At 70.8% G+C, this 112,442-nt stretch carries 104 protein-coding genes (2 of these 104 only partly in view); 56 read left to right on the top strand and 48 right to left on the bottom strand.

The window, feature by feature from the left end; genetic code table 11:
• On the bottom strand, positions 1–431 hold the 5' portion of the coding sequence (locus tag ACWD2L_RS20710; RefSeq protein ID WP_351331017.1) for a LysR substrate-binding domain-containing protein. 349 nt of this gene lie to the left of the window's left edge; 431 of the gene's 780 nt are visible here — the first part of the coding sequence; the start codon lies at positions 429–431; its stop codon lies beyond the left edge, outside the window.
• Positions 432–489: 58 nt separating this feature from the next.
• On the opposite strand from ACWD2L_RS20710, the gene ACWD2L_RS20705 reads away from it, so the two are divergent.
• Positions 490–894, top strand: a complete 405-nt coding sequence (locus ACWD2L_RS20705; protein ID WP_351331018.1) for a DUF5997 family protein — start codon at positions 490–492, stop codon at positions 892–894.
• Between the two features lie 160 nt (positions 895–1,054).
• Here ACWD2L_RS20705 and ACWD2L_RS20700 read toward each other — a convergent pair whose 3' ends face one another.
• Positions 1,055–1,630, bottom strand: coding sequence for a helix-turn-helix domain-containing protein (locus tag ACWD2L_RS20700; protein ID WP_351331019.1), 576 nt, complete (start codon positions 1,628–1,630; stop codon positions 1,055–1,057).
• On the opposite strand from ACWD2L_RS20700, the gene ACWD2L_RS20695 reads away from it, so the two are divergent.
• Together ACWD2L_RS20695 and ACWD2L_RS20690 are read left to right on the top strand one after the other, a co-directional pair.
• Entirely contained in the window at positions 1,629–2,153 is a 525-nt protein-coding gene (locus ACWD2L_RS20695; RefSeq protein WP_351331020.1) for a GNAT family N-acetyltransferase, read from the top strand. The genes ACWD2L_RS20700 and ACWD2L_RS20695 overlap by 2 nt on opposite strands.
• Positions 2,154–2,378: 225 nt before the next feature.
• A complete protein-coding gene (locus ACWD2L_RS20690) occupies positions 2,379–4,742 on the top strand; it encodes a phosphoketolase family protein (protein ID WP_351331021.1) in 2,364 nt (787 codons plus the stop codon).
• Positions 4,743–4,766: 24 nt separating this feature from the next.
• Here ACWD2L_RS20690 and ACWD2L_RS20685 read toward each other — a convergent pair whose 3' ends face one another.
• From ACWD2L_RS20685 to ACWD2L_RS20665, 5 genes are all read right to left on the bottom strand, one after another.
• Positions 4,767–5,999 carry a Gfo/Idh/MocA family protein gene (locus tag ACWD2L_RS20685; protein WP_351331022.1) on the bottom strand — a complete coding sequence of 411 codons (1,233 nt, stop codon included), beginning with the start codon at positions 5,997–5,999 and terminating at the stop codon, positions 4,767–4,769.
• Between the two features lie 6 nt (positions 6,000–6,005).
• Positions 6,006–6,839, bottom strand: coding sequence for a carbohydrate ABC transporter permease (locus tag ACWD2L_RS20680; protein ID WP_351331023.1), 834 nt, complete (start codon positions 6,837–6,839; stop codon positions 6,006–6,008).
• On the bottom strand, positions 6,832–7,821 hold the full coding sequence (locus ACWD2L_RS20675; protein WP_351331024.1) for a carbohydrate ABC transporter permease: 990 nt from the start codon (positions 7,819–7,821) through the stop codon (positions 6,832–6,834). Before ACWD2L_RS20675 ends, ACWD2L_RS20680 begins: the two co-directional genes overlap by 8 nt.
• Entirely contained in the window at positions 7,821–9,119 is a 1,299-nt protein-coding gene (locus ACWD2L_RS20670) for an ABC transporter substrate-binding protein (RefSeq protein ID WP_351331025.1), read from the bottom strand. The genes ACWD2L_RS20675 and ACWD2L_RS20670 overlap by 1 nt, the downstream gene beginning before the upstream one ends.
• A gap of 175 nt (positions 9,120–9,294) precedes the next feature.
• Positions 9,295–10,344 (bottom strand): DUF2804 domain-containing protein, encoded by a 1,050-nt coding sequence (locus ACWD2L_RS20665; protein WP_351331026.1) that lies wholly within the window; start codon positions 10,342–10,344, stop codon positions 9,295–9,297.
• Positions 10,345–10,459: 115 nt separating this feature from the next.
• Here ACWD2L_RS20665 and ACWD2L_RS20660 point away from each other — a divergent pair, with 115 nt between their 5' ends.
• The gene (locus tag ACWD2L_RS20660; RefSeq protein ID WP_351331027.1) at positions 10,460–11,269 is read left to right on the top strand and encodes a YhjD/YihY/BrkB family envelope integrity protein; all 810 of its coding nucleotides are present in this window, start codon (positions 10,460–10,462) and stop codon (positions 11,267–11,269) included.
• Here the strand turns inward: ACWD2L_RS20660 and ACWD2L_RS20655 are convergent.
• Positions 11,261–12,673: a DUF2252 domain-containing protein gene (locus tag ACWD2L_RS20655; RefSeq protein WP_351331028.1), complete on the bottom strand. Its 1,413-nt coding sequence runs from the start codon at positions 12,671–12,673 to the stop codon at positions 11,261–11,263. The genes ACWD2L_RS20660 and ACWD2L_RS20655 overlap by 9 nt on opposite strands.
• Positions 12,674–12,797: 124 nt before the next feature.
• Between ACWD2L_RS20655 and ACWD2L_RS20650 the strand changes: the two genes are divergently transcribed.
• Positions 12,798–14,120: a diacylglycerol/lipid kinase family protein gene (locus ACWD2L_RS20650; protein WP_351331029.1), complete on the top strand. Its 1,323-nt coding sequence runs from the start codon at positions 12,798–12,800 to the stop codon at positions 14,118–14,120.
• Positions 14,121–14,125: 5 nt separating this feature from the next.
• Here the strand turns inward: ACWD2L_RS20650 and ACWD2L_RS20645 are convergent, their stop codons facing one another.
• Positions 14,126–14,548 carry a DUF7144 family membrane protein gene (locus ACWD2L_RS20645; protein WP_351331030.1) on the bottom strand — a complete coding sequence of 141 codons (423 nt, stop codon included), beginning with the start codon at positions 14,546–14,548 and terminating at the stop codon, positions 14,126–14,128.
• Positions 14,549–14,746: 198 nt separating this feature from the next.
• Here ACWD2L_RS20645 and ACWD2L_RS20640 point away from each other — a divergent pair, with 198 nt between their 5' ends.
• Together ACWD2L_RS20640 and ACWD2L_RS20635 are read left to right on the top strand one after the other, a co-directional pair.
• Entirely contained in the window at positions 14,747–15,019 is a 273-nt protein-coding gene (locus tag ACWD2L_RS20640) for a hypothetical protein (protein ID WP_351331031.1), read from the top strand.
• A gap of 123 nt (positions 15,020–15,142) precedes the next feature.
• On the top strand, positions 15,143–15,604 hold the full coding sequence (locus ACWD2L_RS20635; RefSeq protein ID WP_351331032.1) for a response regulator transcription factor: 462 nt from the start codon (positions 15,143–15,145) through the stop codon (positions 15,602–15,604).
• Positions 15,605–15,626: 22 nt separating this feature from the next.
• On the opposite strand, the gene ACWD2L_RS20630 is transcribed toward ACWD2L_RS20635, so the two are convergent.
• From ACWD2L_RS20630 to ACWD2L_RS20620, 3 genes are all read right to left on the bottom strand, one after another.
• Complete coding sequence (locus tag ACWD2L_RS20630; RefSeq protein ID WP_351331033.1) at positions 15,627–17,909, bottom strand: LuxR C-terminal-related transcriptional regulator; 2,283 nt, start codon at positions 17,907–17,909, stop codon at positions 15,627–15,629.
• A 165-nt stretch (positions 17,910–18,074) separates the two neighbouring features.
• On the bottom strand, positions 18,075–18,560 hold the full coding sequence (locus ACWD2L_RS20625) for a DUF1269 domain-containing protein (RefSeq protein WP_351331034.1): 486 nt from the start codon (positions 18,558–18,560) through the stop codon (positions 18,075–18,077).
• Entirely contained in the window at positions 18,560–19,126 is a 567-nt protein-coding gene (locus tag ACWD2L_RS20620) for a DUF1269 domain-containing protein (protein ID WP_351331035.1), read from the bottom strand. The genes ACWD2L_RS20625 and ACWD2L_RS20620 overlap by 1 nt, the downstream gene beginning before the upstream one ends.
• A gap of 155 nt (positions 19,127–19,281) precedes the next feature.
• On the opposite strand from ACWD2L_RS20620, the gene ACWD2L_RS20615 reads away from it, so the two are divergent.
• From ACWD2L_RS20615 to ACWD2L_RS20605, 3 genes are all read left to right on the top strand, one after another.
• On the top strand, positions 19,282–20,745 hold the full coding sequence (locus ACWD2L_RS20615; RefSeq protein ID WP_351331036.1) for a hypothetical protein: 1,464 nt from the start codon (positions 19,282–19,284) through the stop codon (positions 20,743–20,745).
• Between the two features lie 64 nt (positions 20,746–20,809).
• Positions 20,810–23,491, top strand: a complete 2,682-nt coding sequence (locus tag ACWD2L_RS20610) for an MGH1-like glycoside hydrolase domain-containing protein (RefSeq protein ID WP_351331037.1) — start codon at positions 20,810–20,812, stop codon at positions 23,489–23,491.
• 5 nt (positions 23,492–23,496) lie between these two features.
• On the top strand, positions 23,497–24,972 hold the full coding sequence (locus tag ACWD2L_RS20605; RefSeq protein ID WP_351331038.1) for an alpha-amylase family protein: 1,476 nt from the start codon (positions 23,497–23,499) through the stop codon (positions 24,970–24,972).
• Between the two features lie 336 nt (positions 24,973–25,308).
• On the opposite strand, the gene ACWD2L_RS20600 is transcribed toward ACWD2L_RS20605, so the two are convergent.
• Entirely contained in the window at positions 25,309–25,731 is a 423-nt protein-coding gene (locus ACWD2L_RS20600; RefSeq protein WP_351331039.1) for a DUF7144 family membrane protein, read from the bottom strand.
• 165 nt (positions 25,732–25,896) lie between these two features.
• Here ACWD2L_RS20600 and ACWD2L_RS20595 point away from each other — a divergent pair, with 165 nt between their 5' ends.
• The gene (locus ACWD2L_RS20595; RefSeq protein WP_451190433.1) at positions 25,897–27,354 is read left to right on the top strand and encodes an MFS transporter; all 1,458 of its coding nucleotides are present in this window, start codon (positions 25,897–25,899) and stop codon (positions 27,352–27,354) included.
• Here ACWD2L_RS20595 and ACWD2L_RS20590 read toward each other — a convergent pair.
• The 3 genes from ACWD2L_RS20590 to ACWD2L_RS20580 form a co-directional block, all read right to left on the bottom strand.
• Complete coding sequence (locus tag ACWD2L_RS20590) at positions 27,342–27,815, bottom strand: RDD family protein (RefSeq protein ID WP_351331040.1); 474 nt, start codon at positions 27,813–27,815, stop codon at positions 27,342–27,344. The genes ACWD2L_RS20595 and ACWD2L_RS20590 overlap by 13 nt on opposite strands.
• On the bottom strand, positions 27,812–28,621 hold the full coding sequence (locus ACWD2L_RS20585) for a hypothetical protein (RefSeq protein WP_351331041.1): 810 nt from the start codon (positions 28,619–28,621) through the stop codon (positions 27,812–27,814). The genes ACWD2L_RS20590 and ACWD2L_RS20585 overlap by 4 nt, the downstream gene beginning before the upstream one ends.
• A 104-nt stretch (positions 28,622–28,725) precedes the next feature.
• On the bottom strand, positions 28,726–29,061 hold the full coding sequence (locus ACWD2L_RS20580) for an STAS domain-containing protein (protein ID WP_351331042.1): 336 nt from the start codon (positions 29,059–29,061) through the stop codon (positions 28,726–28,728).
• Between the two features lie 219 nt (positions 29,062–29,280).
• On the opposite strand from ACWD2L_RS20580, the gene ACWD2L_RS20575 reads away from it, so the two are divergent.
• From ACWD2L_RS20575 to ACWD2L_RS20560, 4 genes are all read left to right on the top strand, one after another.
• Positions 29,281–31,539, top strand: coding sequence for a penicillin acylase family protein (locus ACWD2L_RS20575; RefSeq protein ID WP_351331043.1), 2,259 nt, complete (start codon positions 29,281–29,283; stop codon positions 31,537–31,539).
• A gap of 73 nt (positions 31,540–31,612) precedes the next feature.
• Entirely contained in the window at positions 31,613–32,356 is a 744-nt protein-coding gene (locus ACWD2L_RS20570) for a response regulator transcription factor (protein ID WP_351331044.1), read from the top strand.
• Between the two features lie 158 nt (positions 32,357–32,514).
• A complete protein-coding gene (locus tag ACWD2L_RS20565; RefSeq protein WP_351331045.1) occupies positions 32,515–33,567 on the top strand; it encodes a glycosyltransferase family 2 protein in 1,053 nt (350 codons plus the stop codon).
• Between the two features lie 52 nt (positions 33,568–33,619).
• Positions 33,620–33,814, top strand: a complete 195-nt coding sequence (locus tag ACWD2L_RS20560; protein ID WP_351331046.1) for a hypothetical protein — start codon at positions 33,620–33,622, stop codon at positions 33,812–33,814.
• Between the two features lie 7 nt (positions 33,815–33,821).
• Here ACWD2L_RS20560 and ACWD2L_RS20555 read toward each other — a convergent pair whose 3' ends face one another.
• Both ACWD2L_RS20555 and ACWD2L_RS20550 read right to left on the bottom strand, forming a co-directional pair.
• Positions 33,822–34,013, bottom strand: a complete 192-nt coding sequence (locus tag ACWD2L_RS20555) for a DUF397 domain-containing protein (RefSeq protein WP_351331047.1) — start codon at positions 34,011–34,013, stop codon at positions 33,822–33,824.
• Positions 34,010–34,873 (bottom strand): helix-turn-helix domain-containing protein, encoded by an 864-nt coding sequence (locus ACWD2L_RS20550; RefSeq protein WP_351331174.1) that lies wholly within the window; start codon positions 34,871–34,873, stop codon positions 34,010–34,012. Before ACWD2L_RS20550 ends, ACWD2L_RS20555 begins: the two co-directional genes overlap by 4 nt.
• 165 nt (positions 34,874–35,038) lie before the next feature.
• Here ACWD2L_RS20550 and ACWD2L_RS20545 point away from each other — a divergent pair, with 165 nt between their 5' ends.
• The 7 genes from ACWD2L_RS20545 (at position 35,039) to ACWD2L_RS20515 (ending at position 42,075) form a co-directional block, all read left to right on the top strand.
• Positions 35,039–35,464 (top strand): ATP-binding protein, encoded by a 426-nt coding sequence (locus tag ACWD2L_RS20545; protein ID WP_351331048.1) that lies wholly within the window; start codon positions 35,039–35,041, stop codon positions 35,462–35,464.
• Between the two features lie 82 nt (positions 35,465–35,546).
• Positions 35,547–36,947 (top strand): dihydroorotase, encoded by a 1,401-nt coding sequence (locus ACWD2L_RS20540; RefSeq protein WP_351331049.1) that lies wholly within the window; start codon positions 35,547–35,549, stop codon positions 36,945–36,947.
• An 11-nt stretch (positions 36,948–36,958) separates the two neighbouring features.
• Positions 36,959–37,771 carry an IclR family transcriptional regulator gene (locus ACWD2L_RS20535; protein ID WP_351331050.1) on the top strand — a complete coding sequence of 271 codons (813 nt, stop codon included), beginning with the start codon at positions 36,959–36,961 and terminating at the stop codon, positions 37,769–37,771.
• 89 nt (positions 37,772–37,860) lie between these two features.
• Complete coding sequence (locus tag ACWD2L_RS20530; protein WP_351331051.1) at positions 37,861–39,141, top strand: M20 family metallo-hydrolase; 1,281 nt, start codon at positions 37,861–37,863, stop codon at positions 39,139–39,141.
• Between the two features lie 61 nt (positions 39,142–39,202).
• Positions 39,203–40,555, top strand: a complete 1,353-nt coding sequence (locus tag ACWD2L_RS20525; protein ID WP_351331052.1) for an MFS transporter — start codon at positions 39,203–39,205, stop codon at positions 40,553–40,555.
• A 74-nt stretch (positions 40,556–40,629) separates the two neighbouring features.
• Positions 40,630–41,103: an aminoglycoside 6'-N-acetyltransferase gene (gene aac(6') / locus ACWD2L_RS20520; RefSeq protein ID WP_351331053.1), complete on the top strand. Its 474-nt coding sequence runs from the start codon at positions 40,630–40,632 to the stop codon at positions 41,101–41,103.
• Positions 41,104–41,241: 138 nt separating this feature from the next.
• On the top strand, positions 41,242–42,075 hold the full coding sequence (locus ACWD2L_RS20515; protein WP_351331054.1) for a PIG-L family deacetylase: 834 nt from the start codon (positions 41,242–41,244) through the stop codon (positions 42,073–42,075).
• A gap of 28 nt (positions 42,076–42,103) precedes the next feature.
• On the opposite strand, the gene ACWD2L_RS20510 is transcribed toward ACWD2L_RS20515, so the two are convergent.
• The 4 genes from ACWD2L_RS20510 to ACWD2L_RS20495 are packed head-to-tail and all read right to left on the bottom strand — an operon-like array spanning position 42,104 to position 46,866.
• Positions 42,104–43,471 carry an MFS transporter gene (locus ACWD2L_RS20510; protein ID WP_351331055.1) on the bottom strand — a complete coding sequence of 456 codons (1,368 nt, stop codon included), beginning with the start codon at positions 43,469–43,471 and terminating at the stop codon, positions 42,104–42,106.
• Entirely contained in the window at positions 43,468–45,111 is a 1,644-nt protein-coding gene (locus tag ACWD2L_RS20505; RefSeq protein ID WP_351331056.1) for an AMP-binding protein, read from the bottom strand. Before ACWD2L_RS20505 ends, ACWD2L_RS20510 begins: the two co-directional genes overlap by 4 nt.
• A gap of 10 nt (positions 45,112–45,121) precedes the next feature.
• Entirely contained in the window at positions 45,122–46,003 is an 882-nt protein-coding gene (locus tag ACWD2L_RS20500; protein ID WP_351331057.1) for an alpha/beta fold hydrolase, read from the bottom strand.
• On the bottom strand, positions 46,000–46,866 hold the full coding sequence (locus tag ACWD2L_RS20495) for a MaoC/PaaZ C-terminal domain-containing protein (RefSeq protein WP_351331058.1): 867 nt from the start codon (positions 46,864–46,866) through the stop codon (positions 46,000–46,002). The genes ACWD2L_RS20500 and ACWD2L_RS20495 overlap by 4 nt, the downstream gene beginning before the upstream one ends.
• Before the next feature lie 151 nt (positions 46,867–47,017).
• On the opposite strand from ACWD2L_RS20495, the gene ACWD2L_RS20490 reads away from it, so the two are divergent.
• Entirely contained in the window at positions 47,018–47,644 is a 627-nt protein-coding gene (locus ACWD2L_RS20490; protein WP_351331059.1) for a TetR/AcrR family transcriptional regulator, read from the top strand.
• Positions 47,645–47,657: 13 nt separating this feature from the next.
• Here ACWD2L_RS20490 and ACWD2L_RS20485 read toward each other — a convergent pair whose 3' ends face one another.
• Positions 47,658–48,983, bottom strand: a complete 1,326-nt coding sequence (locus ACWD2L_RS20485) for a deoxyguanosinetriphosphate triphosphohydrolase family protein (protein WP_351331060.1) — start codon at positions 48,981–48,983, stop codon at positions 47,658–47,660.
• A 128-nt stretch (positions 48,984–49,111) separates the two neighbouring features.
• Between ACWD2L_RS20485 and ACWD2L_RS20480 the strand changes: the two genes are divergently transcribed.
• Complete coding sequence (locus tag ACWD2L_RS20480; protein ID WP_351331061.1) at positions 49,112–50,338, top strand: metallophosphoesterase; 1,227 nt, start codon at positions 49,112–49,114, stop codon at positions 50,336–50,338.
• A 435-nt stretch (positions 50,339–50,773) separates the two neighbouring features.
• Positions 50,774–52,282: an AMP-binding protein gene (locus tag ACWD2L_RS20475; protein ID WP_351331175.1), complete on the top strand. Its 1,509-nt coding sequence runs from the start codon at positions 50,774–50,776 to the stop codon at positions 52,280–52,282.
• A 28-nt stretch (positions 52,283–52,310) separates the two neighbouring features.
• Here the strand turns inward: ACWD2L_RS20475 and ACWD2L_RS20470 are convergent, their stop codons facing one another.
• From ACWD2L_RS20470 to ACWD2L_RS20445, 6 genes are read right to left on the bottom strand one after another with little or no spacing between them, the layout of a single operon-like run.
• The gene (locus tag ACWD2L_RS20470; protein WP_351331062.1) at positions 52,311–52,643 is read right to left on the bottom strand and encodes a hypothetical protein; all 333 of its coding nucleotides are present in this window, start codon (positions 52,641–52,643) and stop codon (positions 52,311–52,313) included.
• Entirely contained in the window at positions 52,643–53,293 is a 651-nt protein-coding gene (locus ACWD2L_RS20465) for a vWA domain-containing protein (protein WP_351331063.1), read from the bottom strand. Before ACWD2L_RS20465 ends, ACWD2L_RS20470 begins: the two co-directional genes overlap by 1 nt.
• 14 nt (positions 53,294–53,307) lie before the next feature.
• Entirely contained in the window at positions 53,308–54,438 is a 1,131-nt protein-coding gene (locus ACWD2L_RS20460) for a hypothetical protein (RefSeq protein ID WP_351331064.1), read from the bottom strand.
• Positions 54,435–55,643, bottom strand: coding sequence for a protein phosphatase 2C domain-containing protein (locus ACWD2L_RS20455; protein ID WP_351331065.1), 1,209 nt, complete (start codon positions 55,641–55,643; stop codon positions 54,435–54,437). The genes ACWD2L_RS20460 and ACWD2L_RS20455 overlap by 4 nt, the downstream gene beginning before the upstream one ends.
• Positions 55,640–56,056 (bottom strand): hypothetical protein, encoded by a 417-nt coding sequence (locus tag ACWD2L_RS20450; RefSeq protein ID WP_351331066.1) that lies wholly within the window; start codon positions 56,054–56,056, stop codon positions 55,640–55,642. The genes ACWD2L_RS20455 and ACWD2L_RS20450 overlap by 4 nt, the downstream gene beginning before the upstream one ends.
• A 9-nt stretch (positions 56,057–56,065) precedes the next feature.
• Complete coding sequence (locus tag ACWD2L_RS20445; protein ID WP_351331067.1) at positions 56,066–56,854, bottom strand: hypothetical protein; 789 nt, start codon at positions 56,852–56,854, stop codon at positions 56,066–56,068.
• Between the two features lie 172 nt (positions 56,855–57,026).
• Between ACWD2L_RS20445 and ACWD2L_RS20440 the strand changes: the two genes are divergently transcribed.
• From ACWD2L_RS20440 to ACWD2L_RS20430, 3 genes are all read left to right on the top strand, one after another.
• Positions 57,027–57,734 (top strand): Crp/Fnr family transcriptional regulator, encoded by a 708-nt coding sequence (locus ACWD2L_RS20440; RefSeq protein ID WP_351331068.1) that lies wholly within the window; start codon positions 57,027–57,029, stop codon positions 57,732–57,734.
• Positions 57,735–57,896: 162 nt separating this feature from the next.
• Entirely contained in the window at positions 57,897–60,335 is a 2,439-nt protein-coding gene (locus ACWD2L_RS20435; RefSeq protein ID WP_351331069.1) for an ATP-binding protein, read from the top strand.
• Positions 60,336–60,367: 32 nt separating this feature from the next.
• Positions 60,368–60,619, top strand: coding sequence for a hypothetical protein (locus ACWD2L_RS20430; RefSeq protein ID WP_351331070.1), 252 nt, complete (start codon positions 60,368–60,370; stop codon positions 60,617–60,619).
• 61 nt (positions 60,620–60,680) lie between these two features.
• Here ACWD2L_RS20430 and ACWD2L_RS20425 read toward each other — a convergent pair whose 3' ends face one another.
• Complete coding sequence (locus ACWD2L_RS20425) at positions 60,681–61,475, bottom strand: FHA domain-containing protein (RefSeq protein ID WP_351331071.1); 795 nt, start codon at positions 61,473–61,475, stop codon at positions 60,681–60,683.
• A 172-nt stretch (positions 61,476–61,647) separates the two neighbouring features.
• On the opposite strand from ACWD2L_RS20425, the gene ACWD2L_RS20420 reads away from it, so the two are divergent.
• Together ACWD2L_RS20420 and ACWD2L_RS20415 are read left to right on the top strand one after the other, a co-directional pair.
• Positions 61,648–63,279, top strand: a complete 1,632-nt coding sequence (locus ACWD2L_RS20420) for a serine/threonine-protein kinase (protein WP_351331072.1) — start codon at positions 61,648–61,650, stop codon at positions 63,277–63,279.
• A gap of 114 nt (positions 63,280–63,393) precedes the next feature.
• Positions 63,394–64,176 (top strand): SDR family NAD(P)-dependent oxidoreductase, encoded by a 783-nt coding sequence (locus ACWD2L_RS20415; RefSeq protein WP_351331073.1) that lies wholly within the window; start codon positions 63,394–63,396, stop codon positions 64,174–64,176.
• A gap of 50 nt (positions 64,177–64,226) precedes the next feature.
• On the opposite strand, the gene ACWD2L_RS20410 is transcribed toward ACWD2L_RS20415, so the two are convergent.
• Positions 64,227–64,652 carry a YjbQ family protein gene (locus tag ACWD2L_RS20410; protein WP_351331074.1) on the bottom strand — a complete coding sequence of 142 codons (426 nt, stop codon included), beginning with the start codon at positions 64,650–64,652 and terminating at the stop codon, positions 64,227–64,229.
• 122 nt (positions 64,653–64,774) lie between these two features.
• Between ACWD2L_RS20410 and ACWD2L_RS20405 the strand changes: the two genes are divergently transcribed.
• The 5 genes from ACWD2L_RS20405 to ACWD2L_RS20385 all read left to right on the top strand — a co-directional run bounded on the left by ACWD2L_RS20405 (position 64,775) and on the right by ACWD2L_RS20385 (position 68,940).
• Positions 64,775–64,858: a putative leader peptide gene (locus ACWD2L_RS20405; RefSeq protein WP_451190507.1), complete on the top strand. Its 84-nt coding sequence runs from the start codon at positions 64,775–64,777 to the stop codon at positions 64,856–64,858.
• Positions 64,859–64,986: 128 nt separating this feature from the next.
• Entirely contained in the window at positions 64,987–65,880 is an 894-nt protein-coding gene (locus ACWD2L_RS20400) for an ABC transporter permease (protein ID WP_351331075.1), read from the top strand.
• Positions 65,853–66,620: an ABC transporter ATP-binding protein gene (locus ACWD2L_RS20395; RefSeq protein WP_351331076.1), complete on the top strand. Its 768-nt coding sequence runs from the start codon at positions 65,853–65,855 to the stop codon at positions 66,618–66,620. Before ACWD2L_RS20400 ends, ACWD2L_RS20395 begins: the two co-directional genes overlap by 28 nt.
• 84 nt (positions 66,621–66,704) lie before the next feature.
• Positions 66,705–67,754 (top strand): ABC transporter substrate-binding protein, encoded by a 1,050-nt coding sequence (locus ACWD2L_RS20390; RefSeq protein WP_351331077.1) that lies wholly within the window; start codon positions 66,705–66,707, stop codon positions 67,752–67,754.
• Between the two features lie 73 nt (positions 67,755–67,827).
• On the top strand, positions 67,828–68,940 hold the full coding sequence (locus ACWD2L_RS20385; protein WP_351331078.1) for an NAD(P)-binding domain-containing protein: 1,113 nt from the start codon (positions 67,828–67,830) through the stop codon (positions 68,938–68,940).
• A gap of 88 nt (positions 68,941–69,028) precedes the next feature.
• On the opposite strand, the gene mltG is transcribed toward ACWD2L_RS20385, so the two are convergent.
• The gene (gene mltG, locus ACWD2L_RS20380; RefSeq protein WP_351331079.1) at positions 69,029–69,862 is read right to left on the bottom strand and encodes an endolytic transglycosylase MltG; all 834 of its coding nucleotides are present in this window, start codon (positions 69,860–69,862) and stop codon (positions 69,029–69,031) included.
• A gap of 118 nt (positions 69,863–69,980) precedes the next feature.
• Positions 69,981–71,804, bottom strand: coding sequence for an ABC transporter ATP-binding protein (locus ACWD2L_RS20375; RefSeq protein WP_351331080.1), 1,824 nt, complete (start codon positions 71,802–71,804; stop codon positions 69,981–69,983).
• Positions 71,805–71,898: 94 nt separating this feature from the next.
• Here ACWD2L_RS20375 and ACWD2L_RS20370 point away from each other — a divergent pair, with 94 nt between their 5' ends.
• The 3 genes from ACWD2L_RS20370 (at position 71,899) to ACWD2L_RS20360 (ending at position 76,891) form a co-directional block, all read left to right on the top strand.
• Entirely contained in the window at positions 71,899–72,342 is a 444-nt protein-coding gene (locus ACWD2L_RS20370) for a MarR family winged helix-turn-helix transcriptional regulator (protein WP_351331081.1), read from the top strand.
• 36 nt (positions 72,343–72,378) lie between these two features.
• Positions 72,379–75,297: an FAD-binding and (Fe-S)-binding domain-containing protein gene (locus ACWD2L_RS20365; protein ID WP_351331082.1), complete on the top strand. Its 2,919-nt coding sequence runs from the start codon at positions 72,379–72,381 to the stop codon at positions 75,295–75,297.
• Between the two features lie 163 nt (positions 75,298–75,460).
• Positions 75,461–76,891 carry a Gfo/Idh/MocA family oxidoreductase gene (locus ACWD2L_RS20360; RefSeq protein ID WP_351331083.1) on the top strand — a complete coding sequence of 477 codons (1,431 nt, stop codon included), beginning with the start codon at positions 75,461–75,463 and terminating at the stop codon, positions 76,889–76,891.
• Positions 76,892–76,936: 45 nt separating this feature from the next.
• Here ACWD2L_RS20360 and ACWD2L_RS20355 read toward each other — a convergent pair whose 3' ends face one another.
• A complete protein-coding gene (locus tag ACWD2L_RS20355) occupies positions 76,937–77,698 on the bottom strand; it encodes a L,D-transpeptidase family protein (protein ID WP_351331084.1) in 762 nt (253 codons plus the stop codon).
• A gap of 181 nt (positions 77,699–77,879) precedes the next feature.
• On the opposite strand from ACWD2L_RS20355, the gene ACWD2L_RS20350 reads away from it, so the two are divergent.
• Positions 77,880–79,760, top strand: coding sequence for an ABC transporter ATP-binding protein (locus tag ACWD2L_RS20350; RefSeq protein ID WP_351331085.1), 1,881 nt, complete (start codon positions 77,880–77,882; stop codon positions 79,758–79,760).
• The gene (locus ACWD2L_RS20345; protein WP_351331086.1) at positions 79,757–81,556 is read left to right on the top strand and encodes an ABC transporter ATP-binding protein; all 1,800 of its coding nucleotides are present in this window, start codon (positions 79,757–79,759) and stop codon (positions 81,554–81,556) included. Before ACWD2L_RS20350 ends, ACWD2L_RS20345 begins: the two co-directional genes overlap by 4 nt.
• Before the next feature lie 302 nt (positions 81,557–81,858).
• Here the strand turns inward: ACWD2L_RS20345 and ACWD2L_RS20340 are convergent, their stop codons facing one another.
• Entirely contained in the window at positions 81,859–82,653 is a 795-nt protein-coding gene (locus ACWD2L_RS20340; RefSeq protein ID WP_351331087.1) for a metal-dependent hydrolase, read from the bottom strand.
• 52 nt (positions 82,654–82,705) lie between these two features.
• On the opposite strand from ACWD2L_RS20340, the gene ACWD2L_RS20335 reads away from it, so the two are divergent.
• A complete protein-coding gene (locus ACWD2L_RS20335; RefSeq protein WP_351331088.1) occupies positions 82,706–85,360 on the top strand; it encodes a DEAD/DEAH box helicase in 2,655 nt (884 codons plus the stop codon).
• Between the two features lie 82 nt (positions 85,361–85,442).
• A complete protein-coding gene (locus tag ACWD2L_RS20330) occupies positions 85,443–86,315 on the top strand; it encodes an acyl-CoA thioesterase (protein WP_351331089.1) in 873 nt (290 codons plus the stop codon).
• Positions 86,316–86,377: 62 nt separating this feature from the next.
• Here the strand turns inward: ACWD2L_RS20330 and ACWD2L_RS20325 are convergent, their stop codons facing one another.
• Together ACWD2L_RS20325 and ACWD2L_RS20320 are read right to left on the bottom strand one after the other, a co-directional pair.
• The gene (locus ACWD2L_RS20325) at positions 86,378–87,241 is read right to left on the bottom strand and encodes a DUF6397 family protein (protein ID WP_351331090.1); all 864 of its coding nucleotides are present in this window, start codon (positions 87,239–87,241) and stop codon (positions 86,378–86,380) included.
• Positions 87,242–87,384: 143 nt separating this feature from the next.
• Complete coding sequence (locus ACWD2L_RS20320; RefSeq protein ID WP_351331091.1) at positions 87,385–87,801, bottom strand: roadblock/LC7 domain-containing protein; 417 nt, start codon at positions 87,799–87,801, stop codon at positions 87,385–87,387.
• A gap of 119 nt (positions 87,802–87,920) precedes the next feature.
• Here ACWD2L_RS20320 and ACWD2L_RS20315 point away from each other — a divergent pair, with 119 nt between their 5' ends.
• Positions 87,921–88,349, top strand: coding sequence for a PPOX class F420-dependent oxidoreductase (locus ACWD2L_RS20315; protein WP_351331092.1), 429 nt, complete (start codon positions 87,921–87,923; stop codon positions 88,347–88,349).
• A gap of 18 nt (positions 88,350–88,367) precedes the next feature.
• Here the strand turns inward: ACWD2L_RS20315 and ACWD2L_RS20310 are convergent, their stop codons facing one another.
• From ACWD2L_RS20310 to ACWD2L_RS20290, 5 genes are all read right to left on the bottom strand, one after another.
• The gene (locus tag ACWD2L_RS20310) at positions 88,368–88,976 is read right to left on the bottom strand and encodes a GTP-binding protein (protein ID WP_351331093.1); all 609 of its coding nucleotides are present in this window, start codon (positions 88,974–88,976) and stop codon (positions 88,368–88,370) included.
• Positions 88,957–89,352 (bottom strand): DUF742 domain-containing protein, encoded by a 396-nt coding sequence (locus tag ACWD2L_RS20305; protein WP_351331094.1) that lies wholly within the window; start codon positions 89,350–89,352, stop codon positions 88,957–88,959. The genes ACWD2L_RS20310 and ACWD2L_RS20305 overlap by 20 nt, the downstream gene beginning before the upstream one ends.
• A 17-nt stretch (positions 89,353–89,369) precedes the next feature.
• A complete protein-coding gene (locus ACWD2L_RS20300; RefSeq protein WP_351331095.1) occupies positions 89,370–89,810 on the bottom strand; it encodes a roadblock/LC7 domain-containing protein in 441 nt (146 codons plus the stop codon).
• Positions 89,807–92,332, bottom strand: a complete 2,526-nt coding sequence (locus tag ACWD2L_RS20295; protein WP_351331096.1) for a sensor histidine kinase — start codon at positions 92,330–92,332, stop codon at positions 89,807–89,809. Before ACWD2L_RS20295 ends, ACWD2L_RS20300 begins: the two co-directional genes overlap by 4 nt.
• A 66-nt stretch (positions 92,333–92,398) precedes the next feature.
• Complete coding sequence (locus ACWD2L_RS20290) at positions 92,399–93,172, bottom strand: MHYT domain-containing protein (protein WP_351331097.1); 774 nt, start codon at positions 93,170–93,172, stop codon at positions 92,399–92,401.
• 230 nt (positions 93,173–93,402) lie between these two features.
• On the opposite strand from ACWD2L_RS20290, the gene ACWD2L_RS20285 reads away from it, so the two are divergent.
• From ACWD2L_RS20285 to ACWD2L_RS20275, 3 genes are all read left to right on the top strand, one after another.
• A complete protein-coding gene (locus tag ACWD2L_RS20285) occupies positions 93,403–94,005 on the top strand; it encodes a class I SAM-dependent methyltransferase (RefSeq protein WP_351331098.1) in 603 nt (200 codons plus the stop codon).
• Between the two features lie 154 nt (positions 94,006–94,159).
• Entirely contained in the window at positions 94,160–94,447 is a 288-nt protein-coding gene (locus ACWD2L_RS20280) for a hypothetical protein (RefSeq protein ID WP_351331099.1), read from the top strand.
• A 202-nt stretch (positions 94,448–94,649) separates the two neighbouring features.
• Entirely contained in the window at positions 94,650–95,489 is an 840-nt protein-coding gene (locus ACWD2L_RS20275) for a hypothetical protein (RefSeq protein WP_351331100.1), read from the top strand.
• A 60-nt stretch (positions 95,490–95,549) separates the two neighbouring features.
• Here the strand turns inward: ACWD2L_RS20275 and ACWD2L_RS20270 are convergent, their stop codons facing one another.
• Positions 95,550–95,732 (bottom strand): hypothetical protein, encoded by a 183-nt coding sequence (locus ACWD2L_RS20270; protein ID WP_326020142.1) that lies wholly within the window; start codon positions 95,730–95,732, stop codon positions 95,550–95,552.
• Between the two features lie 148 nt (positions 95,733–95,880).
• Positions 95,881–96,936: a fatty acid desaturase family protein gene (locus ACWD2L_RS20265; protein WP_351331101.1), complete on the bottom strand. Its 1,056-nt coding sequence runs from the start codon at positions 96,934–96,936 to the stop codon at positions 95,881–95,883.
• A 345-nt stretch (positions 96,937–97,281) separates the two neighbouring features.
• Between ACWD2L_RS20265 and ACWD2L_RS20260 the strand changes: the two genes are divergently transcribed.
• Positions 97,282–100,101: a DEAD/DEAH box helicase gene (locus tag ACWD2L_RS20260; protein WP_351331102.1), complete on the top strand. Its 2,820-nt coding sequence runs from the start codon at positions 97,282–97,284 to the stop codon at positions 100,099–100,101.
• The gene (locus ACWD2L_RS20255) at positions 100,098–101,369 is read left to right on the top strand and encodes an SWIM zinc finger family protein (protein WP_351331103.1); all 1,272 of its coding nucleotides are present in this window, start codon (positions 100,098–100,100) and stop codon (positions 101,367–101,369) included. The genes ACWD2L_RS20260 and ACWD2L_RS20255 overlap by 4 nt, the downstream gene beginning before the upstream one ends.
• A gap of 30 nt (positions 101,370–101,399) precedes the next feature.
• Here the strand turns inward: ACWD2L_RS20255 and ACWD2L_RS20250 are convergent, their stop codons facing one another.
• Positions 101,400–102,626: an acyl-CoA dehydrogenase family protein gene (locus ACWD2L_RS20250; protein ID WP_351331104.1), complete on the bottom strand. Its 1,227-nt coding sequence runs from the start codon at positions 102,624–102,626 to the stop codon at positions 101,400–101,402.
• A gap of 161 nt (positions 102,627–102,787) precedes the next feature.
• Between ACWD2L_RS20250 and ACWD2L_RS20245 the strand changes: the two genes are divergently transcribed.
• Positions 102,788–103,441, top strand: coding sequence for a TetR family transcriptional regulator (locus ACWD2L_RS20245; RefSeq protein WP_351331105.1), 654 nt, complete (start codon positions 102,788–102,790; stop codon positions 103,439–103,441).
• A gap of 105 nt (positions 103,442–103,546) precedes the next feature.
• On the opposite strand, the gene def is transcribed toward ACWD2L_RS20245, so the two are convergent.
• Entirely contained in the window at positions 103,547–104,086 is a 540-nt protein-coding gene (gene def / locus ACWD2L_RS20240; protein ID WP_351331106.1) for a peptide deformylase, read from the bottom strand.
• A 141-nt stretch (positions 104,087–104,227) separates the two neighbouring features.
• Between def and ACWD2L_RS20235 the strand changes: the two genes are divergently transcribed.
• From ACWD2L_RS20235 to ACWD2L_RS20215, 5 genes are all read left to right on the top strand, one after another.
• A complete protein-coding gene (locus ACWD2L_RS20235; RefSeq protein WP_351331107.1) occupies positions 104,228–105,466 on the top strand; it encodes a Mur ligase family protein in 1,239 nt (412 codons plus the stop codon).
• A gap of 40 nt (positions 105,467–105,506) precedes the next feature.
• Complete coding sequence (locus tag ACWD2L_RS20230; protein WP_351331108.1) at positions 105,507–106,238, top strand: type 1 glutamine amidotransferase; 732 nt, start codon at positions 105,507–105,509, stop codon at positions 106,236–106,238.
• Positions 106,239–106,405: 167 nt separating this feature from the next.
• Positions 106,406–107,431 carry a 6-phosphofructokinase gene (locus tag ACWD2L_RS20225; RefSeq protein WP_351331109.1) on the top strand — a complete coding sequence of 342 codons (1,026 nt, stop codon included), beginning with the start codon at positions 106,406–106,408 and terminating at the stop codon, positions 107,429–107,431.
• 111 nt (positions 107,432–107,542) lie between these two features.
• The gene (locus ACWD2L_RS20220; RefSeq protein ID WP_351331110.1) at positions 107,543–108,496 is read left to right on the top strand and encodes a cytochrome c oxidase assembly protein; all 954 of its coding nucleotides are present in this window, start codon (positions 107,543–107,545) and stop codon (positions 108,494–108,496) included.
• Between the two features lie 100 nt (positions 108,497–108,596).
• A complete protein-coding gene (locus tag ACWD2L_RS20215) occupies positions 108,597–108,755 on the top strand; it encodes a hypothetical protein (RefSeq protein ID WP_326020160.1) in 159 nt (52 codons plus the stop codon).
• A 26-nt stretch (positions 108,756–108,781) separates the two neighbouring features.
• Here the strand turns inward: ACWD2L_RS20215 and ACWD2L_RS20210 are convergent, their stop codons facing one another.
• Positions 108,782–109,174 carry an SSI family serine proteinase inhibitor gene (locus ACWD2L_RS20210; protein WP_351331111.1) on the bottom strand — a complete coding sequence of 131 codons (393 nt, stop codon included), beginning with the start codon at positions 109,172–109,174 and terminating at the stop codon, positions 108,782–108,784.
• Positions 109,175–109,382: 208 nt separating this feature from the next.
• Here ACWD2L_RS20210 and ACWD2L_RS20205 point away from each other — a divergent pair, with 208 nt between their 5' ends.
• Positions 109,383–110,099 (top strand): lysophospholipid acyltransferase family protein, encoded by a 717-nt coding sequence (locus tag ACWD2L_RS20205; RefSeq protein WP_351331177.1) that lies wholly within the window; start codon positions 109,383–109,385, stop codon positions 110,097–110,099.
• 87 nt (positions 110,100–110,186) lie between these two features.
• The gene (locus ACWD2L_RS20200; RefSeq protein WP_351331112.1) at positions 110,187–111,224 is read left to right on the top strand and encodes an NAD-dependent epimerase/dehydratase family protein; all 1,038 of its coding nucleotides are present in this window, start codon (positions 110,187–110,189) and stop codon (positions 111,222–111,224) included.
• 22 nt (positions 111,225–111,246) lie between these two features.
• Here the strand turns inward: ACWD2L_RS20200 and ACWD2L_RS20195 are convergent, their stop codons facing one another.
• A protein-coding gene (locus ACWD2L_RS20195; RefSeq protein WP_451190396.1) for an alpha/beta hydrolase crosses the window boundary here: on the bottom strand, positions 111,247–112,442 show its 3' portion. It continues 439 nt past the right edge of the window; only the last 1,196 of its 1,635 coding nucleotides appear in the window; its start codon lies off the right edge, out of view; the stop codon is at positions 111,247–111,249.

Genomic DNA, 112,442 nt, shown 5'->3' with positions numbered 1-112,442 from the left:
GCGACCAGCTCGACGGCGTCGGCCGTCGTGGCGGGTCGCTCGAAGGCCGGCTGCCCGGGCGGCCGCTCCCAGCCGAGCACGTCGTCCAGCGGATGCTGCACGATCTCGTCGGCGAGGTCGGCGAGGGTGACCTCGTCCGCGGCGGTCACGAGATGGTCCTTGGGGACCACGACCACGGTCTGCTCGGTGTAGAGCGGGATCGCGCTGAAGTACTCGCGGTCGACGGGCGGCCGCAACAGACCCGCGTCGGCATCCCCGCGGCGCAGCACGTCGGCCACCTCGGCCGCGGCCACCTGCACGAGGTCGAGCGAGACGTCGGGCAGGCGCTCACGCCAGATCCGCACCCACTTGGCGGGGGTGGCCCCGGGAACGTAGGCCAGGCGGAAGCCGGGCTCTGCGGGCGGTTCGGGGGCTTCTTGCGTGCCGGTCACGGGGCAAGGCTACCCGTCGTGGTCGGCGGGCCCCGTCGCGCTCGATACCCTTGACCTCATGAGTTCGCATCAGAACGCCCAGACCATGAAGCCCGCGACCGCGGCCAAGAAGCTGGGTGTGTACCTCGAGGCCACGCCCGCCGAGTTCCAGGAGGGCGTCGTCTCGCGCGCCGAGCTGTCCGCGCTGCAGGCCGAGCCGCCGCAGTGGCTCGCCGATCTGCGTGAGAGTGGCCCGCACCCGCGTCCCGTGGTGGCGCAGAAGCTGGGTGTCTCCATCGCGGGTCTGGCCCGTGGCGGTGTCACGGAGGCGCTGACCACGGAGCAGATCGAGGCGATCAAGGCCGAGAACCCGGAGTGGTTGCAGGTGGAGCGGGCCACGCAGGCGGATGTCCGCAAGGAGAATGTGCGGGTCAAGAAGCTTCACGCCGAGCAGGCGGAGCAGCGGGCGCGGCGCGAGTCCTGATCCCGGCGGGGGCGTTGCGGTCACCGTTCGGCCCGCGCCCCACCGCACGGGGCTGCGCCCCGGACCCCGCGCCTCAAACGCCGGCGGGGCTGGAAAGATCGGGGCTCTGCCCCGTACCCCGCTGCTCAATCGCCGCAGGGGCTTAAATTCCCCACTCAGCTCACGGCGCCCCGTCGCGTACGAGGACCACGGCGTAACGGCAGTCGTGCGTCGCGGAGTTGGCGAAGACGCAGGGCGCGGGTGGGCCCAGTTCGACCGTGTCGCCCGGGTCGAGTTCGTGCACCACGTCGCCCTCGCGGAACGTGAGGTGTCCTTCGAGGACCCAGATGATCTGGCGGTGGAACGCGAACGCCGCGGCCGGATACGGGACCTCGGCCCCGGCCGGCAGCCGGACCTCCGCCACCTCCGCGGGGAAGGCGGGCCCGGACACCTGCCGTCGTACGTACCCGGTCTCCGGGTCGTGCCACCGCGGCGCCTCCTGCGCACGCCGGACCCGCTCCCCGGAGGGCACCGGCTCCGGGTCGAGCAGCATCGCCACGCTCAGCCGGAACGCCGCCGACAGCTTCCCGAGGATCACGGCGCTCGGACTGCTCTCGCCGCGCTCGATCCGGTGGATCATCGCCCGCGACACCCCGGACTCCCCGGCCAGCTCCGCCAGGGTCCAATGACGCCGGTCCCGCTCCACGCGAATCCGGGCGCCGATGCGCTCCACCAGGGGGTCTACGATATTGGACATGGTTCTACGATACGAGACGCCGGCCCCGGCGGTGAAGGTCCGCCCGGCCCACGAGGACGACCTGTACACCGTCCTCGCCATCCGCAACCACGCCATCGAGCACGGCACGGCGCTGTGGACGGACACCCCGCAGTCCCGCGAGGAGGGCGCGGCCTGGCTGGGCGCGCACCTTGAGCGCGGTTCGGCGTACGTGGCGGAGCTCGGCGGCGCGGTCGTCGGGTTCGGTGTCTACGGGCCCTGGAAGGCGTACTCCGGGTTCCGGCACACCGTGGAGAACTCGGTGTACGTCACCGGGGGCCACCAGGGAGCCGGTATCGGCTCCGCCCTCCTGACGACGCTCGTCGACTCGGCCACCGCCGCGGGCCTGCACGTCATGATCGCCGGGATCGAGTCGGGCAACGCGGCCTCGATCCGTCTGCACGAACGGCACGGCTTCGAGCACGCGGGAACGGTGCGCGAGGTGGGCACCAAGTTCGGCCGCTGGCTCGACCTGACCCTCATGCGGCGACAGCTGAGCAGCTGAGCCGACCGGCCACGGCTGCTGCCCAAAGCGGACACGACGCCGGCTCTGCCGTCACGTCGACCGCCCGCTCACCCTGTAGCCACACGTCACCCGACTCGCCCCTCGTGTTTGGGGTGGGTCGGCCCGGCGACCCGGCACGATGGCCACAAGGGCTCTTCGTGCGCGGCCGGACCGGGCGACAGACTGGCGGCGCCCGAGCACACTGCCGCTACTGATGGAGCTGCCATGGCGAAGGATCTGTCCAAGCACCAGGCCGCCGCGCTCGACGCACACTGGCGGGCCGCCAACTATCTCGCGGCGGCCCAGATCTACCTCCTCGACAACCCTCTGCTCACCGAGCCGCTCACCCCCGAGCACATCAAACCGCGCCTTCTCGGCCACTGGGGCACCTCCCCGGGCCTCAACCTCGTGCACACCCACCTCAACCGTGTCATCAAGGAGCGCGACCTCGACGCCCTGTGCGTCTGGGGTCCGGGACACGGCGGGCCCGCCGTGCTCGCCAATTCCTGGCTGGAAGGGTCGTACTCGCAGACGTATCCGGACGTCTCGCGGGACGCCGCAGGGATGGGGCGGCTGTTCAAGCAGTTCTCCTTCCCCGGCGGGGTGCCGAGCCATGTCGCGCCCGAGACGCCCGGCTCGATCCACGAGGGCGGCGAGCTCGGCTACTCCCTCGCGCACGCCTACGGCGCCGCCCTCGACAACCCGGACCTGCTCGTCGCCTGTGTGATCGGCGACGGCGAGGCGGAGACCGGGCCGCTCGCGACGTCCTGGCACGCGAACAAGTTCCTCGACCCGGCGCACGACGGGGCCGTACTGCCGATCCTGCACCTCAACGGCTACAAGATCGCCAACCCGACCGTGCTCGCCCGCATCCCCGACGCCGAGCTCGACGAGCTGCTGCGCGGGTACGGGCACGAGCCTCTGCACGTGACCGGCGACGATCCGCTGCGCGTGCACCGCGACCTGGCCCGCACCATGGACCAGGCCCTTGACCGCATCGCCCGCATCCAGCGCGAGGCCCGCGAGGGGAAGACGAAGGAGCGCCCGCGCTGGCCGATGATCGTGCTGCGCACGCCGAAGGGCTGGACGGGCCCGAAGGACGTGGACGGCGAACCCGTCGAGGGCACGTGGCGCTCCCACCAGGTGCCGCTGCCCGGCGTCCGCGAGAACCCGGACCACCTGCGGCAGTTGGAGGAGTGGCTGCGCTCCTACCGCCCCGAGGAACTCTTCGACGCCGAGGGCCGCCCCACCCGGCAGGTCCTCGACTGCGTGCCCGAGGGCACCCGGCGCCTGGGTGCCACGCCGCACGCCAACGGCGGGCTGCTCACCCGCAAGCTGCCGCTCGCCCCGCTGGAGCGCTTCGCGGTGCCCGTCGACAAGCCGGGCACCGCGCTCCACGAGCCCACCCGTGTGCTCGGCGACCTGCTGGCCCAGGTCATGCGGGACACCGCGGACCGCCGCGACTTCCGCATCGTCGGCCCCGACGAGACCGCGTCCAACCGCCTCGAAGCCGTCTACGACGCCACCGGTAAGGCCTGGCAGGCGGGAACGCTCGACACGGACGAGCACCTGGCGCGCGACGGCCGGGTCATGGAGGTGCTGTCGGAACACCTGTGCCAGGGCTGGCTGGAGGGCTACAACCTCACCGGCAGGCACGGCCTGTTCTCCTGCTACGAGGCGTTCGTGCACATCGTCGACTCGATGGTCAACCAGCACATCAAGTGGCTGAAGACATCAAGGGAGTTGTCCTGGAGGGCGCCGCTGCCCTCACTCAACTACCTGTTGACCTCACACGTGTGGCGCCAGGACCACAACGGTTTCTCGCACCAGGACCCCGGCTTCGTCGACCACGTCCTCAACAAGAGCCCCGACGTCGTACGGGTGTATCTGCCGCCGGACGCGAACACGCTGCTTTCGGTCGCCGAGCACGTGCTGCACAGCCGGGACTACGTCAATGTCGTGGTGGCCGGGAAGCAGCCGACCTTCGACTGGCTGTCGCTCGACGATGCCCGCGCCCACTGCGCGCGCGGCGCCGGGGTGTGGGAGTGGGCGGGCACCGAGGACGGCAGCCGCGAGCCCGATGTCGTCCTGGCGTGCGCGGGAGACGTGCCGACGCAGGAAGTCCTCGCGGCGGCGGGCCTGTTGCGCACGCATCTGCCGGAGCTCGCGGTGCGTGTCGTCAACGTCGTCGACATGACGCGGCTGCTGCCCAAGGGTGAACACCCGCACGGCATGCCGGACTCCGAGTACGACGCGCTGTTCACGGCCGACAAGCCGGTGATCTTCGCGTACCACGGCTACCCGTGGCTGATCCACCGCCTCGCGTACCGCCGCACCGGCCATGCCCACCTGCACGTACGCGGCTACAAGGAGTCGGGCACCACGACCACGCCGTTCGACATGGTCGTGCGCAACGACCTGGACCGCTACCGCCTGGTCATGGACGTCATCGACCGGGTGCCGGGGCTCGCCGTGCGGGCCGCGGCGGTGCGCCAGACGATGGCCGACACCCGCACGCGGCACCACGCGTGGATCCGCGAGCACGGCACGGACCTCCCCGAGGTCGCGAACTGGTCGTGGACGGGATGAGGGCCAGCAGAATCCCTGGGGCCCTCAACTCTGGTCGTTCGTAAACCAGTTGGCGAGTTCGGGCGACACGCGCGGCACCGTCACCGGCTGCCCGTCCGCCCGCAGGGACTCGGTGGCGGCGACGCCCGCCGCCACCGCCTCGCGGGCCGCCACGGGGCTGGTGTCGGTGGCGCCGCCCTCGCGCACGAAGCGCAGGAACTCGGCGACGAGCAGCGGGTCGGAGCCGCCGTGCCCGCCCTCGCCGGGTGCGGGCATCGGGACGACGAGGTCGGCTTCGGCGCGGTAGCCGCTGCGCCGCTTCCAGACGCGGACCTCCGCGGTCTCGCCGTGGTCGCCGAAGTTCTCCAGGCGGCCCTCGGTGCCGATGACGGTGTAGTTGCGCCAGTAGTCGGGTGTGTAGTGGCACTGCTGGTAGCTGGCGTGGATGCCGCCTTCGAGGCGCATCACCATCATGGAGAGGTCCTCGACGTCGACGACCGGGTTGAGGCCGGTGAGGGACTTCGGGGGCCAGTTGTTCTCGGGGTCGTACCAGTCGGGCATGGTGGCGCCGGGCGCCTGCCCCGAGCGGTCGGCGATGTCCCCGTACACGGTGAGGCCGCCGAGCGCGGTGACCCGCTCCGTGTAGGCGCCGGCCAGCCAGTGGATGACGTCGAGGTCGTGGGCGCCCTTCTGGAGGAGGAGTCCTGTGGTGTTGCGGCGGTCGGCGTGCCAGTCCTTGAAGTAGAAGTCGCCGCCGTGGCCCACGAAGTGGCGGCACCACACGGCCTTGACCTCGCCGATCTCGCCGCGCTCGATGAGTTCGCGCATGACGCGGACCACGGGCATGTGCCGCATGTTGTGACCCACGTAGAGCCGGGAGCCGGAGGTGCGGGCGGCCTCAAGGACGCGGTCGCAGCCCTCGGTGGTGATGGCGAGGGGCTTCTCGACGAAGACGGCGACACCGGCTTCGAGGAGGTCGACCGCGAGTTCCTCGTGGGTGTGGTCCGGGGTGATGACGAAGACGGCGTCGAGGTCCTCGGCATCGAGCATGGCCCGGTGGCCCTCGTAGGTGTGCACGTCGGCGCCGAACCACTCGCGGGCCCGGTCGAACATGCCGGGCGCGGTGTCGGCGACGGCCACCACGGCGGAGCCCTCGCCGGGGTGGTGGGCTTCGCGGGCGACGGTGGCGCGCAGTCCGAGACCGATGACACCGAGGCGGAGTTCGCGGGTGTGTACGGGGGTGCCGTGCGTCTCTTGCGTACGGATGTCCGTGGTCATGTCTGGTCAGCCCTTCATGCCGGAGAAAGCGATGCCTTGGATGAACTGGCGCTGCATCGCGACGAACACCACGATCACCGGAAGCGTGGCGAGCAGGGACCCCGCCATCAGCACCGGGTACTCGGTGAGGTGGGCGCCCTGGAGCGAGGCGAGGCCCGCCGACAGCGGCATCTTGGCCGGGTCGGTGTTGACGATGAGCGGCCACATCAGGTCGTTCCAGGACCAGAGGAACGTGAGGATGCCGAGCGCGAGAAGCCCGGGGCGGGCGAGCGGCAGCGCGATGCGCCAGAAGACGGTGAAGGGGTTGGCACCGTCGAGCCGGGCCGCTTCCTCCACCTCCTCGGGCAGTCCCATGAAGAACTGGCGGAGCAGGAAGGTGCCGAACGCGGAGAACATGCCGGGGACGACGAGCGCCTGCATGGAGTCGAGCCAGCCGAGGCTCTGCATGATCTGGTACTGCGGCAGCAGGAAGAGCTGGCCGGGCACCATCAGGACGGCGAGGAAGCCCAGGAAGATCGGGCCGCGTCCGGGGAAGCGGATGCGGGCGAAGGCGTACGCGGCCATCGAGCACAGCAGGATCTGTGCGGCGGTCCGCAGCAGCGCCATGATCGTCGTGTTCACGAACTGCGTCCCGAACGGGACGCCGTCGAAGACCTTGACGTAGTTCGAGAAGTCCCAGTGCGCGGGCAGGATCGTCGGCGGTACGCGCACGGACTCGCCGAAGCTCTTGAACGAGGTCAGCAGCTCCCACAGCAGCGGGAACACGGTGATCACGGCGCCGAGCACGAGCAGGACGTGGGCGGGCCAGATCCGTCCCTGTCGGGTGTCCGTCTTACGCATAGTGGACCCACTTCTTCTGCAGCCGGAACTGGACGGCGGTCAGCGCCATGATGAGGACGAACAGGACGCACACGATGGCCGCGCCGTAGCCGCGCTGGTTGTCGAAGAACGCCTTCTGGAAGAAGAGCATCACCACTGTCTGACCCTCGCCGTAGGCCGGGTTCTGCAGCGCGTTCTGTGTGTTGGCGCCGAGCATCAGGTAGACGAGGTCGAAGACCTGGAGCGACTGGATCACCGAGAGCACGGTGGTGAAGAACAGTGTGGGGCTCATCAGCGGGAGGGTGACCGAGACGAACTGCCGTACGCGGCCCGCGCCGTCGAGGGCGGCGGCCTCGTAGTAGTCGCCGGGGATGGACTGCAACCCGGCGAGCAGCAGGATCATGTTGTAGCCGACGGTCATCCACACGCCGACGACGGCGACCGCGAAGCGGATGGTGCCCGGGTCGGACACCCAGTGGGTGCCGTCGATGCCGATCGTGGACAGCGCGTGGTTGAGGATGCCGGCGTCGCCGTTGTAGAGCCAGCGCCAGACGACGGCGACCGCGGCGGGCATCGTGACGACCGGGAGGAAGTAGAGGGTCCGGTAGATGCCGGTGCCGCGCAGCCCCTTCAGGTTGAGCAGCACGGCGATCACCATGGAGAGCGGGATGCCGAGGAGGACGAGTCCGGTGTAGATGGCGGTGTTGCCGAGGGACTGCCAGAACTCCGGGTCGCCGACGAGGGTGCGGTAGTTGGCGGCGCCGATCCAGGTCGTCCCGCCGAAGGGGCCCCATTCGGTGAGGCTGTAGTACACCGTCTGCACCACGGGCCACAGGTAGAAGACGGCGAGGCCGAGCCCGGCGGGGGCGATGAGGGCGTAGCCCCACCACTTGTCGCGGTGCTGGAACCGGCGCTCGCGGCGCTTCAACTCCTTGTTGTTCAACGGTTGTTGGTGGCTGCGTTGCGCGGGAACCGCCGCTTTCGGCTGCGTGTCGACGCTCATCAGGCCCTGCCCTTCCTCTCCTGCGCGAGCAGCTGGTTCATGGCGTCCGCGAGGGAGTCGGTGGCGGATTCGAGGCTCTCGACACCGCTCCACGCCTTGGCGAGCCACATCTGTTCCTTGTGCTGCCAGGCCGCGCTGTTGGCGGAGCTGGGATACAGCACCGCGTCGTCGAGCGCGTCCAGGTGCACCTGGAGGTTGAAGTGCGGCATTCCGGCGGCCCATGGCTGCGCGGTGCCGTTGCGGGCGGGGATCGCGGTGCCGTACTTGCCCTGGAGGAGGGAGATGCGTTCGGTGCCGAGGAAGCGGACGAAGTCGCGGGCGAGTTCGGGGTTGGGCGTGCGGGCGTAGACGACGTTGGCGAGGCCGTGCAGCACGCCTGCGCGGTGCTTCCCCTTGGGTATCGGCGCGACGTCGATCTTGGCCCGCAGCTCGCGGTCGGTGTGGAAGGTCGCGGCGTTGTAGGACGCCTCGTAGGTCATGGCCAGCGTGCCCGACTGGAACATCTGGGTGGGGTCGGTGTCGGCCATCTGCTGGAGGGTGGGCGAGCTGCGGTACCGGTGGATCAGGTCGATCCACAGCCGCAGCCCGTCGCGGGTCTTCTCGTCGGCGTATCCGGATTGCTGCTTGTCGGCGGAGATGACCCATCCGCCGGCCTGCGGGATGGAGTCGTAGTAGTTCTCCTGGGCGCGGACGGGCGCCCCCACCCCGTAGATCCCGCGCTTGCGGTCGGTGAGCCGCTGCGAGTTCTCGATGAGGTCCTGCCAGGTCCAGTGGGCGTCCGGATACGGCACCTTGGCCCGGTCGAAGAGCTCCTTGTTGTACCAGAGGGCGACGGTGTCGAAGTCCTTCGGAGCGCCGTACTGGGTGCCCTTCCAGCGGTACAGGGAGACCAGTTCGGACGGGAAGTCGTCGGTGCGGAGCACGGCGTCGTCGCCGCCGGTGTCCAGGGGGAGCAGCTGCCCTGCGTCGGCGTACATGCCGAAGTTGGGCCCGTTCATCCAGAACACGTCGGGTGCGGCGCCGCCGGTGCAGGCGGTGCGCAGCTTCGTCCAGTACGTCCCGTTCGGGGTCAGCTGGACGTCGACGCTCACGCCCGGCCGGGACCGCTCGAAGGCGCGGGCCGCGCGCTGCATGGCGGGCAGTTGGTAGACGTCCCAGACGCCGTACGTGAGGTGGCCGCGCCGCGAATCGCCGCCCTTGGCCATAGAGGCATTCGACGAGGAGGGACCGCAGCCGGACGTGAGCGGCGCTGCCGCGAGTGTCGTGGCGGCCGCGGCGAGGAGAGAGCGCCTGCGCACAGGGAGCCTTCCTGGTGAAGAGTCGACCGGAATGCAAGGACGCTATTTGCTCGAAGTTGATGGGTCAAGGCTTGTTTCGATCACCTTTACGCAAATGTGGGATCGGGCCAGGGGAATCCGGGCACGCGAAAGCCCCGCCCGGGTGGGGCGGGGCCCGTCTTCCGGTCCGGTTAGGTCACCAGCGCATGCGTACGTCCTCGGCCCAGCCCAGCAGTTCCCGCACGGCGATCTCGGTGCCGTCGTCGGTGCGCACGTGGCCGTCGTAATGGCCGAAGCGTTGGTCGGTGTGGTTGGCGAGCAGCCCGAGGTCCGTGTGGGAGGACCGGTTGTGGAACGGCGTGAACGTCAGGTCGACCTGCTCCGACGCGGTCGTGCGGATGCTCCAGGGAGCGAGCGGGTCGGTGGTCGACCAGCGCCAGTCCAGCTCCTCCCCGATCTTCGTGAGCCGGCCGTCCACGCACAGCCCGTTCTCGGTGGAGCCGGTGCCCGCGGTCCACCGGCCGCCGAATTGCAGGCCCAGCGTGTGTCCGTCCGAGCGTCCGGAGGCGGCGCCCCAGTTCCAGTCGACGGTGCGCGGCCAGCGCCCGCGCCCGTGGTCGAGCACGGCCCAGCTCTCGCCCTCGCCGAACTCCAGCCGCTCACCGCCGATCCGGACCCGTCCCGTCGCGGGCAGCGCGGTCTGCTTCGAGGTGTACTGGAACCGCCGCGCGCCCCACGGCACGACGACACTCAGCGACTCATGGTCCTTCGGCCGCGCGACCAGCAGGTCGATGTCGACCGGGAGCCGGTCGGGCGTGAGGCACCGGCCGCGCAGCCGGACGCCGCCCTCCTCGTCGCGGATCTCGATCCGCACCTTGCCGCCGGTCGGCCGGGCGGGCCCGACCACCACGTCCGGTACGCCCGGGGCCCCCGCCACCCGGTCCGGCAGCCGCACCCCGCGCCCGAGCGGAACGACGGCGGCGCGCTCGAACTCCCGCCCCTGCGCCCCGAATTCGAGCAGATAGACGGAGTTGAGGGCGATGAAGTCCAGGTCGCTCACGGTCAGCGCGACGAGATGCGTCGGCGTGGTCACGCACCAGTGCTCCCAGCGCTTGGTCCGCCCCCACCCGCGCAGATTGGCGCGGTGCACGGGCGTCCTCGACCAGCCGACCGCCGCCTGGTCGAGGCTGCCGTCGGGGTGGCACAGGTCCACCGGATCCACGATTTCCCGCTCGTGCGTCACCATCCGTGGAGCCTACATCCAGGTGGTGTGTCACCCGGCGCGGGCGACGTGCGTCCCGGCGCCCGGCCCGACAGTGCCCGGCAGGAGTGCGGGTCCCCCGCCCCGGGAGGGCGTTGTCATGACGATCACGGATGCCGCCCGGCCCCTGGCGGGCCGGATCGTGCAGCAGCTGGTGCACGTCACCATCCTGGACATGGCGACGCGGCTCGCCGCGCAGGCGTTCCTGGCCGCCCTGCCGATGCTCATCGCCCTCGCCTCGTTCTGTCCGCAGGTGGTACGGGATGAACTCCTGCGCTCGCTGCGTACGTTGACCGGGACGTCCGGGGCGGTGGCGCGGCAGGCCGAGGAGGTGACCGGGGGCGGTGATGCCGCGCTGCACAGTTGGGGCGCGGCCGGTGTGCTGGTGGCGCTGCTCTCCGCCACCGCGTTCACCCGGGCCCTGCAACGGCTGTGCGAGCGCGCCTGGGACGTGTCCCACTCCGGGGTCAGGTTGGTGGCGTGGCGGTGGGCGGTGTGGCTGCTCGTGTGGGTGGTGATGCTGATCGTGCAGGGCACGCTGCACCGGGCGTTCGGCGCGGGCGTGCTCCTCGGCTACCCCTTGCAGTTCGCGGCGGCCGCGCTGATGTGGTGGTGGACCCAGCATCTGCTGCTCGCCGGGCGGGTGCCGTGGCTGCCGCTGCTGCCGGGGGCGCTGCTGACCGCGGCGGGAGTCGTCGCGTTCTGTGGGGCGTCGGGGCTGTGGCTGCCGCATGCGCTGCGGATGAGTGTGGAGCGCTACGGGGCTCTCGGTTCGGTGTTCACGGTGCTGTCCTGGCTGATCCTGTTCTTCACCATGGTGGTGTTCGGCGTGGCCGTCGGACGCGTCTTGGCCGAGGAGGAGTTCCTGCGGCGCCGGCTCGGCGGCACGACGGTCACCGGGTCACGCTGACTCCACGGTCACCCTGCCGTCCCGCGCGGCGGCGGCGAGCGCCTTGTGGTCGCGCTCGTTCTGGTCGGCGTAGGCCTCCGCGAAGCGGGCGAGTGCCTGGTCGAAGCGGTCGGAGCGGCCCAGGTAGGCGGCGATGGCGACGCGGTCGCCCGAGCGGGCGTGGGCGCGGGCCAGCGTCGCGCCGCAGGCCCGGCCGAACAGGCCCATGACGCGCGGGGACATCAGATCCGCCTGCGGAATCACCTTCCAGTCCCTCAACTGCCGTACATAGAAGTCACGTTGGCGGCCGTCGAGGCCCTCCACCCGCTCCCAGCCGAGGAACATGTCGCCGGCCGCCTGCATGAGGCGCTGCCCGACGACGACGCGCTCGCCCTGGTTGGCGTGGGCGCCGGGCCCCGCGAACTCCGCGAGCACGGAGGGCCCCGCCTCCTTCGCCTGCAACAGCAGCGGATCGTTGACGTCTCTGCCGTCGCCGCCGAGCAGCAGAACGATCCAGCAGCGGGTGCCCACACTGCCCACGCCGACCACCTTGCGCGCCATGTCGACGACCCGGTACTGGCCGAGCAGCGCCCTGCGTTCGGCGCTGAGTGTGCGCGCGTACCGCTCGATCAGGTCGATCAACTGCGCCTCCAGCTGCTTGCGTTCGACACCGGGCAGCAGTTGGTCGAGCGGAGTGATCAGGGGCGGGTCGGCCGCGATGCGCGGTTCGCCTTCGACGACGTGGGCGAGCTTCTCCAGGGCCTGGAGGTGGTCACGGCCGCGGGCCTTTCCCAGGGCGTGCGACATGCGCCGCCGGGTGCGGCCGTCCAGCTTCCCGGACACGGCGGCGTACAGCTCCTCCGCTTCGATCCGCGAGTACCACACGTCGAGCGTGCGCATCCCGGCGAACCGCTCCATCGACTGCCGGTACGAGGCGGCCGTGGCCCGCACCGCGCGCTCGCGCTCCGGACGGCCGAAGCCGTTGCCGCGGCCCGCGATGACGAGGCTGGCGGCGAGCCGCTTGACGTCCCACTCCCACGGCCCGCGCAGCGTCTCGTCGAAGTCGTTGATGTCGAACATCAGGCGCCGCTCCGGGGAGGCGAGCAGCCGGAAGTTCAACAGGTGGGCGTCGCCGCAGAGTTGGGCCCGCAGGCCGGTGACGGGTGTGTGCGCCAGATCGGACGCCATGATCGCGGCGGCGCCCCGGAAGAAGCGGAACGGCGACTCCAGCATGCGGCCGTAGCGGATCGGTACGAGCTCCGGCAGCCTGGCCGCCGACTGCTTCTCCAGGATGTCGACGGGGTCGGGGCGGTCGGCGGCGGGGGCGTAGTCGGCGTGCCCGGAGCGCGGGGCGCGGGACCTCGCGGACCTGCCCGTGCTCACCCGTTCGCGCGCGCTGCGGCGACGGCTCGTCATCTCGGTCATGGCGGGCTCCTTCCTGGCTGTGCACACCGTGCGCCGGGCCGGGCGCCGCGACGTCACCCCGCCGGTGTGAGGTCGCCTCCCGGGGGTGAGTCCGCGCGGGCCTCCCGGTCGCAGACTGCCGGTCATGGAACCGACGACACAGGTACAGGGACCGGGGCAACGATGGCTGGCGCGTGGGTCGCTGGCCGCCGCGGCGGGCGCCGTGCTGGTCCTGGCCGCCTTCGCGGGGTTGCGGACCTTCGCGCTGCTCGGCGCGGGGATCCTGGGGACGGCGGTCACGGCCGCCGCCGTGTGGTGGGTGCTCAGCAGGCGGGGGCCCGCGCGGTATCTGGCGTTGCTTCTGGCCGTCGCGGCGCCGGTCTGGGTGCTCGTCGCGTACGCCCGCGCGCACCTGGTGTGGGTGGTGCTGGTGTCGGGCGGGCTCTGGCTGCTCGCCGCGGGTGCGGGGCGGGCGGCGCTGGGGCCGCGCTCGACCCCGGCCCCGGCGCCCGAGGAGACGGCAGCGCCCGCGTTCCACCGGCCGGTGCTGATCATGAACCCGCGCTCGGGCGGCGGCAAGGTCGACCGTTTCGACCTGCGCGCGAAGGCCGAGCAACTGGGCGCGGACGTCGTGCTGTTGGAGGGGCCCGAGACGATCGACGTGGCGGCGCTTGCCCGGGAGCGCGCCGCCGCCGGGGCGGATCTGCTCGGCGTCGCGGGCGGCGACGGCACACAGGCGCTCGTCGCGGACGTGGCCGCCGAACTCGGCCTGCCGTTCCTGGTGATCCCCGCGGGGACCCGCAACCACTTCGCCCTCGACCTGGGCCTGGACCGCGAGGACCCGTCGAAGGCGCTGGACGCGCTGGCCGACGGCGTGCAGCTGCGGGTCGACCTCGGCCGGGCGGGCGGCCACCCGTTCGTCAACAACGTCTCGTTCGGGGCGTACGCCGAGGTGGTGCAGAGCCCGGCCTACCGCGACGACAAGACCCGTACCACCCTCGATCTGCTGCCAGACCTACTGACCCGGCACAAGGGCGCGGAGCTCACCGCGCGGGTCGGCGAGCACGAAGTCGCGGAGCCACAGGCCCTGTTGGTGAGCAACAACCCCTATGGCGCCCATGACATCGCGGGCCTCGGCCGGCGCACCCGGCTCGACGGCGGGATCCTCGGCTGCGTCGCCGTGCGGGTCACGAGCGCCGCCCAGGCCGCCGGGCTGCTGCGCGGCAGCCGGTCCACCGGTGTGACGACACGGACCGCCGACTCGGTGGTCGTCGACGCCGACCAGGACTCGATCCCCGTCGGCCTCGACGGCGAGGCGGTGCGGATGGACGTCCCCGTACGCATCGACGTGCGCCCCGGCGCGCTGCGGGTGATCGTGCCGAGGCAGCGCCCGGGAACGTACCGCGAACGCCCGCCGCTGGACTGGCGCGGCATCACGGGCCTGGCCCTGACGGTACGGCGCCCGTGAGGGGTTCAGAGCGGCGCCCCGTAGACCTTGTGCGCCTCGCGGTGTCCGTACATGGCGAGGGACCAGATCACGAGGATGTCGAGGGCGATGAGGATCGCCGACCAGACGGGCTGGTACGGGGTGAAGAAGAAGTTCTCCAGCGCGCTCATCGCCGCGATGGTCATGACGACGATCCGCGCCCAGGTTCGGCCGCTGAAGAGGCTGACCGCCGCGGCGAAGACGATGACCCCGGTGATCATCTGCACCCAGCCGCGCGCGTTGACGTCAAAGTCGTACGCGTAGTCGTTCTGCGCCTGGGTGAAGTTGTCGTTGAGCACCGCGGCGAGGCCGGCGATGGCGTGAAAGGCGCCGATGATGCCCATCACGAACGCGGCGAAGACGACTCCGCCGACGGCGGCCGGACGGACACGGGGCTCTGGCTCGGCCATGTCGCAACCCTCCTCGATCTCGGTGGATCAGGACCCGATGGAACCGGAGCATGCGGCCCGCGCCACCAAAAACGGTTCACCCGCAGCGGATGAGCCTCGCCCCCACGCGCGGCTGTCACCCGTGCGAGGTGATGCCCCCGGCGGTGCGGTCGCCGGGAGAATGGCGTGCGGGACGACGCTCGCACGGGAGGTGGCGTCATGGGCGGTTCACACACGGGTCCGGGCCGCGAGCCGGCCGGAACGCCCTCCGGTGGCGGCGACTTCGAGATCCGTGTCAGGGGCAGGCTCGGCGAGGCCTTCCGGTCGGCGTTCGACGAGCTGACGGTCGTGCTGCGCCCCGCCGAAACGGTGCTGGTCGGCGCGGGGCTCGACCAGGCCGCCCTGTACGGGATCCTCGACCGCATCCAGGGCCTCGGCCTCGAACTTCTCGAGGTCCGCCGCCTCCCCGGGCCGCGCGAGGCACGCGGATAGCAGCCGGTCGGCCCCGGTAACGATTCGGACCTCCTCGAGAACGGCGCGTAAGCCCCCTTTCGCCGCGTGCCCGCGCACCGCACCGTGGTGGGGTGATGCCCTCCACATGGGGAGGTGAGGGGCATGCCCACAGCACAGTGCCCGCGCACGGTCGACGATCCGGGGAACACGGGGCGCGTCATGGCGCTCCGCCTCCAGCTGTGCCCGCTCCACGAGGAGAGCGCGGCGGCCGACGCCGCCCTGACGACCTGTCTGATGTGGGTGGCCGGTGTTCTCGTGGAGATCGCGGGGGACGTGGCGGATCCGCGGACCGCCGGTGCGCTCGTGCATCGGGCGTCGGCCGCGCTCGCCGCGGTGCCCGTCCCGCGGCAGAACGGCGCGCACCCGTCGCCGCAGCGGTTGACCGGCCGCCAGCTCGCCGTGCTCCGACAGTTGCAGGAGGAGGTTCCGCTGCGGCAGATCGCCGACGATCTCTACGTCTCGTACAACACGGTCAAGAGCCACACGCGCGCCGTGTACCGGAAGCTGGGCGCCCGCTCGCGCGCCGAAGCGCTCGTCAGGGCAAGGGAGTTGGGACTCGTCTGAGTCGCGGCCGGGGCCGGGGCGCTCACAGGATCTGGAGCTCCCGGGCCCTGCGGACCGCGGCCGAGCGGCGGGACACGGCCAGTTTGCGGTAGACGCTCTTGAGGTGTGTCTTCACCGTGTTGATCGACAGGTAGAGCTCATCGGCGATCTCCTCGGTGGTCATCATCTGCGCGAGCCGGTCGAGGACATCGCGTTCGCGTGCGCTGAGCCGCTCGGCGGGGACCTCCGCGAGCGGGTCCCGCTCGGGCGGCCCGGCGGCGTGGGTGCGGTGCGGCTGCGCCGGGCTCAGCAGCCGGGCGCAGGTGGGCGCGAGCGTCCGCTGCACCGTCTGCGGCAGCCGGGACACGGTCACCGCGTTCGCGACGGCCTCGGCGCCCCGGATCCCGCGCTCCATCGTGGCCGCGATCCGGGCGACGACGCCGCCGAGCTCGGCGAGGAACGGGTCGGAGACCTTCCCCAACACGCCGTCGCTATGGGCGAGTTCGTGCCGGGCCCGGCACGGCTCGCCGCGCGCCAGGGCGCCCCAGGCCCGTACGAGGTGCAGGGTGGCGCGCGAGGGCTCGCCCGCGGTCCACGGCGGCATCGGCGCCCTGACGGCCTGGGCGGTGAGCTCGTCCGCGGCCCGGAAGCGGCCGCGCAGCGCCTCCAGGAGCGCGAGTTCGACGAGGCAGTCCCGGCGCAGCGCGCCGTTCCCAGCGGCGCCCGCCGCCTTGAGTCCCCGGGTGAGGGACGCCTGCGCGGCCTTCAGGGCGCCGGCCCGCAGCTCTCCGCTGCCCCGTACGGTCAGGATGAGGGCCCCGATCTCGGGGCGCTCGGCCAGCAGGGTGTGAGGGACGTGCGGCGCCGCCGCCTCCGCGTCGGCCGCGGCGGTCCCGGCGCGCCGCGGATCGCGGCATCGCAGCCGTTCCATCCGGATCACGGCGTGGGCGAGCCGGCACCTCGCGAGTCGGTCGTCCTCCCCCGGCGGTATCCCGTCGAGGAGTTCGGTGGCCCGCTCCAGGTGCCTGGAGCACGCCTGGTCGTCGCGGCGGGTCCTGGCGACGGCCGCCGCGAGCAGCACGGACTCCGGTTCGTCGGCGGACGGTTCCCCGGCCGGCTGCCGTCCCGCGTCGACAGGCAGCCGGGTCCTGGCGAGGCCGAGCACCTGCCCGATCGCGAGGCGGCGCACGATGAGGCGGGCCGCCTCGTCCCAGTCGCCCGCGGCGAACAGGTGCCGCACGGCGTCGGCGAGCAGACCGTGCTCGGCGAGCCACGCGGCGGCGGTGCGGTGCAGTGGCGCCACGAGCCCGGGTGTCTCGTGCCGCAGGCAGGTCCGCAGCACGTCGGCGAACATCTGGTGGCAGCGGTACCAGCCCTGTCCCAGGGGCCGGAGGAAGGAGTTCTCCCGGACGAGTCCCGCGAACAGGGCGCCGTCGGTGTCGCCCGCGAGTTCGGCGGCCAGCTCGGCGTTCGCCCGGTCGAGGACGCTCGTCGTCAGGAGCAGTCGGCGCATGCCGGGCGACTGCTGGTCGAGCACCTCCTCGACCAGATAGCTGGAGATCGCCTCGTCGTCGCCCGCAAGCTCCGCGACGAACCGCTCGGGATCGCCGCACCGCTCCATGGACATCGCGGCGAGCCGCAGCCCCGCGGCCCAGCCGTCCGCGCGCCGCCGCAGCGTGCTCACCGTCTGCTTGGCCACGTCGATGCCGTGCTGGGCCAGGAGGGCCGCCGCCTCCCGGTCGTCGAAGGCGAGGTCCGCGGTGCGTAATTCGGCGACCTCGCTGGTGAGCCGCCCGCGGTGCAGGTGCAGGGGCGGGTCGCGGCGGGCGAGCACCACGAGCCGCAGCGCGTCGGGGGCGTGCCGGAGCAGGTGCGTGACGCCGCGGGCGATCGGTGAGTCGAGGGCGGGCTGGAAGTCGTCGAGGACGAGGACCGACGGCTCGCCGTGCCCGTTGAGACAGTCGGCGAGGGTCGCGACGAGCAGCGGACCGTCCTCGCTCGCGGCGGGCTCGGGCACCTCGACGCCCGCGGCCCGCAGCGCGCCGAACACCCGCTGCCAGAACACTCCGGGGTGCTCGGCGGGCCCGTCGCAGGTGACCCAGGCGAGCGGCCACGGCGGGCGCCGGGTGTGCGCCCATTCCAGGGCGAGGGCCGTCTTGCCCGCGCCCACGGGGCCGACGACCACGGTGAGGGGGCCGCGCACGCCCCTGGCCAGTTGGTCGGTCAGCCGGGGGCGCGGCACGATCCAGTCGGGCAGCGCGGGCACGGAGTCGGCCTGTTCCGCGCCGTGCTCGCGGTCCGGTGTGCGGTGTGACCACTCGGCCATGGTGACCCTCGCTCTCGCAGCGCCATGGACCCACACCCCCGTATGGGAGGCCAGTGTGGGGCCGGGGTCACCGCGTCCGGCACATGCCAGACGCCATCTCACCCGGGTGAAGTTCCCGGGTGGGACGGCGCGTTGGCATGGTGGGGCCCGTGGGCCGACCGGCGGTTACTTGGACTGGAGGGCCTCGACCAGTTCCTCCTCGCGGTCCTTGGTGAGAGAGGTGTGGATCACGGTGGGGCCGAAGGGGCGGAGCGCTTCCTGTACCCGGTCCGGTGTGGTGCGCCGGACGAGCGCGAAGACGGCGGCGCGGCCGGGTTCGAGGGCGTGGGCGGTCTCCTTGACGAAGGCGTCGTTGATGCCGATGTCGGTGAGCTTGCCTGCGGCGGCTCCGGTGGCCGCGCCCACGGCGGCGCCGAACACGGGCATCAGGAAGAGCATGCCGAACAGCGCGCCCCACAGGGCGCCGCCTGCCGCGCCCGCCCCAGTCGTGCTGTGCGTCTGGTGGACGTGCATCTTTCCGTCCATGGTGCGCCAGGCCACCACGGCGTCCTCGAGCTCCAGCAGTTCCTTCCGGGACAGCTCGCCGGCCAGGCGCAGCACCGATTCGGCCTTTTCCTTGTCCGAGAATCCGAGTACGACGAGTTCGGCCATCAGGTCCTCCTGGGACGGTTGCCGGGTTTGGGTACGGCAGTGGGTACGGGAGTGGGTTTGGGTACGACCGGGTCGCCCAACCGCTCGGTGGCAGCGGCGAGTTCGACGACCACGGGCTCCAGGGCCTCCTCGGTGAGGAACCCCTCGGCGACGGGCACCCCGCCGGCGTCCCTGACCGCCTTGCGCAGATGCTTCGCCCAGACGTGTTCGAGCAGGATGTACGCCGCCGATGTGCCCGGGTCCTGGGATTCGGCCATCTCCCTGATGTCGCCGGAGCTCAGCCCGAACGCGTTGCCCTCGGCCAGGCTTGGATACGTCTCCCGTACCGCACGCATCCGCTCCCGGGAGATTCCGAGCAGGGCGGCGACGGTCTCGCCCATCCCCTCCTGCTGGAAGTCGAGGGCGAACAGGCCGCCGGCGGGCTCCTTGCTGACGAAGAGCATGTCGAGGACGCGGATCTGTTCGTTCGCCTCAAGGATCGCCAGTTCCTCGACGATCCGCCCCTCGAACTTGGCGTCGGGCCCGAACTCGATGGTGAGCAGCTGCACCGGTCCGATGACCGCCATGGCGTCTCCCTCTGACTGTCTACCTGACTGTCTTTGGCTCGCTACGTGAAGCTCCACCGGCATCACAGCGGTGCCGCCCGCTCCGCGCGTCACCCGCCATAGGTGAGCAACGCGGCCCGGACCGCGGCGACGCTGACCGCGGGAGGTGCCACGCCATGAGCGATGAACAGCCCCCCGGCTCCGCCGAAGCCGCGCCCCGCCCTCCGTCCGCCACCGACGCGGAACTGGCACGGCTGCGCGCCGAGGTCGAGCTGCTGCGCGACCGCGCGGGCACCGAACGCCGCCGCCGGGCACGGACGTTCGTGGTGCGGCGCACGATCGCCGCGATCCTCGTCGCACTGGTCGCGGTGCTCGCGGTCACCTCCGTGGTCGGGGTGTGGGGTTCGCGGACGACTCTCAACACGGACCGCTGGATCTCCACGGTGGGCACGCTCCCCGAGGACCCGAAGGTGAACGCCGCGGTCTCGAAGTACCTCGCCAACGAGATCTTCGACCAACTCGACGTGGAACAGCGGCTGTCCGACGCGCTGCCGCCACGCGCCTCGTTCCTGGCGGGCCCGGTGACGGGGGCCGTGCACGACTTCATGCGCGAGAAGATCTCGCAACTGATCGCGGACGAGCGGTTCCAGGAGCTGTGGCGCACCACGAACCGGTTCGCGCACGAACGCATCGTCGCCCTGCTGGAGAAGCGCAACGAGAACGTCCAGGTGAAGGGCGACACGGTCACCCTCAACCTGCTCCCGGTGGTCAACAACCTGCTGGGCTCCCTGGAGACCGAACTCCCGTCCGTCTTCGGCAAGAAGATCGACCTGCCGACGCTGTCCTCCGGGGAGCTGCCGCCCGGCCTGCACCAGCGGATCGAGAAGGCGATCGGCAAGGACCTGCCCGAGAACTTCGCGCAGATCCGCCTCTACAACCGGAACACGCTCAGCCAACTCCAGGACGCGGTCGTGCTCTTCAAGCACGCGCTGGTGGGCCTGCTGATCGCCGTCCCGGTCCTGCTCGCCCTCTCCCTGTGGGTGTCGCCGAACCGGCGGCGCACCCTGCTCCAGCTCGGCCTGTGGCTGGTGGTGACGGTCACGATCCTGACGGCCGTCCTGCGCGGCGTGCGCGACCAGTTGCTCGGCCAACTCCCGGAGGGCGTCTACCGCGAAGGGGCGCGCTCGGCCCTGTGGACCATCTTCACGACGCTCCGCGAACGGGGCGACCAACTCCTGTGGCTCGGCGTCGCCGTCGCCGCCCTCTGCTACCTCGTCGGCCCTGGCCGCCTGCCGTCCGCCCTGCGCGGCTGGACCGCCCAGGGCGCCCGCGCCACCGGCCACGGCATCACGAAACTGGGCCAACACCTGGGCACGAACGGCCAGTTGCGCCCCTGGCTCACCCACCACGCGGACGTACTCCGCGTCGGCGGCGCGGCCGTCGCGGCCCTGATCTCCATCCTCCTGTCCTCGTGGACCGCCCTCCTCGTGATCGCGGTACTCCTCACCGCGTACGAGATCACAGTCACTTTCGCGGCCCGCGGGAACGGCTCACCCCCGGAAGGTGAGGCACCCCCGCGCCCCCCTGCCGAGACTGACGCACCTGGCCGAGCACCACTATCAAGCCCCGCCGGCGATTGAGGCGCGGGGTCCGGGGCAGAGCCCCGCGACCGCAACACCGGTGAACCGCAACATGGGAGGCCACATGAAGTCGCAGCCACGCATCGGCCCCACCACCGCCGGAGGCCCCCGGGCACGCCTCTGGGGCCCCTACCTCAGCGAACGTCAATGGGGCACCGTCCGCGAGGACTACAGCCCCGGCGGCGACGCCTGGTCGTACTTCCCCCACGACCACTCCCGCTCCCGCGCTTACCGCTGGGGCGAAGACGGCCTCGGCGGCATCTGCGACGAGAAGCAACGCCTCTGCCTCGCAGTCACGTTGTGGAACGGCCGCGACCCCATCCTCAAGGAACGCGCCTTCGGCCTGACCAACGCCGAGGGCAACCACGGCGAGGACGTCAAGGAGTACTACTTCTACCTCGACGCCACGCCCAGCCACTCCTACCTCAAGTACCTGTACAAGTACCCGCAGACCCCGTACCCGTACAACGACCTCGTCGCGGTCAACGGCTCACGTTCCCGCCAGGAGTTCGAGTACGAGCTCCTCGACACCGGCGCCTTCGCCGAGAACCGGTACTTCGACGTGACGGTGGAGTACGCCAAGGCGGATCACGACGACATCCTGATGCGGATCACCGTCGACAACCGGGGCCCGGACGAGTCGACACTGCACGTGCTGCCCACGCTGTGGTTCCGCAACACCTGGTCGTGGGGCGAGCACGCCGCCGCGACAGCCAAACCCGTACTGCGGGCGGCCGAGAGCCCCCGCTCCACCGGCACGATCCGCGCCGACCACCCGGAGCTCGGCAGCTACGACCTGCGCTGCTCCGCCTCGGCCGAGCTGCTGTTCACGGAGAACGAGACCGACAAGGCCCGCCTGTTCGGCACGGCGAGCGACGCCCCGTACGTCAAGGACGGCATCGGCCGCCACGTCGTCGAGGGCGAGCCGGACACCGTCAACCCGGCCCACGAGGGCACCAAGGCCGCCGCCCACCACACACTCACCGTGCCCGCCGGCGGGTCCGAGACGTTGCGGCTGCGACTCGGACCCGCCGGTGCCCAGCTCACCCTGGCCCGCGCCTTCGACTCGGTGTTCCGCGACCGGATCGCCGAAGCGGACGCGTTCTACCGGGAGTTGACGCCGAAGGGCGTGAGCGAGGACGAGGCGCGGGTGATGCGCCAGGCGCTCGCCGGAATGCTGTGGTCCAAGCAGTACTACGCGTTCGACCTGGAGACGTGGCTCGCCGAGCACGATGTGACGCCGTGGAGCGTGTCGCGGGACGGCGTGCGCAACCGCGAGTGGTTCCACATGGTCAGCGACGACATCGTGTCCATGCCGGACAAGTGGGAGTACCCGTGGTTCGCGGCCTGGGACCTCGCCTTCCACGCGGTGGCCCTGTCCGTCGTCGACACCGACTTCGCCAAGCAGCAGCTCGAACTCCTGCTGCGGGACTCCTTCCTGCACCCCAACGGGCAGATCCCGGCCTACGAGTGGAGCTTCGGCGACGTCAATCCGCCGGTGCACGCCTGGGCCGCGTACTTCGTCTACATGGTGGAGAAGGAGACGACCGGCCGCGCCGATCACGCGTTCCTGGAGCGCACCTTCCAAAAGCTCCTGACGAACTTCACATGGTGGGTCAACCGCAAGGACCCCAGCGGCCGCAACGTCTTCCAGGGCGGCTTCCTCGGCCTCGACAACATCGGCGTCTTCGACCGCAGCGCCCCACTGCCGACAGGGGGCTCCCTCGAACAGGCCGACGGCACGGCCTGGATGGCCCTGTACTGCCAGTCGATGCTGCAGATCGCGCTCGAACTCGTCGAGCGGAACGAGGCGTACGAGGATCTCGTCCTGAAGTTCGTCGAGCACTATCTGTGGATCTCCGCGTCCATGGACCGGCTCGGTGACCTCGGCGACGAACTCTGGGACGAGGAGGACGGGTTCTTCTACGACGTGCTGCGCCTTCCCGACGGGCAGGCGCAGCGCCTGAAGGTCCGCTCGATGGTCGGACTGCTCCCGCTGTGCGCGTCCACCGTCTTCCAGCCGCAGCAGTTGGAGCGCCTGTCCGGCCTCGGCGAGCGACTGCAACGCTTCGCCGCACGCCACCCCTCCCTTTCGGTGACGCTGGCGCAAGCCCAGGCGGGAAAGGCGGGCGGCCCGCGTCTGCTCTCCGTAGTCGACGAGAAGAAGCTGGTGCGCGTACTGTCCCGGCTGCTGTCGGAGGACGAGTTCCTCAGCCCGTACGGGATCAGGGCGCTGTCCCGGCAGCACGCGGAGCACCCGTACACGTTCTGGGTGCACGGCCAGGAGTACAAGGTCGGCTACCTGCCCGCCGAGTCCGACACCGGGATGTTCGGCGGCAACTCCAACTGGCGCGGCCCGGTGTGGCTGCCGATGAACGTCCTCGTCATCCGGGGCCTCATCAACCTGTACGGCTTCTACGGCGACGAGCTCACCGTGGAGTGCCCGACGGGGTCCGGGGTGCGCAAGAACCTGTTCGAGGTCGCCGAGGAGATCTCGACCCGACTCACCCGCATCTTCCTGCGCGACGAGGACGGACACCGCCCGGTCTACGGCGGCCAGCCGCTCTTCCGCGACGACCCGCACTGGCGGGACCTCGTCTCCTTCTACGAGTACTTCCACGGTGACAACGGCGCCGGCATCGGCGCCTCGCACCAGACGGGGTGGACGGGGCTCGTCGCCGCCCTGATGAAGATCTTCGGCACGCTCGGCCCCGACGCCTTCCGGCCGCGGACCACGAGGAGGTAACAGCGATGGCCGCTTTACCGGCACAGCCCGTGATCCACGAGGTCAACACCCGTGTGTGGCTGCGGGAGACGGGCCGCAGGCTCGGCCGCGAGGTCGGACTCGCGGACGTACCCAAGGACATCTGGGACGAGATCACGCCGTCCGGGGTCGATGTGGTCTGGCTGATGGGGGTGTGGGAGCGCAGCCCGCAGGGCCGCGCCATCGCCCTCCAGAACCCCGCCCTGCGGGCCGCGTTCGAGGCGGCCGTCCCCGGCATCGGCGAGCAGGACATCGCGGGATCCCCGTACTGCATCCGCCGCTACGAGGTGGACGGAACGCTGGGCGGGGCCGTCGGCCTCACCGCGGCGCGCACCGAACTCAACCGCAGGGGCGTCGGGTTGCTCCTCGACTACGTGCCGAACCATGTGGCCCCCGACAATCCGTGGGTGGGCGAGTACCCGCAGCTGTTCGTGCGCGGCGACGCCGAGGACCTGCGGCGGGACCCGGACGGCTTCCTCGACACGGGGCGCGCGGTGCTCGCGCGGGGGCGGGACCCGTACTTCCCGCCGTGGCCCGACGTCGTCCAACTCAACGCGTTCGCACCGGAGTTGCGACATGCGACCGTCGGGATCCTCGACCACATCGGGCGGTTCTGCGACGGGGTGCGCTGCGACATGGCGATGCTGATGACGAACGACGTCTTCGAGCGGACGTGGGGCGAGCGGGCCGGGAAGCGTCCCACGGAGGAGTTCTGGGTGGAGGTGATCGACGCGGTGCACCGCGAGCGCCCGGACATGCTGTTCGCGGCGGAGGCGTACTGGGACCTCGAATGGACGCTTCAGCAGCAGGGCTTCGACTTCTGCTACGACAAGCGCCTCTACGACCGGATCCTCGCGCACGACGCGGCGTCGGTCCGCGCCCACCTGCACGCGGACGAGACGTACCAGCGCCGACTCGTCCGCTTCCTGGAGAACCACGACGAGCCACGGGCCGCGCACACGCTGCCTCCGGCGAAGGAGCGAGCGGCAGCCACCCTCATCGCCACGCTGCCGGGCGCGACGCTGTGGCACGAGGGCGAGTTCACCGGCCGCCGCGTACACCTGCCGGTGTTCCTCGACCGTCGCCCCGACGAGCCGGCCGACGACGAGCTGCGCTCGTTCCACGAACTGCTGCTGTCGGCCGTACACAACAGCGGTATGCGCACGGGTAGTTGGCGCCTGCTGGACTGCGCAGGCTGGCCCGACAACGACTCGGCAGCGGCCCTCATCGCATCATGCTGGACGGGCCCGGCGGGCCACTTCCTCACGGTGATCAACCTCTCCGACCACCCGGCCCAGGGTCGAATCCACCTCCCCTGGCCCGACCTGGGCGCAGGCCCCTGGCAGTTGACGAGCCTCCTCGACACGACCCACTTCACCCGCTCCGGCGCGGAACTCCTGGACACGGGTCTGTACGTGGACCTCCCGGCCTGGGGAGTGCATCTGCTGGCCGTGGAGACGTGACGCGGCACGGCCGTCACGGCCTCGGGGCTCTGCCCCGGCCCCGCGCCTCAAGCGCCGGCGGGGCTCAATATGCCCACCCGCCAGAGCGGCCTGACGGGCCCACCCACCAGAACGGCTTGAAGTGCCCACCCGCCGGCGGAGCCCGATGTACCCACCCGTCAGCGAGACTTGAGCTGCCGATCGCCAGCGGACTTGAGCTACCAGTCGCCGGCGGGGCTTGAGTGTCAAGCCCCGCCGGTGATTGCATTTATAGCCCCTGCGGCGATTGAGCAGCGGGGTCCGGGGCAGAGCCCCGATCTTTTCAGCCCCGCCGGCGTCCGCCGCGGGTCCCGCCGGTCAGTACAGCGTGTCCCGCTTCACCGCGCACAGGCCCCAGATGACGAGCGCGTTGACCGCGATCAGCGTCAGGGACCAGAACGGGTAGTAGGGGATGGAGAGGAAGTTCCCGATCATGATCAGGGCGGCGAGGAGCACACCGAGCACCCTCGCCCACTTCACCGCGACGAACAGGCCGAAGCTGACGGCCACGGCGACCACGCCGAGGATCATGTGGATCCAGCCCCAGGCCGTGAGGTCGAACTCGAAGGTGTAGTCGGGCGTCCTGAGGAACACGTTGTCCTTCAGAACCGCCATCAGCCCGCGGCAGAAGCCCATGGTCCCCGCGATGAAGAGCATCACCGCCGCGAAGACGGTCAGTCCCCCGGCGGCCGCTTCCTTCGCGCTGCCCATGCCGTGCCGAGACGTGGTCGAGGTGGCCATCACAGACCCCCAAAGGTCGAGGCGGGTGCCCAGTGCCCCGCTGTGCCGCCGAGTGTCATGGCCCGGCGGAGCCGCGGTCGTCACCCTCCGGGGGTGACGACCCGACTGAGTCATACGCGGAGGCTGTCGGGAATCCGGCCCGCGAGCTGAAGCGAGGCGATGAGCGTGGCGAGCACTCCCGAGGCGGCCGACGGCCGAAGGCCGCCAGGACCCGACGACCGCCCCGGCGACGGCCCCGGCCAGGACCGTGGCCGGCTGCGCCGCGTTCTCGCGCCGCTCGCTCTGGCCCAGTTCATCTGCAGCTTCGCCGGCTCGAACATGAACGTGATGATCAAGGACATCAGCAAGGACCTGGACACCAGCGTGCAGGGCGTACAGACCGCGATCACCATCTTCCTGCTGGTCATGGCCGCGCTGATGATCCCCGGCGGGATCCTCGCCGACCGCTACGGCCGCAAGCGCTGCCTCGTCGTCGGCCTCTCGATCTACGGGGTCGGGGCGCTGCTCAGCGCGGCGGCGCCCGGCCTCGGCGTGCTGATCCTCGGCAACTCGATCCTGGAGGGCATCGGCACCGCCCTCCTCATCCCGCCGGTGTACATCCTCACCACCCTCCTCTTCACCGAAGTGACGGGCCGGGCGAAGGCGTTCGGCACGATCATGGCCTTCGCCGGCCTCGGCGCCGCCATGGGTCCGCTCCTCGGCGGACTGATCACGTCGGCGATCAGCTGGCGCGCGGCGTTCGTGTTCCAGGCGGTGGTGGTCGCCGCGATCATCCTGCTGAGCCGCGGGCTCCGCGACCCCCTTCCCCCGGACCACGAACGCGACTTCGACACGGTGGGCGCGCTCCTGTCGGCGACCGGACTCGTCCTCGTGGTCTCCGGGATCCTCGCGGCGGACGACAACGTGTGGCTCATGGGCGGGCTGCTCCTCGTCGGGGCGCTGATCCTGGTGGCGTTCTTCCGCTGGGTCCGCACGCGGGAGCGGGCCGGTGCCCAACCCCTGCTCCCCACCGAGCTGTTCCACAACCGGACGTCGAACCTCGGCCTGATCACGCAGCACACCCAGTGGCTGATGCTCATGGGTGTGTCGTTCGTGGCCGCCGCCTATCTCCAGGTCGTGCGCGGCTACAGCGCCATCGACACCGGTGTCATCTTCACGGCGTCGACCATGGGCCTGCTCGTCAGCTCGCTCGGCGCGGAGCGGTTCGCCAAGCGCCGCGAGCAACGCACCCTCATCATGGCCGGCTTCACCGTCACGGTGTGCGGCATCGGCGCGCTCCTGGCCGTCGCCCATGACTCCCCGAAGGCCTGGGCCTCCACGCCCGGCCTCTTCCTGATCGGCCTGGGCGTCGGCCTGATGCTCACCCCGTCGGTCAACATCGTGCAGTCCAGCTTCCCCGAGGACCTTCAGGGCGAGATCTCCGGCCTGTCCCGCAGCGTGTCCAACCTGGGTTCATCCGTGGGCACCGCGCTCGCCGGCACGATCCTCGTCGCCGACCCGGCCGTCGGCCCCTACGCCGTCGCGCTGGTGGTCCTCGCGATGATCGGACTCGGCGGCCTCTGGGCAGCGGCACTCCTGCCACGAACCCCGCCGACACCTTCGACAGCAGATCACCACTCGTAGCGACCACGTTCGTACGAAACCGTGGAACGCACCACGAGGTCCTGCAAGGCTGCCCGTCGCTTGCTGAACGCTATCCAGAACAGCCCCAGCGGGAAGCTCACCGCCACCGCGGCCCGCACGAACGCCCGCACCGTCCGCAGCCGCCGCCCCGCCCGGTCCGTCACGCGCAGCCCCAGCAACCGTGCTCCGGGCGTGGCCCCGACCATCACCCAGAAGCCCCCGAAATAGCACACGGCGAGTCCCCAACCGATCGGCCCGGCGGCCCAGTTGGACACATCCGGCACCTGAAAGGGCGGCCCACCGACCGCCAACCGCACACACCCGACACCGACCTCGACGCCCAGCCCGACCAAGGCGAGCACCACCACGTCAACCATCACGGCAAGGCCCCGCGAAACGATCCCGGCAGGCCGGGGACCACGATGGGCTCGGCGAGCGGGCTCACCGTGGGGCGCGGTCACGGGGAGCGCTCATCCGGCGACCCGGCACGCCGCAGCATCCTGTCGGCGAACCGGTTGACGCCCCGGTCCCCACGCTGCCCGAGCACCCGCACCGCCTCGACGGCCTCCACGGTGAGCCCTCCCCCGGTGTCCCGCACGATCCGCCCCAGATCGATCTCCCGCAACACCCCGCGCGTGATCCCCACCAGATCGAACCGCGCCAGCACGGCACCGACGTCGAGCCTCGCGGCGATACGGTCGATGTCCACGCGGCCCGCGACGCGATCGATATCCACGCGGGCGACGATGCGATCGACATCCACCCGCGCCGCAATCCGGTCGACGTCCACGCGCCCGGCGATCCGGTCCACGTCCACCCGCGCCGCAACCCGGTCCACATCCACCCGGTCGGCCACACCATCCACGTCGACCCGCCGGGCGACCCGGTCCACATCCACGCGCTCCGCGATCGCGTTGACGTCCACCCGCCCGGCAACCCGATCCACATTCACCCGATCCGCGACCCGGTTGACATCCACCCGGTCCGCCACACCATCCACATCCACGCGCCGCGCCACCCGATCCACATCCACCCGATCCGCAATCGCGTTCACATCCACACGCCCCGCGACCGCCGCCACATCCACCCGCGCCGCAACCGCGTTGACGTCCACGCGGGCGACCAGCTCGTCCAGGTCGAGGCAGTCGAGCAGCGCCCCGACCGACCGTCGGACGACCGCCCGCGGCACCCTCCCCAGCACGCCGAGCGCACCCCGCGCCACCCGGCCCGCCACCGCCACGGCGTCGCCCGCACTCACCTCGACCATGCCTCGACCGAAGCAGGCGGCGGCGCGCCCGGCATCCTCCGCGACGGGTGAGTGGCACACGCCGACGGGGCCGCACCCCCGTGCACGTAGAGCCCCACAAACCCTCAACCCGGGGGCAGTTCGGGCACGGGGCGGAGCTCACCCGCGAAGCCGAACGCCACGCCGCGCTGCGCGGCCAGCAGGCGCGCGAGCCGCAGCACACTGAGGCCGCTGACCCCCAGGTCACGCACGTGCCTCAGGTCGACCACGACCCCCGCGCCACCCGGCCGGATGGCCGCATGCAGCACCCGCCCGATCCGTGCCTCCGCCGCGGGGCCGATCGCCTCGCGCACCTCGATCACCAGACAGTCCGCGACCCGCCGCATCACCACGGGCGAGGCATCGGAACGCGGCGCCACAACCTTCGACCTGCGGGCGACGAGCGGAACATTCCATGCCATGAATAAGTCCCCCCGAGCGCGTCGGACTTGGGAGAACAGCATCGTCACGCCGAACGCCTCCGACATCGCTCCGCGAGGGTGAGCGCGCCGGGCGGGATCCGCAACGACGGGTCTCGGCCGCACTGTTGATCATCAACCGGGAGGTTCATAGTCTCGACCCCGTCGCACCGTGGACACGTCCCCACCCCCCACACGGCCCTGACGAAGGTGGAGCACCGCATGAGCCACGCACATCAGCAAGACCAGGCACCGCACAACGGCCCCAGCCGCCGCCGAGTGATCGGCACCGCCGCCACGCTGGCCGTCGCCGCGACAACGTTGCCCACCGGCCTCGCATCCGCCGCTACCCCCGCCCAGCCCTCCCCCGCCGACGTCGCCCGCTGGAAGAGACACGCGTCCCGGGTGACGGTCACCCGCGACGACTGGGGCATCCCGCACGTGGTGGGCAGGACGGACGCCGACGCGGTGTTCGGGATGATGTACACGCAGGCCGAGGACGACTTCAACCGCATCGAGCGCAACTACCTGGTCAGCCTCGGCCGCCTCGCCGAGTCCGAGGGCGAGAGCGCGCTCTGGCAGGACCTGCGCCAGCGCCTGTTCATCGACCCGGAGGCCCTGAAGCGGGAGTACGCAAAGTGCCCGTCCTGGCTTCGCGCCCTGATGCGCGCCTGGGCCGACGGCCTGAACCACTACTTGGCGACCCACCCCGACGTACACCCGCGAGTCATCACCCACTTCGAGCCGTGGATGCCGCTGAGCTTCTCCGAGGGCAGCATCGGAGGCGACATCGAATCGGTGGCGCTGAGCCAACTGGAAGCGTTCTACGCGGGACGCGAGGTCCCCCCGACGGAGGAGGAACGCGGCCTGACGTTCCGCGAACCGTCCGGCTCCAACGGCATGTCGATCGCCCCCAGCCGCACCCGCGACGGCAACGCCCTCCTCCTCATCAACCCCCACACCAGCTTCTTCTTCCGCGCGGAACAGCACGTGACGAGCGACGAGGGACTCGATGTCTACGGCGCCGCGACCTGGGGCCAGTTCTTCATCTACCAGGGCTTCAACGAGAACACCGGCTGGATGCACACATCGGCCGGCGTCGACAACATCGACGAGTTCGCGGAGACCGTCACCCGCGCCTCGGACGGCACACACACGTACCGCTACGGCAGCGCCAATCGCCCGGTCACGACACACGACATCACGCTGACCTGCCGTACGGAGAGCGGCGGAACGGAGCACCACACCTTCACGACGTACGCGACCCACCACGGCCCGATCGTCCGCGAGGCGGACGGCAAGTGGATCGCGTGCGCACTGATGAACAAGCCGGTGGAGGCCCTGAAGCAGAGCTACTTGCGGACGACGACCCGCGACTACGCCGAGTACATGAAGGTGGCGGAGCTGAAGGCCAACAGCTCCAACAACACCCTCTTCGCGGACTCGAAGGGTGACATCGCCTTCCTGATGCCGCAGTTCATGCCGGTCCGCGACGACCGCTTCGACTACATGAAGCCGGTCGACGGCAGCGACCCGGCCACCGACTGGCACGGTCTGCACACCCTGGACAGCATGCCGCAGGCGGTGAACCCGAAGAGCGGCTGGGCGTTCAACAGCAACAACTGGCCCTGGACGGCGGCCGGCGCGGACAGCCCGCACGCCTCCGACTACCCCCGCTACTTCGACAAGGCGGGCGAGAATCCGCGCGGCCCGCACGCGATCCGCGTCCTGACATCACGGGACGACTTCACCCCGCAGACCCTCATCGAGGGCGCCTTCGACCCGTACCTGACGGCGTTCGCCCGCCTCCTGCCCGGCCTGGTGAAGGCCTGGGACAAGCTCCCCGCCGGTAACGCCCAGAGGAAACAACTCGCGGACCCGGTAGCCCTGTTGGACGGCTGGGACCGCCGCTGGTCGGCGAAGTCGAAGGCCACTTCGCTGGCCGTGTTCTGGGGCGAGGCCCTCTGGGCCCTGGTGTCGAAGGCGGCAGCGGACGCGGGCCTCTCCGTCTGGGACTACATGGCCGACCGCGCCACGGACACGCAGCGCCTCACGGCCCTCGAATCGGCGGTGGACCGCCTGACGCAGGACTTCGGCGGCTGGCAGGTCCCGTGGTCCGAGATCAACCGCTACCAGCGCAACGACGGCGCCGTCACCCAGACCTTCGACGACTCCAAGCCCAGCTACCCGGTCCCCTTCACCTCCGCCCAATGGGGCTCCCTCGCCTCCTTCGGCGCGAAGCGCTACCCCGGCACGAAGCGCTACTACGGCACGAGCGGCAACAGCTTCGTGGCGGTCGTCGAATTCGGCCCCAAGCTCCGCGCGTGGGCCATCACGGCGGGCGGCGCCAGCGGCCACCCGGATTCCCCGCACTTCGGCGACCAGGTCAAGCGGTACGCGAGCGGTGACCTGCGGCCGGTGTACTTCTACCCGGAGGACCTGAAGGGCCACGTGGAGCGGAGGTACCACCCGGGGGTATAGCGCGGGTATCCCCCTCCCGGCACGGGCGGCGGTCCGGTCGACACGCACACCCCACGGCCCGACGATGTGGGATATGCAGGCATCCACGTCCTCTCGCGACCCGCGAGGTCGGGCGCTGCCGCTGCTCCTGGTGGCGGCGGCGCCCGACGTGCCCCTGGACTGGCTGGACGAGCTCGACGACCCCCGCTTCTCCTACCACCTCGCGCAGAGCGGCCACGAAGCCCTGCGCTGCCTGTACCGCTACCAACCCGATCTGTTCCTGCTCGGACTTCATGTGCGGGACCCGGGACCCTGGGAGGTGCTCCAGCGGGTCCGCGACATGACCGATGACCTCCGCGTCATGGTGACCGCCCGGCACTTCAACGCCGCGGACGCCCTGCGGGCCCTCGAAGCCGGCGCCGACGACGTGCTCTGGCGCGACATGCCCGAAGGGCTGGCCACGGCCCTGGTCATGGCCCGGCTGCGCCGCGCGACGCCCGTGTCGCCGTCCGACCAGCTCCTGGAGGACGGCTGCCTCCGGCTCGACCTCGCGACCCACGAGGTGACCATGGGCTGCCAGTACGTGCCACTGACCCCGCTGGAATTCGACCTGCTGCACTTCCTCGCCCGCAATCCCGGGCAGGTCCTCTCCCCGGAGCAGCTGCTGAACCGCGCATGGCGCAGCCGCCCCGGGGGCGACGGCGACGCGCACAAGGTCAAGTACGCCGTCCTGCGCCTGCGCCGCCGCATCGAGCGCGCCACCGGGGTCGATGCGCCCATCGAGACCGTGCGCGGCGTGGGCTACCGGTACGTTCCGCCCGTCTCGCACCTGCCGTAGGTCCCGGGCCGAAAGTCACCTCTTCCCCCCGCCCGACCCCCTGCAACCGTCGTGCAACCTTCCGACGACCTCGCTGCTCCCCCGTGCGCTCAGAGTCGGGGACGTCGCAGGGCGATCCGCCTGCGACAGTCCACGACAGAGCAAGGGACGGCTCGTCAATGACACTCGTCGCACTGATCCCCGCGCACAACGAAGAGGACCGCATCGTCGCCACGCTGGCGGGCCTGTACCGCCAGACGGTCCGCCCGGACCGCATCGTCGTCGTCGCGGACAACTGCACGGATCGCACCGCGCGCATCGCCGACCACTGCGGCGCCGAGGTCTTCGTGCCCACGGACAACAAGGACAAGAAGGCCGGCGCCCTCAACCAGGCCATGGCCCCCGTGATCGCCGACCTGGCCGACGACGACCTGGTGCTGGTCCAGGACGCCGACACCGTCCTCAACCCCGAGTTCGTGCGCTGTGCGGTGGAGGCGATGGAGGACGAGACCGTCGGCGCGGTCGGCGGCATCTTCTACGGCGAACCGGGCGGCGGCCTGCTCGGCCAGCTCCAGCGCATGGAGTACCAGCGCTACGCCCTGGAGATCCGCCGCAAGAAGAATGAGGCCGTCGTGCTCACCGGGACAGGCAGCATGTTCCGCGCGGGCGTCCTGCGCCAGGTGCGCCAAGCCCGCCTCGACGGGGTCATCGGCGGCGGCGAGGGCTACTACTCCCTCGCCTCCCTCACCGAGGACGACGAGATCACCAAGGCCGTCAAGACGCTCGGCCACCGCACCGTCTCGCCCGACGGCTGCTGGCTGGTCACCGAGGTGATGCCCTCGGTCGGCAAGCTCTGGCACCAGCGGCTGCGCTGGCAGCGCGGCGCCCTGGAGAACCTGCGCGACTACGGCTGGACGCCCGTCACCAGGAAGTACTTCGGGCAGCAGGTCATGCTCGGCTTCGGCGCCCTCGCACTCGGACTCTTCTTCCTGTACGCGGTCCTGAACCTCACCATCAACGGCTGGGGCGGACTGTCCCTCTTCTGGACATCGATCATGCTGATCTTCGTCGCCGAACGGACCCTGACCGTACGCCGCCTCGGCCCACGGGCCACGCTCCTCGCGCTGCCCCTCATACCCGAGTTGCTGTACGACGTCTTCCGGCAGGCGGTGTTCGTCCGCTCACTCATCGACCTGGCGCTGCGCCGCGAGGCGCACTGGGTCGCCACCTGACCAGCCCACCCCATCTCCCCAACTCACCCATCCGGCCAAGGAGTCGACCACCATGTACGCAAACCCCACCAGCGCCGCGGCACTCGGCGGCGCGGGCACCGGCGCCCTCGCCATGACCGGCGCCCTCGGCCCGCTCGCGATACTCGGCCTCGTCGTCGGCTGCCTCACACTGATAGCCGCGGGCCTCGCCCTGCGCACCCTCAGCCCGGTCATCGCGGGCAAGGACCGCGGCCCCGGCCCGCACTGAACCGCCCTCAGCCACCCGCCGCGAACCCCACGAACCGCCCCCAGCCCTCCGCCCCCACGGCGAAGGCCGGGCGGCGGACATCCTTGGAGTCCCGTACGTGGACGGCCTGTTCGGCGATGGCGACCTCCACGCAGTCGTCGCCCTGGCTGCCGCTGTAGCTGGACTTGAACCAGGCGAGTTCCGTCGTGACGCTGCTCATAGCTCTCCTCGCAGTCGCTCCAGCAGGGCCCGCGATTCCTTGGGGTTCAGGGCCTGCGAGCGCAGTGTGTCATAGCGACGGCAGAGCACACTCACCTCTTTCGGGCCAGAGATCATCCGCCCGTTCTCCTGCCCCTCCGAGTAGGCGAGCCGACCCCCCTCATCCGTCTCGAGAATTCGCACCGGCCCATCCAGGCAGGCATGCAACCCGCCCTCCAACGGCACCACTTGCAGCGTCACATTGCGCGGCGCGGTCAGCTCCAGCACATGGTCGAACGACTCGCGCATCGCGTCCGCGTCGCCGAACCGCCGCCGGAACACATGCTCCTCGACGATGAAGCCGAACGGCACGGTCGGCCGCTCCCGCATCATCGTCTGCCGCTCCATCCGCGCGGCGAACTGCGCCTCCAACTCCTCGTCGGTGCGCAGCGGAATGGTGCCCTCGAAGACCGCCCGCGCGTACGACCTGGACTGCAACAGCCCCGGCACCAGTCGGCATTCGTACGTGCACAGGCCCGCGGCCTCCCGCTCCAGGCGCGCCCACCGCCGGAACCACACCGCGAACCCCGCCTCGCCGCGCGTGAGATGACGCGCCGCCTTGCACAGCGCGCCGGTATTCCCGAGGGCCTCCTCGGCCCTGCGCACGAACGCCTCGTCCGGCATCCGCCGCCCCAACTCCACCGATTCCACGGTGTGTTTCGAGTACCGGACCCGCGTGCCCAGCTCCTCCCTGCTCAGCCCCGCGTGTTCGCGCAGGGCCTGGACGACCGCACCGAACGTACGCAGACTGTCAGACGGCTGGGGTTCCCGCTCCTGCTCCCCCAACAGCCCGCCGACCTCGATCTCCCCGACGCCGCCCATCCGCCGCCCCCTCTGCTCCGAGTCGCATCGCGCCGAGCTGCCGCGATCCATGCACCCAGAGTGACGACCACCCCCTCGTACTGTCCACCCCACGCGCCCGTACGCTGACTCCCCGTACGGGCCTCGCCCCTCGCCCCACCGGATCACGGGCACCACGCTGCCACCATGAACCACCACCCGGCACCCCAACTCACCACACCCGTACGCACGTTCACCCACCTCCTGCCCTCGACACCCCGCGGCGCCCGCCTGGCCCGACACCTGGCCGTCACCATGCTGCACTCCTGGGCCGCCCCGCCCGACCTCACGGAGCGTGCCGAACTCGTCGTCGCGGAACTCGCCGCGAACGCGGTCACCCACGGTCGCCTCCCGGGCCGCGACTTCCGCCTGGCACTCACGTACGACACGACCTCCCACCACCTCCGCATCGCAACCACCGACGCCCGCGGCGACCGCCTCCCCCACCACCCACCGACATCCGCCCCACTCCCCACGACCGGCCGCGGCCTGCTCCTCGTATCGGCCCTGTGCGACCACTGGGAAACCGTCCCCCACCCACCGGGCGGCAAGACGGTTGTGGCGCATCTGTAGGGGCGTGGCCGAAGCCGAGTCCTTTCTCATTCCGCGGGAATCCTCTGCCGGAGAGCTCGACGCCCTTCCTAGCCTGCTCGGCATGAGCGGTTCCGAGCACGCATTCCAGACGGCCGACACGATCGTGGCCGGTCTGGTGCAGACAGCCGAGGGCACCTTCGAACGAGGAAGGGTCCTCATCAGGGACGGCACGGTGAGTGCCGTCGTTCCCGACAGCGCGGTGCCCAGCGACACCGGCCACCCCGACGGCGTACGGGCCTTCGATGTCGGGGAGTCCTTCGTGCTCCCCGGGGCCGTCGACGCCCACGTGCACTCGTACTCGCACTCGGGCGAAGGCCTGCGCGCCGCCACCTCCGCGGCAGCGGCGGGTGGTGTGACCACCATCGTCGAAATGCCGTTCGACGGTGCGGGGCCCGTCAACTGCCGTGAGCGGCTCGAGGCGAAGCTGGAGAAGGTCGCCGACGAAGCGGTCGTCGATGTCGCACTCCTCGGCACACTCGCCCCGGGCGGCGGGTGGCGCAGGGCCGGCGAGCTGGTCGACGGCGGCGTGGTCGGATTCAAGGTTTCCCTCTTCGACACCGACCCGTTCCGCTTTCCGAGGATCGACGACGCCGAACTGCTCAATGTGGCCTCAGCTGTCGGCGAGGCCGGGTCCACGCTGTGTACGCACGCCGAGAACAACGAGATCATCAAGGCACTCCTCGCCGACGAGTCGAACCGGGCGTCCACCGACCCGCGCGTACACGCCCGCACGCGCCCGCCGGTGTCGGAAGCACTCGGGGTGCTGACGGCGATGGAGATCGCGGCCGACCGCGGCAACGCGCTCCACCTGTGTCACCTCTCCACGGGCCGGTCCGCCGACCTGGTGAGCTGGTACCGCGGCCAGGGCGTGGATGTCACCTTCGAGACCTGCCCGCACTACCTGCTCCTCACCGAGGAGGACATGGTGCGCCAGCGCGGCAGGTTGAAGATCAACCCACCGCTGCGCGGCCCGGCGGACCGCGAGGCCATGTGGCAGGCCGTGATCACCGGCGCCGCGTCCGTCATCTCCTCCGACCACGCACCATGGCCCAGCTCCCTCAAGGACCATGAGCGCATCCTCGACAACAGCTCCGGCACCCCGGGCACCCAGACCCTGGTCGCCACCACGCTCGGCGCCTGCCTCCGTCGATACGGTGCGGGCAAGGAGTTCTCCCGCACGGTGTCGGCCCTCACCGAGAACCCGGCCGACCGGTACGGCATCGGCGATCGCAAGGGTCGGCTCAAGCCTGGTTACGATGCTGACCTCATGGTTCTCACTCCTTCTCCCGACTGGCAGATCGAGGCGACGGCACAGTACTCGAACGCCGGCTGGAGCCCGTACGACGGGTACGTTCCGGGCGCCCGCGTCACCCTCACGCTCAGCCGCGGCGACGTCGTCTGGGATGCCGGCAAGGGGCTGCTCGCCGCGCCCGGCCGCGGTGCCCAGGTGCGCCGGGGCTGACCATGACGGCCATGGCCCAGGACCCCGAGCGGCCGGCGGGCGGACTCAGTTCGCTCGACCGGGGGCTGCGCGTGCTGACGTTCGTGCAGGACCGGGGCCAGGTCGTGGTCGCGGACATCGCCGCCGGCCTCGACATCCCCCTGTCGACCGCCTATCGGTACGCCCAGCGTCTCAAGCAGTCCGGGTTCCTGGTCGAGGTCGGGGACCGGCTGCTGCCCGGCGAACGACTCACCGACCGCGCCGCCGGGCACCCCGACCACCTGGTGGATGTCGCCCGGCCCTTCCTCGTCCAGCTGCGCGAGGCCACCGGGCTGAGCAGTGCGCTCTCCGTACGGGTGCACTCGGCGGCACTCTGCCTGGACTCGCGGCGCTGCGGTGTCGGCAGTGTGGCCTTCCACCGCGGTGAAGTGCACACCCTCTACTCCGGCGCGAGTGCCACCCCGCTGCTCGCGATGGCACCTGCGGCGGTTCGCCGCCAGGTGTTGGAGGGGCGTCTGCTCCGCTACACCGCGGCGACTCCCGACGCCGAACAGCTCCGCACGGAACTGGAGTCGATCCGCCGGCAGGGCCACCACGTCACCCGTGGCTGGCTCACCCCCGGCATGTCGGCGGTCGGGGTCCCGGTGATGGTCGGCGGGCGATGCCTGTGCGCACTGTCCGTCGTCGCGGCGGACGGAGCGCTCGCCGACCCCGCCCCCGTACTCCGGCTCCTGCGGCAGGCGGCGACGGGCCTCGCCTCCCGACTGCCCGTCGACCTTCCTGCTTCCTGGCTTCCGCCGGGTCCGTCGCCCGAGGAAGCCGACGGGCCGACGTCCGCCAAGTAGCAGCCCTCCGCCGCTCGTTCGGACCGATGCGCCGAACGCGTCGGCCTGCGTACCCGTTTCCCCTCCCGATCCGAGAACCGAGGAAAGCCATGACCACCCCTGTCGACCTGGACCGTCTCGCGCCGGAACCGGAGCGCCTGAGCCGGCGCCTCGAAGCGCTGGCGTCCTTCCACGACCCGGACCATCCCGGCTGGAGCCGCGAAGTGTTCTCGGAGCCGTACCGTGCGTCGCGGGAGTGGGTGCGCGCCCAGATGACGGAGGCCGGCCTGGAGACCGTGGTCGACCCGGCGGGGAACATCGTCGGGCGGCTTCGGGGCAAGGACTCCACCGCACCGGCGCTGGTCACCGGCTCACACACGGACACCGTGCGGCAGGGCGGGCGCTTCGACGGCATCGTCGGCGTCATCGGCGGCATCGAGGTCGCCGAGCGCCTGCGGGAGACCGGTACCCGGCTCGAACGCGATCTACTGGTGGTCGACTTCCTCGGCGAGGAGGCGAACGAGTTCGGCATCTCCTGCATCGGCTCGCGCTCCATCGCCGGCATCCTCGCCCCGGAGCACCTGGAGCGCACCGATGGCACGGGCCTCCGCCTCGGCGACGCCATGGAACGCTTCGGGCTCGCCCCCGGCGCCGCGCTCGGTTCCGGCTGGCGCTCCCAGGACGTCCACGGCTATGTCGAACTGCACGTCGAGCAGGGGCCGTTGCTGGAGCGCAGTGGCCACGGCATCGGAGTGGTCACGGCGATCGCCGGGATTGACCGGCTGCTGGTGCACTTCGCGGGACAGACCGGGCACGCCGGCACCACACCGATGGAGGACCGGCACGACGCCCTGGTCTCGGCGGCGGCCGCCGTCCTCACCGTCGAGCGCGTCGGCTGCGGGGCTCCGGTGCACGGGGTCGCCACACTCGGCAGCATCGACTCGTCGCCACGCTCGATGGGCGTGATCACCGACGAGGCCCGGCTGTGGGCGGAGATCCGCAGCGTCGACGGCAACTGGCTGCGCGGTGCGCAGAAGCAGATCGTCGACGAGATCGCCCGGGAAGCCCGGCAGCGCGGCGTGGACGTGGACTTCGAGTGGCTGACCGACCAGGACCCGGTGCCCACCGACATGTCGATGCAGGACCTGATCGCCGGTGCCGCCGACGGACTCGGCATGGACTGGAAGGCAGTCCCGTCCGGGGCCGGCCACGACGCCGCCCACCTGGCCCGGCTCGGCCCGATGGGCATGGTCTTCGTCCCGTCCGTCGGTGGTCGCAGCCACTGCCCGGAGGAACTGACCGAGGTCGCCGACATCGCCCGCGGCACACACGTACTCGCCGCCGCTCTCACCGGACTCGACGACCGTGCACAGCCCGCCGCAATCCGGTGACGGCCCGGCACACCGTCCGACGCGCCACCCGGCAGAGCATCACGAGGAGGAGACCCGCGCCATGATGACATCGCGCCCCACGACCAGCGCCCATCCGCCTGCCGCCCAGAGCGTCACCGAAGAGCGCGCGGTCGCCCGCCGCTCGGTGGCGGCGGCAGCCTTCGGCAATGCGATGGAGTGGTACGACTTCTCGGTCTATGCCTTCTTCGCGAGCTACATCGCCCACAACTTCTTCCGGGACAACAACGCGACCTCGGCGCTGATGAGCACGTTCGTCGTCTTCGGCGCCGGGTTCGTGGCCCGTCCCCTTGGCGCGGTGGTCGGCGGTGTGTACGCCGACCGGATCGGCCGCAAGGCCGCCCTGATGATGTCGATCGGGGCGATGGGCATCGGCACGTTCCTCATCGCGGTCGCGCCACCGGTCACCCTGATCGGCGTCGGCGCCCCCATCCTGCTGCTGATCGGCCGACTGTTCCAGGGATTCTCCACCGGCAGCGAGATCGGCGGAGCCGCGTCGTTCCTGATCGAGACCGCTCCCGCCGACCGCCGCGCGCTGTACTCGTCCTGGTTGCAGGCGTCGATGGGCATCTCCAATCTGCTCTCCGCCCTCGTCGGCTTCATCATCACTTCCGTCTTTCCGGAGTCGGCCCTGCAGGACTGGGCCTGGCGGATCCCGTTCCTCCTCGGCCTCCTGATCATTCCGGTCGGTGTGTACATCCGCCGTCAGTTGCCGGAGACCGAGGCCTTCACGGAACAGGACGGGACGGGGCAGGGCGCCGCCGACGAGCCGGGGCCACTGCGCGTACTCCTGTCGCAGCACCGGGCCGCGCTCGGTACCGCCCTGCTTGTCTCCATGCTGTGGACCATCAGCGTCTACGCCTTCTTGATCTACCTCCCGACGTACTACAAGCTGCCCGAGGCCGGTCTCGGCTTCACCGCACAGCAGACGTTCCTCGCCTCGCTCGTCGGCAACGTCGTCGTCCTCGCGGGCTGTCTGTCCGCCGGGCGCCTCGCCGACCGCGTGGGAACCAGGCCGCTGCTCACGGGGAGCGCGGTGGCGATGATCGTCCTGCCGACGCCCTGTCTGATGTGGCTGCATGCCCAGCCGCAGGTGCCGGTGCTTTTGGTGGTCCACATGGTGCTGTGTGGCGCCGTCGCGGGCTTCGCCGGTGTCGTCTCGTCGGTCCTGCCACGGGCCTTCCCCGTGCGCGTACGCTCTACCGGCTTGTCACTGAGCTACAACATCGCGGCCGTCTTCTTCGCCGGCACCACCCCGGTCCTGATGACCTGGGCGACCGGCGAACTCACGGTCTACGCCCCCACACTCTGGGTCGTCCTCGGCTCGGTGTGCTGCCTGGCGGTACTCCCCTCTTTGTACCGTCAGGTGCAGCGGGTGGCCGAGCAGGAGGCGTAAGCGGGCCGACGTGGGCTTGCCACGCCGGACAAATTCCGTTGAGGGACCCGCGCCCCCGAGGCAGGATGCCGCCCATGGAGCTGAACGGGGACAAGGTCCTCCTGCGACCCGTGGGCGACGGCGACAGCGAGATCCTCGCCAAGATCGTGAGCGAACCGGAGGTCGCGGCGTGGTGGTCGCCGCCGGACGGTTTCGAGGACATGCTCGCCGTCGTCTTCGAGGGCGAGATCATCGGCGCGATCCAGTTCGACGAGGAGAACGAGCCGGAGTTCCGGCACGCCGGCATCGACATCTTCCTGACCGCGCGGCGGCACGGGCAGGGGCTTGGGACCGACGCGGTGCGCACGCTGGCCGGGTGGCTCGTGCGGGAGCGCGGTCATCACCGGCTGACCATCGACCCGGCCGCGGCCAACACCGTCGCGATCCGCAGCTACACCAAGGTCGGCTTCAAGCCCGTGGGGATCATGCGGGCATACTGGCGCAACCATCGGACGGGCGTACCGGAGGACGGTCTGCTGATGGATCTGCTCGCCGGGGAACTGACCTGAGAGGAACTGGCCTGAGAGGAACTGACCTGATCGGTCGCCTCGGGAACAGCAGGCCCGTCCCGCGCGGTTGCATCTGCAGGGGCGCGGCGCATCCACCGCGCGCTCCGATCAGACATGTTTCCGCAGGAGGACCTCTTCATGACCGACCGACCCTTGACGCTCATGGCCGTGCACGCCCACCCCGACGACGAGGCCACCAGCACCGGAGGGGTCCTCGCGCGGTACGCGGCGGAAGGCATCCGCACGGTGCTCGTGACCTGTACCGACGGCGGTTGCGGTGACGGGCCGGGAGGCGTCAAGCCCGGCGAACCCGGCCACGATCCCGCAGCCGTCGTCAAAATGCGCCGCCAGGAACTGGAGACGAGCAGCGAGGTCCTGAAGATCAGCAACCTGGAGACGCTGGACTACGCCGACTCCGGGATGATCGGCTGGCCGAGCAACGAGGCCCCCGAATCCTTCTGGCAGACCCCCGTTGAGGTGGGCGCCGCCCGGCTCGCGGAGCTCATGCGCCACTACCGCCCCGACGTGGTCGTCACGTACGACGAGAACGGCTTCTACGGCCACCCCGACCACATCCAGGCCAACCGCATCACCATGGCGGCCCTGGAGATGATCGACTTCACGCCGAAGGTGTACTGGACGACGATGCCCCGCTCGGGTATGCAGCGGTTCGGCGAGATCTTGCGCGAGTTCCACCCGGACATGCCGGAGCCGGACCCCGCCGAGACCGCCGCGATGGCCGACATCGGCCTCCCGGACGACGAGATCACCACGTGGGTGGACACCACCGCGTTCAGCGACCAGAAGTTCGACTCGCTGGCCGCGCACGCCAGCCAGGGCGAGAACATCTTCTTCCTCAAGATGGGCAAGGAGCGGTTCGGCGAGTTCATGGGCCTGGAGACCTTCGTCCGCGTCAAGGACACCACGGGCGCGCCCACACCCGAGAACGACCTCTTCGCCGGGTTGCGCTGATCCGCCACGCGAGCTCCGCCCCGCGACCTCAGTCGAGGCGCAGGGCGGGCTCCGCCACGCGTTGCGACCCCGCCGCGTACAGGTCGCGGCGGAAGGACTCCCGGATCGTGTAGACCGAGACGAAGGTCAGGACCGAGAGCAGCAGGATGTACGCGGAGACCGACCAGGACGAGCCCGTCGCGGCCAGCATCGCGGTCATGAGGAACGGGGCGAGGCCGCCCGCGAGCACCGAGGCCGTCTGGTAGCCGAGGGAGGCGCCGGAGTAGCGCACCTCCGCCGGGAACATCTCTGCATACAGGGCGGCCTGCGGCCCGTACATGGTGGCGTGGATCGTGAAGCCGGTCAGCAGGGAGAGGAAGGTCAGCGGCGCCGATCCCGTGTCGATCAGCCAGAACAGCGGGAAGGCGAAGAGGCCCATGAGCGCCGCGCCGGTGAGGTAGAGCTTGCGGCGGGACCAGCGGTCGGAGAGCGCGCCGAAGAGCGGGATGGTGACGATCTGGGTGGCACCGGCGCCGAGGACGCAGAGCAGCGTGGTGGTGCGGGAGAGGCCGGCGTGCGTGGTGCCGTAGTCGAGCATGCCGCTGATCAGGATGTAGAACGTGGCGTTCACGACGAAGAAGGCGCCGGATGCCTGGAGGATGGCCCGCCAGTGGTGGCGCAGGGCCTGGCGCAGCGGAGACTTGCGGACCCCGGCGGTGTGCTCGGCCTGCGCGGACTGGTCGCGCATGGCCTGGAAGACCGGCGAGTCCTCGATCTTCAGCTGTACGTAGAGGCCGACGGCGACCAGGGCGAGGCCGGTGACGAAGGGGATCCGCCAGCCCCAGCTGGTGAACGCCGTGTCGGACAGGGTCGCGGTGAGCAGCAGGAACACGGCGTTGCCCGCGACCGCGCCGATGATGGCGCCGGTCTGGACGAGACTCCCGTAGAAGCCGCGGCGTTCCACGGGCGCGTGCTCGGTGAGGAGCAGCGCCGCGCCGCCCCACTGCGCGCCGACGCCGAGCCCCTGGATGAGGCGGAGGAGTACGAGCAGTACGGGTGCCCAGATGCCGACGGTGTCGTACGTGGGGAGCACACCGACGCCGAACGTCGCGATGCCCATCACCACGAGCGCCCCCACCAGTGGCGGTTTGCGCCCGAACCGGTCGCCGAGGTGGCCGGCGACGATCCCGCCGAGCGGCCTCGCGACGAAGCCCACGGCGAAGGTCGCGAAGGAGGCCAGGGTTCCTGCGATGTCGCTGAAGGAGGGGAAGAACAGGTCCCCGAGGACGAGTGCCGCGGCGGTGGCGTAGATGAGGAAGTCGAACCACTCCAGCGCCGTGGAGAGGACGGCCGCCCCCGCGAGCCGGCGCATTCCGTTGCCGTGCGTTCCGCTGTCGCGCGTTCCGCTGCTGGTCACCGCTGGTCGCCTCCTGTCGGGAGCTGCTGGTTCAGGAGCTGCTGGGCCTGTTCGCGGAGCGCGGCGGCCCGGATCTTCGTGCCGTTCGTGCCCGAGGTGGTGGGCATGCGGTCCAGTACGTGCACGGCCGCAGGGACCTTGAAGCGGGCCAGGCCCTGCGCGCACCACTCCCGCAGACCCTCGGGTTCGGTGGGTGTGTCGAGGACGACGAAGGCCACGGCCTGCGGCGCGCCGTCCGGGCCGCGCGCGCCGACGACCTTCGCGGTCCTTACGGCGGGGTGCGCGGCCAGCCGCTGCTCGATCTCCGCCGGGTCGACGAGGAAGCCGCGCAGCCGCAGCACGTCGCCCATCCGGCACACGTACTCGACGGCCCCGTCCTCGGCGATCGTCGCCAGATCCCCGGTGCGGAACCATCCGTCGGGGGTGAAGGCACGCTCGGCGGCCTCCGGATCGCCCAGGTAGGCGTCGACGACGTTGGGGCCGCGCAGCTGCAACTCGCCCTGGCCGCCGGGCCGTACGGGTTCTTCGGTCTCCGGTTCCACCACCCGTACGGCGATGTCCGGTGACACCGGATGGCCGCCGCCCGTCCAGCGGCGCGGCGCGGGTTCGGCGGTCGGCCAGCACAGGGCGAGGGCGAAGACCTCCGAGGAGCCGTACACACCGGAGGTGTGCGTACCGAACTCCTTCCGCGCCCACGCGGCGATGTCACGGGTCCGGCCGAGGAAGTCGGCCATGCCGAGCCAGCGCAGCCGTGAGAGGTCGCGCGGCTCGCGCCGCCAGGCGTCGACGAGCCGGGAGACCATGTCGTCGCCGCCCACGAGGTGGGTCGCCCCGTGCCGGGCGAGACCGGCGAGCGCCGTGTCCTCCTGGAAGACGGGTTCGAGCAGGCAGGCGGCGCCGCCCGCGATGGCGGCCATGGCGGTGGTGAAGCCGAAGGTGCCGGAGAGCGGCAGGATGCAGCCGACGACGTCGCCGTCCTCGATGCCGAGGGCTCGGGCGTCGGCCTGCGCGTGGGCGACGACGGCGGACTCGCGGTGCGCGGCGAGTTTGGGCCGGCCCGTGGAGCCGGAGGTGGTGAAGGCGACGGTGAGTTCGTCTCCGGTGTGCACGGGCGGGGCGGTGGTGCCTCCGGTGACGCTGCGGGGTGTCCAGGCACCGGAGCCCACGTCGTACGCGGAGGGGTCGGCCGGCGGGTCCGCGTCCGGGCCCGGGACGACGGCGACCACGGGGGTGGGCGCGGTGGTGCGGGGCAGGGCGCGGCGGAGGATGCCGGCCAGGTCGAGGCCGTGGAAGTCGTGCGCGAGGGCGATGACCTGCGGGCGGGCACGGTCGAGTACGTGCACCAACTCGTCCACGTTGTAACGGGTGTTGACCCCGATGACGTGGGCTCCGAGGCCGGCGGCGGCGAACTGCCAGACCAGTGCGGACGACCAGTTCGGCAGCCACACCGCGACACAGTCGCCTCGGCCGACTCCGGCGTCGGCGAGGTCCGCGTGCAGCCGTGCGACGTGCAGTTGGAACTCCCGGCGGGTGACGGTCGTGCCCTCGCCGGAACCGGAATCGGAGCCCGCGTCGATGGCGAGGACGGCGTCGGGGTCGCGGTCCACGAGCCCGGACAGCAGGTCGGTGAGCGTGGTCATCGGAGTCCTTTCACCGTGCGGTTGACGAGACGGCGCCCGCGCCGTGGGAGGGCCCGTCGGGCGCCTTCGCCCCGGACAGCTGCCCCAGCCAGCCGTGCAGCAGGCCCGCGAAGCCGTCGAGCTCCTCCATCGGATAGTGGCCGACGCCGGGCAGCAGCACGTGCCGCCCGTTCGGCAGCGCCTGGGCCGTCCGCCGCAGCCGTTCGGGGTCGAGCCACAAGTCATCGGCGCCCGCGACCAGTTGGACGGGGCAGCGCGTGTCTTCGAGCCCTTCCCGTACGTCGTGCGTTCCCCAGCCGATGAGGTCGGCGCTGGAGACGGCGGGGTCCTCGCGGCGGTGCATGGTGGCGATGAGTTCCGCCGTGGCGGGCGGCGCGGCGGAGCCGACGACCGCGAGGGTGCCCAGGTACGTCCGGTCGGAGCGGCTGGGCGCGGCCAGGTCCTGCAGTTCACGGCGGAGCCCCGCCACGTTGACCCGCCCGGGTCCGGCCTCGGCCGCCAGGACGACGGCACCGGCCAGCCCCTCCCCCGCCCGCACCGCCAGGTCGAGTGCGATCTTGCCACCGATGGAGCACCCGACGACGTACGGCCGCTCCAACTTAAGGGCAGCGATGAGGTGTTGACACCAGTCCGCGTACTGGGACAGGTCCTCGACCGGGCCTGAGCGGGCGGGCTCGGAGCGGCCGTGTCCCGGCAGATCCGGAACGATCACGCGGTAGCCGAACGCGGCCAGCTCGTCGGTGGTGCGGCGCCACTGCACACCACTCTGCCCGGCCGTGTGCAGGCAGAGCACGGGGGCGCCACCCTCCGCCCGCTCGGCGTACACCTCCTCTACGTAGCCGAGTACTCCGTCGATCTCCAGGTAGCGGGCTTCGTGCCGGATGCGGGTCATGCGCGCGCCTCCTCGGCCAGTGTCCGTGCCGCGTCCGTGATGAGGTGGAGGACCTTGGTCAGGCGCAGGTACTCGTACGCGTCGCCGGTGGCGTGGAACTGTCCGCGCATCATGCGCGCGACGAGGTCGTTGCGCTCCCCGGTGAGCAGTTCGGTCCAGGTCAGCTCGTCGGCGGCGAGGGTGAAGGTCGGCCCGTGCGGGGTGCGGCGGGCGACGTCGACGACGCGGCCGAGGTAGACGCGCAACTGCACCTCGCTGTCTCCCGACCGGAGCCCGATGGCGCCGTCCCACGTGGCGGTCACGGCGGCGAACCGCTCGTCCTGGGCGAGGAGTTCCGCGAGGGCGCTCCCCCACTCCACGGTTCCGGGCGCGAGGGCGGTCGGGTCGGGCCCCGCACCACGGGCGCCGACCAGGACCGCACTGGTGCCCTCCTGGACGCGCTCGCCGCGCTGGTTTTCGAGGACCACGTGCCGGTGGACCACGCCCTGGTGCGGGTCGGATGTGCGGCGGCAGCGGGTGATGGTGAGCGTGCACTGGAGGGTGTCACCGACGTACGAGGGCTTCAGGTAGCGCCAGTTGGTGTCCAGCAGGGCGATGACGGATTCACCCGCGAGGCCCATGTCGTGGAGGAACCCGAGAAACGCCGCGATGCCGAACGGCCCGTGCAGCACCGGCCGTTCGAAGCGCGTCCGCGCCGCCCACTCGGGGTCGGTGTGCAACGGGTGCCGATCACCGCTGAGTTCCGTGAATGCCACCAGATCGTCGGCGGTGATCCGGCGCGTGCCACTGGTCCAGCGTTGGCCGGGCCGGAAGTCCTCGAAGTACAAGGACTGCGTACGGGCCGCCGGTTGTGATGCTGCCACGCGCGACTCCATCCATCGTCACCCCTCTCTCATCCACTCCGACAAGAACGAACGCGACAAGAACGAACGTTCATGCGTAGAGAAGCAGCGCACAAGTCCGCCCGTCAATAGGTGCGTTGACCTTTCCAGGAGGGGCCCGTAGCCTCCCCGCATGAACGATCGTTCTCCCGTACCGGACCTGATCGGCGACTCCGGCCGGGGCAATGAGGCGGCCATCCTCCGCGCCGCGCTGCGGCTGTACGCGGAGCGCGGCTTCAACGGCGCCTCGATGCGGGACATCGCCCGCGCCGCGGGCACCAGCCTGTCCAACCTCTACAACTACTTCCCGTCCAAGGCCCGCCTTCTCGCGGAGCTCCTGAACCGCGCCAACGCGCTGCTGTCCGCGCAGGTGACATCGGCGGTGGACACCGCGGGCAAGGAAGTGGCCGAGCAACTGGGCGCGGCGGTACGCGCGTACGTGAGCTTTGTGGCGGACTACCAGACCGCCATGCTCATCGCGCTGAGCGAGGTGCGGCACCTGGAGGGCGAGGAGCGCGCCCAGGTGGTCGCCGAACGCGACCGCAACCAGGAGATCTTCGAGGAGCTGGTCGCCGCGGGCGCCGCGTCCGGCGCCTTCACCACCCCGTACCCACGGGACGCGGCGCGCAGCATCCTCGCGATGTGCTCCACCATCGCCACGTGGTACCGCCCGGAAGGCCGGCTGACCAAACAGGACCTGTGCGACCAGCACGCCCGCTACGCCCTGGCGCTCCTGGAGGGCGGGGTCGAGAACGACTGAACCGCGGTACGGGTCAGAGCCAGTCGCCGTCGGTCACGGATCCGAGGCCGACACCCGACAGGCGCCGGTGCAGGGAGACGGCCTGCCCCTCCGTCAGCGACGCGACGTGGTCGGCCGCGGCGCGCAGCGGGTCGCCGTGGAGGTCGAGTTCCTCGGCGCGGCCGGTGGGCAGCAGGTGCGGGGATTCGTGGGTCCAGCGCAGCAGTTGGGAGACGATGCGGCGCTTGCCGTGCTGCTGGGTGGCCAGGGCCGGACGGTCGATGACGTAGCACCAGACCAGTTCCTTGAGCAGTTCGCAGGCCGTCCGACGCTCGGTGGGGACGACGAGGCGGGCACCGTACCGGATCGCGGCCGCGCCGCCGACCTCCAGGTCTATGTCGCGGGTGAAGTGGTCGATCAGCTTGGCGGTGCGGGCGTTGAGGGCGACATCGTCCGCGTGGCGGCCACCGTGGGGCTTGGCGATCGACAGCGCCTTGGCGATGCCGGCCAGGATGTGGACCGCCTCGTCGCGGTCGAAACCGGCGCCCGCGCGGTGGCGCTTGGCCGAGACGTAGTCCAGGAAGCGCTGCGTCTCGCGCTCCGTGTCGCCGCCCGCGGCCCCGGGTGACGGAAACAGCGCGGCCAGCGGGATCAGCCCGGCGCGATAGAAGTCCTCCACGTCATGGCAGGCGTAGGTGACATCGTCGGCCCAGTCCATCAGCTGCTCCTCGATGGGCACCGAGTCGTCGTCGCGGCCCGCGCGCACCCACCTGAACGCCTCCCGGTCGACCGCGTAGACGCCCCATTTGGCGTGCCGCGCCGGGTCCACGTCGCGCGGGGCGCGCTCCCACGGGTACTTCGTGGCCGCGTCCAGGCAGGCCCGGGACAGGTGGAGTCCGCGATGGCCCGCGTACTTGTGGGCGGCCAGGAAGGTGAGGATGTGGAGGGTCTGGGCGTTGCCCTCGAAGCTGTCGAGGACGCCGTGTCCGGCGTGCAGTTCGTCCATCGTCGCGCGCAACGCCATCTCGCCGGCGTGGCCGAACGGCGGGTGCCCGATGTCGTGCGCCATGCAGGCCGCCTCGACGAGTGCGGGATTCGGTCCGCCGTAGCGGCGCTCCAGCCGTTCGGCCATGCGCCGCCCCAGCTGCGCGACCTTCATCGAGTGGGTGAGCCGCGTGTGGTAGGCGCCGAGTTCGCTGCTCGCGACGACCTGGCTCTTGCCCGCGAGCGCCCGCCACTGCGTCGAGTACAGGATGCGGTCCACATCGTGCTCGAACCCCGACCGCTGTCCGTCGTCCGCGACACGTCGGCGCAGGGAGTGCTGCTCCAGGTCCTCATCGGTGTATTCGGCAGGCCGCATGGGCGCGATGGTACTGGACCCGTTCGCGCCGACGGCTGGGCGGACGCCAGGACCGGGGCCCGAACACCGCCCGTTCCCCGACGGCGGACAATGAGCTCTCCAAGAAGCTCCGGAACTGGAGGGGAAGCGTGACCGAGACCAGCGACACCCGATCCGCCGCCGACGACAAAGGGCGAGGCGAGGCGCCACGGAGCCGGCTTCAGCGCCTGATGCGCTACATCCCCCTGATCGCCCCCGTCCTGCTGTGGGCGGTGCCGTGCTGGGTCCTTCTGTACGCCGGTCAGCACTGGCCGGCCCCCGTGACGCCGATCGGCACCGTGCTGCTCGCCCTCGGCATGATCGGGATGCCGCTCACGATGATGCGCGGCCACGGACGGCGCCAGCAGGACCGCGCGGCGATCGTCGGTGACACGCTGCTGGGCTCCATCTGGGTCCTGTTCACGTGGTCCGTGCTGCTCGGCGTTCTGCTGCGGCTCGCCCTGACCGTGGCCGGCGTCGGTGACGGTCAGGGCCGGGCGCGCATCGTCACGTGGGCCGTCCTCGGTGTGTCCGCCGTGCTGCTCGCCTGGGGGTACGCGGAGGCCAAGCGCGTGCCGCGCGTGCGACGGCTCGACGTACAACTCCCGCGCCTGGGCGCCGGGTTGGACGGCACCCGCGTCGTCCTGATCACCGACACCCACTACGGTCCTCTCGACCGCGCCCGCTGGTCGCAGCGGCTCTGCGAGACGGTGAACACCCTGGAGGCCGACCTGGTCTGCCACACCGGCGACATCGCGGACGGCACCGCCGAACGCCGCCGCGCGCAGGCCGCCCCGCTGGGCACCGTGCAGGCGACCCGCGCCCTCGTCTACGTCACCGGTAACCACGAGTACTACAGCGAGGCCCAGGGCTGGGTCGACCTGATGGACGAACTGGGCTGGGAGCCGCTGCGCAACCGCCATCTGCTGCTCGAACGCGGTGGTGACACCCTCGTGGTCGCCGGCGTCGACGACGTCACGGCCGAATCCTCCGGCCTTGCCGGCCACCGCGCCCACCTCGCCGGAGCCCTTGAGGGCGCCGACCCCGAACTCCCCGTGCTCCTCCTCGCCCACCAGCCCAAGTTCATCGACCGGGCGGCGGCCCACGGCGTCGACCTCCAGCTCTCCGGCCACACCCACGGCGGCCAGATCTGGCCCTTCCACCACCTGGTCCGCCTCGACCAGCCGGCCCTCGCCGGCCTCAGCCACCACGGCCCGCGCACCCTCCTCTACACCAGCCGCGGCGCCGGCTTCTGGGGCCCACCCTTCCGCGTCTTCGCGCCCAGCGAGATCACGCTGCTGGTGCTGCGCTCGCCGCAGGCCGCGACGTCGGCGTAGGGCCGCGAACTGCGGCACGTACCGACGGATACAGAGGTCAAATCCCGGAAGGGCAAAGGAAAAGAAGGAGTCAAGCGTGCGGATGCGGGCCATCCCGAGGCGCGTGCGGAAGGAGTGGGGAGTTAGCCTGGATCTTGGTTGTCCGGGGCAACCAATGTTCCTGGGCGGGTGCCATTCGCGCCGGGCTCGGTGTCATGCGCCGACGGCTCCGGACCGCCTCCCCCACGCCCAACAAAAGCACTACCACCGGCGCGTACGCAGACTGGCGGGCCGGTGGCCCCAGGAGGACGATCCATGCCTGCCGAGGCATCCGCACCCACCCCCACCCCCGCAACACCCCAGACATCCAAGGTCAGTTCGAACGACCCGGTGATATCTGACGCGGCGTCCGACACGTCGGGCCCCTTCCGCACCTTCGTCGAGAACAACCTCGACATGCTGGCGGCCCACCCCGACCGCGAGGTCCTGGTCCACGAGGACCGTCGGCTGACGGCAGGTCAATTCCGGTCGCTGGTATACCGCATGGCGCATGCGATCGCCGCTCAGGGCGTGACGCGCGACGCGACCGTCACCCTGCTCAGCGGCAACCTGCCGGAGACCGTCGCGGCCCGGTACGCCGCCAACCTCGTGGGCTGCCGGGTCAACCACCTCTACAACAAGCTGTCGGCCGACGTTCAGGCTGCGATCGTTCAGGACGTCGAGACCCAGGTACTGATCGTCGACCCGCACTACGCGGACCGCGCCGCGGAGATCACCGAGGCCGCGCCCGTACGGCACGTACTCGTACTGGGCGAGTCCAAGCGCGAGATCGGGCAGGATCTGCTGGCGCTCGCCACCGAGCAGCCCGACGAGCCGTTCGTGTCCCGCGCCCGCCCCGACGACATCTGCACCATCCGGCACACCGGTGGCACGACGGGCCACCCCAAGGGCATCGTCACCACCTTCGAGCAGGTCAACCGGATGCGTCGGATGGTGGCTCAAGCGACCCCTTCGGAGCAGGAGGCGCCGCGGCAGCTCGCCTGCACCACCCTCGCGCACGCCGCGGGCATGCTGGCGGACGGCGTCCTCCAGGCCGGCGGCACCGTCGTACTGCAAGACGACTTCGACGCGGGCGAGGTGCTCGCCACCATCGAGCGCGAGCGCATCACGCACCTGTTCCTGCTGCCGCCGCTCGTCTATCAGCTCCTCGACCACCCGGACTCCGAGCGCCGCGACCTCAGCAGCCTGCGCGGCCTGACGTACGGCGGCTGCCAGGCGTCGCCCGCGCGGATCTCGGACGCCGTGCGCCGCTTCGGGCCCGTACTCCTGCAGTTCTACGGGCAGAACGAGGCCGGTGGCATCAGCGTCCTCACCCCCGCGGACCACGACCTGGACCGGCCCGAGCGGATGCGCTCCGCGGGCAAGGTGCTGCCGAGCGTGGAGGTCGCCATCCGTGACACCGACGGCAAGGATCTGCCGGTCGGCGAACTGGGCGAGATCTGCATCCGGTCCGAGGGCACGATGACGGGCTACTGGAAGCAGCCGGAGCTGACCGCCGAGGTGCTGCGGAACGGGTGGCTGCACACCGGTGACATCGGCTTCCTCGACGAGGACAACTACATCACCGTCGTCGACCGGCTCAAGGACATGATCGTGGTCGTCGGCGGTCACGTGTACACCACCGAGCTGGAGGACCTGCTCAACTCGCACCCGAAGGTGTCGCAGAGCGCGGTCTTCGGCGTCCGGGACACCGACCGCATGGAGCAGGTGCACGCCGCGGTCGTAGCCGCGCCCGGCGTCGCGTTGGAGGCGGAGGAGCTGCGGGCCGCGGTGCGCGGGCAGCGCGGCCCGATGTACGAACCGGCCCACATCACCTTCGTGGACGCGCTGCCCCTGACGGACGCGGGCAAGCCCGACAAGAAGCTGCTGCGGCAGCGGGCGGAGGAGCCGGCCCAGGGCGTCTGACCGCATCTGACCTCTCTATCGCCCGTTTCTATCGCCCGTTCCACGGACCACTGGCAGCAGTGGGCGTGGGACTGGGCGGAAGGGAGGGCGCGGTCGGGAGTCGGCGGTCCGGCGGGGGCGAATGCGGCGGCGTGTGTGTCGGCTCGGCTGCGCGGGAGCGGGTGTGGCTCGGCTGCGCGGTCGTCGCCGGGCGCGGGCCGCTTCCGCTCCCGTTCCCACTCCCGTTGCCTGGGGTGTCGAGAAGGTGGCCCGTCGCCTCGACCGCGGCGCCGCAGACGAGCAGTGCCACGGCCAGCGCGGTGAGTCCGGTGGAGGCGCGCCGACGACGGGTCGCCGTGGCACGCGATTCGATGTCCGTCATCAGTCCACGTACTCCTGGGCGACCTCAACGTAGTTGAAGCCCTGGACGTTGGTGTCGATCCGCATGTGGCCACTCTGCGACGAGGCGATCAGGGTGTTCAGCAGACCGGTGATCGCCGCGCTGAGCGCGGACTCGGTGTCCGAACCGTCGGCGATGAACAGCGCCTTGGTGGCCACCTGTTCCAGTACGTCGCGCTGCGCGCCGCCGAAGCCGTAGGCGATCACATGCGGATGGCGCGGCCAGTCCCGGTTCACGAGTGTGCGGAACGGGTCCCGCCAGTGCGCGTCGGTGGGCACACCGTCGGTCAGGAAGAAGACCGTCGGCCGCAGCACGTCGAGGTTCTGCGTTCTCAGGTCGCTGACGTCCTGTTCGATGCACTCCCGCACCCGGTCGAAGGTCTTGCCGTACTCCGTGCGTCCGCCGCAGATCACCTCGGGCATGACCGGTACCTGCTCCATGTCCGACATCGGGATGACCACGTGCACATCGGTGGAGAAGGCGACCACGCAGACCCGGGCGAACTCCGAGACACGAGGATTCGTCGCCAGGTTGTAGTGCAGACGGGCAAGGGTCGCGTTGAGCACTGCCTCGTGCTGTTTCATCGACGATGACGCGTCGATCACGACGTAGGTGGGCAGGCAGAGTGACATGGTGCACCTCTGAGCTAGTGGTTGGCGGCGATCACGATCAGCAGGATCGCGGCGAGGACGAGGACGAGCACCCAGCCGACCTGGGTGGCGGTCTCGGATGGCTTCTGGGAACCCAACTCGGCTTCCTTCGCCGCCTGTTGAGAGACGGCGGGCGGTCGCGGAGCCGGGAGCTTCGTGGGCCGCGCAGGCAGCGGCGGCAGTTTGGTGCGTGTCGGGCGTGGTGTGGCCCTGAGATAGGGGCCGGCGTTCAGCGCCTGGTTCAGCTGGGCGGCCGAGGGGCGTCGCTCGCGGTCGGTCGCGAGCAGCATGTCGAGCAGCACTTCGGAGACGGCCGGCCGGCTCGGCCAGGGGGACGCGGCGACGGTGTGGAAGGTGTGCGCGTCACGCAGGCCCGTCATGCACTTGGCGACGAGCAGTCCGAGCCGGTAGCGGTCGGTGTACTCGTCCGCGTCGGTGCCCGGCGGTGTGAGTGGGTCGGCCCAGTTCGGCTGGTGGATGTCGGGCATCTTCGCCGGCTGACATCCGTCGACGTCGATGAGGTACACGGAGCTGCGGCCCGGACTCCAGAAGGCGTTGGAGAACGACCAGTCCGAATAGACCAGGCCCAGGCTCTCCAAGATGGCGGCGAGCCGCGTCAGTTGGCGACAGGCGTCCAGCCTGCCCGCGGCACCGGGGGACGGCAGGCCGACGCCCCGGATCGACTCGTCGGACTTCGCCAGCCAGTCGATCTCCACGAAGCGGCGCTCGCTGAACGCGCCGCGCCGCAGCTCGCACCGGTACTCCTCGGGCGCCATCGGGATCACGCAGCCGACGGCCGGGTTGCCGGGCTCCTCGATCCGGGCCGCGGGCCAGCACGTACCGGCGTACAGGAGCGCGCGCTCCTCCTCCGGCAGTGTGTCCGGGGCCGCGATCAGCAGGTCGAGCCGCTGGGCGTCCTCCGGGTGCTGGTCCGGCCGGTAGAGCTTGGCCAGCCAGCCCGGATGGTTCGTCAACGGCCGTACGGCGACGGCCTGGCCGTTGTGTTCGGAGATCGGCTCGGCCAGCGGGCCGAGATCGCCGACACTCACGGTGCGCGGCAACGCCAAGCCGCGTGGATCGGCCGCCGGACTGCCACCGGCACCGCTGGCGAGAGGGGATTCCGTCATGCCCGGCCCCCGTTCCACGCCACGACCGCCGTACGGTCGTCAAGGCACTGCGGCGCGTCGAAGCCGACGTCGGCGGTGAACCGGGTCGCCGGGACCGGCGCACGCCAGGCGTTCGCGAAGTACTCGTTGACGTTGCCCGCGGGGTCCGCCCACGCGTCGCCGATCCCGTCCGTGACCAGGGCGAGGGCGGCGCCGGGAGCCAGCGGGACGTAGACGTCCCCGACCAGTTGCGGGGTGTCGGGCAGTCGGCCGGCGACCTCGTTCGAGACCACGGCGGACGTACGGTCCTTGGCCTCGCCTGCCGCGAACCGCCACGACGGGACACGCGGGTCGAGCGTCCAGGCCGAACTGTCCCCCAGCCACGCGATCCAGGCCTGCGCGACGCCGTTCGCGTCCGGCTCGGCGAGCACCGCGGTGATCAGCACGGTGGCCAGCTCCGAGGTGTCGACGCCCCGGCCGCTCGCGTGCGCGGCGATCGACTGCGCGATCCGCCCGTACAGGTCCTTGGCGTCGAGCCCGCCGAATCCCACGGACTCGAGTTGCTCGCGCAACAGGGTGACGGCCTGGCTGGAGGCCGTGGTGGCCCCGGCGTCGGACCGGGACGCGCTCGACAGGCCGTCGGCCACGGCCACGATCGCGTACCGGCTGTCCCCGCTTCGTCCGATCCGGTAGGAGTCCTGGCGCGGCTCGGCGGGCTGGGCGCAGCGGTGGCCAGGACCGATGACGGAGGCCGCGCGGAGGGTGAAGGAACCGACCGTGGCCTCGTCGGCGGCGATCCCGTTCTGCACGGTGCGCTCCGGCAGCAGCCAGCGGTAGCCCTGGGCGCGGGCGCCGTCGCCGAAGCGGGGGACGCTCAGGTCGGTCGGCTGCTCGCGCAGGAAGGGCCGGGGCCTTGGGGGTTGGGGCTGGGGTTGGGGCGCCGCGGGCCCGGCGGCGTAGCGGCAGATCGGAAGTGTCGTGCCGGGGCGGGGTTCCTGGGCGGGTCGATCCCGCTGTTCGGCCGACCGTGCCGCGGGCGCGGAGCCCAGCACGGCCGCCGCGCCGATCACCCCCACGGCCGCGAGGGCCAAGGCGTCCACCAGCGGGCCGAACCGCCGGTGTTCCGCGCCGACTTCGAAGAAGGCGCCGATGACGACGGCCGCGAACAGCACCCACCGCAGCCGCCCGTCCATGAGTGCGCCGCGCCGGCCGTCGGCCCGGCTCACGGCCGTTCCCCGCGCTCGTGGGGCGTCGGCCCGGACGCGAAGTGCTGGCTGCCGTTCTGCACCGCGTACACCTCACCCGAATTGCTCGCGAAATTGAGCTGGGTCACGTTGTCAGGACCTTCCGGGGTGCGCAGCGAGGCCAGGGCACTGACGTCCTGGGCGAGACCCGGGTCCCCGTCGAGCAGCCGGGACAGGGCCTCGGTCCAGTAGTCCACGGCCCGGGCATCGACCGCTCCCCTCGTGGCGGTCGATGCCCGGTCCAGCGCGACAGTCAGCTCGTTGCTGCGGCTGCCGCGGGCCCGGGAGAGCACGCGGCTCATCAGCCGCTTGGCCTCCTGCCAGAGATCCGTGCCCATGGCGGAGACCAGTGCGGTGGCGCCGCTTGCGGCCAGCGCGGTGAGTTCCTCGTTCATCAGCGGGTATCAACCTCGGTCGTTGTGGCGGATGTACTGGTCGCCCCGGTGAGCGGCGAAGACCGTCGCGTGGCCCGTGGCCCGGACGAGTTGCTCGACGGAGGCGGTACGTGGCTCGGACGGTGCGGGACGTTCTGGTCGCGGCGCGGGCCGATCGACGGAGGCGGAGTCGGAGTCGCGGCCGGAGACCGGGTCGGAGCCGGCGCGTGGTCCGATGGGGCTGCCCGGGTACCAGAGCCAGGCGCGCGCGGCGTACTCCTTGACGCGCACGTCGGCGGCGGTGAAGGCGTCGGCGTCGAGCCCCTCGTGGCCGTGCCCGACGGTGTCGTCGTAGACGTGGTGCGACAGGATCGCGGCCAGCGGGGTGCCGCCGGTGCCGGTCAGGGTCGCGCGGCGGAGCGGGTCCGAGTCGAGCAGTCGGGCCAGCGCCTCGAAGGGGGCGCCGGAGACGGCGCCGTCCGGGTCGAGCCGGATCTCGCCCGCGTGCACCGCGACCCGCACCTGTAGCCGGGTGTCCGCGCCGGCCTGCCGGTTGTGCGCACGGATGCGTACGGCCAGCTCCGGGAGCAGCGGAGACAGCAGGGCCGCCTTGGGCAGTCGGGCCGGTGCGACGAGCCGGCAGCCGTCGCCGGTGTCGCCGTAGGTGAAGTCCCGTACGTCCAGGTCCACCGCGCCCAGGGCGTCGGCAAGGGCGGAACGCAGCGCGCCGCGGATCTCCTGCAACCGCCGCTCGCCGCGGCCCGCGGAGCCGGCGATGTCGCAGGCCAGCAGGGCTCGGTACTCGTATCTAGGAATCACTGCGCCTCCACGGTCACGGCGAACTCCGGCACATCGAGGTCGAGTTGCCGTCGTCCGGGACATCCGGTGTGGACAAGATGATTGACGAGACCGTAGAGGAGGGGTCCCCGGGCGGAACGGCTACTAATACGGCTTGTGCGGTTTCGGCCGCACCAAGAAGAGAGGTGGGGCGATGAGCACCACACGTGTTCGCGGGGTCGCGGCCTACTGGCCACCGGCCGGGCTGCTCGGCCGGCTCGACGAGGCCGACCGCACGATCCTCATGGGACTCGGCCACCGCGTGGCCTATCCGGCCGGACAGATCACCATCCGCGAGGCGGACACATCGGATTTCGCACTGCTCCTGCTCGGCGGCATGGTGAAGGTCACCGCGCTCGCACAGGACGGCCGCGAGGCACTCCTTGCGGTGCGGATGGCCGGGGACCTGGTCGGGGAGTTCGCCGGGATCGACGGCCGGCCACGCGTCGGCACCGTGACCGCGTGCGGCAGGGTGTTGGCCCGCTACATTCTGCGCTCCGAGTTGCTGGAGTGCACAAAGCAGCACCCTGCCATCGGGCTTGCGCTCAGCGCGAGCGTCGTGGCCAAGATGCGCACGGCGACCGGCCGGATCGTCGACTTCACCGGCTGCGACGTACTCGGACGCCTTGCCAGGATCCTGCACCACCTCGCCGTCACCTACGGGCGCCCCGGCCGACTCGATGCCCAACTTCCGCTGTCACAGCCGGAGATGGCCACCCTGGTCGGCGCGGCGGAGTCGTCCATCCACAAGGCCCTGCGGGCGCTGCGGGAGTCCGGCGCCATCACGACCGGCTACCGCAGGATCACCATCCACGACCTGGATCACCTCGCCCGGATCGCCGCGGCGGCCGGGCCCAGCTGATCGTCGGCGATCTCGCCGAATGCGACGACACACGTAGCCGAATGCGGCAGAACGCTTAGCCGAATGCGACAGAACACGTAAAAGCACCGGGTTCGCGCGAAGGGGCGGCGCCAGCCTGACCTGGTGCCGGGAACCTGGCGCGGAAGAGAACGAGGGAAGCACATGTCTCAGAACAACGGCGCTCCGGGCGGTTCCGGAGACATCCGGACCGGCGACGTGTCCGGAACGGTGGTCATCGGCGACAACAACACCGTGAGCATCCTGGGTGGAACGCCGCCGGACCCGGTCAAGCGCCCGTCGATCTCCCAGCTGCCGCGTTCCACCACCGAGCCGCTCATCGGCCGGGCACGGGATGCGCGGACACTCCAAGAAGCCATCACAGCAAGGCCGTTGGTGCAGATCTGGGGCGCGTCCGGAGTCGGCAAGAGCGCTTTGCTGCGCCATCTCGCCTGCTCGACGGAGCTCGGCCAGGACGGCGCCGCCTACATCGAGGCCGGCGGACGTACGGCCGATGACATCGCGCAGGCGATCTTCGACATCAGCTTCGACGCGCCGAACTACAAGCCGTCGTGGGAGGTGCTGAAGGAGCACCTGAAGACCCTGCGGCTGCGGATCTACCTGGACGACGCGGCGCTCGACCAGAAGGAGCTGCGCCGCCTCGTCGACATGGCCGCGCGGTCCACGTTCGTCTTCACCGCACAGGAACGGTCCACGGTCGACGGTGTGCACGCCATCGAGCTCAAGGGTCTTACGCCCGCGGCGGCAGCGGAGTTGGTGTCGGCGCTGCTCTCCCGCGAGCTGCGGCCCGACGAGGTGCCGATCGTGGACGCGCTGTGCGACACGGTGGACGGCAACCCGCTCCGGCTGCGGCGCATCGCCATGTCGGCCGCGACCGGCAAGGGCCTGCCGGGCATCGCCGATCTGCCCGAACTGCTTCCCGCGCTGCTCAACAAGGTCAGCCCCGAGGAACGCGACCTGCTGCACCTGCTCGGCTCACTGTCCGGCGCCGAACTGGCCCCCCGGCACCTCAATGAACTGCTCGACCGGACGGACAGCGGCGCACTCGCCGACGGCCTGGTGCGACACGGCCTGCTGCTCGCATCGGAGACCGGTTACAGCTGCCCCCAGGATGTCGCCGATTGCGTGCTGGACACGCGTCGGACGGAGTTCCCCGCCGACCGGCTCTGCCGGACACTCACCCTGTGGGTCGAGGCACGGGACACCACTCCGGACGATGTCGCGGTGCACTTCCAGGCCCTGGACGTCGCGGTGCTGCGGGCGGAGCGGAGCGGACACGCGCAGCTCGGCTCGGCGCTGGCACGTGCCGCCTCGCCGAAGCTGGCGTTGTCCCGGCAGTTCGACGCGTGGGGCAGCCTGCTCGGAGTCGGCTGGGCGGCGGCGCGGAGCGCGGGGCTCGCGGAGGACGAGAAGTTCTTCCTGCACGAGGCCCGCACCCGGCGGAAGGCGATCGGGCGGGGCGCGATGACGGCGGCCCTGGTACTCGAGTCGGGGGCGCTGTGGCATGAACTCGCGGCGCTGCATGGGCAGTCGGCGGCCCAGCAGATCGCCACCATGGGGCCGGCCGGGGGCGGGTCGGTCGCCCCGGCGCCCGGCCTGGCGCACGCGCCGGTTCTCCCGGACCCGACGCCTGCCACCGCGTCCGTCACCGCGAGTCACGGGCAGACGGCCGCGTCCGCGTCCGCCCACGGGGCGACGAGGCCGGTGGTCGACATGTCCTCCTCGCATGCCGCGCAGTCGTCGCACGCCGTACAGTCGCATGCCGCGCAGTCGCACGTCACCGCCCACGGGACCGGCGCACACTCGGCCACCGCCCACTCGGCCACCGCACCGACACCACCGCGGATCGACTTCTCGGGGTCACACGTTTCCGCGACCCACTCGACGCCTTCCGCGAGCACTACGACGTCCGCGGCCGGCACGGGCCACGCGCCGCATGTCGCCACTGTTGCGGCGGGGGCCAAGGGCGGAACACTCGCCGCAGCGTGCGCGATCGGCGTCGCTGCCGTACTGGGCGTAGGCGCCATCGTTTACGCGAACAACCAGCCGACCCCGTCACCGATCGCCGCGCCGAGCGCCGTCAGTTCGCCGAACCCGGGGTACGACACCGTGCCGGCCGACGACACCGTGCCCGACGACGACACGGTGCCCGACGAAACCCCGTCGCCCAGCTTCGATCCCGTGTGCGCGACCGCGATCCCCGACCTGTCCTCGGATCTCCAGCAGTACTCCACCGACGCGGCCATCGCCGCGGACTCGATCGACTCGTACAACAGCGCCATGAACTCCTACAACTCGGGCGCCGCGTCCACTCCTCCCGACGACAGCACGGTGCGTTCCCAGGTCGGCACCATCATCAGCGATCTTCAGTCCCTCGAGTCCACGTTGCAAGGGGCCATCTCCCAAGCCGAGGACAGCTCGGTGGAATCGGACCTCGACGACATGCTGACGGCCACTCAGCAACTCACGAGCGACTACGAGTCGTACGCGAGCGACCCGGAGAACTCGCAGGTCGACCCGTCGAGTGCGGCCTCGACGATGAACGCCGCGTCGGACAGCCTCCAGACCGACTGCGGCGCGTGACCCCGACACACACCCACCACGAAAGGCAGGCCATGCCCACGGAACCCACTCACGGAGACATCACCGCGGGGGACGTCTCCGGCACCTTCGTCGTAGGTGACAACAACAACGTGACGCAGACGACGCACCACACCGAGCCACTGCCGCCGCAGCCGGAGCCGGAGCCGGAGCCTCGGCAGCAGAGCTCGGCGCAGGATCAGGCGGCCGTCTTCGCTCAGCAACACGGCACGATGCATGTCACGTACCACGCCGCGGCCGAGCGGGAGCCGGGACCGGAGGCCTGAGAAACGGTGTGTGCCCCGGCCGCCCATCGGCCGGGGCACAGACACACACCGTGCACTCCACTCAGTCGTCGTCGGCCAGCAACTCCAGGTCCTGCGCGCTCAACGTCGCCGTCTTCAGCAGCTCCCGAATCAGGTTGACACTGAGCGTCGAGCCGACCGGCTCACCGACCTCGTCGCGCAACAGCCCGCGCACGCCCCGGCGGTGCAGCCGTTCGCGCACGTCCTCGACCGTGTTCGCCACCGTTTTGTGGTTCCAGGACTTGGTCGTGTACCGGGAGGCATTGGCAAGGCGGGCCGTTTCCTCCCAGGTCAGTGGGAGCGGAAAGGCATCGTGGCCCGCCAGGTAGCGCCGAGCGAGCGCGGTGAGCACCAGCCGCTCCAGCGGGGCGAGTTCATAGACCGTCTCGGGATCCACGGTCTCCGCACCGCTCGCGGAGCGCGGGTTGCGGTCGTCCTCGTCCACGACGCGCACCTCCACCAGATGGGAACGGCGCTTGGACGAGTTGATCACCAGCGGGGTGTATCCGGACTCGATGAGCCGCTTGTGGCCGGTCAGTATCAGCACACCGTCGGGCAGTTCGATGGGCAGATTCCCGGTGTTGACCAGCCACCAGTCGCTGTCGGTGGCCGTGCAGGTGAACACACCGTGGCGACGGCTGACGGTCGGGTCGTCGACACCGACCGGCACATGCACGTCCTCACGGTCCCGCCCGAACAGCAGCGTGTACCGGCGCGGCGGCACGGCATACCCGCCCTCCGGCCCCAGTACGAAGATGGTCCCTGGCGGCGCCGAGGGCACCCGGTCCGCGGGGCTGCCCGGTGGCAGCATCTGGGGCGGGAAAATTCCGTACGTCATGTCACATACCTCCGGCTCGGCTCGCGTCAGTGTACGAGCGCGCCGTGAGGACCGGTCCTCCCGAGAATGTGCACGCTGACCAAAGGGGCGTTTGCCGCCAACTCCTGTTGCCTTGCCCCGACTTGGTCGATAGCCTGCCCATCCGTGAGCACGAGCGGTCGGGGAACTGTTGATGACGGATGGCACGATCGCCGAACCGCTCGGCGCGGACGATCCGCAGGAGATCGGCAGCTTCCACATCATCGGCCTGCTCGGCATCGGCGGCATGGGCGAGGTCTACCTCGGGGCTTCCGACAAGGGCTACGCGGCCGTCAAGCGCGTCCGGCCACGGCTGGTCGCCGGCGAACGCTTCGAACGCGAGGTCGGCATCCTCTACCGGGTACCGGCCGGGGTGGGCCCGCGGGTGCTGGCGAGCGACGGCACCGCGGAGCGTCCCTGGTTCGCCACCGAGTACGTGCCCGGACTCACCGTGGACGAGGCGGTCCGGCTGCGCGGTCCGCTGCCCGCCGAGGCGCTGTGGCTGCTGCTGGCCGAGGCGGCCGGCGGCCTGGCGGCCGTGCACGCCCTGGAGATCGTGCACCGTGACATCAAGCCGGCCAACGTCATGCTGGTGCGGGACGGCGTGAAGCTGATCGACTTCGGTATCGCTCGCGCGGCGGACCAGGCGAGGCTGACCAGGAGCGGCGGCAGTTACGGCACGCAGGGATTCTCGGCACCGGAACAGCAAGCCGGGGACGAGAACGTGGACGCGCCCACGGACGTCTACTCGCTCGGGGCGCTGGCACTCTACGCGGCTTCGGGCCGAACGCCCGGTGTCATCCCCGACGTTGAGCCACTACGTGCCGCGGACGCGGACCTTGCCGCCATCATCGACTCCTGCCTCGCGACCGCCCCCGGGGACCGCCCCACCGCCGCCAAGGTGGCGGAGGCGGCCCGCGCACACCTACCCGTTCCGCCTCCCTCGTGGCCCTCCGAGGTCATGTCACGCATCACCTCGCGGCACGATTTCGCCACGACCCCGGTCAGCAAGCTGAAGACCGTCCCGCCGCCGGACCTGGATGCGGATCCGACACCGACACCGACACCCACTCCCCGGACCGCGCCCCCGGCACCACCCCGCCGCCCACGCACTCGCCGGCTCCTGCTCACGGCGGGCGCGGTGATCGTCCTGGGCGCGGTCGCGGCATTCGTACTCATCCCGTCGGGCTCCCGGGACGACGCCGGCGCCCATGGACCCACCACCCACGAGACCGTGGCCGGATCGACACGAACGTCCTCCGCGAGCCCGAACCACAAGACCTCGCCCACCGCGAAGTCCGGGCGCCCGGCCCCTGCCGCCCCGACCGACACACCCGCCACGGCCCCACCGAGCGCATCCATCTCGCGCTTACCGTCCCGGCCCTCCAAAACCGCCGCGTCCTCGGCACCAGCCGCCCCCCGCGTCACCTCGTCGTCCATCAGCGGCATCAACGGCAACGAAGACCCGGCACAGGTCAAGGGCTCCGAGGCGGACACGTCCTGGGTCGGCAACAACGCCACCTGCTCCGCCTGGCTGCGCGACAACGGCTCCGGTGAGCTCGCAGGTGTGCTCAACACCTCGATGAACCAGAGCTGCGGCGCCGCACTGCACCGCAGCGACGACCTCGCGTACACCTTCCACGCCTCGTGGGGCGCCGCGAAAACAAGCTCCGTCTCCAACATCGGCCACACGATGTGGATCTGCGTCTGGAACGCGAGCAACCGGTCCGACGAGCAGTGCTCCGCCCACTTCGCCATGAACGGCACGACCCCGGTCAAGCAGTAGCGGACCCTACGATCGCGGGTTGTCCCGGTTGGTGACCGCCGATCGATCGAAGATGCCGACTGCTCGAGGGGCGCCGTGACTAGTCTTGGTCAACTCGACAGGTACGGACGGCATATGACCGAGGTGAGCGGCAGACTCGACGGCATGCGCGCGCTGATTCTGGGAGGGGGTGGTGAGGGGATCGGTCGCGCGATCGTCCGCGCCTACGCCGCCGCCGGGGCGCACATGGTCGTGGCCGACGTGAACGCCGAGCGGGTGACCGAGGCTGCGGAGGAGGCGCAGAAGGCCGGGCACACGGCCCACGCGATCAGCGGCGACGTCCGCTCGCGTGAGCAGCTCGACGACATGGTCACCGGCGCTGCCGAGCGGCTCGGCGGTCTGGACACCCTGGTCACGGTCGTCGGCGGGCAGGTCGCGTTCATACCCGCGGTCAAACTCCACCAGATGAGGGACGAGGACTGGGACACCGTCTACGAGGTGAACCTGCGCTACGTGGTGCGTGCCGTACGGCGCGTACTCCAACTGTTCCTGGAACAAGGCACGGGCGGGAACATCGTCAGCATCGGTTCGGTCGCCGGGTTCATGGCCGCACCGGAGCAGGCCGGATACGGCGCCGCGAAGGCCGGTCTTTACAGCCTGGCGCGCACCGTTGCCGCCGAGTACGCGGCCGACGGCATCCGGATGAACATCGTCGCCGGCGGAGCCATCAACATCGCGGTCAACCAGGCCGGGCCGGCCGGTGACTGGGTCCCGGAGATCCCGGCCGGGCGCTACGGAACGCCGGAGGAAATGGCCGCGGCCGCCGTCTACCTGGCCTCGGACGCGGCACGCTACGTCACGGGGCAACAGATCGTCCTCGACGGAGGAGTGTCCGTACGCGGCCCGTTCCCCGAATAGCCGGCCGGCCGACGGCGACGGCGGCCCGAGTCGGTCCTGGGACGACAAACTCACCCACCAAAGAAGCTCAACCGAACGTGACGGTTGGCATTGTCCACGTTCGTATCCACCAGACACACCGACTGCCACGTCCCCAGCTCAAGACCACCCCCCACCACCGGCAACGTCGCATGCGGTGGCACGAGCGCCGGGAGGACGTGGTCGCGGCCGTGGCCCGGGGAGCCGTGGCTGTGCTGCCAGCGGTCGTCCGCGGGGAGGAGGGTGTGGAGGGCGGCGAGGAGGTCGTCGTCGCTGCCGGCGCCCGTCTCGATGATGGCGATGCCCGCCGTGGCGTGCGGGACGAAGAGGTTGAGGAGGCCGTCGCGGCCGTGGGCGACCTCGCGCAGGAAGGACTCGCAGTCGCGCGTCAGGTCGACGACGCGCTCGGTGGAGCCGGTGGCGAGGTCCAGGACTCGGGTCGTGAAGACGTCTGACATGGGTACATTGTCGCCCAGGAAGGCGGCCGGGCGCCCGGTGGGGACGAGCGGCGGCCGGGACGGCCGGTCCATGGGCTGAGACGTTGTTGACCATACGTCGACAACTGGATACGTTCTGCCGCATGTTGCGTTCAGCCATGCTCACCACGCGCGGTCACATCGACCTGCTGCGGGTGGCCTCTGCCGCGTGTCGACCCGGCTGCTGACGCCCTCTCCTCCCCTCTCGCTTTCCTCACCTTCTTTTTCGCTGCCGCTTCGGTGTTCGTCCGTGACGGTGCGCCGCTGACGCGCGCCCGCTGACACCGAGGCGTGCCCTCGCCTGCCATGGAGTGCCATGAGCATCAGTCATGCTCCGCCCGTTTCGCCTGCCGAAAAACCGGGCGCATCCGCCGACCCCGATTCGCCCGGTTCCCCGGCGTCGTCGCCCGAACTCGTCCCCCTCGTCCCCTCCTCCACCCGCCGCACCCGCGTCCCCCGTTGGCTGCGCCGCACCAGTGGGCCGCTGCTGCTGCTCGCACTGTGGCAAGTCCTCACGTCTGTAGGCGTGTTGACGCCCGAGGTGCTCGCGTCGCCCGGCACCATCGCGCGCGTCGGGGCGGACCTTGTCTCCGACGGGTCGCTGCCCGCGGCCATGGGTGTCTCGCTGCAACGCGTCGCCGTCGGGCTGCTGTGCGGTGTCGTCGTCGGGACCGGACTCGCGTTGTTGTCCGGTCTCTTCCGGGTCGGCGAGGATCTCGTCGACGCGAGCGTGCAGATGCTGCGCACCGTGCCGTTCGTCGGGCTGATCCCGCTGTTCATCATCTGGTTCGGCATCGGCGAGGCACCGAAGGTCGCCATCATCACCCTTGGTGTGTCCTTTCCGCTGTACCTGAATGTGTACGCCGGGATCCGTGGTGTAGACCCCCAACTCATCGAGGCCGGTGAGTCGTTGGGGCTCAGTCGATGGGGGCTCGTACGCCATGTGGTGCTGCCGGGTGCGCTGCCCGGGGCGATGACCGGTCTGCGGTACTCGCTCGGCATCGCGTGGCTGGCGCTCGTCTTCGCCGAGCAGATCAACGCCGACGCCGGCATCGGGTTCCTGATGGTGCAGGCCCGGGACTTCCTGCGTACCGACGTCATCGTCGTCTGCCTGATCGTCTACGCGTTCCTCGGCCTGCTCGCCGACTTCGTCGTCCGTTCCCTCGAAAGGCTGCTGCTGCAATGGCGACCGACGTTCACCGGCCGGTGACCACCGCCCCTGAGACCACTGTCGGCGCCGGTTCCGCCGTCCGCGTCGAAGGGCTTTCCCGCTCCTTCGACGGGCGCGCCGTCATCGATGACCTTCAACTCGATGTACGGCCAGGGGAGTTCGTTGCCCTGCTCGGACGCAGCGGATGCGGCAAGTCCACGCTGCTGCGCATCCTCGCCGGGCTCGACCGCGACATCGAGGGCACCGTACTCGTGCCGCGGCGCAAGGCCGTCGCGTTCCAGGCGCCGCGGCTCATGCCGTGGAAGCGGGTCTGGCGCAACGTACTGCTCGGCCTGCCGGGCAAGCCCGAACGGGCCGCGGCCGAGCGGGCGTTGGAGGAGGTGGGGCTCGGGCATCGTACGGACGCCTGGCCCAAGACGCTGTCCGGCGGCGAGGCCCAGCGTGCCTCGCTCGCCCGCGCCCTGGTGCGTGAGCCCGATCTACTGCTGCTCGACGAGCCGTTCGGCGCGCTCGACGCACTGACGCGAATCACGGCCCAACGCCTGGTCGGCGAGTTGTGGCAACGGCGGGGCTGCGCGGTCCTGTTGGTGACACACGATGTCGAGGAGGCCGTGCTGCTCGCCGACCGTGTGCTCGTCATGGACGACGGTGTCATCGCCCACGAGACCCGTATCGATCTGGACCGGCCGCGCGATCTCACCGATCCGCGCTTCGCCGAGCTGCGCGCCGAGCTGCTGAACCGACTGGGCGTGGACGGCTCGGAAGAGTCCTCCCACTGACCCAGACCGCCCGCTCGCCTCCACTCACCCCCGCTCACGCCCATCCCAACCCCCGCCCCCTACCCTCCCCTGATCGGACTTGTCATGCGACGTCCCCTCACAGCCGGCGCCCTCCTCGCTCCCCTCGCCCTCCTGCTCGCCGGCTGCTCCGGCGCCTCCACCGCCAGCACCTCCACCGGCAGCGGCGGAAGTGGCGGCGGCATCGACGGAAAGGGGTCACTCACCCTCAACGTCGGTGACCAGAAGGGTGGTTCGGAGGCGATACTCAGGGCTGCCGGTGAACTCGACGACCTGGACTACAAGATTCGCTGGTCCACGTTCACCTCGGGGCCGCCACTCCTCGAAGCCATCAACGCCAAGGCCGTGGACATCGGCGGCGTCGGCAACACACCCCCGGTCTTCGCGGCCGGCGCCGACTCGAAGATCAAGGTGGTGTCCGCCAGCCACGGAACCGCCAAGGGTGACACCATCCTGGTCCCGAAGGACTCCAAGCTGAAGAGTCCGGCGGGGCTCAAGGGCAGGTCGATCGCGGTGGCCCAGGGATCCTCGGCGCACTACCAGCTCGTCGCCTCGCTCAAGAAGGTCGGGCTCACGCTGAAGGACGTGAAGGTCAAGTACCTGCAGCCGGCCGACGCGCTGGCCGCGTTCACCGCGGGCAAGGTCGACGCGTGGGCCGTCTGGGACCCGTACACCTCGCAAGCGCTGCGCGCGAAGCTCGGTCGCGTGCTCACCGACGGCGACGGGGTCACCAACGGGCTCGCCTTCCAGGTCGCCTCCCCCATCGCGCTCGCCGACAAGAAGAAGTCCGCCGCCATCAAGGACTATCTCGACCGGCTGCGGCGCGCCCAGGACTGGGTCTACAAGCATCCGCAGGCCTGGGCGAAGGTGTGGGCCAAGGACACCGGACTGCCGTACGGGGCGGCGTACGACGCGGTGAAGCGTACGAACGGCACACGTGTCACGGTCGCCGTCGACAAGGGCGTCATCGCGTCCGAGCAGCAAATCGCCGACACCTTCACCCAGTTGAAGCTGATCCCGTCCAAGGTCGACTTCTCGAAGTACGTCGACACCCGCTTCAACGGCAAGCTGCCGCCCTCCACCACCGCTCCGCGCACCTACGACAAGGAGTCCTGATCTCGGAGTCCTGATCCTGGAGTCCTGATCCCCCGGCGGGAAGATCTCGCGCGCCGATGGAGTTAGTAGAAATGTGAACGACATCGGGGTACGAGACGACACCGCCACCACCTCGGCCCGCCCGGTCGACGTGGTGGTCATCGGCGCCGGACAGGCCGGTCTGTCCGCCGCCTACCACCTGCGCCGCGTGGGCTTCGAGCCCGAGCGGGACTTCGTCGTCCTCGACCACGCGCCCCGCCCCGGCGGCGCCTGGCAGTTCCGGTGGCCCTCACTCACGTACGGCAAGGTGCACGGCATGCACGCGCTGCCCGGCGTGGAGCTGACCGGCGCCGACCCCGCGCGCCCGTCCTCGGAGGTCATATCCGGGTACTTCTCTTCGTACGAGGAGGCCTTCGACCTGCGCGTACGGCGCCCGGTCGATGTGCGGGCGGTACGCGAAGGGGAGGAGGGGCGGCTGCTCGTCGAGACCTCGGACGGGGTGTGGTCCACGCGAGCCCTGATCAACGCGACGGGCACCTGGGACCGGCCGTTCTGGCCGCGCTACCCGGGACAGGAGACCTTCCGCGGGCGGCAGCTGCACACCGCGCAGTACCAGGGACCCGAGGAGTTCGCAGGTCAGCGCGGAGTGGTGGTGGGTGGCGGGGCCTCCGGGACGCAGCACCTGATGGAGATCGCTCCGTACGCCGCCGCGACGACCTGGGTGACCCGCCGGCCGCCCGTCTTCCGCGAGGGCCCCTTCGGCGAGGACCAGGGGCGGGCCGCCGTGGCGGCGGTCGAGGAGCGGGTACGCCAGGGGCTCGCGCCGCTGAGCGTGGTGTCGGTGACCGGGCTTCCGGTGAACGATGCGATCCGCGCGGCGCGTGCGAACGGTGTCCTCGACCGGCACCCCATGTTCGACCGGATCACGCCGACCGGCGTGGCCTGGGACGACGGGCACGAGGTGGCGGCCGACGTGATCCTCTGGGCCACCGGTTTCCGTGCGTCCATCGAGCATCTGGCGCCGCTGAAGCTGCGGGAAGCGGGCGGCGGGATCCGCGTCGAGGGCACCCATGCGGCCCTCGACCCCCGCATCCACCTGGTCGGCTACGGCCCGTCGGCAAGCACGATCGGCGCGAACCGCGCGGGGCGCGCCGCGGTCCGCGACATCCAGCGGCTACTCGACCGGAGGGCACCGGTCACGGCGTGAGGCGCCACACTCGGGCGCCCCGAACCGAACAAGTGGGTACCGCCCTGCTGCCCGACACCCCGGCGCCCCGGTACCCCGGTACGCCCCGTCAGTCCTTGTTCTTGGCCTTCGCCTGGATCTTGTTGAACTCCGTCACGTTCTTCTCCTGCACGGCCAGGTCCGCGGTGAAGCGTGTGTCCCCCGGCTTGACCGTCACGAAGTACAGCCAGTCGCCCGCCGTCGGACTGGACGCCGCCCGCATCGCCTGCTCCCCCGGGTTACCGATCGGGGTGGGCGGCAGCCCCTTGCGCGCGTAGGTGTTGTACGGGTTGTTGATCTTGGTGTCGGCGTGGGTGGTGTCCAACGTGGAGCGGCCGAGCGCGTAGTTGATGGTGGAGTCCATCTGCAACGGCATCCCGTGATCGAGCCGGTTGTATATGACGCGGGCGACCCTGCCCATGTCCTCCTGGTTGTCCGCCTCGGCCTGCACGATGCTCGCGATGATGACGCGCTGGTACGGGTTGACGGCGTTGCTCTCGGCGCCCGCGGTGGTGCCACTGCCGCCGAACCTCTTGTTGGCCGTGTGGACCATGTACGCAAGGACCGACTGCGGCGTCGACCTGTCGCTCAAGGGATACGTCGCCGGGAAGAGGTACCCCTCGGCGTTGCCACCCGCGTCGCCCGGAAGCTTGAGGTGCGCCTTGGGTGCGGCCTTCTTCGTGGTGCCGGACGGGACGTCGAGCGCCTTGTCGACGGCGTCGTACACCTGCCCCGAACGCCAGCCCTCCGGAATGGTCAGAACCTGGTCCGTCTCGTCCTCGCCCGATAGGACCAGTGGTACCGCGACGGCGGTAGCCGCCACGACGGCCCCCGTCACCGTCAGGGCGACGCGCCCTCGGCGCGTGATGCGCGTCGTGTTCCGTCGCGGAGTCTCCGTTTGCATGCCGGAACGGTAACCCGTGTGTCAGTACATCCCTGCCATATATCGGCGCTCCTTGGCTCCCTCACGGACTCTCCCCACTGTTCGCGCCGATGTCATGGTGGCTCGGGCAGGCCGCCCGTCACGCCGCCGCTTCCACGCGCGCGTCCCGCCGCACCAGCGCCGCGTAACGGCCCTCGCGGCCGAGCAATTCCTCGTGCGTGCCGCGCTCGGCTATGCGCCCGGAGTCCAGGACCACGATCTGCTCGGCGCCGCGGACCGTGGAGAGGCGGTGCGCGATCGTGAGCGTCGTGCGGTTGGCGGAGAGCGCGTCGATGGCCTCCTGCACGGCGTGCTCGGTGCGGGTGTCGAGCGCGCTGGTCGCCTCGTCGAGGATGAGCACGGGCGGGTCCCGCAGGATGGTGCGGGCGATGGCCAGGCGCTGCTTCTCGCCTCCGGAGAAGCGGTGGCCACGCTCGCCGACCACGGTGTCGTAGCCGTCCGGAAGCGCGGCTATGTGCTCGTGGATCTGGGCCGCCCGGGCCGCCGCGTGCATTTCCTCGTCGGTGGCGTCGGGCTTGGCGAACCGCAGGTTCTCGGCCACCGAGGCGTGGAACAGGTACGTCTCCTGGGAGACCACGCCGATCGCGCGCGCGAGGGTGTCGAAGTCCAGGTCGCGTACGTCCACGCCGTCGAGCGTGACGCGGCCGCCCGTGACGTCGTAGAGCCGCGGCACCAGATAGCTGAGCGTGGACTTGCCGGAACCGGTGGGTCCGACGACGGCGAGGCTGCCGCCCGCGGGGACGGTGAGGTCGATGCCGTCCAGGATCGCGTTCTGCCGCTCGTCAGCGGCGTCTTCGGTGGCATAGCGGAACTCGACGTTCTCGAAGCGGACCTCGCCCTTCACGGTGTCGAGGCGGATCGCGTCCGCACGCTCGGTGATGTCGACCGGGAGGTCCAGGTACTCGAAGATGCGCTGGAACAGGGCGAGCGAGGTCTGGAGCTGGACGCCGGTCTGGAGCAGGCTCACGGTCGGCCGGAACAGTCCCTGCTGCAGGGAGACGAACGCGACGAGTGTGCCGATGGAGACGGTGGGGCCACCGAAGTGCAGGGCGATGCCGGCCGCCCAGTAGATGACCGCGGGCATGGCGGCCATGACGATGCTGATGACGGCCATCCGCCAGCGCCCCGCCATGTTCGACCTGACCTCCAGGCCGACCAGTTCGTCCGACTCGTCGGCGAAGGACTTGGTGAGCGAGTCGGCGCGGCCCATGGTGCGGCCGAGCAGGATGCCGCTGACGGAGAGGGACTCGGTGACCGTGGCGGCCATTGCCGCCATCTGCTTCTGGCGCTGCGTGGCGATCTTCTTGCGCTCGCGGCCGACCCGGCGGCTGATCCACACGAAGACCGGCAGCAGAAGCAGGGAGACGATCGTCAGGCGCCAGTCGAGGGCGATCATCGCGACGACCGTGGCGACGACGCTCGTCAGGTTCGAGACGAGGGAGGTCGCGGTGGAGGTCACGGTCGCCTGCATGCCGCCGATGTCGTTGGCGATGCGGGACTGGACCTCGCCGGTGCGGGTCTTGGTGAAGAAGGCGAGGGACATGCTCTGCAACCGGCCGTAGACGGCGGTGCGCAGATCGTGCATGACGCGCTGGCCGACCGTCGTCGAGATCAGCGTCTGCAGGACGCCGAAGACGCTTGTCACGACGGCGCTGACGATCATGCCGAGGGCGAGCAGGCCGAGCAGGCCGGTGCGGCCCTGCGGGATGGCGACGTCGAGGATCTCCTTGAGCAGGAACGGCGTCGCGACCGTGACCAGGGACGCGGCTGCGACCAGCAGCCCGACGAGGGCGAGTCGGCCGCGGTAGGGGCGGAACAGGGACAGGATGCGGCGGACCTGGCGCGGCTGTCCCGATGCTTCGGCATCGGGAGGCGGCGTCCAGCGGATTTCGTCGCGGGGCATGGGCCTCCTAGAGACTTCAGAGATCGAACCTTGAGGAGCATAGTGCATTGTTACCTCTATTCACAATGCACGGGGTCCTGATAATGTTCCCGACATGAAGACACCGGACGCCGACGGTTTCCTCGCCGAGCAGCTACTGCGGCTGACGCGCCGCCTGCAGCGGATACAGCGCCGCCAGCTCGAGCCGGTGGGGATCACCCCCGCGCAGTCCCGGCTGCTGCGCACGCTGGTGCACTACGACACGCCGCCGCGCATGGCCGATCTCGCGCAGCGCCTCGAGGTGGTGCCGCGCGCCGTGACGACGACGGTGGACGGTCTGGAGGCGGCCGACATGGTGCGCCGTGCGCCGGATCCCACGAACCGCCGGGTCATCCGCATCGAGCTCACCGACAAGGGGCGGGCCGCCCTGCGGGAGCTGCGCAGCGCGCGCCGCGCCGCGGCAGAGGAGATCCTGGCACCGTTGGACAAGGAGCAGCGCGCGCAGCTGACGGTCTTGCTGAACGCACTGTTCGAGTCCCCGCGCGCGCCGGAGTGCTGACAGCGCCGGAACACTGACAGCGATCGAGGAGAGGCCATGCCGCTGCTGGAGCCGAAGCCGGAAGCCCTGCGCCCCGGAGCCCGACCGTCGGGCCCGGCGCCCGACCGGGTCGCGGACCGGCAGGCCGGGGGCACGCCCGAACCGCTCCGCTCGGAGCTGACGCGGCTGCTCGGCGCGGACAAGGTGCTCACCAAGATCTCGGACCTGGTGCGCTACGCGTCGGACGCCAGCCCGTACCGCTTCGTGCCGCAGGTCGTGGTGATCGCCGAGGACATCGACGACGTGTCGGCGGTACTCTCCTACGCGCACGGCAAGGGCCGCGAGGTCGTCTTCCGCGCGGCGGGCACGTCGCTGAACGGCCAGGCGCAGGGCGAGGACATCCTGGTCGACGTCCGCAAGTTCTGGGCGGGCATCGAGGTGCTCGGCGACGGTTCGCGCGCGCGGATCGGCCCCGGCACCACGATCGTGCGGGCGAACGCCACGCTCGCGCGGCACGGGCGCGTCCTCGGCCCCGACCCCGCGAGCGCGATCGCCTGCACGGTGGGCGGCGTGGTGGCGAACAACGCGTCGGGGATGACGGCGGGCACGACCCGGAACTCGTACAGGACGGTCTCCTCCCTCACCTTCGTACTGCCGTCGGGCACCGTCGTCGACACGGGCGACCCGCGCGCGGACGAGGATCTGGCGCATGCCGAACCGGCGCTCTGCGAGGCCCTGTTGGCGATCAAGCGGGAGATCGAGGAGGACGCGGAGCTCACCCGCAGGATCCGCGCCAAGTACGAGATCAAGAACACGAACGGGTACCGTCTCGACGCCTTCCTCGACGGTGGGACGCCGGTGGAGATCATGCGCGGCCTGATGGTGGGTTCGGAGGGCACCTTCGGGTTCATCTCCGAAGTCGTCTTCGACACCCTGCCGTTGGACCGGAAGGTGTCGACGGCGCTGCTGTTCTTCCCCTCCCTGCCCGCGGCCGCGGCGGCGGTACCGGTGTTCAACGAGGCGGGCGCCCTGGCCGTGGAGTTGATGGACGGCAATACACTGCGCGCCTCGGTCAGCGTGCAGGGTGTGCCGCAGGACTGGGCCGAGCTGCCCAAGGAGACGACGGCTCTGCTCGTCGAGTTCCGCGCCCCGGGCGAGACCGCGCAGGCCGCCTACGAGACGGCGGCGGCGAAGGCCCTCGAAGGACTCGAACTCGTCGCGCCCGTCGCCTCGGTGACCAATGAGTTCACACGGGACGCGAAGACCATCGCGGGCTACTGGAAGGCGCGCAAGGCGTTCGTGACGGCGGTCGGCGGCTCGCGCCCTTCGGGTACCACGCTCATCACGGAGGACTTCGCGGTGCCCCCCGCGCGGCTCGCGGAGGCCTGCGAGGCGCTGCTCGAACTGCAGACGCGGCACAGCTTCGATGCCGCGGTGGCGGGGCACGCGGCCCACGGCAATCTGCACTTCCTGCTGGCGTTCGACGCGGCGAAGCCCGCGGACGTGGAGCGGTACGCGGCGTTCATGGACGAGTTCTGCCGCCTCACGGTAGACAGGTTCGACGGCTCCCTGAAGGCGGAGCACGCGACGGGCCGCAACATCGCCCCCTTCCTGGAACTCGAATGGGGCGCCCGGGCCACGGAGTTGATGTGGCGTACCAAGCAGGTCATCGACCCGGACGGGGTGCTCGCACCGCGTATCGTCCTGGACCGCGACCCGAAAGCTCATCTGCGGGGCCTCAAGACGATCCCCAAGGTGGAGCTGATCGCCGACCCGTGCATCGAGTGCGGCTTCTGCGAACCCACGTGCCCCAGCGAGGACTTGACGACCACGCCGCGCCAGCGGATCGTGCTGCGCCGCGAGATGATGCGCCAGTCCGCCGGTTCACCGGTGGAGAGCGAGCTGATCGACGCCTACGGGTACGACGCCGTGGACACCTGCGCCGGTGACTCCACGTGCAAGCTGGCCTGCCCGGTCGGCATCGACACGGGGGCGTTCATGAAGGGCTTCCGGCACGCCCGTCACTCGCCGCGCGAGGAGCGGACGGCCGCGCTCACCGCGAAGAACTTCAAGGCGGTGGAGGCCTCGGCCCGGCTCGCGGTGGCGGCTGCGGACAAGATCGGCGACCGCCTCCTCACGGCCGTGACGGGCGCCGCGCGCAAGGCGATCCGGCCCGACCTGGTTCCCGAGTGGCTGCCGGAGGTACCTGCCGCGGCGGCCCGGAAGCTACCGCGTACCGCGCGCGTGGGGGCCACGGCCGTCTACTACCCGGCGTGCGTGAACCGCATTTTCGGCACCCCCGGAGACGTATCGCTGCCTCAGGCCGTTGTCGCGGTCTCCGCGCGCGCGGGCAAGCCGGTGTGGATCCCGGACAACGTGGCCGGGACGTGCTGCGCCACGATCTGGCACTCCAAGGGCTACGACGAGGGCAACAAGGTGATGGCGAACCGGATCGTCGAGGCGGCCTGGGCCTGGACCGGTGGCGGCCGGCTGCCCCTCGTGGTGGACGCCTCCTCGTGCACGCTGGGCATCGCGCACGAGGTGGTGCCGTATCTCACCGACGACAACCGGGAGTTGCACGCGGAGCTGACCATCGTGGACTCCCTGGTCTGGGCCGCGCAGGAGCTGCTGCCGCGCCTCACCATCGAGCGCACGATCGGCTCCGCCGTGCTGCACCCGACGTGCTCCATGGAACACCTGGGCGATGTGGACCAGTTGAGAGCCGTGGCCGAGGCCTGTGCCGACGAGGTGGTGCTGCCGGACGACGCGGGCTGCTGCGGCTTCGCGGGCGACCGCGGCATGCTCCACAAGGAGTTGACCGAGTCCGCCACGGCGAAGGAGGCCGCGGAGGTCACGGCCCGCGCGTACGACGCCCATCTGTCGGCGAACCGGATGTGCGAGGTCGGCATGGACCATGCGACGGGCCGCTCGTACTACTCCGTACTGGTGGAGCTGGAGCGCGCGACCCGGCCCTGATCTCCGACCGGTTTCCGAGGGCGGGTCTCCAAGGACGGGGCTCCAAGGGCGGGTAAAGGAAAGTCCAACTCCCCATCTCCTTCTGTCCCTTGCGCCCCGCCCTCACCCCCTCCAAGGTGGCTTGCGTTTGCCCGGCACCGCACCCACCAGCCTTGGAGGTCCGATGCACGACGACGACAACCAGCCCCTGGACGCCACCCCTTCCGACGGTCACTCGCGCCGCGACGTCCTGCGCACCGCGGGTGTCGCGGGGGCCGGCCTCGGCCTCTCCGCGTTCGGCACCGGCGCCGCCCACGCCGCCGAACCCTCCTCCGTACCCGCACAGGCGAGCGCTCCCGCACGGGAGGGCCGGACGATGGCCGGGGTGCCGTTCGAGCGGCGCTCCACGGTCCGGGTCGGCATCGTCGGCCTCGGCAACCGCGGCGGCAGCATGATCGACTTGTTCCTCGCGATGCCCGGGGTCCGGGTCGTGGCGCTGTGCGACCCGGTGAAGGACAAGACGCAGAAGGCGGCGGCCAAGGTGACGGCCGCGGGCCAGCCGGCCCCGGCGACGTACACCAAGGGCGATCACGACTTCGAGAACCTCTGCAAGCGCGGGGACATCGACTTCGTGTACGTGGCGACGCCGTGGGACTGGCACTTCGAGATGGCGAAGACGGCGATGCTGAACGGCAAGCACATCGGCGTCGAGTGTCCCATCGCGCTTCAACTCGACCAGTTGTGGGAGCTGGTGAACCTCTCCGAGCGCACCCGCAGACACTGCATGCAGTTGGAGAACTGCTGCTACGGCCGCAACGAGATGCGCGTCCTGCGGATGGCGCACGCGGGCAAGTTCGGCCAACTCCTGCACGGCGCAGGCGCGTACAACCACGACCTGCGCAGCCTGATGTTCGACCCGGACTACTACGAGGGCCCATGGCGCCGCCTGTGGCATACGCGGCTGCGCGGCGACCTGTACCCGAACCACGGCTTCGGACCGGTCGCCAACTACATGGACGTCAACCGCGGCGACCGCGTCACCCACATCTCCAGCTTCGGCACGCCCTCTCTGGGACTCGCCGAATACCGCGCGGCCAACATGCCCAAGGGCGACCCGAGTTGGAAGGAGTCGTACATCGAGTCGGACCGCACGATCAGCCTGGTCCAGACGGCGAAGGGGCGGGTGATCCGCCTGGAGCACGACGTCTCCACTCCGCACCCGTACTCGCGGATCAACCAACTCGGCGGCACCAAGGGCGTATTCGAGGACTACCCGGAGCGCATCTACATCGAGCCCGACCACAAGGACGACGCCTGGGGCGACTTCTCGGCGTACGCCGACCACGATCACTGGCTGTGGAAGGAGCACGCCAATCCGCCGGGCGGACACGGCGGCATGGACTACATCATGGTGTTCCGCCTGATGCAGACGATGCGCCTCGGGCTCGTCCCCGACTTCGATGTGTACGACGCCGCCACCTGGACGTCGCCGGTACCGCTGAGCCACCTCTCGATCAAGGCTAACGGTGCGCCGCAGCAGATCCCCGACTTCACGCGCGGCGAGTGGCGCAACAAGCGCGGCGGTGTGGACTCCGAGAAGCCGAACGAGGCCTGAGCGCGCGGTGGGGGTGCGGGCCGTACCCCCACCGACCGGCGCGGTTCACGCCTTGAGCTCGGCCTTGTCGCCCATCACGACCACCGGGTGCTGCTTCGGGTCGAGCGTCTTGAGCAGGTACTCCATGTCGCCCTTCGACTGGCTCACGCACGCCGAGGTGCCGCTGCCGTGGTCCATGTGCAGCCAGATGCTGCCGCCCTTGGACTGGCCCTGCGGCCGGGTCGGGTCGTTGGGCGACGTGCCCTTGGCGCGGTTGTAGTCGATGGCGACGACGTAATCGAAGTCGTGCCAGTGCGACTTCGACCAGTAGTGCGGGGCCTGGAACGACGCGGACCGCGTGTACGGCAGCTTGGCGCCCGGGTCGGCCAGGACGCCGCCGGCGTCGCTGAGCGTGAAGACACCGACGGGGCTGCGGTTGTCGCCCTCGTGGTGGCTCGTCGTCCAGCCCCTCTTGCCGTTGTGCCCGGACCAGCCGCGCTGCTTCTTCCACGTGTCGCCGGACTTGGTGTAGAGGGCCAGGGTGGAGCCCGCCGCGTCCTTGCCGTCGCCGTACACGGCGACGACCTGCCGAGCGTTCGCCGGGATCTGCTTCTGGTAGCGGTCGCCCACCCCCGGGATGCGCTTGAGGTCCGCCGCGCGCGCCTCGGCGCCTTGGGACTCGCCGCCCGAGGAGTTCGCCCCCTCCGTGGCCTTCTTCCCGCTGTCGCCGCCGTCGGCGCCGCAGGCGGCCACCGTCGTCAGCAGGACACCGCACGCCGCCATCGCGACGCCCGCCCTGATCACACACGCACTCCGCATGGGTTCCATGGTCGCACCACAGGTCGCGAACCGCGGGACCGACTCCGATCACGACGGGCGATCCGGTCCGATTCTTTGCCCGGCACCGGAAAACCGTTTGCCTCGTCTCGCCGAAAAACGCGAACCTTTCAAAGTTTGCTGCCTTTGAGTCCGCTTCTTCGATCCACCCCGCTTCGAGCCCTGGGACGTCATGCAGATCTCCGACCTTCCGTATCCAGACCCGGGTGTACCGGACGCACGCTCGGGCCCCCGGTTCCTGCTCTGGCTCGGCCGGAACCAGCTCGGTGGGCAGGCCAAGTCCCTTGCCTGGGGCCTGATCCACTTCGTCTCCGTCGCCGGCCTCGCCTACGGCGTCGGCTACGCGGTGCAGGCGGTCGTCGACCGCTCCGGCTCCGGTCTCGCCAAGGCCGGCGCACTGATCGTGCTGCTCGGCATCGGCGTCGCGGTCGGTGACACGATGCTGCACCGCACGTCCGTCACGAACTGGATCACCGCCGCCGCCCGCGTCCAGCAGCTCCTCGCCCACAAGACCGCGACGCTCGGCGCCGCCCTCACCCGGCGGGTCGCCGCGGGCGAGGTCGTCGCGGTGTCCACCGGTGACGTGGAGAAGATCGGCTGGTTCGTCGAGGCGCTGTCCCGCTTCACCGCCGCCGCGCTCACCATCGTCATCGCCGCCGTGGGCCTCCTGATCTACCAGCCCGCGCTCGGTGTCGTCGTCGCGCTCGGCATGCCGGTCCTGGCGCTCGCCGTGCTGCCCCTGCTCCCCCGCGCCACCCGGCGCGCGGACCATCAACGGGAGAAGGCGGGCCATGCCACCGAGCTCGCCTCGGACACCGTCGCGGGCCTGCGCGTGCTGCGCGGCATCGGCGGCGAGGAACTGTTCCTCGACCGCTACCGCCGCGCCTCGCAGGACGTGCGCCGGGCCGCCGTGCGCAGCGCGCGCATGTGGGCGCTGATCTCCGCGATCCAGGTCCTCCTTCCGGGCCTGCTGACGATCGTGCTGGTCTGGTACGGCGTCGCCCTCGCGCGCGAGGGCCGGATCACCGTCGGTGAACTGGTCACCGTCTACAGCGGGGTGATGCTCCTCAATTACCCGCTGCGGCACTTCGAGGAGATCGCCATGGCGTACTCGTTCTCCCGGCCGTCCGCGCAGCGCGCGTCCCGGGTGCTGTCGCTGGAGCGCGTCACCGAACCGGAGGGCGGGCTGCGCGAGGCGAAGGCGCCGACCGGCGACCTGTACGACCCCGCGACCGGCGTACTGGCTCCCGCGGGGCGGCTCACCGCCGTGGTCTGCGGCGACCCGGACCTGGCGGGGCGCCTCGCCGAGCGGCTCGGCGGGCACCCCGCTTCCGCCACCGACGACGGCGCGGGCGAGGTGGCACCGTCCGTCCTGCTCGACGGCGTGCCGCTCGACGAACTGCCGCTGGATGTCGCGCGGACGGCCGTGCTCGTCCAGGACAAGGACCCGGTGCTGCTCTCCGGCACCCTCGCCGAACTCCTCGACGTACCGGCCTCCGGAGGCGTCGCACCCGACGACGCGCTGGACGCCGCCCAGTGCTCGGACGTGCTGGCCGCCCTCACCCAGGGCGCCGGCGACGAGGACCCGATGGCCGCCCGCATCACCGAACGCGGCCGGTCCCTCTCCGGCGGCCAGCGCCAGCGCCTCGCGCTGGCCCGCTCGCTGGTCACGGACCCGGAGACGCTGGTGCTCGACGAGCCGACGTCCGCCGTCGACTCGCACACCGAGGCCCGGATCGCCCAGGGCGTGCGCGCGCTGCGGGGCGGTCGCACGACCGTGGTGCTGACCTCGTCGCCGCTGGTTCTCGACCGCGCCGACCGCGTGGTGTTCGTCCACGAGGGCGAGGTCGCCGCGGTCGGCGAACACCGCGAACTGGTGCGTACCGAGCCCCGGTACCGCGCGGTCGTCACCCGCGAGACCGACGAGGAGAAGGCACCCCCCGGAGCCGGGACCGGAATCAGGGCCGGAGCCGGAGCCGGGGCCGGGGCCGGAATCAGTACCGGGACCGGCATCCGGACCGATATCGAGATCAACATCGAGGAGACGGCATGATCGGCGTAGCGCCCCCGGCCTACGACCCGGCGGCCCCCACCACGGCGAACACCCTGCCCGTCGGCGCCCCGGCCACGGTCCGCGCCTACGTGCGCGAGCTGTACGAGCGCCACCGGCGCGAGTTCCTCCTGCTCATCGGCGTGAACACGGTCGCCGTCGTCGCGTCGATGGCCGGCCCGTACCTGCTCGGCGGACTGATCCAGGACGTCTCCGAGAACCCGGGCGGCGTCGACTCCCTCGAAGGGCCCCAACTGGCCCGCACCATCGGCCTGTTCGTACTCGCCCTGGTGATCCAGGCCGTGTTCATCCGACAGGTGCGGCTGCGCGGGGCGATGCTCGGCGAGCGGATGCTGGCGGATCTGCGGGAGGACTTCCTGGTGCGGTCCGTGGGCCTGCCTCCCGGCGTCCTGGAGCGGGCGGGCACGGGCGACCTGCTGTCCCGGATCACCACGGACATCGACCGGCTCGGGAACGCGATGCGGGAGGCGGTGCCACAGCTGTCCATCGGTGTCGTGTGGGCGGCGCTGCTCATCGGCGGTCTCGCGGTGACCGCGCCGCCGCTGGCTCCCGCGCTGCTCATCGCGGTGCCGGTCCTGGTGCTCGGCTGCCGCTGGTACTTCAAGCGGGCGCCGTCCGCGTACCGCTCGGAGGCCGCCGGGTACGCGGCCGTCGCCGCCGCGCTCGCCGAGACCGTGGACGCCGGGCGCACCATCGAGGCGCACCGGCTCGGTGACCGCCGCATTGAGCTGTCGGAGCAGCGCGTCAAGGAGTGGACCTCGTGGGAGCGCTACACCCTGTATCTGCGCTCCGTGCTCTTCCCGGTGATCAACACCGTGCACGTCCTGGTGCTGCTGTCGGTGCTCGTGGTCGGCGGTGTCTTCGTCCTCCAGGGCTGGATCGGCGTGGGGCAGCTGACCACGAGTGCGCTCATCGCGCAGATGCTGGTGGATCCGATCGGCCTGATCCTGCGCTGGTACGACGAGCTTCAGGTCGCTCAGGTGTCGCTGGCCCGGCTCGTCGGCGTACGGGACATCGAGCCGGAAGCGGGCGACGCCTCCGTCCGGCCCGACGGCCGCGCCGTCCAGGCCGACGCGGTGCACTTCGGCTACCGCGAGGGCGTCGACGTACTGCGCAAGGTGTCCCTCGAGGTCGCGCCCGGCACACGGCTCGCCCTGGTCGGCCCCTCGGGCGCGGGCAAGTCGACGCTCGGGCGGCTGCTCGCCGGGATCTACGCGCCGCGCACCGGGCAGGTCACGTTGGGCGGCGCGGAACTCTCCCGGATGCAGGCCGAACGGGTGCGCTCTCATGTGGCTCTGGTCAACCAGGAGCACCACGTCTTCGTGGGCTCCCTGCGCGACAACCTCCGGCTGGCCCGGACCGGCGCAGCGGACGCGGAGCTGTGGGCCGCCCTCGGCGCGGTCGACGCCGAGGGGTGGGCCGATGGCCTCGCCGACGGCCTCGACACGGAGGTCGGCTCCGGCGGGGTCGCCCTCACCCCGGCGCAGGCCCAGCAGATCGCGCTGGCCCGGCTGGTCCTTGCCGACCCGCACACGCTGGTCCTCGACGAGGCGACCTCGCTGCTCGACCCGCGCGCGGCCCGCAATCTGGAGCGCTCGCTCGGCCGGGTGCTCGACGGCCGCACGGTCGTGGCCATCGCGCACCGGCTGCACACCGCGCACGACGCGGACGTGATCGCCGTGGTCGAGGACGGCCGGATCCGCGAGCTCGGCAGCCACGACGACCTGGTCGCGGCCGACGGCGCGTACGCGGCACTGTGGCGGTCCTGGCACGGCTGACGTGCGGACGGCTGACGTGTGAGCGGCCGGCGTGTGGACGGTGGCGGTCGGGAGCCCTCTCTTCGGGATGGCTTCCGACCGGCGTCGCCTCAATAGCCGTTGCACGTGCCGGCTCCTGCTGAAGGACGGCTCCGTCCGCGACGCGGGCCACTGGTGGCTGCCGTCGTCCGAGCGGCCACCTGGATCGCCCACGGAGCGGCGAGCTCGATCGACCGGGTCGACCTGGTGGACGACTCCGGCCGGGTCTGGTCGTCCGCCGACCTGGGCGGCTGACGGCCGGCCGTGCGCGGGCCGGCCTTCGGTCAGATGAAGTTCAGCGCGGCCGCGCACCCCACGCCGCCGGCCAGCATGAACACCGGCATGAGCACCTTCAGCTCGATCCAGCTGCCGGCCCGGAACCGCATCAGCTTCGGCGGTCCGATGGGGTACCAGCGCTTGCGGCCGATCGGGATGGGCCACAGGATCGGGCAGCCCGAGACGGTGAGGGCGTCCCCGATGTCGTGCACCAGCGCACCGAGCACGATCGGCAGGCCCAGCCACAGGTACTCCTGGCCGGGGTCCGTGAACAGCCAGTCCGAACCGTTGCCGGGCTGGTCCAGGATCCCCGCGAGTATCCACGCGCTGGTCGCCGCGAGCAGCCATACGAGGATGTCGCTGCTGGAGCCGCGTGCCGCCCGCCACAGCAGTCCCTCGATGGCGAGCACCATGTGCACGAAGAGGATCCCGAGGACGGCCCAGCGGCCGCAGAAGATTGCCAGGGCCGAGGCGCCCGCCCCGATCAGGACCGCCCACAGCCACGTGTGGGTGAGCGTGCGGTGGCCGCCGGAGCGGCGCGGGTCGGCCGTCGACCGGGTGGCCTTGTAGACGCCGTACGAGAGTTTGTCGACGATTTCGCAGAGGGCGTGTGAGATCGGGCCGAAGGCGCGCGAAATGGTCGCCGACTTGTGGTCGAGGTCGGGCGCGAGCGCGGCGCCCGCGCAGATCAGCGCTCCGACGAGGAGGACCGGCCATGGCATCGGGTACCCGGCCGCCGTTGTGGCCGCCCCCACCCCCAGCCAGGCCGCCGCTCCTGACAGCGAGTGTGCCGGTCCCATCATGGCTGTGTTCCGCCCCTGTTTCTGTTGTGTCGGCCGCACGCGATGTGCCGACATGTCGCTTATTGCTGCGCCGAGTTGGCCCGTGAGGGCCCCGCGCGTGCTGACGCCCCGTCGGCGACCCAGCGTAGCCTTCGTGATCTTCGCTCGGACATCCGATTGCCGGATCGAGCCGGAAGGCAGGCAAGATGGTGCCGTGACCCTTATCGATCAGCTCCCGAAGACCCCGGACCCGGACGCCCTCTACGACGCCTTCGAGTCGTGGTCCCAGGAGCGTGGGCTCACCCTCTATCCCCACCAGGAAGAGGCGCTGATCGAGGTGGTGTCCGGCGCGAACGTGATCGTTTCGACGCCTACCGGGTCCGGCAAGTCCATGATCGCCGCCGGAGCGCACTTCGCCGCGCTCGCACGGGACGAGGTCACCTTCTACACGGCACCGATCAAGGCGCTGGTGTCGGAGAAGTTCTTCGAGCTGTGCAAGCTCTTCGGTACGGAGAACGTCGGCATGCTGACCGGCGACGCCTCCGTGAACGCGGACGCGCCCGTCATCTGCTGCACCGCCGAGGTCCTCGCCTCCATCGCGCTGCGCGACGGCGCGCAGGCCGACATCGGCCAGGTCGTGATGGACGAGTTCCACTTCTACGCGGAGGGGGACCGCGGCTGGGCCTGGCAGATTCCGCTGCTCGAGCTGCCGCAGGCGCAGTTCATCCTGATGTCGGCGACGCTCGGCGACGTCGCCATGTTCGAGAAGGACCTCACGCGCCGCACCGGCAGGACCACGTCCGTGGTCCGCTCGGCCACGCGCCCCGTGCCGCTCTCCTACGAGTACCGGCTCACGCCGATCACCGAGACGCTCACCGAGCTCCTGGAGACCAAACAGGCGCCCGTCTACATCGTGCACTTCACGCAGGCGCAGGCGGTCGAGCGCGCGCAGTCGCTGATGAGCATCAACATGTGCACGCGCGCGGAGAAGGACCAGATCGCCGAGCTGATCGGCAACTTCCGGTTCACCACCAAGTTCGGCCGCAACCTGTCCCGTTACGTACGCCATGGCATCGGTGTGCACCACGCCGGCATGCTGCCGAAGTACCGCCGCCTGGTGGAAAAGCTCGCCCAGGCTGGCCTGTTGAAGGTCATCTGCGGCACCGACACCCTCGGCGTCGGCGTCAACGTGCCCATCCGCACGGTGTTGTTCACCGCCCTCACCAAGTACGACGGCACGCGCGTGCGGACTCTGCGCGCACGGGAGTTCCACCAGATCGCGGGCCGTGCGGGCCGCGCCGGATTCGACACGGCCGGCCTCGTCGTGGCGCAGGCTCCGGAGCACGTCATCGAGAACGAGAAGGCCCTCGCGAAGGCGGGCGACGACGCCAAGAAGCGCCGCAAGGTCGTCCGTAAGAAGGCTCCCGATGGCTTCGTCGCCTGGTCGGAGAGCACCTTCGAGAAGCTGATCGGCTCCGAGCCGGAGCCGCTCATCTCGCGCTTCCGTGTCACGCACACGATGCTCCTGTCGGTCATCGCCCGTCCGGGCAATGCCTTCGACGCGATGCGCCACCTCCTCGAGGACAATCACGAGCCGCGCAAGGCGCAGCTGCGGCACATCCGCCGGGCCATCGCGATCTACCGCTCGCTTCTGGACGGCGGCATCGTCGAGAAGCTGGACACACCGGATCCGACCGGCCGCATCGTGCGCCTGACCGTCGACCTGCAGCAGGACTTCGCGCTCAACCAGCCGCTGTCGACGTTCGCCCTCGCCTCGTTCGACCTGCTCGACCAGGAGTCGCCCTCGTACGCCCTGGACATGGTGTCCGTCGTGGAGTCCACGCTCGACGACCCGCGGCAGATCCTGCACGCCCAGCAGAACAAGGCGCGCGGCGAGGCCGTGGCGCTGATGAAGGCGGACGGGGTCGAGTACGAGGACCGCATGGAGCGCCTCCAGGACATCTCGTACCCGAAGCCTCTGGAAGAGCTGCTCTTCCACGCCTACGACACGTACCGGCAGAGCCACCCGTGGGTCGGCGATCACCCGCTGTCGCCGAAGTCCGTGATCCGCGACATGTACGAACGCGCCATGACCTTCACGGAGTTCGTGTCCCACTACGAACTCGCCCGCGTCGAGGGGATCGTCCTGCGCTACCTGGCGAGCGCGTACAAGACGCTCGACCACACGGTGCCCGACGACCTGAAGTCGGAGGACCTGGAGGACCTGATCGCCTGGCTCGGCGAGATGGTGCGCCAGGTCGACTCCAGCCTTCTGGACGAGTGGGAGCAGCTCGCCAACCCGGGTGAGATGACCGCCGAGGAAGCCCAGGAGAAGGCCGACCAGGTCAAGCCGGTCACGGCGAACGGGCGCGCGTTCCGGGTCCTCGTCCGTAACGCCATGTTCCGCCGCGTCGAACTCGCGGCGCTCGACAACGTCGAGGAACTCGGCGAGTTGGACGGCGAATCGGGCTGGACCGCGGATGCCTGGGGCGACGCGATGGACAAGTACTGGGACGAGTACGAGGACCTCGGTACCGGCCCCGACGCGCGCGGCCCCAAGCTGCTCATGATCGAGGAGGACCCGGAGCACGGGCTGTGGAAGGTGCGCCAGACCTTCGCGGACCCCAACGGCGACCACGACTGGGGCATCAGCGCCGAGGTCGACCTCGCGGCCTCCGACGCCGAGGGCCGTGCCGTCGTCCGGGTCACGGACGTCGGCCAGTTGTAGATCCAAGGACGGTCGGACGGTAGGTTCCGGCCGCGCCCCTGCACCGGAGTCCTCCGGTCGCACACACGAGAGAGAACACCCCATGACGAATCCTGCGGAGAAGCTCGTCGACCTGCTCGACCTGGAGCAGATCGAGGTCAACATCTTCCGCGGACTCAGCCCGGACGAGTCCCTCCAGCGCGTCTTCGGCGGGCAGGTGGCGGGCCAGGCCCTGGTGGCTGCGGGACGCACCACCGAGGGCGACCGCCCCGTGCATTCGCTGCACGCGTACTTCATCCGTCCGGGCCGCCCCGGCGTGCCGATCGTGTACCAGGTCGAGCGGATGCGCGACGGGCGCTCGTTCACCACGCGACGTGTCACCGCCGTGCAGCAGGGCCGCACGATCTTCAATCTCACCGCCTCCTTCCACAAGCCCGAAGAGGGTGCCTTCGAGCACCAGTTGCCGCCGGCCCGGCAGGTGCCGGACCCGGATTCGCTGCCGACGATCGCCGACGAGGTGCGGGGCCATCTGGGCGCGCTGCCCGATGCCCTGGAGCGGATGGCCCGCCGGCAGCCCTTCGACATCCGCTATGTCGACCGGCTGCGCTGGTCGCCCGAGGACATCGAGGCGGCCGAGCCGCGCAGCGCGGTGTGGATGCGTGCCGTGGGCCCCCTCGGCGACGATCCGCTCGTGCACACCTGCGCGCTCACCTACGCGAGCGATATGACGCTGCTCGACGCGGTGCGTCTGCCGATCGAACCGCTGTGGGGCCCGCGCGGCTTCGACATGGCATCGCTCGACCACGCCATGTGGTTCCACCGTCCTTTCCGTGCCGATGAGTGGTTCCTGTACGACCAGGAGTCGCCGATCGCGACGGGCGGCCGCGGCCTTGCCCGTGGCCGCATCTACGACACGGAGGGCCGCCTGCTGGTCTCCGTGGTCCAGGAAGGGCTGTTCCGCAAGCTCGAGGGCTGACCGGAGGCGAGGCCGGCTCGGGTTCGTGCAGGGCGGTCGAACCGGCGGGGCCGCGCGGCGGTTCAGTCTCCTCTTCCGGTGAGGCGGGCCCACAGGCTCCGCGGCCTCGCCTCCGGGGGTTCGGCCATGGGCTCCGGCGACGTTTCCGGCAGGGCCGCCGGGGGCTCCATGTGGCCGGCGGGCCGTGGGGCCGGGCGCCGCCTGCGAGCCTCCTCCAGGTTGAGCAGCAGGTTCCCGCGCAGCCAACTGATCTCGTCCGGGTCGTCGGCGGTCAGGATGCGCTGGACGATCGCGGCGTTCGGCGACTCCGGTGCTCCGTACCAGAATTCGTCCGGCCGCAGCCGCTGCAGATGGGCCCGCTCGTACGGGCTCGCGACGAGTTCCGCGAGATGCGCCGGGTCCAGGAGTGTGGCGACGGCCGCCGCTCGTTCCCACGGGCCGTCGGCCTGCCCGAGCAGATACCCGGCGTGCCTGGCCCGCCAGTTCTTCGGCCGCAGATCGGCGCCGGCCCGCAGCCTGGCACGCACCCTGTCGGGCGCCCGCCCCGTCAGGAGCGGCCCGTTGACCTCGGCCCCCGCGAACTCCCGTAGCTCCTGGGCGAGGTACAGCCACACCACCGTCCGGTACCGGTTGACGTAGAACTTCGCGGGCGTCAGCATCCCGGCGCGAGCCAGCCTGGTGAAACGGGTCGACGGGATGTCCATGAGCTCGGCACCCTCTGTCGTGCCCACCACCCTGACCTGATCGAGCAGTGTGTTCGGGAATCCCTCGGCCGCACGGATGCGGTCGATCTCCTCGCGCGGGACGCGGCGTCGGCCGCCGCCCGGAGCCGGGACGGTTCGGATGCGGCCCAACCGGACGGCCAGGTCGAACTCGCCGCGTTTCAGCCCCAGTTCTCGCGCCGCGCTGCTCTGGGGCCTGGTCATGATGTCGCCTTGCACGATGGTTCTCCCCCGTCTGCGAATCAGACGCGGTCACTCTCCGTGACCGCTCGAGAGAACCGTAGCCCGGATCACCCGACCCCGTGCGAGCCTGTGGATAACCCCGCCGGACCGCGAGTTAACGCAGGTCAGAGGTCCGCGAGTGGACCCCGGTCCGGATTGCGCACGTCGACGGTGAGGTGTTCGCCGACCCGGTGCACCAACAGCGTCATTTCGTACGCGACCTGCCCGATGTCCGCCTCGGCCGCGCTGAGCACGCAGAGGCAGCTGCCCTCGCCCGCCGCGGTGACGAACAGCACCGCGTCGTCGAACTCGATCATCGTCTGGCGCACTCCGCCGGTGCCGAAGTACCGGCCGGAGCCCTTGGCGAGGCTGTGCAGTCCGGACGAGACAGCGGCGAGGTGCTCGGCGTCCTCGCGGCGCAGGCCCGTGCTCGCCCCTGTCACCAGGCCGTCGTTGGACAGGACCAGAGCGTGCCGCACATGTTCGACGCGCTGCGTCAGGTCGTCCAGCAGCCAACCCAGTCCTTCGTACTGCTGCCCCATGATCCCCTGTCCCCGCTTCCCTGTGGCTCCCCGCCCCGGAGGGGATCCGCTCCCCTGCCCGGAGGATCTCACTCGCAAGCCTTCCCCACCCTGGGCATCCGGGCAAGGAGGATGGGCGCATGGCACACAAGATGACCGATGAGCAATGGAAGGCCTTCGTCTCCGAGGGCACTCACACCGCCAAGTTGTCCACTGTGCGAGCCGACGGCAGCCCGCACATCGCGCCCGTCTGGTTCGTTCTCGACGGCGACGACATCGTGTTCAACACCAACAAGGACACGGTCAAGGGCCGCAATCTGGCCCGGGACGAGCGGGTCGCCCTCTGCGTCGACGACGAGCGGCCCCCGTTCTCGTTCGTGTCGATCCAGGGCCGCGCCGAACTCAGCGAGGACCCGGACGAACTGCTGGATTCGGCCACCAGGATCGGCGGCCGCTACATGGGTGCGGACCGCGCCGAGGAGTTCGGCCGGCGCAACGCGGTGCCGGGTGAACTCGTCGTCCGCGTACGGGTCGAGAAGGTCGTGGCGCTGGGCGACATGACCGGCTGAACGGGCCGGCCACGAGCCTCAGCCCACGGAGTCGAGCAGCCGGGCGGAGTGCATGCGCCCGGCGTACTCGACCAGTCTGATCAGTACCTCCTTCCCCGAGTCACGGTCACGCGCGTCGCACAGCACCACGGGGGTCCCGCGGTCGAGGTCCAGGGCGCGGGCCACGTCCTGCGCCCCGAAGGCCCTGCTGTCCGCGAAGCAGTTCACCGCCACGACGAACGGGATGTGCCGGTGCTCGAAGTAGTCCACGGCGGGGAAGCAGTCCTCGAGCCGCCGCGTGTCCGCGAGGACCACGGCGCCGAGCGCGCCCTGCGAGAGCTCGTCCCAGAGGAACCAGAAGCGGTCCTGGCCCGGCGTGCCGAACAGGTAGAGCGACAGGCCTGACCTGATGGTGATGCGGCCGAAGTCCATGGCGACGGTCGTGGTGGTTTTGCGTTCGACCGCCCCGGTGTCGTCCACGTGCTGGCCCAGTTCGCTCAGGCGCTCCTCGGTGCGCAGCGGCCTGATCTCGCTGACCGCGCCGACCAGGGTGGTCTTGCCCACTCCGAATCCGCCCGCGACCAGTATCTTCAGGGCCAGGGCGGCGGTGGGCCCTTCGGCCGTGGTGTCAGAGTGCTCTGAGTCCATCGATGACTTCTCTCAGGATCTTCTCGTCAGGTAGCTGTGCCGGCGGCACCGGCCTGCTGACCTTCACGCAGGCCAGTTCAAGCAGGTCGCCGAGGAGCACACGGACCACGCCCACGGGCACATCGGTGCCCGCGGCCAGTTCGGCGACCGTCTGGGTCTCCGTGCGGCACAGGTCGATGATCGACCTGTGCTCGGGACCGAGGCCGGTGTCTTCGTGGGCGCCTGGCGCCGCGGTGTCGAGCGTCACCAGGGCGATCAGGTCGAAGTGTGCTCCCTGTGGCCCCGGCGCGGTGCGTCCACCGGTCATCGCGTAGGGGCGGACCAGGGGCCCGGCCTCTTGGTCGAACCACTGGCTTCCGGGGTCGTTGTCGTTCATGTCGCCGACCGTGCCCGTCAACTCGCGGTGGGCGGCTGCCCGGCGGCTCTCGGGGCCGTGTAGAGGTGTTCGCCGACCCTCTTGACCAGGCGAGCCATCTCGTAGGCGACGAGGCCGATATCGGCGGTGCCGGTGCTCAGGACAGCGAGGCAGGAACCGTCGCCTGCGGCCGCAACGAAGAGGAAACCTTCATCCATCTCGACCATGGTCTGCCGCACCCCGCCCGCACCGAAGTGCCGCCCCGTGCCCTTGGCGAGACTGTTGAAGCCGGAGGCGACGGCCGAGAGGTGTTCGGCGTCCTCCCTGCGCAGGCCGCTGGAGGCGCCGACGGCGAGCCCGTCGTTGGAGAGGATCACGGCATGCCGCAGTTCGGGCACTCGAAGCACCAAGTCATCAAGGAGCCAGTCGAGTTCACCGGAACCATGGGCCGTGCCCGTGGTACTCGATTCCTTGATCATGCGGGATCTCCTTCATGGGTGTCGGGGCCGGGCGGGCGGCCACCGCCTCTGGCCCAGCCGTCCCGGAAGGAGGCCATCCGGGCCCGGACCTGTTCGGGGGTGCGCTCGTCCGGTGCGGGTACGCGCGCAGGGGGCGTCGGTTCGGTCGGCCGCTCGCGCAGTTGGGGCGCGAGGCTGGCCTGACGTATGCGGCGCGGGAGGCCGTCGGGGGGTGCGGCCGAATCGTTGCCGGGGTGTTCGGGATGTTCTGGATGCGCGGGCTCCGGCGGAGTGCGCAGGCGCAGCGCGGTGACGCCCGGCGGATGCCGGGGGCTCTCGGTCTCCGCCGAGGGGGCGAGCGCCGGGCGGGGCACCTGCGCGGGGACGGGGTGGCTGTCGTTCATCGGTGCCGCTTCGGGCTCGGGCACGCGCGCGTAGCGGCGCTCTTCCTGGGACAGTTGGTGCGCGTCTTGGGTGCTCGGCCCGATCTCGCCGTCCTTGTGCAGCAAGGGAGTGGGCAGGAGGACGACGGCGGTGGTGCCCCCGTATGGAGACGTTCGCAGGTGCACCTTGATGTCGTGGCGTTTGGCGAGTCTGCTGACCACGAAGAGGCCGAGCTGGTCGCTGTCGAACAGGTCGAGGGCTTCCGAGTGCCCGATGCGCTGATTGGCCTCGGCGAGGGTCTCCTTGCCCATGCCGAGGCCGCGGTCCTCGATCTCGATCGCGTACCCGTTACCGACGGGCTCGCCACTGATACGCACCTTGGTGTGCGGGGGCGAGAACTGGGCGGCGTTCTCGACGAGTTCGGCCACCAGGTGGGTGAGGTCCGCGACGGCGGCGCCGGACACTTGGGCGGCGGAGAGGTGGCGCACCTCCACGCGCGCGTAGTCCTCGATCTCGGAGACCGCGGCCCGTACGACGTTCGTCAGCGGGACGGGCTGTCGCCAGGCGCGACCCGGCGCCGCTCCGGAGAGGATGATCAGGCTCTCCGCGTGGCGGCGCATCCTTGTGGTGAGGTGATCGAGCCGGAACAGGTCGCCGAGTTCGCTCGGGTCGTCGGCGCGGCGCTCCATGCTGTCCAGGAGACCGAGTTGACGGTGGACGAGGACCTGGCTGCGGCGGGCGAGGTTGACGAAGACCCCGGAGATGCCGCTGGCGAGTTCGGCGCGCTCCACAGCGGCGTACAGGGCCGCGCGGTGCACGGTGGTGAGCGCCTCGGACACCTGGCCCGTCTCGTCCTCCGCGGGCGGACCCTCGGGGGCTTCGGCCGCCACGTCGATCTCGTCACCGGCCCGCAACCTGCGCATGGTGTCGGGCAGTTTGCGGCGGGCGATCTCCAGTGCGGTGTTGCGCAGGCTGACCAGTTCGACGACGAGGCCGCGGCCGATGCGCACGGAGATCACCAGTGAGGCCGCCACGGCGACGAGTCCGAGCAGGACGGCCGCTCCCGCCGGAGTGAGCAGTCCGCGGGTGAGCGGGTCCGCGCGGACCGCGGCGTCGCGTGCGGCGTCCGCCTCGATGGCACGCATGCGGCCCTGTACGGTCGCGTACGCCGTGTTCCAGGAGCCGGCGGACGCGGCGGCGAGCGCCTTCCCGCCCGGTTCCGCGATGAGGGTGCGGTCCTCGACGGCGCGCACGTCGCCGTAGGCGCGGCCTGCCGCCAGGCGCTTCCAGGCGGCTCGTTCGGGCCCGCGCAGGTCGCTCGCGGCCGTGCCGATCAGGTTCTTGCGGGTCTCCACCGCCCCGGTGAACAGCCGCAGGCGCTGGCCGTCCAGGGAACCGGCCAGGCGTGCGCCGACGAGCACCGCGTTCTCCCGGGCGAGCATCTCGCCGGAGCGGCCGAACTCCAGGAGCACGCGCGCGTCGGAGCCGAGTTCGGAGTCCTGGATGCCGGTGAGTGAACCGCTGACCGCGAAGGCGCTGTCGACGGTCCTGGTGTACTGCCCGTATGCGTCGTCCCAGCCGGTGCGCCGATCTCGCACGGCCTTGCGCACGCTACTTAGGTGCTCGACGCCGGCGACGAACGACTCCAGCCGGCCGGCCACCGCACGCGGGAGGTCCGCTCCGTCAGCGACCGTGCCGTCCTTGCCGATGCGCAGGGCCGAGACGGCGCGGTCCGTGGCGGCCGCACGCCTCGTGAAGTCGTCGCCGCGGCCCGCGGTGGGCTCGGTGGCGTAGGAGACGGCTGCGGTGCGTTCGGCCTGCAGGGCGGCCACGGACGCGCCCACGGGTGCGCGCACCGCCTCGTCGACCCGCTGCAACTGCCGCAGCCGCGCGATGTCCTGGGCGGTGCTCACGGTGGCGAAGCCCCACAGGGCGATCAGCGAGACGACGGGCACCATCAGGAGGCAGATGATTTTCGCCCGGACCGTACGCGGACGCAGATTCACGGTTCCCGCGCGCGCGGGGGGCGGCCTGCGGGGCTCCGGCTCCTCCAGGACGTCTTCGTTTGCGGGCAGCCCGGCGTGCGCACGCCGTCCGCGCGCGGGGGCCGAACTCTCGTGCACGGGGCCGGAGCCGGGGGTTCTGCGGGGCGGGCGCATGGCCTCCTCGATCGGGGTCGGGGCACCTTCGCGCTACTGGTGCCGGGCCGGTGGCGGTGCGGTGGGTCAGGGAGTCTGGTGCTCCAGCGGGCGCTGCGCCGACGTGGAAGCCTCCCTCTCGTCCGCGGTCGGGGACAGCGCGACGAACGCCGAGGTCAAGAAGAGGTAGGAGCCGAGCCCCACGGCCAGCGGGAAGATGAACTGCATCGGCGTGGCCCCGGCGATCTCCGCCGTGGAGGGGCTCACCCGCACGCTCACCGCCATCATCCCGGTGTAGTGCATGCTGCTCACGGCGCCGCCCATGACGAGGGAGGCGACCGCGACGGCGCCCGGCGACTTGATGTTGAGGGCGGCCCACAATGCGGCGGTCGCCGCGACGACGGCGATCACCACGGAGAGGGCGACCAGCAGCGGGTCGTAGCCGACCTGCCCGTGCAGGCGCAGGGCCGCCATCCCCAGGTAGTGCATGCTGGCCACGCCGAGGCCCGTCGTGAGGCCGCCCAGGACCAGCGCGCGCCCGCGCTCGCCGTGATGGCCGACCGCGAAGACGCCGACGCCGACGACGGTCACCGCGACGACCAGGCTGAGGATCGTCAGCGGAACGTTGTAGCGGATCTCGGTGCCGGTGACGGTGAAGCCGAGCATCGCCACGAAGTGCATGGTCCAGATGCCGGTGCCGATGGCGGAGGCGGCGGTGAGCAGCCAGTTGCGCCGAGCGCGCCCCGTGGTGTTCAGGGCACGCACGGTGCAGCGCAGTCCGAGCGCGGCGCCGATGCAGGCCATCGCGTACGACAGCACGGGGGTGAGCCAACCGAAGGTGGCGTGGTCCAGGTGTCCCATGGGTCAGGGACGCTATGCCGGTGGGGGCGTACAACAGGGGCGCAGTCCGAAAGGTTTTGGAATACGGAGGAGATGCGGTTCGGATCGGTCGCCGGAGAGTCGAACATGCGCACCGCACGTGCATGCGATGTCTCCGACGAAGAAGAGGACCTTTCGATCCCGTGTCCCCCACTCGTGTCACAGGACGTGCCTGGGCGCCGCTGTCAGTGCGCTGCGCAATCATGGAGCGCATGAGCGATGACGCCACGCGTGTGCAGGAGTTCTTCACGGCAAGGGCCGCCGGCTGGGACGCCCGTTTCCCCGACGACGGTCCGGCCTACGCGTCCGCGGTGGCCGCGTTGGGGCTGCGTCCCGGAGGCCGTGTGCTCGACGCGGGCTGCGGCACGGGGCGGGCGCTGTCGCCGCTGCGCGCGGCCGTGGGGCCCTCCGGAGTGGTCCTGGGCGCCGATCTGACAGCGGCCATGCTGGAGCGCGCCGTACGGGCGGGTAGGGACACCGAGGGGCAGTTGCTGCGCACGGACGTGGCCCGGCTGCCGCTGCGTACCGGCGTACTGGACGCGGTGTTCGGTGCCGGGCTCATCTCGCACTTGCCGCAACCGGCCGCGAATCTGCGGGAGTTGGCGCGTGTGGTGCGCCCCGGCGGGCTGCTCGCACTTTTCCACCCGATCGGCCGGGCCGCCCTCGCCGCCCGTCACGGCCGTGCGCTCACGCCGGACGACCTGCGCGCCGAGCCCAATCTGCGCCCGCTGCTGGCCGCCGCCGGCTGGCGCATGACCTCGTACGCCGACGAGGACGAGCGCTTCCTGGCACTCGCGGTACGGGAGGAGGACTGAGCGCGCTCATGTGACCGAGCGTCACGGTCAAAGGCCGGAAAACCGGGCCCACCGAGCACCACCGCGCGGGATCCGCTCCGCGGCCTGGTCTGTCACCATGGCCGCAACTGCGCGACACACGTTGGCGGTTACGGGCAGGGGGACGGTGGCGTCCATGATCGATCGGGTCCGCAAGGCGTGGAGGACATGGCGCGAGGACGGCGGCTCGCCGAGCAGGAGGGAGCGTGCGCACAATCTCTTCGAAGCGGCTGCCGCCTACGTGGTGGGGTGCGTCGAGGACGACCAGGAGCGTGCCGACGAGGCGGCGGGCTGGGTCGAGCCGAGTGCCCTGGCCTTCGGGGTCAACGAGTTGGCCTGCAGGGCCGTCATCGCCCTCGCACGGGAACGCGACGAGCCGCCACGAACCGTCGCCCGCGGCCTCCTTGGACTGCCCGCCGGCTGACCCCACACGCGCGAGGCACAGATGCCCCATGCTCGCGAGGCACACACGTCGGGCACGGGATGTCGACACTTTACTCACGGCAGGGCTACAGGAGCTGAACCGCTGCCGATTTTCCTGGTCATCGACCATGGACCCCCCTGTACGGCACCATCGGACACTGGCTAAGGTCTCGCCGGTGGAACGAAGTTCAGGGGAGGCTGGCGTGGCCGGAGTGGACGAAGCAGCGGTCGAAGGGGACGACGCGCTGTACGTGCTGACGGCGGTGTTGCTGACGCCTGCGAAGTTCCCGAGCGTGCTCGGGGACGACTACCCGGAGGCATGCGAGGTCCTGGGGCTCGCACCGTTGGCCGATGGGTACGGCCTGGTGCTCGGCCAGGACGGACAGGGCGCCCGCTGGACCGTCGTGGTCGACGACGTGTCGCTGGTCGCCGTCGCCATCGCGTCGTGGGACTGCGGCATGGAGTACGAACTCTCGCCCGATGAGGCCAGCATGGTCGCCGCGCTGCCGGGCTGGCCGCTCGCGCTCGCCGTCGCGGCCCCGGGCGTCCCCGCGCCGCACGATCCCGAGCCCGACCCCGAGTACGCCGACGCGCCGCCGCTGACGCCGCCCGACACGGAGACGTGGGGGCCGGCCCAACGACGTCTGGGGGCAGACGAGATAGCCCTTCAGTGGGCGGTGTGGCGGGAACAGCTCGACGACTCCCAGTTCGCCACGGAGGAGGACGCGGAGGCGCCTCAGGAGGGCGACGCGGCGGAGGCCGGGCCGAGCGGATCCCAGCCGGGCATCCGGCGAGTCCTCTCGGAGGTACGCGGGTACGTGGACGCGCCGCCGCCGCTGGGCCGCGTGCGCTCCTCGTTCGCCTCCGGCGACGCGCGGACGCTGCGCGCCGACGGTCCCGGCTGGTCGATGGTCGCGCGGACCGACGACATCGCCTTCGTGCTCCTCGACGACGAGCCGGGCGAGGTGCTGCCGGTCGGCCGCGGCCGGGAGCTGCCGAGCCTGCTCGAAGCACTCGACAAGATGGCCGTCCGCCCTACGTGAACCGCCGGAGCCGCACGGGACGCTCGCGCCCCGCACGGCTCCGACCGTCACAAGGTCCCCTCAGCGGCCCAGTTCCTTGCGCGAGACGCGGCGCAACCTGCGCCGCTGTGAGGGGTCCAGCATCAGGTACGCGGCGGCGGGCGCGCCCAGCACGATGAGCAGGGCCGCCCACCAGGGCAGCCAGATCAGCAGGATGATGCCGACCGCCACACCTCCCGCGGCGATCTTCGCGTTCTTCGACATGTGTGTGGCCTCCTTCGGGGCGGCCCGCCCTCGCCTGAGTGGAGCGGACCCGCCTCTGCTGTGAGAAACGGGCCCACGTCGCCCGCAGTTCCGTCGCCTGACCCTGAGACATCCCTGATTTCACGCCGTCGCACACGACGGGGGGTCCTCAGATGTCGGCCCGCAGCGGCTCTCCCACTTCATACATGTGGCGCAGTGCCTGGCGGTAGGAGTCGACAAGCCCTGTCTCCACGAAGGGGATGCCGAGCCCGCGGCAGTGGGCCTTCACCATGGGTTGGGCGAGGCGCAGGTGGGGGCGGGGCATGCTCGGGAACAGGTGGTGCTCGATCTGGTAGTTGAGGCCACCGAGGAACCAGTCGGTCAGTGGGCCGCCCTTGATGTTGCGCGAGGTAAGGACCTGGCGGCGCAGGTGGCCCCACTTGTCGCCGTCCGGGTCCGGCATCTCCATGCCCTTGTGGTTGGGGGCGAACGCCATACCCAGATGCAGCCCGAACAGGGCCTGGTGGAGCGCGGCGAAGACGAGTGCGTGGCCGATCGGCATGGTGGTGAGGAGCAGCGTGAGGTAGCCGACCACGTGCGCGATCAGGAACGCGCCCTCCACGAGACGTTCGCGGCCGCTCTGGCGGCGCAGGTCCTGGAATCCGGACACCTTGAGGGCGATGCCTTCGAGCAGGGTGAGCGGGAAGAAGAGCCAGGCCTGGTGGCGGGTGAGCCAGCCGCGGAACCCCGCGCGCGTGGCGGCCTGTTTGCTGGTGAAGACGAGTACGTCGGCGGCGACGTCGGGGTCCTTCTCGATGTGGTTCGGGTTGGCGTGGTGCCGGTTGTGCTTGTCGTTCCACCAGGAGTAGCTCATGCCGAGCAGGAGGTTGCCGTGGACCAGGCCGATCAGCCGACTCACCGAGCGGTTCCCGGTGATCTGGGCGTGGCCCGCGTCATGTCCGACGAAGGCGGTGCGTGCGCACAGCATCGCGAGGACCGGTGCGAGGGCGAGCACCCACCACGAGCCGCCGAGGAGGGCCATGCCCGTGACGACGGCGCCCAGGCAGAGGGCGTTGACCACGATGGTGCGCACGTACCAGCCGGTGCGTCGCTCCAGCAGGCCCTGCCCCTTGATGGCGCGCAGCAGGGGCGTGAACTCGCTTCCCCCTTCGGGGGAGGTCGGCCTGGTGGCGGGTTCCGGCAGGGTTCCGACGGCCGAGGGCATGACGGTCTCCGGTCTGTGGTGGGTGAGGTCGATGCGGCGGGCTATGCGTCGCCCGACCACTAGGAAACCTATGGATCACGTGCCTTGATCGGCCATGGCGCCACCACCCGAGTACCGACTGGGTTCCCCCCACCTCGGCAGGGGGGGGTAAGCCCCACCCTTAAGGGTCAGGTGATTCAGGTCACGACATATGGAGGCCCGTCCGACAGATCCGGGGGTGTACCCTCGGCGCCTCCAGGGTGAGTAGTCAAGTTTGATGAACACGAGGACGTCGCCATCTCCGAGCACACCCACACCGCTCCGCCCACCCCCTCCGAGATCACCGAACTCGCGCGCTGCGGCGTCGTGTTCACCCCCTCCGACCCGGCCCGCACGTCGACCGTCGCCTTCTGGCGCCCCGAAGGCGGCGAGCCGCCACTACCGGACGCGGGCACCCGCGGCGAGCTGCACCTCGCGCTGCCCGGCGAGGACTCCGTGGAGCGGGTGACCGTACCGGCCGTCACCCTGCCCGTGCGCGCCGCGCTGCCGGTGCTCACCCGCGCGCGTAACACCGCGGACGCCGACCCGACGGCGGCCTTCTGGGGAGCGGCCGGTTTCCTGGCGCTCCAACTCGTCGCCCGCGGCCTGCTGTTGCCGGGGGTGAGCCCCGAGGGGCACGACGCGTGGCGCGCAGGCCCGCTGGGGGCCGACGACCTCGACCGGGTCCGGGAGCTGGCCGCCGCGATGCCGCCCGAGGCGCACGCCGTGCCGCTGGACGGGAACGAGCCGCCGCGCCTGCACACCCCGGAGCGGCTGCTGCGCGCGTTCCTGGACGCGGTGACCGACGCCCTGCCGCGCTCCCCCGCCGCCGCGCACGCCGCCGGCGCACCCGCGTTCGCGGCACGGGAACCGCAACGGGTGCCCGAGCTGCGCCCGTGGGCGGGGGATGTCGCGGCGGGGCTCGACGCGGGGGTGCGGATCTCGCTGCGCGTGGAGGTCCCCGGACTCGAACAGATCGCGGACGACGAGCCCCGCGTCCCGTTCCGCGCGGTGCTTCAACTGCACAGCGTCAGCGATCCCACGCTGATCGCGGACGCTGCACAGGTGTGGGCCGGGTCCGGAACCTCGGGGCGGGCCTTCGGCGACCGGGCCCGTATGGACGCGTTGTTGGCGCTGCGCCGCGCCACGCGCGCGTGGACACCGCTCGCGCCCTTGCTCTCCGCGGCCGTGCCGGACGCCGTCGAACTGGCCGACGAGGAGGTCACGGAGCTGCTCGGCGAGGGCGCGCGGGCGTTGTCCGCGGCCGGCGTCGAGGTGCACTGGCCCAAGGAGCTGGCCCGCAAGCTGACGGCCCGCGCGGTGATCGGCCCGGTCGAGGGAGAGGCCGGAGACGAGGGCGAGGGCGCCGACGGCCTGTCCTCCGGCGCCCCGTCCTTCCTGTCGGCCGACGCGCTGCTGGCGTTCGACTGGCGGTTCGCCCTCGGCGGCCAGGAGTTGAGCCGCGCGGAGCTGGACGTGCTCGCCGAGGCGAACCGTCCCGTCGTACGGCTGCGCGACCAGTGGGTGCTGATCGATCCGGCGGAGGCCCGCCGCGCCCGCTCCCACCAGGACCGCAAGGTCACCCCGGTCGACGCGCTGAGCGCCGTTCTCACGGGCTCGGCGGAGGTCGAGGGTCGCCGGGTCGACGTGCGGCCCACGGGCTGGCTCACGGCCCTGCGGGACCGCCTCACCGACCCCGAGGGCATGGCGGCGGTCGGCCAACCGGCCGCGCTCGACGCCGACTTGCGCGACTACCAGCTGCGCGGGCTCAACTGGCTCGCCCACATGACTTCGTTGGGCCTCGGCGCCTGCCTCGCCGACGACATGGGCCTCGGCAAGACGATCACGCTGATCGCACTGCACCTGCACCGCCAGAGCGCCCCGGAGAGCGCCGGGCCGACGCTCGTGGTCTGCCCGACGTCCCTGATGGGCAACTGGCAGCGCGAGATCGAGAAGTTCGCGCCCGGCACCCCGGTACGCCGCTTCCACGGCGGTCGACGCTCCCTGGAGAAACTCGCGGACGGGGAGTTCGTGCTCACCACCTACGGCACGATGCGCCTCGACGCCGCCCAACTCGGCACCGCTGCCTGGGGGATGCTCGTCGCCGACGAGGCGCAGCACGTGAAGAACCCCTACTCCGCGACGGCCAAGGAGCTGCGCACCATCGGCGCACGCGCACGCGTGGCGCTCACCGGCACCCCGGTCGAGAACAACCTCTCCGAGCTGTGGGCCCTCCTCGACTGGACGACGCCCGGTCTCCTTGGCCGCCTCGGCACGTTCCGCACGCGCTACGCCCAGGCGATCGAGGGCGGCAAGGACCCGGCGGCCGCGGAGCGTCTGGCCAAACTCGTCGGGCCCTTCTTGTTGCGTCGGCGCAAATCCGATCCCGGCATCGCACCGGAGCTGCCGCCCAAGACCGAGACGGATCGTGCGGTGTCCCTCACCGCCGAACAGGCGGGCCTCTACGAAGCCGTGGTCCGCGAGACGCTCGCGGAGATCTCCGGGGCGGCGGGATTCGAACGGCGCGGACTCATCGTCAAGCTCCTCACCGGCCTCAAGCAGATCTGCAACCACCCGGCGCAGTACCTCAAGGAGGACAAGCCCCGCATCACCGGCCGCTCCGGAAAGCTGGAACTCCTCGACGAGCTCCTGGACACGATCCTGGCCGAGGACGCCGGCGTGCTGATCTTCACGCAGTACGTACAGATGGCCCGCCTTGTGGAGCGGCACCTGGCGGCCCGCGGCGTCCCGGTGATGTTCCTCCACGGAGGCACCCCGGTCGCGGAGCGCGAGGCCATGGTGCGGCGCTTCCAGGAGGGCGAGGTCCCCGTGTTCCTGCTCTCGTTGAAGGCCGCGGGGACGGGGCTCAACCTCACGCGCGCGGAGCACGTCGTGCACTACGACCGCTGGTGGAACCCGGCCGTGGAGGCGCAGGCCACCGACCGCGCGTACCGCATCGGGCAGACCAGGCCGGTGCAGGTGCACCGGCTGATCGCCGAGGGCACGATCGAGGACCGCATCGCGCAGATGCTGGTCCGCAAGCAGGAGTTGGCGGACGCGGTGCTCGGCTCCGGCGAGGCGGCGCTGACCGAACTCACCGACGCGGAACTGGCGGACCTGGTCGAGCTGCGAGGGGGCACCCGATGAGCCACATGGAAGACGAGATGCGCACGTTCGCGGCGCTGCCGCCCGCGCACGGGCGGGGCTTCGCGCACACCTGGTGGGGGCAGGCCTGGTTGAAGGCCCTGGAGGACACCGCACTCGACACCGCGCAGCTGAAGGCGGGGCGCCGCCTCGCGCGCGCGGGGGCGGTGGGCGCGGTGTCGGTCCTGCCGGGTCGCATCACCGCGGTGGTGGAGGACCGCGGCGGCGCCACACACCGCTCGGACGTGCTGCTGCAGTGCCTGGACGAGGACGAGTGGGACGGCTTCCTGACGATGGCGGCCGCGCGGGCCGGACACATCGCGGCGCTTCTGGACCGCGACATGCCGCCGCACCTGGTGGAGGACGCCTCGGCGTCGGGTGTGGAACTCCTGCCGGGGATCGGCGACTTGGAGCCGCGCTGCGACTGCGACGCCTGGGACCACTGCGCGCACACGGCGGCGCTGAGCTATCAGCTCGCCCGTCTGCTGGACCAGGACCCGTTCGTGCTGCTCCTGCTGCGCGGGCGCGGCGAGCGCGCGTTGCTCGACGAGCTTCAGGTGCGCAGCACCGTACGCGCCGCACCGGAAGCGCCGCGCGAGGACCGGGAGGCCGAGGGCGTGGACGCGGCCGAGGCGTACGCGTCGGCGATCGTGCTGCCGCCGCTGCCGGGGCCGCCACCGCTACCCGACGAGCCCGGCCTGCCGCCGTCGCTCGACACGGAGACACCGGCGCCCGCGGGCACGGACGTCGAGGCGCTCGGCTTCCTCGGCGCGCGGGCAGCTGCCGAGGCGCACCGGCTGCTCGCGGAGGCGCTGTCCCCGGGACACGAACAGCGCCTTTCGTCACCGGAGTTGACCGTGCCGCAGGACGCCGTACGCCTGGCCTCCGCGGCCCCCGTGCCGCACATCCGGGCACGGCTCGCCGAGGTCGGTGGCCGCGGCCGGGAGGGCCTGACGCTCGCCGTGCACGCCTGGGAGTACGGGGGCGCCGCCGCACTCGACGTACTGGACGAGGAGTGGGCGCCTGACGCGGAAGGCCTGGCACGCGCGCGTGCCGCGCTCGACGCTGCCTGGGACGACGACGAGCGCCCCGACCTCAAGGCCGCCCGCGGCCGCTGGAGCACCGCCGACGGGCAGGCCCAACTGCGGCTCGGCCGGGACGGGCGCTGGTGGCCGTACCGCAAGCAGCGCGGCCGCTGGGCCCCCGCCGGACCGGCGACGTCCGACCCCGCCTCCGCGCTGGCCGGCGTCCTGGGCACCACGGACGCGTAGGCGAAGACGGGCTGATCGAAACGACAGTCCCTAGCGGATCGGCATGCCCGAGAGGGTGCGGGCGATGACCAGGCGCTGGATCTCGCTCGTGCCCTCGAAGATCGTGTAGATCGCGGCGTCGCGGTGCATGCGCTCCACGGGGTACTCGCGCGTGAAGCCGTTGCCGCCGAGGATCTGGACGGCCTGGGCGCTGACCTTCTTCGCGGTCTCGCTCGCGAACAGCTTGGACATGGAGCCCTCGGCGTTCTCGAACTTCTTGCCCGTGGACGCCATCCAGGAGGCACGCCACACCAAGAGGCGCGCGGCGTCGATCTGGGTGCGCATGTCGGCGAGCTGGAAGGCTACGCCCTGGTTGTCGATGATCGGGCGGCCGAACTGCTCGCGCGTCTTCGCGTACTCCAGGGCCTCCTCGTAGGCGGCGCGGGCCGTGCCGACCGCCATGGCGCCGACGGCGGGACGCGAGGCCTCGAAGGTGGCCATCGCGGCGTTCTTCACGCGCTCGCCGCCCTTCTTGGCCTTCTCGCGCGAGCGGGCGAGACGCTCGTCGAGCTTGTCCTTGCCGCCGAGCAGGCAGGAGCCGGGAACGCGGACGTTCTCCAGGACGACCTCTGCGGTGTGCGAGGCGCGGATGCCGTGCTTCTTGAACTTCTGGCCCTGGGACAGGCCGGGGGTGTTCGGCGGCACGATGAACGAGGCGTGCCCCTTGGAGCCGAGCTCCGCGTCCACGGAGGCGACCACCACGTGGACATTGGCGATGCCGCCGTTCGTCGCCCACGTCTTGGTGCCGTTCAGGACCCACTCGTCCTTGGCCTCGTCATAGACGGCACGCGTGCGCATCGCGGCGACATCGGAGCCCGCATCCGGCTCGGAGGAGCAGAAGGCGGCCACCTTCACATCGTTCACGTCGCCGTACATCTGCGGAATCCAGGTGCCGATCTGCTCCTCGGTCCCGTTGGCGAGCACGCCCACCGCGGCGAGGCCCGTGCCGACGATGGACAGGCCAATGCCCGCGTCGCCCCAGAACAGCTCCTCCATGGCCATCGGGATGCCGAGGCCCGACGGGTCGAAGAACTGCTGCGCGTAGAAGTCCAGGGAGTAGATTCCGAGCTTGGCCGCTTCCTGGATGACCGGCCAGGGGGTCTCCTCGCGCTCGTCCCACTCGGCGGCCGCGGGGCGGATCACATCGGCGGCGAAGCCGTGCAGCCAGTCCCGCACTTCCTTCTGCTCGTCGTTGAGATCCATGGTGAACTCGGCCATAACCCCTCCAGGGCGCACGCAATACTGTGTTACTTAAGGTAACTCGAGTCTGTTACTGACGAGTAGCCTCTGTCAACCTCCGAGTACGCGTTCGATACCGGATGTCCGGTGGGTGTTACCTTTCGCGTGCGTCAGGCAATCGCACGGGGCGGGGAGATTTCATGGAGACCACACAGCGGACCGATCAGCGCGCGGACCAACGGTCCGCCGCCGAGCGTCGGCGGCGCGAGCTGCTGGAGGCCGCGGACCGCGTGGTTCTCCGAGAGGGACCCGGCGCCTCGATGAACGCGATCGCGGCGGAGGCCGGGATCACCAAGCCGATCCTGTACCGGCACTTCGGCGACAAGGGCGGCCTCTACGCCGCGCTCGCCACGCGCCACACGGACGCACTGCTCGCCTCGCTGCGGGCCGCCCTGGACGCGCCCGCGGAGCGGCGCGAGCGCGTGGAGGCGACGCTCGACACGTACTTGGCGGCGATCGAGGCCCGCCCCCAGGTCTACCGCTTCCTGATGCATCCGTCGGAGGGCTCCCCCGCCGAATCCGGGTTCGACGTCGGACAGCACTCGGCGCCGCTGCTACGCCGCATGGGCGAGGAGCTGGCCGAGGTCATCGAGGAGCGCGTGGACCTCGGCCCCGGCAGCCAGCAGCTCGCGCGCGTCTGGGGGCACGGGATCGTCGGCATGATGCACGCCGCGGGCGACTGGTGGCTCGGCGACCGCCCGTGCGAGCGCGCCGAGTTGGTGCGCGGCCTCGCCGACCTGCTGTGGGGGCGGCTCGCCGCGGCGGGCGACAAGGCGGGCGGCCCCGCTTTCTGACCGGCCCGACGCCCCGTCAGCAGCCCACGTGGCCGACGTCGGCTCAGCAGCCCACGTGGCCGGCGCCGGCTCAGCAGCCCACGTGGCCGGCGCCGGCTCAGCAGCTCACGTGGCCCACGGCGCCTTCGCCGCCTGACGCAGCACCTTCCTGCGCCGCCATCCGGTGACCCGCTCCGTGTACGTACGCCCCTCCAAGTGGTCGCACTCGTGCTGGAGGCAGCGGGCGAACCAGCCCGTTCCGTGGATCACCAGCGGTTCGCCGCCAAGGTCGTGGCCCTCCACGCGCGCGTGGTCGAAGCGGGGCGTGCCCGCCTCGAGGCCGGGGAGCGACAGACAGCCCTCGGGGCCGCGGATCATCTCGCCGTCGGCCTCGACCAGGCGTGGGTTCACGACGTGGCCGACGTGGCGCACATCGTCGTCATCCTCACAGTCGAAGACGAAGACCCGCAGTCCCTCGCCGACCTGGTTCGCGGCGAGGCCCACCCCTTGCGCCGCGTACATCGTGGCGAACAGGTCCTCCACCAGGCGCGCGAGGGCCGGGCCGAAGTCCGTGACCTGCGCGCAGGGTTGGTGCAGCACGGTTTCACCGAGCAGGGTCAGGGGTCGTACGCGCCCTGAGGCGCCCGGGATCGAGCCGTGTCGCATGCCGGTAAGGGTACGGTCCTGAGTGCACCACGAAGCGCTGGTGGTGCCGCTGTTCGGGCTTGTCAGAGGATCTCGATAGGCTGAGCCCATAAACGATGCCGGGGGCAGGCGCGGCGCCGTACGCAAGGAGGACCCAGGAAAATGGCAGGCAACTCGGAGCCGATGACTCCGCGCGCCAAGCTGGCCGTGACGGCCGGCCGGGCCGCGGCCGCGGTGTCGCGGGCGGCGGGCCGCGGCAGCGGATCGGTGATCGGCGGCAAGGTCGCGCTGCGGTTCGACCCCGAGCTGCTCGCGCGGGTCGCCCAGCACCTGGAAGTGGTGCTCGTCTCGGCCACGAACGGAAAGACGACGACCACGCGACTGCTCGCGGAGGCCCTGCGCGCCAGCGGCACCGTCGTGTCGAACGCACTGGGTGCGAACATGCCGGCGGGCATCACCTCCGCCCTGGCCGGCGGCGGCGACGCCAAGTACGGCGTGATCGAGGTCGACGAGAAGTACCTGGTCGGCGTCGCCCGCGACACCGACCCGAAGGCGATCGCGCTGCTCAACCTCTCGCGCGACCAGTTGGACCGCGCCGGTGAGACCCGCATGCTCGCCGAGAAGTGGCGCGAGGGCCTGTCCGGTTCGAAGGCCATCGTGATCGCGAACGCGGACGACCCGCTGATCGTCTGGGCCGCCTCCTCCTCGCCGAACGTGGTGTGGGTCGCCGCGGGCCAGGAGTGGAAGGACGACGCCTGGTCCTGCCCGGCGTGCGGCGGTGTGATGCAGCGCCCCGGTGACGACTGGTTCTGCGGCGAGTGCGGCTTCCGCCGCCCGCTCGCGAGCTGGGCGCTCCAGGGCGACCACGTCATCGACCCGCACGGCTCCGCCTGGCCGATCAACCTCCAGCTGCCGGGCCGCGCCAACAAGGCGAACGCGGCGACGTCCGCGGCCGTCGCCGCCTGCTTCGGGGTACCCCCGCAGGTCGCCCTGGAGCGCATGTACAAGGTGCAGGCGGTGGCGGGCCGCTACGACGTCGTGCAGTTCCAGGAGCGCGACCTGCGGCTGCTGCTCGCCAAGAACCCTGCGGGCTGGCTCGAAACGTTCACGCTGATCGACCCGCCGCCGACCCCGGTGATCCTCTCGGTGAACGCGCGGGGCGCCGACGGCACCGATACCTCCTGGCTGTGGGACGTCGACTACACGCGCCTGGCCGGCCACCCGATCTGCGTGATCGGCGACCGTCGGCTCGACCTCGCGGTCCGGCTCGAGGTCGCGGGACTGGACTTCCGGGTCTGCGAAACGCTCGACGAGGCCGTGCAGATGTCACCCCCGGGACGCATCGAGCTGATCGCCAACTACACCGCGTTCCAGGACGTCCGCCGCCGCGTGGGCAACTGACCGGGCCCCACGAAGAACGCGACAGCGAAGGATCATGAGCATGAGTGACAACAGCCTGCGCCTCGTGTGGGTCTACCCCGACCTCCTGAGCACCTACGGAGACCAGGGCAATGCTCTGGTGGTGGAGCGCCGCGCCCAGCAGCGCCGCCTCCAGGTCGAGCGCTACGACGTGCGCAGCGACCAGGCGGTGCCGACCTCCGGCGACATCTACCTCATCGGCGGCGGCGAGGACCGTCCGCAGCGCCTCGCGGCGGAGCGGCTGCGCCGCGACGGCGGCCTGCAGCGCGCGGTGGCCAACGGCGCGATCGTCTTCTCCGTGTGCGCCGGATACCAGATCCTCGGCCACGAGTTCGTGAACGACCTCGGTGAGCGCGAGCCCGGGCTCGGCCTGCTCGACGTCGTCTCGACGCGCGGCGAGGGCGAGCGCTGCGTCGGTGACGTACTGGGCGACATCGACCCGGAGTTGGGCCTGCCGGAGCTGACCGGCTTCGAGAACCACCAGGGCATCACGCACCTCGGTCCCACGGCGCGGGCCTTCGCCCGCACCCGGATCGGCAAGGGCAACGGGACGGGGGACGGCACCGAAGGCGCCTTCAACGACACCGTCTTCGGCACGTACATGCACGGGCCCGTGCTCGCGCGCAATCCGCAGATCGCCGACCTGCTGATCAAGCTGGCGCTCGACGTGAACGCGCTGCCGCCGGTGAACGACCACTGGTACGAGGAGCTCAGGAACGAGCGGATCTCGGCGGCCACGACGCAGCCGGCGTAGCCACGGCCGGCGGGCCCTTCGGTGCACGTCCGTGCCCATGTGAGCGGGCCGGTCCACCAGTCGGACGCCCGGTGCGGACGGGCCCCCGGACGCCGATAAGGTACGGGGGTCCAGCCGGACGACGCAGTCCGGCCATCGGCCCACGTTTGCAAAGGTAATCCGGGCTTATGCGTATTGGTGTCCTCACTTCCGGAGGCGACTGCCCCGGCCTGAACGCCGTGATCCGCTCGGTCGTGCACCGTGCCGTCGTCGATCACGGCGACGAGGTCATCGGCTTCCACGACGGGTGGAAGGGCCTGCTCGAGTGCGATTACCGCAAGCTGGACCTCGACGCGGTGGGCGGCATCCTCGCCCGCGGCGGCACCATCCTCGGCTCCTCCCGCGTACAGCCCGCGCATCTGCGCGACGGCATCGAGCGGGCCAAGGAGCACGTCGCGGACCTGGGCCTGGACGCGATCATTCCGATCGGCGGCGAGGGCACCCTGAAGGCGGCCCGCCTCCTCTCGGACAGCGGCCTCCCGATCGTCGGCGTACCGAAGACGATCGACAACGACATCGCTGTCACCGACGTGACCTTCGGCTTCGACACGGCCGTCGGCGTCGCCACCGAGGCGCTCGACCGCCTCAAGACCACCGCCGAGTCGCACCAGCGCGTGCTGATCGTCGAGGTCATGGGCCGGCACACCGGCTGGATCGCGCTGCACTCCGGCATGGCCGCGGGCGCGCACGCCGTCGTCGTCCCCGAGCGCCCCTTCGACGTCGAGGAGCTGGCCGCGAAGGTCGGTGAACGCTTCGAGGCGGGCAAGAAGTTCGCGATCGTCGTCGCCGCCGAGGGCGCCAAGCCGCGCGAGGGATCGATGGCGTTCGACGAGGGCGCCAAGGACGTCTACGGCCACGAGCGCTTCGCCGGCATCGCCCGGCAGCTCTCCGTGGAGCTGGAGCAGCGCCTCGGTAAGGAGGCCCGACCGGTGATCCTCGGCCATGTCCAGCGCGGCGGCACCCCCACCGCGTACGACCGGGTGCTCGCGACGCGGTTCGGCTGGCACGCCGTGGAGGCCGTGCACCGCGGCGAGTTCGGCAAGATGACCGCCCTGCGTGGCACCGACATCCTGATGGTGTCGCTGGCCGAGGCCGTGGAGACGCTGAAGACGGTGCCGGACGAGCGGTACGCCGAAGCCGAGTGCGTGCTCTGATCCACTCCCCGCCCGAACCGCACAGAACTGCCCCCGGCCGAAGCAGCGGCCGGGGGCAGTTCTAGTCTGGGTGCGCACAATCCGTACGAAACGAGCAACAGGAGCCGGCGGATGGATCACAGCGGGCACGGCATGAACATGGATCTGCCGCCGTTCACGCTGGGGCGTGGCCTTGAATGGTCGGCCGACCCCTTCTTCCTCGTCGGGTGCCTCCTCGCGCTCGCCCTGTACGGCTACGGCGTCGTGCGGCTGGCCCGGCGCGGTGACGCGTGGCCGGTGTCCCGGACGATCTCGTTCGTCGTGGGCGTGCTCACCATCGGTCTGGTGATGTGCACGAAGCTGAACGACTACGGCATGGTCATGTTCAGCGTGCACATGGTGCAGCACATGGTCATCAGCATGCTGTCGCCGATCCTGCTCCTGATGGGCGCCCCGATCACCCTCGCCCTGCGGGCGCTCCCGGTGTCCGCGAAGCGCGGCAGCAAGGGGCCCCGTGAGGTGCTCCTGTGGCTGCTGCACAGCCGCTACATGCGGATCATCACGCACGCCGCGTTCACGATCCCGCTGTTCATCGCGAGCCTGTACGCGCTCTACTTCACGCCGCTCTTCGACTTCCTCATGGGGTCCAAGGTCGGCCATCTCGCGATGATGGTGCACTTCCTCGCCGTCGGCCTGGTGTTCTTCTGGCCGATCATGGGCGTGGACCCGGGGCCGAACCGGCCCGGCTATGTGATGCGAATGCTGGAGCTGTTCGCGGGCATGCCGTTCCACGCCTTCTTCGGCATCGCGCTGATGATGGCGTCGACGACGATGGTCGGCACGTTCGAGAACCCGCCGGCCTCGCTGGGCATCGATCCGCTCTCCGACCAGACCGCCGCCGGCGGCATCGCCTGGGCGTTCAGCGAGGTGCCGTCGGTCCTGGTGCTGCTTGCCCTGCTCTTCCAGTGGAAGAAGTCGGACGACCGGCAGGCTCGCCGCAAGGACCGCGCCGCCGACCGGGACGGCGACAAGGAACTGGCGGCCTACAACGCCTATCTGGCTTCCCTCAACGCGCGCGGACAGTAGCGCCACGCGCGCGTGGCAGTAGCGCCGCTACCCCGTTACGGGTGAGTATGGCCTCCTGGTCGCGGTCGGACATGTCCGGCTGCTGGGAGGAGGGTGCGTTATGCCCGGTTCCACGAAGACGATGGGTGCGTTCACCGTGGGCGGCCTGGTGGCCGTGACCGCCTACACGGTGGCGCTCGGCAGCAACGGGTGGCTGTGGTTCGGCTGGGTGGTGCTCGGCCTGCTCACTGTGGCGATGGTGGCGTCCCGCAGCAGCTGAAAGCCGGTACCTCCGGGGAACGGGGGTCAGAAGCGGAAGACGTAGCCGGTCGAGGCTTCCATCGTGCAGGCGTTGCCGAAGGTCTTGTGCCAGGCGATTGCCTTGCCGCGGTACGTGCCGGTGGCCTCGACCGTGACCGGGTCGTACACCTGGGTGCACATCTGCTGCTCGACCGGCAGCGCGTCCAGGTCGCCACCGGCCGCATCGAGGGCCGCGCAGGCCTCCGCGGCGTGCGGGTGCTGCCCCGAGGGCCGCGGCACACAGTTCAGGTGGACACCCCGGACCCAGGTGTTCTCGGCGCCGGAGACGGTCAGGAACAGCTCGCGCGGCTGCTCGGGTCCGTTGGTCGCGGCGACAGCCGAAGGGGCCGCAGCGGCCAGGGACAGGAACACGGCAGCGGCCGCGAAGACGGAACGCATACGGAAAACCTCCGGTGCTGGGACGTCAGGGTGGGAACACAGCACCCGCCGGGGCCGCCACCGCCAAGCGGACGCGCCGATCAGGCCCCGGAGAGCACCCGATCGGGCTCTCGCGCCGACGCTCCCGATTGGTTACTGTGCGCAAGCACGCAGCGGTACACGCGGCAGTACAAGCGGTCCAAGTGGCATGTGGGGGAAGGCGATCGGGATGTTCTACCGGCTGCTCAAGTACGTGATCCTCGGGCCGCTGCTGCGGCTGCTCTTCCGGCCCCGGATCGAGGGCCTGGAGCACATACCGGAATCCGGCGCCGCGATCGTCGCGGGCAATCATCTGTCGTTCGCCGATCACTTCCTGATGCCCGCGATCATCAAGCGGCGGATCACGTTCCTGGCGAAGGCCGAGTACTTCACCGGGCCGGGCCTCAGGGGCCGCCTCACCGCGGCGTTCTTCCGCAGCGCGGGCCAGATCCCGGTCGACCGCTCGGGCAAGGAGGCCGGCCAGGCGGCGATCCGCGAGGGCCTGGGGGTGCTGCGCCGCGGGGAGCTGCTCGGCATCTACCCGGAGGGCACGCGCTCGCACGACGGACGCCTGTACAAGGGCAAGGTCGGCGTCGCCGCGATGGCGCTCAAGGGGCGGGCTCCGGTCGTGCCGTGCGCGATGATCGGCACGTTCGAGGCGCAGCCGCCCGGCCAGAAGATCCCGACGATGCGCCGGGTGACGATCCGGTTCGGCAAGCCGATCGACTTCTCGCGCTACGCCGGGATGGACGACGAGAAGGCGATCCTGCGGGCGGCCACCGACGAGATCATGTACGCGATCCTGGAGCTGTCCGGGCAGGAGTACGTGGACAAGTACGCGGCCCTGGTGAAGGCGGAGGCCGAGGAGGAGAAGGCCCGGAAGTTCCCGCGGCTGCCGCTGAGTTGACCTCACTTCGGTCGACCTCTGGGTTCCCCGCTCTGCGCTGAGCAGATTCCGGGGTGTGGGCGAGCCCCGCCGACGTACGGTCCGGTCATGAAGAAGGCATTGGTGATCGGTGCGGCAGGGCAGATCGGACGGCCCACGGTACGGGCGCTCGCGGAGGACGGCTGGGAGGTGACGGCGGCCTCGCGCGGTGGCGGGCGGGACGCGGAGTGGCCGGACGGGGTGCGGGCGGTGCGGCTGGACCGGGAGGACGACGCGGCGCTCGCGGAGCTGGTCGGGGACGGGGTCGACCTCGTCGTCGACATGGTGGCCTTCACGCGGGAGCACGGGCGGCAGCTCGCGGGGCTCTCCGGCCGGATCGGCTCGGCGGTGGTGATCTCCAGCGGCGCCGTCTACCAGGACGCGGAAGGCCGCAGTTTCGACACGCAGGGCGAGCCGGACGGCTGGCCGCGCTATGACGGCCCCGTAAAGGAGACCGACCGGACGCTCGCGCCGGGCGACGCGACGTACGGGACGCGCAAGGTGCGGTTGGAGCGGGATCTGCTGGCGCTCGGTGACGCGCTGCCGACGACCCTGCTGCGGCCGTCCGCGGTGCACGGACCGTACTGTCGCACGCCGCGCGAGCTGTACTTCGTGAAGCGGAACCTCGACGGGCGCCGCAGGCGTGTGCTCGCGTTCGACGGGGAGAGCCGCTTCAACCCGGCGAGCGCCAGGAACCTGGCGGAGCTGGTGCGGGTGGCCGCGGCGCGGCCGGGATCGCGGGTGCTGAACGCCGCCGACCCGGACTGCCCCACCGTCGCCGGGATCGGCACGATGATCGACGCGTTGATGGGGGTGGAGACGGAGACCGTGCTCGTGTCCGGGCCGCCGCCGGCTCCGACCGTCGGGGACACTCCGTGGTCGCTGCCCCACCCGCTCGTCCTCGACATGTCGGCCGCCGAGCGGGAGTTGGGGTACAAGCCGGTGACGACGTACGCTGACGCGCTCCCCGAGACGGTCGAGTGGCTGACCGCGCGGCTGCGGGAGCAGGACTGGGAGACCGGCTTCCCGAAAATGGTCGCGTCGTACACGACCGGTCTTTTCGACTACGCGGCCGAGGACGCCTGGCTGGCGTCATCGGCCGCGTAGGGCTAACGGATCTAACGGATCGCTACGGCTTGGGCGTGGCGTGCGGTGCGCACGTCACGTCCTTGGCGTCGGTCTCGCCGGTGAGCAGGTAGTTGTCGACCCGGTCGTTGATGCAGGGGTTGGTCAGACCGGTGACACCGTGCGAGCCCGCGTCCTTCTCGGTGATCAGGCGGGAGCCCTTGAAGCGCTTGTGCAGCTCGACGGCGCCTTCGTACGGGGTGGCGGCGTCACGCGTGGACTGCACGATGAGGACCTTCGGCAGGCCCTTGCCGGTCTTCACGTCCAGCGGCGTCTGCTGCTTGGTCTTCCAGGTGGCGCAGGGCAGGTTCATCCACGCGTTGGCCCACGTCATGAACGGGTACTGCTTGTCGAGCGCCGTGTTGTCCTTGTCCCACTTCGACCAGCTGGTGGGCCACTTGGCGTCGGCGCACTCGACCGCGGTGTAGACCGCGTTGCTGTTCTCCGATGCGGCGTTGCCCGCGGTGTCCGACATGTCGGGGGCGGCGGCGTCGACCAGGGCCTGGGTGTCGCCGGCGACGTACTTGCTCCAGGTCTGCGCGACCGGGACCCACGAGGAGTCGTAGTACGGCGCGCTCTGGAAGAAGGCGATCAGCTCGGCCGGGCCGAGGACCCCGCCGATGGGGCTCTTCTTCGCGGCGGCGCGCAGGGTCTCCCACTGCTGTTGGACCTTGGCGCGCGTGTCGCCGAGGTGGAAGGTTGCGTCGTTCGCGGCGACCCAGTCCTGCCAGTCCTTCCAGCGGCCCTCGAAGGCGATGTCCTGGTTCAGGTTCGCCTGGTACCAGATGTTGCTCTTGGCCGGATTGACGACGCTGTCGACAATCATGCGGCGGACGTGGCCCGGGAAGAGCGTGCCGTAGACAGCGCCCAGGTAGGTGCCATAGGAGACGCCGAGGTAGTTGAGCTTCTTGTCACCGAGGGCGGCACGGATGACGTCGAGGTCGCGCGCGGTGTTCGGCGTCGTCATCTGCGGCAGCATCTCGCCGCTCTTGTCGTAGCAGCCGTCCGCGTACTCCTTGGCGAGCTTGCGCTGGGCGAGCTTGTCCGCCTCGGAGTCGGGGACCGGGTCGGCCTTGGGCGCCTTGACGTACTCCTGCGGGTCGACGCAGGAGATCGGCGCGGAGTGGCCGACGCCGCGCGGGTCGAAGCCGACGAGGTCGTAGGCCTTCGCCATCTTCGCGTAGATCGGGTTCTTGGTGG

The sequence above is a fragment of the Streptomyces sp. NPDC002754 genome, assembly GCF_053592315.1.
This window is presented reverse-complemented; position numbering and strand designations above follow the sequence as displayed.

Bases quoted from the DNA above. Each gene is read 5' to 3' on its own strand.
- ACWD2L_RS20450 (WP_351331066.1), bottom strand. From the start codon at position 56,056: ATGAACGAGGAACTCACCGCGCTGGCCGCAAGCGGCGCCACCGCACTG.
- ACWD2L_RS20660 (WP_351331027.1), top strand. From the start codon at position 10,460: ATGACGATCACGGATGCCGCCCGGCCCCTGGCGGGCCGGATCGTGCAG.
- ACWD2L_RS20290 (WP_351331097.1), bottom strand. From the start codon at position 93,172: ATGGGACACCTGGACCACGCCACCTTCGGTTGGCTCACCCCCGTGCTG.
- ACWD2L_RS20320 (WP_351331091.1), bottom strand. From the start codon at position 87,801: ATGGGGCAGCAGTACGAAGGACTGGGTTGGCTGCTGGACGACCTGACG.
- ACWD2L_RS20350 (WP_351331085.1), top strand. From the start codon at position 77,880: ATGCAGATCTCCGACCTTCCGTATCCAGACCCGGGTGTACCGGACGCA.
- ACWD2L_RS20225 (WP_351331109.1), top strand. From the start codon at position 106,406: ATGCGTATTGGTGTCCTCACTTCCGGAGGCGACTGCCCCGGCCTGAAC.
- ACWD2L_RS20535 (WP_351331050.1), top strand. From the start codon at position 36,959: ATGGCCCAGGACCCCGAGCGGCCGGCGGGCGGACTCAGTTCGCTCGAC.
- ACWD2L_RS20200 (WP_351331112.1), top strand. From the start codon at position 110,187: ATGAAGAAGGCATTGGTGATCGGTGCGGCAGGGCAGATCGGACGGCCC.
- ACWD2L_RS20220 (WP_351331110.1), top strand. From the start codon at position 107,543: ATGGATCACAGCGGGCACGGCATGAACATGGATCTGCCGCCGTTCACG.
- ACWD2L_RS20375 (WP_351331080.1), bottom strand. From the start codon at position 71,804: ATGCCCCGCGACGAAATCCGCTGGACGCCGCCTCCCGATGCCGAAGCA.
- ACWD2L_RS20645 (WP_351331030.1), bottom strand. From the start codon at position 14,548: ATGGCCGAGCCAGAGCCCCGTGTCCGTCCGGCCGCCGTCGGCGGAGTC.
- ACWD2L_RS20335 (WP_351331088.1), top strand. From the start codon at position 82,706: ATGTCGCTTATTGCTGCGCCGAGTTGGCCCGTGAGGGCCCCGCGCGTG.
- ACWD2L_RS20665 (WP_351331026.1), bottom strand. From the start codon at position 10,344: ATGGTGACGCACGAGCGGGAAATCGTGGATCCGGTGGACCTGTGCCAC.
- ACWD2L_RS20325 (WP_351331090.1), bottom strand. From the start codon at position 87,241: ATGACCAGGCCCCAGAGCAGCGCGGCGCGAGAACTGGGGCTGAAACGC.
- ACWD2L_RS20505 (WP_351331056.1), bottom strand. From the start codon at position 45,111: ATGACCACGCTCACCGACCTGCTGTCCGGGCTCGTGGACCGCGACCCC.
- ACWD2L_RS20265 (WP_351331101.1), bottom strand. From the start codon at position 96,936: ATGCCCTCGGCCGTCGGAACCCTGCCGGAACCCGCCACCAGGCCGACC.
- ACWD2L_RS20420 (WP_351331072.1), top strand. From the start codon at position 61,648: ATGACGGATGGCACGATCGCCGAACCGCTCGGCGCGGACGATCCGCAG.
- ACWD2L_RS20400 (WP_351331075.1), top strand. From the start codon at position 64,987: ATGAGCATCAGTCATGCTCCGCCCGTTTCGCCTGCCGAAAAACCGGGC.
- ACWD2L_RS20695 (WP_351331020.1), top strand. From the start codon at position 1,629: ATGGTTCTACGATACGAGACGCCGGCCCCGGCGGTGAAGGTCCGCCCG.
- ACWD2L_RS20570 (WP_351331044.1), top strand. From the start codon at position 31,613: ATGCAGGCATCCACGTCCTCTCGCGACCCGCGAGGTCGGGCGCTGCCG.
- ACWD2L_RS20605 (WP_351331038.1), top strand. From the start codon at position 23,497: ATGGCCGCTTTACCGGCACAGCCCGTGATCCACGAGGTCAACACCCGT.
- ACWD2L_RS20305 (WP_351331094.1), bottom strand. From the start codon at position 89,352: ATGAACGACAACGACCCCGGAAGCCAGTGGTTCGACCAAGAGGCCGGG.
- ACWD2L_RS20635 (WP_351331032.1), top strand. From the start codon at position 15,143: ATGCCCACAGCACAGTGCCCGCGCACGGTCGACGATCCGGGGAACACG.
- ACWD2L_RS20250 (WP_351331104.1), bottom strand. From the start codon at position 102,626: ATGGCCGAGTTCACCATGGATCTCAACGACGAGCAGAAGGAAGTGCGG.
- ACWD2L_RS20615 (WP_351331036.1), top strand. From the start codon at position 19,282: ATGAGCGATGAACAGCCCCCCGGCTCCGCCGAAGCCGCGCCCCGCCCT.
- ACWD2L_RS20525 (WP_351331052.1), top strand. From the start codon at position 39,203: ATGATGACATCGCGCCCCACGACCAGCGCCCATCCGCCTGCCGCCCAG.
- ACWD2L_RS20550 (WP_351331174.1), bottom strand. From the start codon at position 34,873: ATGGGCGGCGTCGGGGAGATCGAGGTCGGCGGGCTGTTGGGGGAGCAG.
- ACWD2L_RS20405 (WP_451190507.1), top strand. From the start codon at position 64,775: ATGTTGCGTTCAGCCATGCTCACCACGCGCGGTCACATCGACCTGCTG.
- ACWD2L_RS20230 (WP_351331108.1), top strand. From the start codon at position 105,507: ATGAGTGACAACAGCCTGCGCCTCGTGTGGGTCTACCCCGACCTCCTG.
- ACWD2L_RS20245 (WP_351331105.1), top strand. From the start codon at position 102,788: ATGGAGACCACACAGCGGACCGATCAGCGCGCGGACCAACGGTCCGCC.
- ACWD2L_RS20205 (WP_351331177.1), top strand. From the start codon at position 109,383: ATGTTCTACCGGCTGCTCAAGTACGTGATCCTCGGGCCGCTGCTGCGG.
- ACWD2L_RS20515 (WP_351331054.1), top strand. From the start codon at position 41,242: ATGACCGACCGACCCTTGACGCTCATGGCCGTGCACGCCCACCCCGAC.
- ACWD2L_RS20415 (WP_351331073.1), top strand. From the start codon at position 63,394: ATGACCGAGGTGAGCGGCAGACTCGACGGCATGCGCGCGCTGATTCTG.
- ACWD2L_RS20370 (WP_351331081.1), top strand. From the start codon at position 71,899: ATGAAGACACCGGACGCCGACGGTTTCCTCGCCGAGCAGCTACTGCGG.
- ACWD2L_RS20440 (WP_351331068.1), top strand. From the start codon at position 57,027: ATGAGCACCACACGTGTTCGCGGGGTCGCGGCCTACTGGCCACCGGCC.
- ACWD2L_RS20600 (WP_351331039.1), bottom strand. From the start codon at position 25,731: ATGGCCACCTCGACCACGTCTCGGCACGGCATGGGCAGCGCGAAGGAA.
- ACWD2L_RS20280 (WP_351331099.1), top strand. From the start codon at position 94,160: ATGATCGATCGGGTCCGCAAGGCGTGGAGGACATGGCGCGAGGACGGC.
- mltG (WP_351331079.1), bottom strand. From the start codon at position 69,862: ATGCAAACGGAGACTCCGCGACGGAACACGACGCGCATCACGCGCCGA.
- ACWD2L_RS20585 (WP_351331041.1), bottom strand. From the start codon at position 28,621: ATGGTCGAGGTGAGTGCGGGCGACGCCGTGGCGGTGGCGGGCCGGGTG.
- ACWD2L_RS20285 (WP_351331098.1), top strand. From the start codon at position 93,403: ATGAGCGATGACGCCACGCGTGTGCAGGAGTTCTTCACGGCAAGGGCC.
- ACWD2L_RS20650 (WP_351331029.1), top strand. From the start codon at position 12,798: ATGGAACCGACGACACAGGTACAGGGACCGGGGCAACGATGGCTGGCG.
- ACWD2L_RS20700 (WP_351331019.1), bottom strand. From the start codon at position 1,630: ATGTCCAATATCGTAGACCCCCTGGTGGAGCGCATCGGCGCCCGGATT.
- ACWD2L_RS20295 (WP_351331096.1), bottom strand. From the start codon at position 92,332: ATGCGCCCGCCCCGCAGAACCCCCGGCTCCGGCCCCGTGCACGAGAGT.
- ACWD2L_RS20610 (WP_351331037.1), top strand. From the start codon at position 20,810: ATGAAGTCGCAGCCACGCATCGGCCCCACCACCGCCGGAGGCCCCCGG.
- ACWD2L_RS20270 (WP_326020142.1), bottom strand. From the start codon at position 95,732: ATGTCGAAGAACGCGAAGATCGCCGCGGGAGGTGTGGCGGTCGGCATC.
- ACWD2L_RS20625 (WP_351331034.1), bottom strand. From the start codon at position 18,560: ATGGCCGAACTCGTCGTACTCGGATTCTCGGACAAGGAAAAGGCCGAA.
- ACWD2L_RS20575 (WP_351331043.1), top strand. From the start codon at position 29,281: ATGAGCCACGCACATCAGCAAGACCAGGCACCGCACAACGGCCCCAGC.
- ACWD2L_RS20345 (WP_351331086.1), top strand. From the start codon at position 79,757: ATGATCGGCGTAGCGCCCCCGGCCTACGACCCGGCGGCCCCCACCACG.
- ACWD2L_RS20655 (WP_351331028.1), bottom strand. From the start codon at position 12,673: ATGACCGAGATGACGAGCCGTCGCCGCAGCGCGCGCGAACGGGTGAGC.
- ACWD2L_RS20690 (WP_351331021.1), top strand. From the start codon at position 2,379: ATGGCGAAGGATCTGTCCAAGCACCAGGCCGCCGCGCTCGACGCACAC.
- ACWD2L_RS20300 (WP_351331095.1), bottom strand. From the start codon at position 89,810: ATGATCAAGGAATCGAGTACCACGGGCACGGCCCATGGTTCCGGTGAA.
- ACWD2L_RS20580 (WP_351331042.1), bottom strand. From the start codon at position 29,061: ATGGCATGGAATGTTCCGCTCGTCGCCCGCAGGTCGAAGGTTGTGGCG.
- ACWD2L_RS20540 (WP_351331049.1), top strand. From the start codon at position 35,547: ATGAGCGGTTCCGAGCACGCATTCCAGACGGCCGACACGATCGTGGCC.
- ACWD2L_RS20620 (WP_351331035.1), bottom strand. From the start codon at position 19,126: ATGGCGGTCATCGGACCGGTGCAGCTGCTCACCATCGAGTTCGGGCCC.
- ACWD2L_RS20340 (WP_351331087.1), bottom strand. From the start codon at position 82,653: ATGATGGGACCGGCACACTCGCTGTCAGGAGCGGCGGCCTGGCTGGGG.
- ACWD2L_RS20685 (WP_351331022.1), bottom strand. From the start codon at position 5,999: ATGACCACGGACATCCGTACGCAAGAGACGCACGGCACCCCCGTACAC.
- ACWD2L_RS20640 (WP_351331031.1), top strand. From the start codon at position 14,747: ATGGGCGGTTCACACACGGGTCCGGGCCGCGAGCCGGCCGGAACGCCC.
- ACWD2L_RS20360 (WP_351331083.1), top strand. From the start codon at position 75,461: ATGCACGACGACGACAACCAGCCCCTGGACGCCACCCCTTCCGACGGT.
- ACWD2L_RS20630 (WP_351331033.1), bottom strand. From the start codon at position 17,909: ATGGCCGAGTGGTCACACCGCACACCGGACCGCGAGCACGGCGCGGAA.
- ACWD2L_RS20560 (WP_351331046.1), top strand. From the start codon at position 33,620: ATGTACGCAAACCCCACCAGCGCCGCGGCACTCGGCGGCGCGGGCACC.
- ACWD2L_RS20475 (WP_351331175.1), top strand. From the start codon at position 50,774: ATGCTGGCGGCCCACCCCGACCGCGAGGTCCTGGTCCACGAGGACCGT.
- ACWD2L_RS20500 (WP_351331057.1), bottom strand. From the start codon at position 46,003: ATGACCCGCATCCGGCACGAAGCCCGCTACCTGGAGATCGACGGAGTA.
- ACWD2L_RS20555 (WP_351331047.1), bottom strand. From the start codon at position 34,013: ATGAGCAGCGTCACGACGGAACTCGCCTGGTTCAAGTCCAGCTACAGC.
- ACWD2L_RS20680 (WP_351331023.1), bottom strand. From the start codon at position 6,839: ATGCGTAAGACGGACACCCGACAGGGACGGATCTGGCCCGCCCACGTC.
- ACWD2L_RS20425 (WP_351331071.1), bottom strand. From the start codon at position 61,475: ATGACGTACGGAATTTTCCCGCCCCAGATGCTGCCACCGGGCAGCCCC.
- ACWD2L_RS20430 (WP_351331070.1), top strand. From the start codon at position 60,368: ATGCCCACGGAACCCACTCACGGAGACATCACCGCGGGGGACGTCTCC.
- ACWD2L_RS20215 (WP_326020160.1), top strand. From the start codon at position 108,597: ATGCCCGGTTCCACGAAGACGATGGGTGCGTTCACCGTGGGCGGCCTG.
- ACWD2L_RS20330 (WP_351331089.1), top strand. From the start codon at position 85,443: ATGACGAATCCTGCGGAGAAGCTCGTCGACCTGCTCGACCTGGAGCAG.
- ACWD2L_RS20675 (WP_351331024.1), bottom strand. From the start codon at position 7,821: ATGAGCGTCGACACGCAGCCGAAAGCGGCGGTTCCCGCGCAACGCAGC.
- ACWD2L_RS20210 (WP_351331111.1), bottom strand. From the start codon at position 109,174: ATGCGTTCCGTCTTCGCGGCCGCTGCCGTGTTCCTGTCCCTGGCCGCT.
- ACWD2L_RS20530 (WP_351331051.1), top strand. From the start codon at position 37,861: ATGACCACCCCTGTCGACCTGGACCGTCTCGCGCCGGAACCGGAGCGC.
- ACWD2L_RS20435 (WP_351331069.1), top strand. From the start codon at position 57,897: ATGTCTCAGAACAACGGCGCTCCGGGCGGTTCCGGAGACATCCGGACC.
- ACWD2L_RS20705 (WP_351331018.1), top strand. From the start codon at position 490: ATGAGTTCGCATCAGAACGCCCAGACCATGAAGCCCGCGACCGCGGCC.
- ACWD2L_RS20395 (WP_351331076.1), top strand. From the start codon at position 65,853: ATGGCGACCGACGTTCACCGGCCGGTGACCACCGCCCCTGAGACCACT.
- ACWD2L_RS20235 (WP_351331107.1), top strand. From the start codon at position 104,228: ATGGCAGGCAACTCGGAGCCGATGACTCCGCGCGCCAAGCTGGCCGTG.
- ACWD2L_RS20460 (WP_351331064.1), bottom strand. From the start codon at position 54,438: ATGACGGAATCCCCTCTCGCCAGCGGTGCCGGTGGCAGTCCGGCGGCC.
- ACWD2L_RS20410 (WP_351331074.1), bottom strand. From the start codon at position 64,652: ATGTCAGACGTCTTCACGACCCGAGTCCTGGACCTCGCCACCGGCTCC.
- ACWD2L_RS20565 (WP_351331045.1), top strand. From the start codon at position 32,515: ATGACACTCGTCGCACTGATCCCCGCGCACAACGAAGAGGACCGCATC.
- ACWD2L_RS20490 (WP_351331059.1), top strand. From the start codon at position 47,018: ATGAACGATCGTTCTCCCGTACCGGACCTGATCGGCGACTCCGGCCGG.
- ACWD2L_RS20545 (WP_351331048.1), top strand. From the start codon at position 35,039: ATGAACCACCACCCGGCACCCCAACTCACCACACCCGTACGCACGTTC.
- ACWD2L_RS20255 (WP_351331103.1), top strand. From the start codon at position 100,098: ATGAGCCACATGGAAGACGAGATGCGCACGTTCGCGGCGCTGCCGCCC.
- ACWD2L_RS20365 (WP_351331082.1), top strand. From the start codon at position 72,379: ATGCCGCTGCTGGAGCCGAAGCCGGAAGCCCTGCGCCCCGGAGCCCGA.
- ACWD2L_RS20315 (WP_351331092.1), top strand. From the start codon at position 87,921: ATGGCACACAAGATGACCGATGAGCAATGGAAGGCCTTCGTCTCCGAG.
- ACWD2L_RS20390 (WP_351331077.1), top strand. From the start codon at position 66,705: ATGCGACGTCCCCTCACAGCCGGCGCCCTCCTCGCTCCCCTCGCCCTC.
- ACWD2L_RS20310 (WP_351331093.1), bottom strand. From the start codon at position 88,976: ATGGACTCAGAGCACTCTGACACCACGGCCGAAGGGCCCACCGCCGCC.
- ACWD2L_RS20355 (WP_351331084.1), bottom strand. From the start codon at position 77,698: ATGGAACCCATGCGGAGTGCGTGTGTGATCAGGGCGGGCGTCGCGATG.
- ACWD2L_RS20470 (WP_351331062.1), bottom strand. From the start codon at position 52,643: ATGACGGACATCGAATCGCGTGCCACGGCGACCCGTCGTCGGCGCGCC.
- def (WP_351331106.1), bottom strand. From the start codon at position 104,086: ATGCGACACGGCTCGATCCCGGGCGCCTCAGGGCGCGTACGACCCCTG.
- ACWD2L_RS20465 (WP_351331063.1), bottom strand. From the start codon at position 53,293: ATGTCACTCTGCCTGCCCACCTACGTCGTGATCGACGCGTCATCGTCG.
- ACWD2L_RS20485 (WP_351331060.1), bottom strand. From the start codon at position 48,983: ATGCGGCCTGCCGAATACACCGATGAGGACCTGGAGCAGCACTCCCTG.